97 protein-coding genes (2 of these 97 running past the window's edge) are annotated in these 114,423 nt (G+C 66.3%); 59 read left to right on the top strand and 38 right to left on the bottom strand.

Features of this window, described 5'->3' with window-relative positions:
- The 6 genes from IAG39_RS24540 to IAG39_RS24515 form a co-directional block, all read left to right on the top strand.
- Positions 1–685: the 3' portion of an alpha/beta hydrolase gene (locus IAG39_RS24540; RefSeq protein ID WP_118931907.1), read on the top strand. Its footprint begins 185 nt before the window's first position; the window shows 685 of its 870 coding nt (coding positions 186–870); its start codon lies beyond the left edge, outside the window; the stop codon is at positions 683–685.
- A 61-nt stretch (positions 686–746) separates the two neighbouring features.
- Positions 747–1,691, top strand: coding sequence for an ABC transporter permease (locus IAG39_RS24535; RefSeq protein ID WP_054450419.1), 945 nt, complete (start codon positions 747–749; stop codon positions 1,689–1,691).
- Positions 1,688–2,506, top strand: a complete 819-nt coding sequence (locus IAG39_RS24530; protein ID WP_059375034.1) for an ABC transporter permease — start codon at positions 1,688–1,690, stop codon at positions 2,504–2,506. Before IAG39_RS24535 ends, IAG39_RS24530 begins: the two co-directional genes overlap by 4 nt.
- Positions 2,506–4,161: an ABC transporter ATP-binding protein gene (locus tag IAG39_RS24525; protein WP_118931898.1), complete on the top strand. Its 1,656-nt coding sequence runs from the start codon at positions 2,506–2,508 to the stop codon at positions 4,159–4,161. The genes IAG39_RS24530 and IAG39_RS24525 overlap by 1 nt, the downstream gene beginning before the upstream one ends.
- A 91-nt stretch (positions 4,162–4,252) precedes the next feature.
- Complete coding sequence (locus IAG39_RS24520; RefSeq protein ID WP_059375031.1) at positions 4,253–4,873, top strand: GntR family transcriptional regulator; 621 nt, start codon at positions 4,253–4,255, stop codon at positions 4,871–4,873.
- Between the two features lie 186 nt (positions 4,874–5,059).
- Complete coding sequence (locus IAG39_RS24515; protein WP_118931897.1) at positions 5,060–6,619, top strand: ABC transporter substrate-binding protein; 1,560 nt, start codon at positions 5,060–5,062, stop codon at positions 6,617–6,619.
- Between the two features lie 45 nt (positions 6,620–6,664).
- Here IAG39_RS24515 and IAG39_RS24510 read toward each other — a convergent pair whose 3' ends face one another.
- The 9 genes from IAG39_RS24510 to IAG39_RS24470 all read right to left on the bottom strand — a co-directional run bounded on the left by IAG39_RS24510 (position 6,665) and on the right by IAG39_RS24470 (position 15,925).
- On the bottom strand, positions 6,665–7,660 hold the full coding sequence (locus IAG39_RS24510; RefSeq protein WP_059375028.1) for a Bug family tripartite tricarboxylate transporter substrate binding protein: 996 nt from the start codon (positions 7,658–7,660) through the stop codon (positions 6,665–6,667).
- A gap of 43 nt (positions 7,661–7,703) precedes the next feature.
- Positions 7,704–8,630, bottom strand: a complete 927-nt coding sequence (locus IAG39_RS24505; RefSeq protein ID WP_118931896.1) for an allantoinase PuuE — start codon at positions 8,628–8,630, stop codon at positions 7,704–7,706.
- 25 nt (positions 8,631–8,655) lie between these two features.
- Positions 8,656–9,162 carry an ureidoglycolate lyase gene (locus IAG39_RS24500; RefSeq protein WP_118931895.1) on the bottom strand — a complete coding sequence of 169 codons (507 nt, stop codon included), beginning with the start codon at positions 9,160–9,162 and terminating at the stop codon, positions 8,656–8,658.
- The gene (locus tag IAG39_RS24495; protein WP_059375022.1) at positions 9,152–9,790 is read right to left on the bottom strand and encodes a GntR family transcriptional regulator; all 639 of its coding nucleotides are present in this window, start codon (positions 9,788–9,790) and stop codon (positions 9,152–9,154) included. Before IAG39_RS24495 ends, IAG39_RS24500 begins: the two co-directional genes overlap by 11 nt.
- 608 nt (positions 9,791–10,398) lie before the next feature.
- A complete protein-coding gene (locus IAG39_RS24490; RefSeq protein WP_118931894.1) occupies positions 10,399–11,964 on the bottom strand; it encodes an ABC transporter substrate-binding protein in 1,566 nt (521 codons plus the stop codon).
- A gap of 36 nt (positions 11,965–12,000) precedes the next feature.
- Positions 12,001–13,137: a C45 family autoproteolytic acyltransferase/hydolase gene (locus IAG39_RS24485; protein WP_118931906.1), complete on the bottom strand. Its 1,137-nt coding sequence runs from the start codon at positions 13,135–13,137 to the stop codon at positions 12,001–12,003.
- A 126-nt stretch (positions 13,138–13,263) separates the two neighbouring features.
- The gene (locus IAG39_RS24480; protein WP_118931893.1) at positions 13,264–14,031 is read right to left on the bottom strand and encodes a polysaccharide deacetylase family protein; all 768 of its coding nucleotides are present in this window, start codon (positions 14,029–14,031) and stop codon (positions 13,264–13,266) included.
- Positions 14,028–14,912, bottom strand: coding sequence for a polysaccharide deacetylase family protein (locus tag IAG39_RS24475; RefSeq protein WP_118931892.1), 885 nt, complete (start codon positions 14,910–14,912; stop codon positions 14,028–14,030). The genes IAG39_RS24480 and IAG39_RS24475 overlap by 4 nt, the downstream gene beginning before the upstream one ends.
- Complete coding sequence (locus tag IAG39_RS24470; RefSeq protein ID WP_118931891.1) at positions 14,912–15,925, bottom strand: Bug family tripartite tricarboxylate transporter substrate binding protein; 1,014 nt, start codon at positions 15,923–15,925, stop codon at positions 14,912–14,914. The genes IAG39_RS24475 and IAG39_RS24470 overlap by 1 nt, the downstream gene beginning before the upstream one ends.
- 259 nt (positions 15,926–16,184) lie before the next feature.
- Between IAG39_RS24470 and IAG39_RS24465 the strand changes: the two genes are divergently transcribed.
- On the top strand, positions 16,185–16,955 hold the full coding sequence (locus tag IAG39_RS24465) for an IclR family transcriptional regulator (RefSeq protein WP_118931890.1): 771 nt from the start codon (positions 16,185–16,187) through the stop codon (positions 16,953–16,955).
- A gap of 46 nt (positions 16,956–17,001) precedes the next feature.
- On the opposite strand, the gene IAG39_RS24460 is transcribed toward IAG39_RS24465, so the two are convergent.
- From IAG39_RS24460 to IAG39_RS24450, 3 genes are read right to left on the bottom strand one after another with little or no spacing between them, the layout of a single operon-like run.
- Positions 17,002–18,447, bottom strand: coding sequence for an efflux transporter outer membrane subunit (locus IAG39_RS24460; RefSeq protein WP_118931889.1), 1,446 nt, complete (start codon positions 18,445–18,447; stop codon positions 17,002–17,004).
- A 2-nt stretch (positions 18,448–18,449) separates the two neighbouring features.
- Entirely contained in the window at positions 18,450–21,623 is a 3,174-nt protein-coding gene (locus IAG39_RS24455; RefSeq protein ID WP_118931888.1) for an efflux RND transporter permease subunit, read from the bottom strand.
- Complete coding sequence (locus IAG39_RS24450; RefSeq protein WP_059375006.1) at positions 21,620–22,816, bottom strand: efflux RND transporter periplasmic adaptor subunit; 1,197 nt, start codon at positions 22,814–22,816, stop codon at positions 21,620–21,622. Before IAG39_RS24450 ends, IAG39_RS24455 begins: the two co-directional genes overlap by 4 nt.
- Positions 22,817–22,946: 130 nt before the next feature.
- Here IAG39_RS24450 and IAG39_RS24445 point away from each other — a divergent pair, with 130 nt between their 5' ends.
- Complete coding sequence (locus IAG39_RS24445) at positions 22,947–23,570, top strand: TetR/AcrR family transcriptional regulator (protein ID WP_059375005.1); 624 nt, start codon at positions 22,947–22,949, stop codon at positions 23,568–23,570.
- Positions 23,571–23,588: 18 nt separating this feature from the next.
- On the opposite strand, the gene IAG39_RS24440 is transcribed toward IAG39_RS24445, so the two are convergent.
- Positions 23,589–23,969, bottom strand: coding sequence for a VOC family protein (locus IAG39_RS24440; protein WP_059375003.1), 381 nt, complete (start codon positions 23,967–23,969; stop codon positions 23,589–23,591).
- A 143-nt stretch (positions 23,970–24,112) separates the two neighbouring features.
- Here IAG39_RS24440 and IAG39_RS24435 point away from each other — a divergent pair, with 143 nt between their 5' ends.
- The 5 genes from IAG39_RS24435 to IAG39_RS24415 all read left to right on the top strand — a co-directional run bounded on the left by IAG39_RS24435 (position 24,113) and on the right by IAG39_RS24415 (position 32,680).
- The gene (locus IAG39_RS24435; protein WP_059375000.1) at positions 24,113–26,083 is read left to right on the top strand and encodes a BCCT family transporter; all 1,971 of its coding nucleotides are present in this window, start codon (positions 24,113–24,115) and stop codon (positions 26,081–26,083) included.
- A 177-nt stretch (positions 26,084–26,260) separates the two neighbouring features.
- A complete protein-coding gene (locus IAG39_RS24430) occupies positions 26,261–27,388 on the top strand; it encodes an efflux RND transporter periplasmic adaptor subunit (protein ID WP_118931887.1) in 1,128 nt (375 codons plus the stop codon).
- Positions 27,389–27,404: 16 nt separating this feature from the next.
- Positions 27,405–30,509 (top strand): MexW/MexI family multidrug efflux RND transporter permease subunit, encoded by a 3,105-nt coding sequence (locus tag IAG39_RS24425; protein WP_059374997.1) that lies wholly within the window; start codon positions 27,405–27,407, stop codon positions 30,507–30,509.
- A gap of 15 nt (positions 30,510–30,524) precedes the next feature.
- On the top strand, positions 30,525–31,970 hold the full coding sequence (locus tag IAG39_RS24420; RefSeq protein WP_118931886.1) for an efflux transporter outer membrane subunit: 1,446 nt from the start codon (positions 30,525–30,527) through the stop codon (positions 31,968–31,970).
- A gap of 53 nt (positions 31,971–32,023) precedes the next feature.
- Positions 32,024–32,680, top strand: a complete 657-nt coding sequence (locus IAG39_RS24415; RefSeq protein WP_059374993.1) for a helix-turn-helix transcriptional regulator — start codon at positions 32,024–32,026, stop codon at positions 32,678–32,680.
- 4 nt (positions 32,681–32,684) lie between these two features.
- Here IAG39_RS24415 and oprZ read toward each other — a convergent pair whose 3' ends face one another.
- From oprZ to IAG39_RS24400, 3 genes are read right to left on the bottom strand one after another with little or no spacing between them, the layout of a single operon-like run.
- On the bottom strand, positions 32,685–34,067 hold the full coding sequence (gene oprZ, locus IAG39_RS24410) for a multidrug efflux RND transporter outer membrane subunit OprZ (protein WP_118931885.1): 1,383 nt from the start codon (positions 34,065–34,067) through the stop codon (positions 32,685–32,687).
- Positions 34,064–37,201 carry a multidrug efflux RND transporter permease subunit gene (locus IAG39_RS24405; protein ID WP_118931884.1) on the bottom strand — a complete coding sequence of 1,046 codons (3,138 nt, stop codon included), beginning with the start codon at positions 37,199–37,201 and terminating at the stop codon, positions 34,064–34,066. The genes oprZ and IAG39_RS24405 overlap by 4 nt, the downstream gene beginning before the upstream one ends.
- Positions 37,202–37,207: 6 nt before the next feature.
- Entirely contained in the window at positions 37,208–38,419 is a 1,212-nt protein-coding gene (locus IAG39_RS24400) for a MexX/AxyX family multidrug efflux RND transporter periplasmic adaptor subunit (RefSeq protein WP_118931883.1), read from the bottom strand.
- Positions 38,420–38,642: 223 nt separating this feature from the next.
- On the opposite strand from IAG39_RS24400, the gene axyZ reads away from it, so the two are divergent.
- The 7 genes from axyZ to IAG39_RS24365 all read left to right on the top strand — a co-directional run bounded on the left by axyZ (position 38,643) and on the right by IAG39_RS24365 (position 46,590).
- On the top strand, positions 38,643–39,281 hold the full coding sequence (axyZ, locus tag IAG39_RS24395) for a multidrug efflux transcriptional repressor AxyZ (RefSeq protein ID WP_059374984.1): 639 nt from the start codon (positions 38,643–38,645) through the stop codon (positions 39,279–39,281).
- A 74-nt stretch (positions 39,282–39,355) separates the two neighbouring features.
- Complete coding sequence (locus IAG39_RS24390) at positions 39,356–40,252, top strand: LysR family transcriptional regulator (RefSeq protein WP_118931905.1); 897 nt, start codon at positions 39,356–39,358, stop codon at positions 40,250–40,252.
- Positions 40,253–40,462: 210 nt separating this feature from the next.
- Positions 40,463–41,965, top strand: a complete 1,503-nt coding sequence (locus IAG39_RS24385; protein WP_059374980.1) for an ABC transporter substrate-binding protein — start codon at positions 40,463–40,465, stop codon at positions 41,963–41,965.
- A 184-nt stretch (positions 41,966–42,149) separates the two neighbouring features.
- A complete protein-coding gene (locus tag IAG39_RS24380; RefSeq protein ID WP_118931882.1) occupies positions 42,150–43,949 on the top strand; it encodes a gamma-glutamyltransferase family protein in 1,800 nt (599 codons plus the stop codon).
- Between the two features lie 79 nt (positions 43,950–44,028).
- Positions 44,029–45,003 (top strand): diacylglycerol/lipid kinase family protein, encoded by a 975-nt coding sequence (locus tag IAG39_RS24375; RefSeq protein WP_059374979.1) that lies wholly within the window; start codon positions 44,029–44,031, stop codon positions 45,001–45,003.
- The gene (locus IAG39_RS24370; protein WP_118931881.1) at positions 45,000–45,785 is read left to right on the top strand and encodes a metallophosphoesterase family protein; all 786 of its coding nucleotides are present in this window, start codon (positions 45,000–45,002) and stop codon (positions 45,783–45,785) included. The genes IAG39_RS24375 and IAG39_RS24370 overlap by 4 nt, the downstream gene beginning before the upstream one ends.
- A 37-nt stretch (positions 45,786–45,822) precedes the next feature.
- Entirely contained in the window at positions 45,823–46,590 is a 768-nt protein-coding gene (locus IAG39_RS24365) for a phosphatase PAP2 family protein (protein WP_118931880.1), read from the top strand.
- On the opposite strand, the gene IAG39_RS24360 is transcribed toward IAG39_RS24365, so the two are convergent.
- The 3 genes from IAG39_RS24360 to IAG39_RS24350 are packed head-to-tail and all read right to left on the bottom strand — an operon-like array spanning position 46,561 to position 48,049.
- Positions 46,561–46,998, bottom strand: coding sequence for an NAD(P)-binding domain-containing protein (locus IAG39_RS24360; protein WP_118931879.1), 438 nt, complete (start codon positions 46,996–46,998; stop codon positions 46,561–46,563). The genes IAG39_RS24365 and IAG39_RS24360 overlap by 30 nt on opposite strands.
- Positions 46,995–47,438 carry a PaaI family thioesterase gene (locus IAG39_RS24355; protein WP_054450477.1) on the bottom strand — a complete coding sequence of 148 codons (444 nt, stop codon included), beginning with the start codon at positions 47,436–47,438 and terminating at the stop codon, positions 46,995–46,997. The genes IAG39_RS24360 and IAG39_RS24355 overlap by 4 nt, the downstream gene beginning before the upstream one ends.
- Positions 47,435–48,049 (bottom strand): TetR/AcrR family transcriptional regulator, encoded by a 615-nt coding sequence (locus IAG39_RS24350; RefSeq protein WP_118931878.1) that lies wholly within the window; start codon positions 48,047–48,049, stop codon positions 47,435–47,437. The genes IAG39_RS24355 and IAG39_RS24350 overlap by 4 nt, the downstream gene beginning before the upstream one ends.
- A 479-nt stretch (positions 48,050–48,528) precedes the next feature.
- Here IAG39_RS24350 and IAG39_RS24345 point away from each other — a divergent pair, with 479 nt between their 5' ends.
- The 17 genes from IAG39_RS24345 to IAG39_RS24265 all read left to right on the top strand — a co-directional run bounded on the left by IAG39_RS24345 (position 48,529) and on the right by IAG39_RS24265 (position 67,587).
- Positions 48,529–49,650: a porin gene (locus IAG39_RS24345; protein WP_118931877.1), complete on the top strand. Its 1,122-nt coding sequence runs from the start codon at positions 48,529–48,531 to the stop codon at positions 49,648–49,650.
- A gap of 291 nt (positions 49,651–49,941) precedes the next feature.
- Positions 49,942–50,301 carry an NADH-quinone oxidoreductase subunit A gene (locus IAG39_RS24340; protein ID WP_006217959.1) on the top strand — a complete coding sequence of 120 codons (360 nt, stop codon included), beginning with the start codon at positions 49,942–49,944 and terminating at the stop codon, positions 50,299–50,301.
- 39 nt (positions 50,302–50,340) lie between these two features.
- A complete protein-coding gene (locus IAG39_RS24335; RefSeq protein ID WP_006217960.1) occupies positions 50,341–50,817 on the top strand; it encodes a NuoB/complex I 20 kDa subunit family protein in 477 nt (158 codons plus the stop codon).
- A 75-nt stretch (positions 50,818–50,892) separates the two neighbouring features.
- Positions 50,893–51,519: an NADH-quinone oxidoreductase subunit C gene (locus IAG39_RS24330; protein ID WP_059374964.1), complete on the top strand. Its 627-nt coding sequence runs from the start codon at positions 50,893–50,895 to the stop codon at positions 51,517–51,519.
- A 3-nt stretch (positions 51,520–51,522) separates the two neighbouring features.
- Positions 51,523–52,779 (top strand): NADH-quinone oxidoreductase subunit D, encoded by a 1,257-nt coding sequence (locus tag IAG39_RS24325; RefSeq protein ID WP_059374957.1) that lies wholly within the window; start codon positions 51,523–51,525, stop codon positions 52,777–52,779.
- Between the two features lie 47 nt (positions 52,780–52,826).
- Positions 52,827–53,321: an NADH-quinone oxidoreductase subunit NuoE gene (nuoE, locus tag IAG39_RS24320; protein WP_059374951.1), complete on the top strand. Its 495-nt coding sequence runs from the start codon at positions 52,827–52,829 to the stop codon at positions 53,319–53,321.
- Positions 53,318–54,685, top strand: a complete 1,368-nt coding sequence (gene nuoF, locus IAG39_RS24315; protein WP_059374946.1) for an NADH-quinone oxidoreductase subunit NuoF — start codon at positions 53,318–53,320, stop codon at positions 54,683–54,685. The genes nuoE and nuoF overlap by 4 nt, the downstream gene beginning before the upstream one ends.
- Before the next feature lie 15 nt (positions 54,686–54,700).
- Positions 54,701–57,028 carry an NADH-quinone oxidoreductase subunit NuoG gene (gene nuoG, locus IAG39_RS24310; RefSeq protein WP_059374945.1) on the top strand — a complete coding sequence of 776 codons (2,328 nt, stop codon included), beginning with the start codon at positions 54,701–54,703 and terminating at the stop codon, positions 57,026–57,028.
- Positions 57,028–58,101, top strand: coding sequence for an NADH-quinone oxidoreductase subunit NuoH (gene nuoH / locus IAG39_RS24305; protein ID WP_059374944.1), 1,074 nt, complete (start codon positions 57,028–57,030; stop codon positions 58,099–58,101). Before nuoG ends, nuoH begins: the two co-directional genes overlap by 1 nt.
- Positions 58,102–58,122: 21 nt before the next feature.
- Positions 58,123–58,611 (top strand): NADH-quinone oxidoreductase subunit NuoI, encoded by a 489-nt coding sequence (gene nuoI / locus IAG39_RS24300; protein ID WP_008161196.1) that lies wholly within the window; start codon positions 58,123–58,125, stop codon positions 58,609–58,611.
- Between the two features lie 17 nt (positions 58,612–58,628).
- Positions 58,629–59,279 carry an NADH-quinone oxidoreductase subunit J gene (locus tag IAG39_RS24295; RefSeq protein WP_054450491.1) on the top strand — a complete coding sequence of 217 codons (651 nt, stop codon included), beginning with the start codon at positions 58,629–58,631 and terminating at the stop codon, positions 59,277–59,279.
- Entirely contained in the window at positions 59,276–59,584 is a 309-nt protein-coding gene (gene nuoK / locus IAG39_RS24290) for an NADH-quinone oxidoreductase subunit NuoK (protein WP_006217969.1), read from the top strand. Before IAG39_RS24295 ends, nuoK begins: the two co-directional genes overlap by 4 nt.
- Before the next feature lie 17 nt (positions 59,585–59,601).
- Positions 59,602–61,638 (top strand): NADH-quinone oxidoreductase subunit L, encoded by a 2,037-nt coding sequence (nuoL, locus tag IAG39_RS24285; RefSeq protein WP_059374943.1) that lies wholly within the window; start codon positions 59,602–59,604, stop codon positions 61,636–61,638.
- Positions 61,635–63,137 carry an NADH-quinone oxidoreductase subunit M gene (locus IAG39_RS24280; protein ID WP_059374942.1) on the top strand — a complete coding sequence of 501 codons (1,503 nt, stop codon included), beginning with the start codon at positions 61,635–61,637 and terminating at the stop codon, positions 63,135–63,137. Before nuoL ends, IAG39_RS24280 begins: the two co-directional genes overlap by 4 nt.
- Before the next feature lie 9 nt (positions 63,138–63,146).
- Entirely contained in the window at positions 63,147–64,631 is a 1,485-nt protein-coding gene (gene nuoN / locus IAG39_RS24275) for an NADH-quinone oxidoreductase subunit NuoN (RefSeq protein WP_042796786.1), read from the top strand.
- Positions 64,632–64,646: 15 nt separating this feature from the next.
- On the top strand, positions 64,647–64,976 hold the full coding sequence (locus IAG39_RS24270) for a DUF2818 family protein (protein WP_054450498.1): 330 nt from the start codon (positions 64,647–64,649) through the stop codon (positions 64,974–64,976).
- Between the two features lie 334 nt (positions 64,977–65,310).
- Positions 65,311–67,587, top strand: coding sequence for a TonB-dependent receptor (locus tag IAG39_RS24265; RefSeq protein WP_118931876.1), 2,277 nt, complete (start codon positions 65,311–65,313; stop codon positions 67,585–67,587).
- Between the two features lie 88 nt (positions 67,588–67,675).
- On the opposite strand, the gene serB is transcribed toward IAG39_RS24265, so the two are convergent.
- Together serB and mfd are read right to left on the bottom strand one after the other, a co-directional pair.
- Entirely contained in the window at positions 67,676–68,533 is an 858-nt protein-coding gene (gene serB / locus IAG39_RS24260) for a phosphoserine phosphatase SerB (RefSeq protein WP_059374940.1), read from the bottom strand.
- 22 nt (positions 68,534–68,555) lie between these two features.
- A complete protein-coding gene (gene mfd / locus IAG39_RS24255) occupies positions 68,556–72,038 on the bottom strand; it encodes a transcription-repair coupling factor (RefSeq protein WP_165867788.1) in 3,483 nt (1,160 codons plus the stop codon).
- A 29-nt stretch (positions 72,039–72,067) separates the two neighbouring features.
- On the opposite strand from mfd, the gene ispD reads away from it, so the two are divergent.
- From ispD to IAG39_RS24240, 3 genes are all read left to right on the top strand, one after another.
- Positions 72,068–72,751 (top strand): 2-C-methyl-D-erythritol 4-phosphate cytidylyltransferase, encoded by a 684-nt coding sequence (gene ispD, locus IAG39_RS24250; protein ID WP_059374938.1) that lies wholly within the window; start codon positions 72,068–72,070, stop codon positions 72,749–72,751.
- Positions 72,748–73,239 carry a 2-C-methyl-D-erythritol 2,4-cyclodiphosphate synthase gene (gene ispF, locus IAG39_RS24245; protein ID WP_059374937.1) on the top strand — a complete coding sequence of 164 codons (492 nt, stop codon included), beginning with the start codon at positions 72,748–72,750 and terminating at the stop codon, positions 73,237–73,239. The genes ispD and ispF overlap by 4 nt, the downstream gene beginning before the upstream one ends.
- A gap of 145 nt (positions 73,240–73,384) precedes the next feature.
- Positions 73,385–75,472, top strand: a complete 2,088-nt coding sequence (locus IAG39_RS24240; RefSeq protein WP_118931874.1) for a DUF4344 domain-containing metallopeptidase — start codon at positions 73,385–73,387, stop codon at positions 75,470–75,472.
- Positions 75,473–75,547: 75 nt separating this feature from the next.
- Here IAG39_RS24240 and IAG39_RS24235 read toward each other — a convergent pair whose 3' ends face one another.
- The 4 genes from IAG39_RS24235 to ompR all read right to left on the bottom strand — a co-directional run bounded on the left by IAG39_RS24235 (position 75,548) and on the right by ompR (position 78,908).
- Positions 75,548–76,066 (bottom strand): carboxymuconolactone decarboxylase family protein, encoded by a 519-nt coding sequence (locus IAG39_RS24235; RefSeq protein ID WP_042796792.1) that lies wholly within the window; start codon positions 76,064–76,066, stop codon positions 75,548–75,550.
- A gap of 74 nt (positions 76,067–76,140) precedes the next feature.
- Entirely contained in the window at positions 76,141–76,689 is a 549-nt protein-coding gene (locus tag IAG39_RS24230) for a peroxiredoxin (protein WP_006389231.1), read from the bottom strand.
- Positions 76,690–76,744: 55 nt separating this feature from the next.
- Positions 76,745–78,139 carry an ATP-binding protein gene (locus IAG39_RS24225; protein WP_059374934.1) on the bottom strand — a complete coding sequence of 465 codons (1,395 nt, stop codon included), beginning with the start codon at positions 78,137–78,139 and terminating at the stop codon, positions 76,745–76,747.
- Positions 78,140–78,173: 34 nt separating this feature from the next.
- The gene (gene ompR / locus IAG39_RS24220; protein ID WP_013392162.1) at positions 78,174–78,908 is read right to left on the bottom strand and encodes a two-component system response regulator OmpR; all 735 of its coding nucleotides are present in this window, start codon (positions 78,906–78,908) and stop codon (positions 78,174–78,176) included.
- A gap of 142 nt (positions 78,909–79,050) precedes the next feature.
- Here ompR and tsaB point away from each other — a divergent pair, with 142 nt between their 5' ends.
- Complete coding sequence (tsaB, locus tag IAG39_RS24215) at positions 79,051–80,301, top strand: tRNA (adenosine(37)-N6)-threonylcarbamoyltransferase complex dimerization subunit type 1 TsaB (protein WP_118931873.1); 1,251 nt, start codon at positions 79,051–79,053, stop codon at positions 80,299–80,301.
- On the top strand, positions 80,298–81,281 hold the full coding sequence (locus IAG39_RS24210) for a uracil-DNA glycosylase (protein WP_118931872.1): 984 nt from the start codon (positions 80,298–80,300) through the stop codon (positions 81,279–81,281). Before tsaB ends, IAG39_RS24210 begins: the two co-directional genes overlap by 4 nt.
- A gap of 75 nt (positions 81,282–81,356) precedes the next feature.
- Here IAG39_RS24210 and lplT read toward each other — a convergent pair whose 3' ends face one another.
- The gene (lplT, locus tag IAG39_RS24205; RefSeq protein WP_059374923.1) at positions 81,357–82,670 is read right to left on the bottom strand and encodes a lysophospholipid transporter LplT; all 1,314 of its coding nucleotides are present in this window, start codon (positions 82,668–82,670) and stop codon (positions 81,357–81,359) included.
- A gap of 298 nt (positions 82,671–82,968) precedes the next feature.
- On the opposite strand from lplT, the gene smc reads away from it, so the two are divergent.
- From smc to ligA, 3 genes are read left to right on the top strand one after another with little or no spacing between them, the layout of a single operon-like run.
- Positions 82,969–86,502, top strand: a complete 3,534-nt coding sequence (gene smc / locus IAG39_RS24200) for a chromosome segregation protein SMC (protein WP_118931871.1) — start codon at positions 82,969–82,971, stop codon at positions 86,500–86,502.
- Positions 86,503–86,548: 46 nt separating this feature from the next.
- Positions 86,549–87,631: a cell division protein ZipA C-terminal FtsZ-binding domain-containing protein gene (locus IAG39_RS24195; protein ID WP_118931870.1), complete on the top strand. Its 1,083-nt coding sequence runs from the start codon at positions 86,549–86,551 to the stop codon at positions 87,629–87,631.
- Positions 87,632–89,740, top strand: a complete 2,109-nt coding sequence (ligA, locus tag IAG39_RS24190; protein ID WP_059374912.1) for an NAD-dependent DNA ligase LigA — start codon at positions 87,632–87,634, stop codon at positions 89,738–89,740.
- Positions 89,741–89,762: 22 nt separating this feature from the next.
- Here ligA and IAG39_RS24185 read toward each other — a convergent pair whose 3' ends face one another.
- The gene (locus IAG39_RS24185; protein ID WP_082400663.1) at positions 89,763–90,557 is read right to left on the bottom strand and encodes an IclR family transcriptional regulator C-terminal domain-containing protein; all 795 of its coding nucleotides are present in this window, start codon (positions 90,555–90,557) and stop codon (positions 89,763–89,765) included.
- A gap of 149 nt (positions 90,558–90,706) precedes the next feature.
- Between IAG39_RS24185 and IAG39_RS24180 the strand changes: the two genes are divergently transcribed.
- From IAG39_RS24180 to IAG39_RS24165, 4 genes are read left to right on the top strand one after another with little or no spacing between them, the layout of a single operon-like run.
- Entirely contained in the window at positions 90,707–91,687 is a 981-nt protein-coding gene (locus tag IAG39_RS24180) for a tripartite tricarboxylate transporter substrate binding protein (protein ID WP_118931869.1), read from the top strand.
- 21 nt (positions 91,688–91,708) lie between these two features.
- Positions 91,709–92,857: a M24 family metallopeptidase gene (locus IAG39_RS24175; RefSeq protein WP_059374908.1), complete on the top strand. Its 1,149-nt coding sequence runs from the start codon at positions 91,709–91,711 to the stop codon at positions 92,855–92,857.
- A 17-nt stretch (positions 92,858–92,874) separates the two neighbouring features.
- Positions 92,875–93,720 carry a TauD/TfdA dioxygenase family protein gene (locus IAG39_RS24170; protein WP_118931868.1) on the top strand — a complete coding sequence of 282 codons (846 nt, stop codon included), beginning with the start codon at positions 92,875–92,877 and terminating at the stop codon, positions 93,718–93,720.
- A gap of 9 nt (positions 93,721–93,729) precedes the next feature.
- Positions 93,730–94,719: an alpha/beta fold hydrolase gene (locus IAG39_RS24165; protein WP_118931867.1), complete on the top strand. Its 990-nt coding sequence runs from the start codon at positions 93,730–93,732 to the stop codon at positions 94,717–94,719.
- 82 nt (positions 94,720–94,801) lie between these two features.
- Here the strand turns inward: IAG39_RS24165 and IAG39_RS24160 are convergent, their stop codons facing one another.
- Genes IAG39_RS24160 through msrB form a run of 4 tightly spaced genes read right to left on the bottom strand, consistent with a single transcriptional unit; the run spans position 94,802 to position 96,898 of the window.
- Positions 94,802–95,578, bottom strand: coding sequence for a peptidylprolyl isomerase (locus IAG39_RS24160; protein WP_054450534.1), 777 nt, complete (start codon positions 95,576–95,578; stop codon positions 94,802–94,804).
- A 17-nt stretch (positions 95,579–95,595) separates the two neighbouring features.
- Entirely contained in the window at positions 95,596–95,865 is a 270-nt protein-coding gene (locus IAG39_RS24155) for a BolA family protein (protein WP_082400667.1), read from the bottom strand.
- Positions 95,866–95,920: 55 nt separating this feature from the next.
- Positions 95,921–96,499: a septation protein A gene (locus IAG39_RS24150; protein WP_118931866.1), complete on the bottom strand. Its 579-nt coding sequence runs from the start codon at positions 96,497–96,499 to the stop codon at positions 95,921–95,923.
- Positions 96,500–96,898, bottom strand: a complete 399-nt coding sequence (gene msrB, locus IAG39_RS24145) for a peptide-methionine (R)-S-oxide reductase MsrB (protein WP_118931865.1) — start codon at positions 96,896–96,898, stop codon at positions 96,500–96,502.
- Between the two features lie 52 nt (positions 96,899–96,950).
- Here msrB and IAG39_RS24140 point away from each other — a divergent pair, with 52 nt between their 5' ends.
- The 7 genes from IAG39_RS24140 to IAG39_RS24110 all read left to right on the top strand — a co-directional run bounded on the left by IAG39_RS24140 (position 96,951) and on the right by IAG39_RS24110 (position 104,006).
- Complete coding sequence (locus tag IAG39_RS24140) at positions 96,951–97,628, top strand: energy-coupling factor ABC transporter ATP-binding protein (protein WP_118931864.1); 678 nt, start codon at positions 96,951–96,953, stop codon at positions 97,626–97,628.
- The gene (locus IAG39_RS24135; RefSeq protein WP_059374900.1) at positions 97,625–98,221 is read left to right on the top strand and encodes an energy-coupling factor transporter transmembrane component T family protein; all 597 of its coding nucleotides are present in this window, start codon (positions 97,625–97,627) and stop codon (positions 98,219–98,221) included. Before IAG39_RS24140 ends, IAG39_RS24135 begins: the two co-directional genes overlap by 4 nt.
- Positions 98,222–98,260: 39 nt before the next feature.
- Positions 98,261–98,818, top strand: a complete 558-nt coding sequence (locus tag IAG39_RS24130; protein ID WP_059374897.1) for a biotin transporter BioY — start codon at positions 98,261–98,263, stop codon at positions 98,816–98,818.
- 242 nt (positions 98,819–99,060) lie between these two features.
- Entirely contained in the window at positions 99,061–100,224 is a 1,164-nt protein-coding gene (locus tag IAG39_RS24125) for an ABC transporter substrate-binding protein (RefSeq protein WP_059374895.1), read from the top strand.
- A 151-nt stretch (positions 100,225–100,375) separates the two neighbouring features.
- Positions 100,376–101,413: a branched-chain amino acid ABC transporter permease gene (locus IAG39_RS24120; protein ID WP_059374894.1), complete on the top strand. Its 1,038-nt coding sequence runs from the start codon at positions 100,376–100,378 to the stop codon at positions 101,411–101,413.
- Positions 101,414–101,418: 5 nt separating this feature from the next.
- Positions 101,419–103,254, top strand: a complete 1,836-nt coding sequence (locus tag IAG39_RS24115) for an ABC transporter permease subunit (RefSeq protein WP_059374892.1) — start codon at positions 101,419–101,421, stop codon at positions 103,252–103,254.
- A complete protein-coding gene (locus IAG39_RS24110) occupies positions 103,254–104,006 on the top strand; it encodes an ABC transporter ATP-binding protein (RefSeq protein WP_054450551.1) in 753 nt (250 codons plus the stop codon). Before IAG39_RS24115 ends, IAG39_RS24110 begins: the two co-directional genes overlap by 1 nt.
- Before the next feature lie 49 nt (positions 104,007–104,055).
- On the opposite strand, the gene IAG39_RS24105 is transcribed toward IAG39_RS24110, so the two are convergent.
- From IAG39_RS24105 to IAG39_RS24085, 5 genes are all read right to left on the bottom strand, one after another.
- Positions 104,056–104,454: an ASCH domain-containing protein gene (locus IAG39_RS24105; RefSeq protein WP_059374890.1), complete on the bottom strand. Its 399-nt coding sequence runs from the start codon at positions 104,452–104,454 to the stop codon at positions 104,056–104,058.
- Positions 104,451–106,595 carry a phosphocholine-specific phospholipase C gene (locus tag IAG39_RS24100; RefSeq protein WP_118931863.1) on the bottom strand — a complete coding sequence of 715 codons (2,145 nt, stop codon included), beginning with the start codon at positions 106,593–106,595 and terminating at the stop codon, positions 104,451–104,453. Before IAG39_RS24100 ends, IAG39_RS24105 begins: the two co-directional genes overlap by 4 nt.
- Positions 106,596–106,638: 43 nt before the next feature.
- Positions 106,639–107,355, bottom strand: coding sequence for an IclR family transcriptional regulator (locus IAG39_RS24095; protein WP_059374886.1), 717 nt, complete (start codon positions 107,353–107,355; stop codon positions 106,639–106,641).
- 18 nt (positions 107,356–107,373) lie between these two features.
- Positions 107,374–108,270, bottom strand: coding sequence for an NAD(P)-dependent oxidoreductase (locus IAG39_RS24090; protein ID WP_118931862.1), 897 nt, complete (start codon positions 108,268–108,270; stop codon positions 107,374–107,376).
- Between the two features lie 77 nt (positions 108,271–108,347).
- Positions 108,348–109,802 (bottom strand): aldehyde dehydrogenase, encoded by a 1,455-nt coding sequence (locus IAG39_RS24085; RefSeq protein WP_118931861.1) that lies wholly within the window; start codon positions 109,800–109,802, stop codon positions 108,348–108,350.
- A gap of 172 nt (positions 109,803–109,974) precedes the next feature.
- On the opposite strand from IAG39_RS24085, the gene IAG39_RS24080 reads away from it, so the two are divergent.
- From IAG39_RS24080 to IAG39_RS24070, 3 genes are all read left to right on the top strand, one after another.
- Positions 109,975–110,943, top strand: coding sequence for a tripartite tricarboxylate transporter substrate binding protein (locus IAG39_RS24080; RefSeq protein ID WP_118931860.1), 969 nt, complete (start codon positions 109,975–109,977; stop codon positions 110,941–110,943).
- A gap of 348 nt (positions 110,944–111,291) precedes the next feature.
- Entirely contained in the window at positions 111,292–111,666 is a 375-nt protein-coding gene (locus tag IAG39_RS24075; protein WP_118931858.1) for a tripartite tricarboxylate transporter substrate-binding protein, read from the top strand.
- Position 111,667: 1 nt separating this feature from the next.
- Positions 111,668–112,480: an N-acyl homoserine lactonase family protein gene (locus tag IAG39_RS24070; protein ID WP_118931857.1), complete on the top strand. Its 813-nt coding sequence runs from the start codon at positions 111,668–111,670 to the stop codon at positions 112,478–112,480.
- 39 nt (positions 112,481–112,519) lie between these two features.
- Here the strand turns inward: IAG39_RS24070 and IAG39_RS24065 are convergent, their stop codons facing one another.
- Together IAG39_RS24065 and IAG39_RS24060 are read right to left on the bottom strand one after the other, a co-directional pair.
- Complete coding sequence (locus tag IAG39_RS24065) at positions 112,520–113,365, bottom strand: branched-chain amino acid aminotransferase (protein ID WP_118931856.1); 846 nt, start codon at positions 113,363–113,365, stop codon at positions 112,520–112,522.
- An 86-nt stretch (positions 113,366–113,451) separates the two neighbouring features.
- Positions 113,452–114,423 carry the 3' portion of an ABC transporter substrate-binding protein gene (locus IAG39_RS24060; RefSeq protein ID WP_059374835.1) on the bottom strand. The gene runs 54 nt beyond the window's last position, so the window shows 972 of its 1,026 coding nt (coding positions 55–1,026); its start codon lies off the right edge, out of view; it ends in the stop codon at positions 113,452–113,454.

Below are 114,423 nucleotides of genomic sequence, written 5' to 3'. Positions count from 1 at the left end.
CGGCCGCGCCTTCGTGGAATACCGCGACGCGTTCGCGGAGTTCGCCCGCTGGAACGACTGCATCGTGCTGTGCCCGCTGTTCCCCGTAAGCCCGCTGGGCGACGGCAACCGCGACGGTTTCAAGCAATTGCGCGAAGGCGACATCCGCTACGACGAGATCCTGCTGGACATGGTGGCGGAAGTGGGCGAGAAGTTCGGCTGCGACTTCAAGAAGTTCGGCCTGTTCGGCTATTCGGGCGGCGGCCAGTTCGTCAACCGGTTCGCCTACCTGCACCCCGAAAGCCTGTGGGCCGTGTCGATCGGCGCGCCGGGCTCGGTCACGTTGCTGGATCCCGGCCAGGATTGGTGGGTGGGCGTGCGCGATGCCGAGGCCCGTTTCGGCAAGCGCATCGACATCGAAGCGCTCAAGCAGGTGGCGGTCCACATGATCGTTGGCAAGGCCGACCTGGAAACCTGGGAAATCACCCACCGCGAAGGCGGCAAGTTCTTCATGCCTGGCGCGAACTCCGCCGGCAGTACCCGCCCGGAGCGCCTGGAGTCGCTGCGCCGTTCGTTCGAAGCGCAGGGCGTGAACGCGGTGCTGGACGTGGTGGAAAACGTGCCGCATGACGGCTTGAAGTGCGTGGGCCAGGTGCAGGACTTCCTGGCCGCCGCCCTGCGCAAGTTGCGGCATGAAGACAACTGAGACCGGCGGACGCGGCGCTTGCGGGCATCCGCGAGTCCGCGACCAGGAATAGGAGAGGGGCATGCTGCGTTTCGCGCTATCCCGGATCGTCATGGCCATACCGACGCTGCTGATTGTGGCGGTGGCGGTGTTCGTGATGATCCGGCTCATCCCGGGCGACCCAGCCCAACTGCTGCTGGGCGACCTGGCGACGCCGGCCGCGCTGGCCGACCTGCGGGAGCGGCTGGGGCTGGACCAGACCTGGCTTACCCAGTTCGGCATATGGTTCGGCAACATGCTGCACGGGGACCTGGGTTCGTCCATCAATACCGGCCAGCCGGTGCTGCCGCTGGTGTGGGACCGCTTCCTGATCAGCGGCCGCGTGGTGGTGGTGGCGGTGCTGTTCGCCGCGCTGGTGGCGGTGCCGGCCGGCATGATCGCCGCCTGGAAGCAGAACAAGGCGCCCGACCTGTTCCTGGTCGGCACGGCCACGCTGCTGGTGTCGATTCCGACCTTCTGGCTGGGCCTGCTGCTGCTGATCTTCTTCGGCCTCAAGCTGCAATGGCTGCCGGTGGTGGGCTACGTGTCCATCGGTGAAGACTGGAAGGCCGGCCTGTTGTACCTGGCCATGCCCATCCTGACGCTGTTCCTGCATGAGATCGGCGTGCTGATGCGCATGGCGCGGGCCAGCACGCTGGAAGTGCTGCGGCTGGACTACATCACCCATGCGCGGGCCAAGGGCCTGTCGGAATCCGCGGTGCTGATGCGCCACGCCTTCCGCAATGCCTTCGGTCCCACCTGGACGCTGATCGGCCTGGTGCTGGGCAACCTGCTGGGCGGCATCGCCGTGGTGGAGACGGTGTTCACCATCCCCGGCCTGGGACGTCTGCTGGTGGACTCCATCTTCGCCCGCGATTACCCCGTGATCCAGGGCTGTCTGCTGTTCGTGGGCGTGGTCTACGTGATCGTGAACCTGTTCATCGACCTTTGCTATCCCCTCTTTGACCCGAGAGTGACCGCCGAATGAAAAAGCGAATTGCAGCCAACGCGCTACTGGGCGGCGTCATCGTGGCGCTGATGCTGGTGGCGGCCATCATGGGCGCCTTCTGGACACCGCATGACCCGCTCAAGATCAACTTCGTGGCGCGCCTGAAGCCGCCGGGCGGCGAGTTCCTGCTCGGCACGGACGAATTCGGCCGTGACGAGCTGTCGCGCCTGCTGGCCGGCGCCTCCAGCAGTGTCTGGATCAGTTTGCTGACGGTGAGCTTCGCCATCGTCGCGGGCACGATCGTCGGCACCCTGACCGGCTTTGTGCGGGGCTGGACCGACCGCATCATCATGGCCTTCAACAACGCGCTGCTGGCCTTTCCCGGGCTGTTGCTGGCGCTGGGCCTGCTGGCAGTAGTAGGCGCCAACAAGTACGGCATCATCCTGGCGCTGGGCCTGGCCTATACGCCCTCGGTGACGCGCATCGTGCGCGGCACGGTGCTGTCGCTGCGCGAGAAGGAGTTCATCGAATCCTCGCGCGTGCTGGGCAACTCCGAGCTCTACACCATGTTCCGCCACGTGCTGCCCAATTGCGTGGCGCCGCTGACGGTGCTGGCCACTTCCATGTTCGGCTGGGTGATCCTGGCGGAAAGCGCGCTGTCCTTCCTGGGCCTGGGCGTGCCGCCTCCCGCGCCCACCTGGGGCAACATGCTGGCCGCCGCAAGGCCGTTCATGGCGCAGGCTTCCTATCTATCCATACTTCCCGGCCTGGCCATCGCGCTCGCGCTGCTGGGAATCAATCTGCTGGGCGACGCGGTGCGTGACCGCTTCGATCCCCGCATGAGGGGCGTGTAATGAGCGCATTGGTATCCGTATCGAATCTGTCGCTGACCGTTGGCGCGGGCGGGCGCGAAATCGTCAGCGGCGTGTCCTTCGAGGTGGCGCCTGGCGAGATGGTCGGCATCGTCGGGGAATCCGGCAGCGGCAAGACGCAGGCCGCGCGCGCCATCATGGGCCTGACGCCATCGCCGCTGGTGGTGGCCGGCGGCTCCATCAAGTTCGAAGGCGTGGACGTGACGCAGGCGTCCCCGGCCGCGCTGCGCAAGCTGCGCGGCGCGCGCATCGGCATGGTGTTCCAGGAGCCGATGACCTCGCTGAATCCGTCCATGCCCATCGGCCGCCAGCTGGAGGAGGGCCTGCGCCTGCACCGCAAGGGCCTGTCCGCCGCCGCGCGCCGCGAACGCATCCTGGAAATGCTGCGCCGGGTGGGCATCCGCGATCCCAAGGGCGCGATGGAAGCCTGGCCGCACGAGTTCTCCGGCGGCATGCGCCAGCGCATGATGCTGGCGTCCGTGATGCTGCTGGAGCCCGCGCTCCTGATCGCCGACGAGCCCACCACCGCGCTGGACGCGGTGGTGCAGCGCGACGTGCTGGAGCTGATGGTGGACCTGACCCGCGAACACCATACGGCGGTGCTGATGATCAGCCACGACCTGCCGATGGTCGCGCGCTACACCGAGCGCATGGTGGTGATGCAACACGGCAAGGTGCTGGAGACAGGCGCCACCGCCAGCATTCTGGAGCGGCCGCAGAACCCCTACACCCGCAAGCTGCTGGACGCCATGCCGCGCCGGCTGCCGGCGCGCCAGCTGGGCAAGGAGCCGCCCATCGTCGAGGTCAAGAGCCTGGTGGTCGATTACGCCGGCCATCAGCGGCTGTTCTCGCGCACCGGCGCCAAGCGCGCGCTCAACGGCATCGACCTGCACGTCAAGCCGCGCGAAGTGGTGGCGGTGGTGGGCGGCTCCGGTTCGGGCAAGACCACGCTGGGACGGGCCATCGCTGGATTGCTGGCGCCGACTTCGGGCCAGATCCTGTTCCGCGGCCAGGCCGTGAACCGCCGTTCGGCCTCCTGGCGCGATTACCGGCTGAACTGCCAGATGGTGTTCCAGGATCCGTATTCCTCGCTGGACCCGCGCATGACCATCGGCCAGCTGGTGGGAGAGGGCCTGCGCATGCTGGACGACATGCCCGCGGCGGAGAAGCGCCGCCGGGTGGACGAAGTGCTGGCCGAAGTGGGCCTGGGTTCCGAGTACGCCAAGCGCTATCCCCACGAGATGTCGGGCGGCCAGCGCCAGCGTGTGGCAATTGCCCGCGCCATCGTGCGCCGTCCGGCCTTCGTCATCGCCGACGAACCGGTGTCCGCGCTGGATGTGACCGTGCGCGCGCAGGTGCTGGACTTGTTTGCCGACCTGCAGGAACGCCATGGCTTTTCCTGCCTGTTCATCAGCCACGACCTGGGCGTGGTGGAGCAGGTGGCCGACCGCGTGGTGGTGATGCGCGACGGCGGCATCGTCGAGCAGGGCTCTCGCGACGCCGTGTTCGACCAACCGCAAGAGGAGTACACCCGCAGCCTGCTGTCGGCGATTCCGGCGCTGGAATCCACCGATACCGGCGGCGTGCGCCTGCGCTGGCGGCTGGATCAGCAGCAGCCGTTGCGGGCCAGCGCCTGAGGGGCGGGTATCCCAGGGGGCGCAGGCGCCGTCCCCCGGGAATACTTACGCATAAAATACGCGCTTCGGATTTGATAGACGGGAGTGGTCCATGCCGAAAGCGGCAACGGCGCAACCCGGCCTGGTTGATCGCATCGCCCACGATATACAGGCGGGCGTTTACGGTCCCGGCGCCTGGCTGAAACAGATCGACCTGCAGGAACGCTACGACGCCAAGCGTCTGGACGTCCGGCGGGCGCTAGACCAATTGGCGGCCAAGCGGCTGATCGCGCACATCCCGAACCGGGGTTATCACGTCTACGCCATGGATCCGGACCAGCATCTGCAGATCCGCGACATCCGCATCCTGCTGGAAACGGGCGCGGCGGCGGACCTGATGCCCAACGTCACCGTGGCCAAGGTCAAGGCGCTGCGCACCCTGGCCGAACGCTTCGCCAAGCTGCTGCAGGACGGCACGCTGCTGGAGCAGTACGAGGTCAACCTGGCTTTCCACGCGGGCATGTACGACATGTGCCGCAACCGCGAACTGGTCGCGCTGATCCACGAAACCCGGGCCCGCGGCCCGGCGGCGCCGGCCAAGGAATGGGTGACGCGCTCGCGCATCGAGATTTCCGCGCGCGAGCATTTCGACATGGTGGACGCGCTGGAAGCGCGCGATGTCAAGCGCCTGCAGAAAATCATTGCCCAGCACGTGGGGCAGGACATCTCCTGAGGCGGCCGGCGCAACCCGCGCTGCAAGCATGCGGCGGCCTTCGGAATGAAGGCCGCCGTTTTTCATTCCGGCGGCGCCTTCAGGGATACCCCCGATAGCGAAGCGGCGCATTCCGCTCATAATGGGCAGCTAATTTTGGCGCCAATATATGCGTGAATTTTGCGCCGCACGCCGGGGAGTCTTTGCATGCACCATGTTTTCGTACCTAGAGCGCTCGCGCTCAGCCTGGCGCTGGCCGCCGCCGGTTCGGCCCAGGCCGCGCTGCTGACCATCGCCCAGCCCGCCGACATCCGCTCGACCAACCCCGGCGTCAACCGCGACAACACCACCGACGGCGTGATCCTCAACATCGTCGAGGGCCTGGTCGGCTATCGCGAGAACGGCACCGTGGGACCCTTGCTGGCCAAGTCGGTGGACCTGTCGGAAGACGGTTTGACCTATACCTTCAAGCTGCGCGACGGCGTCAAGTTCCACAACGGCGCCGCGCTGACCTCGGCCGATGTGGTCTGGAACTGGCAGCGCTACATGGATCCCAAGACGGATTGGCGCTGCCGCAGCGACTTTGACGGCCGCAACGGCCTGAAGGTGACGGACGTGTCCGCGCCCGACGCGCAGACCGTGGTGATGAAGGTGGACCGCAAGTCGGCCGTGTTCCTGGATTCGCTGGCCCGCACCGATTGCGGCATGACCGCCATCATCTCCAAGGATTCGGTCGCCGCCGACGGTTCCTGGATCAAGCCGGTGGGCACCGGCCCCTACATGTTCAAGGACTGGAAGCGCGGTGAATACACCTTGCTGACGGCCTACAAGGATTACGTCTCGCCCGCTGGCGACAAGCCGGACGGCTACGTGGGCTCCAAGCGTCCGCTGGCTGATGAGGTCAAGTTCCTGGTGGTGCCGGATCCGTCCACTTCGAAGGCGGGCCTGTTGTCGGGCGCCATCGACGCCGCGCAGATCACCAACACCGATGTGGGCGAACTGAAGAACGCCAAGAACCTGACGGTGTTCAGCCCGCATGACGCGGTCAAGCACGTGCTGCTGTTCCAGACCGAGGATCCGGTGCTGAAGAATGTGAAGATCCGCCAGGCCATCGCCGCCTCGCTGGATATTCCGCAGGTCGTGGCCGCCGCCTCCGAAGGCCTGGGCCAACTGAACAATTCCGCGGTCTACGCGGGTTCGGCCTATTACAAGGACGCGGAAAAGCGCGGCTACAAATACGATCCGGCCCGGGCGCAGCAATTGCTGAAGGAAGCCGGCTACAAGGGCGAGCCCGTGATCATCTACGCCAACAAGCGCGCCCACGTGCCGAGCTATCAAGTGGCGGTGATCGCCCAGGCCATGATGCAGGCGGTGGGCATCAACGCCAAGATCGAGGTGCTGGAATGGGCCACGCAGCTGGACCGCTACAACACCGGCAAGTATCAGATCAGCTCGTTCTCGTTTTCTTCGCGCCTGGACCCGTCGCTGAGCTTCGAGCAGTTTTCGGGCGACAAGGCCAAGCAGCCGCGCAAGGTCTGGGATGACCCCGCGGCGCAGAAGCTGATCGATGAGAGTTTCCTGGAATCCGATCCGGCCAAGCGCCAGGCGCTGTTCGACCAGCTGCACGCCCTGATGCTGGAACAGACCCCGATGCTGATGCTGTACAACGGCGCGGACGCCTGGGCATCCAGCAAGCGCGTGGAAGGATTTTCGGTCTGGGAAGGCAAGCCGCGGGCCTGGGAAACCAAGGTCCGCGACGGCAAGTAGGACGCTTGATGGCGCCGGGCCGCGCTCGCGGCCCGGCGCCAGCCGCTAGTCGAGCTTCACGCCCGCCTGCTTGATCACCGCGGCCCAGTCGCGCACTTCATTGCCCAGGAACGCGCTCAGCTCCGCCTGCGTGGACGGCGCCAGGATCAGGCCCTCGTCGGCAAAGCGCTTGCGCAGCTCGGCGTTGGTCAGCACCTTTTCCAGCGCCGGATGCAGGCGCTGCACCACTTCCGCCGGCACGCCCGCGGGCGCCATCAGGCTGTACCACGTGGTGGCTTCCAGTCCCTTCACGCCTTGCGAGGCAGCGGTGGTCACGTCGGGCAGGGCGGGCGACTTCTCGATGCCCGTCACCGCCGCGGCGCCAACCCGGCCGCCCTTGTACTGCGGCAGCATCTCCACAACCTGCGTCACGCCCATGCTCAATTCGCCCGAGGCCACCGCCAGCAGCACCGGCGAGCTGCCCTTGTAGGGCACGTGCACCAGTTTTCCGCCCGTGGCCAGGTTCAGCACTTCACCGGTCAGGTGGGTGATGCTGCCCGCGCCGGAAGAGCCAAAGGTCAGCTTGCCGGGATCCTTGTTCGCCAGCGCGATCAGTTCGGGCAGGTTCTTCGCCTGCAGGCCCGGATTGACCGCGAATACCAGTGGACTCTTGCCCACCAGGGTTATGGGCGTGAAATCCTTCACCGGGTCGTAGTTCAGGTTCGGATACAGGCTGGGCGCGATCGCCAGCGTGGACACGTTGCCCAACAGCAGCGTGTAGCCATCCGGCTCCGCGCGCGCCACCGCATTGGTGCCGATGGTGCCGCCCGCGCCGGCGCGGTTTTCCACGATGACCTGCTTGCCCAGCGTGTCGTTCAACTGCTGCGACAGCGCGCGCGCCAGGGTGTCGGCCGCGCCGCCGGGCGGGAAGGGCACGACGATGCGGATCGGCTTGCTGGGATAGGCCTCGGCTTGCGCCGCCGGGCTCAAGCCCAGCGCCAGCAACCCGGCCAGGGCCGTGGCCAGCAGGCCGCGGCGATTGATTTTCTGGTACTTCGACATGCTGCTCTCCTGATGAGAAAACGTGGGCGATGCAGAAAACGAATCAGCGCGCGGCGCCCTGGGCGGCCGGATGGTGCGCATGCCAGTGGCGAGCGATGTCGGCGCGCCGGCAGACCCAGACGTCGCCGTGCGCCGCCACGTGGTCCAGGAAGCGCGCCAGGCCTGCCGCGCGGCCCGGCTGGCCGACCAGCCGCAGATGCAATCCCACGGACATCATCTTGGGAGCCGTGGCGCCTTCCTCGTACAGCATGTCGAATGCGTCGCGCAGGTACTCGAACAGGTCCTGCCCCGTGGCCATGCCGCCGCGGATGAACTTGGCGTCGTTATTGGCCAGGCCATAAGGCACCAGCAGGTGGGGCTTGCCGCCGACCTCGGTCCAGTAGGGCAGCTCGTCGTTATAGGTATCGGAGTCGTACAGAAAGCCGCCTTCCTCGGCCAGCAGGGCGCGGGTGTTCAGGCTGGGGCCGTAGCGGCAGTACCAGCCCAGCGGGCGCGAACCCACCGTGCGGGTGATCGATTCCACGGTGCGGCGGATGCGCTCGCGCTCTTCTTCCAGCGTCAGGTTCTGGTGCCGTTCCCAGCGCCAGCCGTGCGCGCACACGTCATAGCCCGCCGCCTTGATGGCCTCGCAGACCTCCGGATTGCGTTCCAGCGCCAGGCCGCAGCCCAGTATCGTGGCCGCCATGCCGCGTTCCTGCAGCAGCCGGTGCACGCGCCAGAAGCCGATCCGGCTGCCGTACTCGAACATCGATTCGGCCGCCAGGTCGCGCCCGGCGAAACCGCCGGCGCCGCCCTCGGTCAGGCCGGTCTCGGATTCAGCGTCGCCGTCCGGCACCGAAGGCTCGCCGCCTTCCTCGTAATTGATGCAGAGGTTCAACGCCAGGCGCGCGCCGCCCGGCCAACGGGGATCGGGCGGGTTGGCGCCGTAGCCGACGAAATCGCGGCGCAAGTGCGGATGATCGGTAGTCATAGCGGGGCTAGCCATTGAGGTAGGGTCAATCGGAAATCGAAACCAGGGCGTGCGGAGCCGGCGCCTGCCAGAACTCGTCGTCATCGCCGCGGCCGGTTTGGCCCATCAGGACCAGGAATTCCGCCGGCCCCTGCAACACGGTCAGGCCGTGATGCCAGACGCCCACGCGGTAGCACACGCCCTGGCTGCCAGTCGCGAGAAACGCTTCCAGCCGCGCCATGTCGGGCAGATCGTCGGCGCCGGTCGGCGCCACCACCACCAGATAGGGCGAGTCCGTCAACGGCACGAAGCTCTGCGCCGCATGGCGGTGGCGTTCCATCAGCCGGATCTCCACCGGCCCCGGCGCCGCCTGCACCCGGCTGACCCAGCCGGCCTGGCGAACCACCTCGGGCCCATGCCGCATGGGCTCGGTCAGATAGTGACGGCGCTCCGCGCCCTGGTGCGCGATCACCTCGCCATATGGCGCAAAGGCCTCGGGCGTGAGCGGCCGCGGGCGGATCACGCGCGGGGATGCGTCCAGGTCACGCGCCATGGCTCAGATACCCCAGCGAATTCACATAGCTGCGCCGCACGTTCTCCAGATGGGCCGCCATCGCCTGCCGCGCCCGGGCCGACTCGCCCGACAGCAGCGCTTCCACGATCGCCAAGTGTTCTTCCCGCGCCTGCACCTGCCGTTGCGGCAAGCGCTCCACATCGCACATCCGCACCTGCCGCCGCGTCGCCGTGATCATCGTCGCCAGATTCCGGTTGCCGCAGTACGCCGCCACCAGATCGTGCAGCGCGTTATCGACCTCCCAATCCGACTTTTCGTCCGGCGTCTTCGCATCCAGCAAGGCCTGCAAGCGCGCCCGCAGCCCTTCCAGCGGCTCCGCCGGAATCCGCCCGGTCGCCATCGCCGCCGCCTCGCTTTCCAGCAGGCTGCGGATCTGCAGCAATTCCAGCAGGTCCGTCACGCCAAACGAGCGCACCACGATGGATCCGTTGGACAGCCGCTCCAGCATCCCTTCGCCCAACAACCGGTTCATCGCCGCGCGCAACGGCGTGCGCGACACCTCCAGCTCATCCGCCAACCGGCGTTCCTCCAACACTTCCCCCGCCGGAATCCGGCGCGAAACGATCTGGTCCAGCAGGGTCTGATAGGTGCGTTGAGTAGCGTTCATGTGTGTTGCAGCGTAAGAAAAAAGCGCGGACGACAGAGACTCCGAGTTGCCGCCGCGCGTAACGGATGAGAAGGTACCCCACTGGTATCCCAAAGAGATACCAGTAGTATCCCTAATAGGCGTGGCCGGATACGGCCAGGCAATCAGAGTGGCGAGAAAAGGGGAGAAGAAGGGAAGGCAGAGCGAAAGCGGAGAAAAAAACGGAAAGGAAGGTGCGGGGGGAGAAAACCGCAGGAGAGAAAAAACAAGACCCACGCCAGCGCGCCAGCGCACACCGCTCCGACGCCCCACCACCAAGTAAGCTGAATGCGGCCGCGCAGGCGGCCGCATTCAGCGGGCCCCGCAAACCTCGCCACTACCCACGGGTCTGACGGCGCAGCGAACCAAGAAACTCGTAGCCCGGCGGTGCGGGCCTGGTGGCTGCGAGCAACCTCGATGCGCCCGAGGGAATCTGAAGGAGTCGCCGAAGGCGAGGACGAAGATGACGAAGGGGCAGTCCGGAGCGAACGCTCCGGACCGCAATCGTGGGCGCGAGCAGCCACCAGGCCCGCGCCGCCGGGCGACCTACGAAGACCGCACCGGCACCAACAAAGACAACAAAATCAACATCAAGGAGCCGAAACCCGCTCCACCTCCCATGCCCGCGGCTTCTTGACCGCCCAAGGCTGATACCCCCTGATATCCGCCCGATAAGCCCCAATATCCAACCCGTTGTACAAAGGAATACTAGGCACATCCGCCAGGAACAGCCTATGCAGCTGATCAAACGAAGCCTGCCGCTTCGCATGATCCGTATCCGACGACGCCGCCTCGATCAGCTTCAGCGCGGCGGGATTGTCCCAGACCTTGCGCGGCTGCTTCGCCTTGTCCCCCGTCACCATCTCGTAGTTCAGCGCCGCGTCCAGCCGCGCCGAATAAGGGAACGTCATCATCTGGTAAGTGCCCGCGTTATAGCGGTCCAGCTGCGTCGCCCACTCCACCACCGACAGCTGCGCCTTGATCCCCACCGCCTGCAACATCGCCTGGATGATGACCGCCGAGTTGTACGACTGCGGATAGCGCTTGGTCGTCAGGATCGTCAGATCCTGCCCCTTGTAGCCCGCTTCGCCCAGCAGCTTCTGCGCCAGCGCCGGATCGTAGTTCCAGCCCTGCTTCTGCGCCGCGTCGTAGTAGGGCGAAACCAGCGGCACGATCGAATTGTTGGGCTGGGCCAGGCCTTCCGTCACTGCCGCCGCCAGTTGCTGGTAATCGATCGCGTGCGCCAGCGCCTGCCGCATCTTGGGATTGGCCAGCACCGGATCCTTGGTCTGCATCAGCAGCGCGGTCATGCTCATCACCGGCGCATGCGCCACCTTGACGTTCGGCGTGCCTTGCAGCACCGGCACGTCGCTATTGGACACGTCCTCGATGATGTCGATGTTGCCGCGCTGCAGGGCCGCCTTGGCGGTGGAATCGTCCGGCACGATCAGGAAGCGCACCTCGTCCACCAGCGGCCGCTTCGATCCCGTATAGCCGTCGCGCTTGCCGTCCAGGTTCGAATAGCCCGCGAACTTCGTCAGGCGCACGTACTCGCCACGCTTCCATTCCGCCAATTCGAATGGCCCGGTGCCGATGGGCTTGTCCCAGGAACCGTCCGCGCGCACCGAGTCCTTGGACAGGATGCCGGTGCCGCCGCAGTCGGCGCGCGCCAGCGTCGCCAGGAACAGGCTGCTGGGCTTTTCGATGTGATAGACGACCGTCTGCGCGTCCGGCGCTTCCACGCCCGTCACCTTGACCGTGCCGCGCCCGTCGAACTCGCTGGCGCAACGCCAGCCCGAATTGGCCGCGGTGTAATGCTGCCAGGTCCACAGCACGTCGGCCGACGTCATCGGCTTGCCGTTGTGGAACGTGATGCCTTCGCGCAGCTTGAAGGTATAGGTCTTGCCGTCCGGACTGATGTCCACCGATTTGGCCAGCAGCGGCCGCACCTCGGCATCCTCGCCGTAGGCCACCAGGCCCTCGACGATGTGCAGCACCACCGCGTCGCTGTTGCTGTCGCGGTTGACGCCGGGTTCGGTGGAGCGGATGTCCGCCGTCAGTGAAATGCGCAGCGGCGGGGCCGATTGCGCCCAGGCCGCGCCGGCCATGGAACCCAGCGCCAGCGCAACCGCGGCGCTCAACAAATGGTTTTTCATCGATACGTCTTCCTGGGGTTGCGCGGGCGCGCCGCTTCAGGCGGCAGCCAGCAGTTCGGGTTCGGCGCTCAGGCTGTAGCGGGTGAAACTGCGGTTCAGCGCCGGCAGCGGCGCGACTTCCATCAGGCCGGCCTCGGGCTCCATGATCACCATCGCCACCGTGGCCGACAGGTTGTCGTGGCTGCCGGGGCGCGGCGGACGGCAGACCGAATAGGGCGCGCCGAAGTCATCGAACAGCGCGCGCTTCAAGTCTTCGCGCGTCAGCTTGGATTGTTCGTTCAACAGGCGGCGCACGCGCCAGTCGCGGTAGGCGCTTTCCGGCGTGCTGGCGCGGCCCGTGTCGCGCAGCTTGCACAGGGCCACGTCGCTGACCCAGTGGTTGGCGTGGACGATGAGGTCATCGCTGCCCGGGTAGATGGGGAAGGCTTCGTCGGTGGTGCATTCGTAATCGACCCCGAAGCCCGCCGCCATGCCGATCATGATGTTGTTGGAGCAAGACTTGGGCGTGGTTGCCACCGCCTTGATCGCCAGCGCGAAGTGTTCCTGTTCCAGCACCTTGCGGCGGATCAGCGACAGCGGCACGCCCAGCTGGCGGAAGTCGCGGTCGGATTCCAGGTAGTTGGCGGTGATCGAGACGCCGGCGCTGTTCAGGCCGCTGCGCGCCAGGCCGCCCGCTTCGACGAAGGTCAGCATGTCGGGGCCGTTGTCGTTGCGCACACGCAGCACGATCGCGGTCTCGGCGCATTCCGCGCGCCAGTCCCAGTTCTGGCCATGGATCAGGCGGCCGTTGGCCGAGCGCGTCGGCAGGATCAGCGCGCCGGTGCAGCCGTCGCCCGGCTCCAGTTCGGCGGCCTTCTTCTTTTCGGCGCGGGCCTTGGCGATGACTTCGGTGCGGGCGTTCACCATCACGATGTCTTCGAACGGCACGTCGGCGCCCGCGGCGATGCCGCGCATCTCTTCCAGGTAGTGCGGCGCGAAGTTCTCGATCTCGCGGGCGAAGCCGTTGATCAGCTGGGTGCGCGCCATGGCGTCATAGCCCAGGTCGACCAGGGTCTGGCCGTACATCTTGGCGCTCTTGCGCACGCGATCGGCAGCTTGCTGGCCATAGGAGCGGCCGCGGGCCTCGGGCGCGCCCGAAACCGATACGAAGGGAAATTGGGTGATCTGGGTCATGGACATAGGGCGGCGCGCCGCGCCGCAATCTGGGGTGGAAATTGGTTGGCGAAAAAATGTTAGCTTATTTTGGCGCCAATATTGCTCAGGGTTTACCAGTGCAAGCAGGCCATGGGCGTCCTGCGTTCAGCGCGTATGGAGGGAGGCGGCGGCCAATTCGGCGCAGGTCTTGAAGCTGGCGCCCGCGGCGCGGAAGCGCTCCAGCAGTTGCTCGACTTTCAGCAGCCTGGCCGCGCGGCCCACGCCGTTGTCGGCGCGCGGATGCAAGGTCAGGCAGGCATAGCCATCGGCCGCGAGCAGCGCGTCGCCTTGTTCCACCCAGTGCGCGTAGGCGCGGTCCTGCGTCACGCGGCGGCTGAAATGGGTGGCGTCGCACAGGCCTTCGCTCCAGGGCAGCTCCAGCATGCCGGGGCCGCCGTCGGCGTCCAGGGCGTAGGGGGCGTCGTCGTCGATTGCGCTGCTGTCGTAGCGATAGCCGAGCCGGTGCAGCAGCGGTACGGTGCTGGCGGTAAACGCGCTGGCATAGCGAAAGCCCTGCGGGGGGGCGCCGGTCAGTTCGGCCAGCCGGTCGCGGGCCCGTTCCAGCACTTCGCCTTCGCGCTCGCCCAGCGCGGGCAGGTCTTCGTAGGCATTGCCTTGCGAGGCTGCCTCGTGACCGTCGCGCAGGCTTTGATCCAGCAGGTCGCGGCAGCGTTCGGCTTCGAACACCGGCCAGAACAGCGTGGCGCGGATGTCCTGGCGGCGCAGCATGTCCAGCACGCGCGCCAGGCCGCCGCCGTAGGTATAGCGGCCATGCGCGTCGCGGCCGTGCAGCGAGGCTTCCGGCTGGGTCGCGGCTTCGGGGCCGGTGCCCTGCACATTGAGGGTGACCAGTACGGTTTTGTCGGCGCTCATGCGCTTCTCCAGGCGTCGGGGCGGGCAAGGCAGTGGCGCGCCAGCGCTTCCAGCGTCATGACGTGCACATCGGGTTGGGCGGCCAGATAGGCCAGGAAGCGGTCCAGCGCCGCGGCGCGGGCCGGCGTGCCGGAACCGCCGGCAGCCTTGGGGTGCACGGTCAGATGCACATAGCCTTCGGCCTGGCGCAGCGCCTCGAATTCCTGCACCCAGTTGTCATACGCTTCCGCCGCGAGGCTGTGGCCCGAAAAGTAAAACGGATAGTCGTCCAGCGAGACCGTGTTGTTCGGCAGCATGATGAAATCCGCCGTGTCCGCCGGCAGGTAGGGACGGTCCTGGTCCTTTTCGCTGGCGTCGTAGCAATAGCCCAGGCGTCGCAGCGCGGGCAGGGTCCGATGGCTCTTGCGGCCCGAAGGCGAACACCAGCCCGCCGGCGTTACGCCCAGCTCGCGCTGGATGATGCGATGGGTTTTCTCCAGCAGCGCGGGCTCGTCATCGCCCAGGTCCCAGGCTTCGTGCAGATAGCCGTGGGCGGCGATCTCGTGGCCTGCCTCCAGGATGCGGTGGAAGGTCGCCGGATAGTGCTCGACGTCGTAGCCGCAGGCGAAGAACGTGGCAGGCATGCCGTGGCGCGCCAGGATCTCCAGGTGCCGCGCCACGCCGCGGCGGATGGCATAGCGGCCCGCGGTATGGGGACCGGCCGGGAACTGCTTGCGGCCGACCTCGACGGCGGGGCCGTCGACGTGGACGGTGACGCAAACCACCGCGCGCACCGGCGCGGCGCCCGCGACGCGCAGGCCCTGCGCGCGCAGTTCGCGGTCCAGCGGCAGCCAGGGATTGGCGCTGGCGTCCAAGGGGACGCCGTAGGGTATGCGTTGCATCAGGTGGCCTTGATGTCGGCGTTCTTGATCAGCGTGCGCCACTTCTCGCTCTCAGTCGCGACGAAACGGCTCAGTTCTTGCGGGGTGCTGCCGTGCAGCTCCAGTCCGTTCTGCGTCAACTGCTCCAGGGCGGGCTGCTTGAGCGCGCTTTGCACGGCGCCATTGAGCGTCTGGATGATGGCGGCGGACGTGCCCGCGGGCGCGAACACGCCGTTCCAGCCTATGGCCTGATAGCCGGGAAAGCCCGATTCCGCCACGGTCGGCACGTCGGGCAGCGCCTGCGCGCGCTGCGCCGAGGTCACGGCCAGCGGGCGCGACTTGCCGCCGCGGATGAATTGCTGCTGGTTGATCACCACGTCCATCAGGATCGGAAACTGCCCGCCCAGGAAGTCGTTGACCGCGGCCGCCGCGCCCTTGTACGGCACGCCGGGCAGGTCCAGGCCGGCCGTGGCCTTGAGTAGTTCCATGGCCAGGTGGGCAGAGCTGCCGTTCTGCGTGATGCCATAGAAGTACTTGCCCGGATTGGCCTTGATGAGCGCGACCAGCTCCTGCAGCGTGCGCGCCGGAAACGACGGGTGCACCACCAGCACGTTGTTGTAGTAGCAGACCATGGACACCGGTTCGAAGTCTTTGACCGGGTCGTAGCCGATGTTCTGGTACAGGCTCTGGTTCACCGTGTGCGTGCCGGTGGAGCCCAGCGCGATGGTGTAGCCGTCCGGCGCCGAACGGGCGGCCTGCTGGGTGCCGATGTTGCCCGCGGCGCCGCCCTTGTTGATCACGACCACGCTTTGCTTGAGCGCCTCGCCTATGCCCTGGGCCAGCGGACGCGCCACCAGGTCGGTGCCGCCGCCGGCCGGGAAGGGCACGATGAACTGGATGGCGCGTTCGGCCGGATAGCCGGCTGCCCAGGCGCGGCCGGGCCGCGCCTGGGCAGCGCTGGCCAAGGTGGCGGCCGAGGCCCCCAGGAAATGCCGGCGGCTGATGCCGCCCTTGGTGCTGCAAGACTGCTTCATGGATTTTCCCCTGATGTTTTCCGCAGGTTCAGTGGCGTGTTGGACGTCAATCTGCCCATTGCTTGAATATCATTATTCGATAAAAAATAATTCAATCCAATTAGTTTTTATCTATAAATGATAAAAAATAGGAAAACGATAGTTTGAGTCTTGAGCTTGGGCTGGGTGCGATAGGCTGCGCCAATGACACAGGCGCGCCGCACGCACCCCTGTGATACGCTGCGCCCGATCCCGCGTTGTTCCCCGCCCCACGACCGCCATGTCCACCCTGAAGCGAGCCCTAGCGATACTTGACCTCTTCAGTCTCGAAACCCCGGTGCTGTCGGCGGAAGAGATCATTTCGCGCCTGTCGTATTCGGCGCCCACGGGCTACCGCTACATCCGCGACCTGACGGACCTGGGCTATCTGCTGCGGGTGACGGGCGAAGGCTACAAGCTGGGGCCGCGCATCATCGAACTGGACCACCTCATCATCGACGGCGATCCGGTGCTGGGAGTGGCGCGCCCGATCATGCGCGAGGTGGTGGACCAGGTGGGCGGCGACGTATTGCTCAGCGTGATCCACGGCCTGCGCATCCTGAACATCCACCACGAGCGCGGTCCAGACGAACTGGGCATTCCGCACGGCCGCGGCCGCGCCCATCCGCTGTTCCGCGGCGCCACGGCCAAGATCATCGTCGCGTTCCTGCCGCGCAAGGACCAGCGCCGCCTGTACGAAGCCCATGCGGACGAGATCCGCGACCTGGGCCTGGGCGCGACGCAGGCCGAATTCACCGGCAAGCTGGACCAGATCCGGGTGCAGGGCTTTTATCTGGGAGTGGGCGAGATCTCGCCGGAGCGGGCGGGCATCGCGGTGCCGGTGTTCCAGGAGGACCGCCGCGTGTTCGGCGCGCTGACCGTCACCTTTCTTGCGGCCCGGCTCAACACCATCGCGCAGGACAAGACCACGGCCTTGCTGCAGTCGGCCGCCCGCCGCATCGAATCGCTGGCGCTGGCCACGCGCATGAAGGAACAAGCCCCCGCGCCGTGAGCGCGAGGGCTTGCGTGCGGGCCTGCGGCGATCTTGGCTGGATGCGCTATTGCTGCGCGGCGCGGGCCGGCGACCCCATGGCCTGAAACAACGCCGCCGTTTCGGTCAGGCGCGCATTGGCGTACTCGATCTCGCGCAGGCGGGCCGCCACGTAATGCTGTTCCGCGGCGTATTCGGTATAAGGCGCCAGCGCGCCCAGCCGCACGCGGCTGGCGGTGTTGCGGTAGGACTGTTCGGCCGAGCGGCGCGAGGCTTCGGCGGAGGCCAGCGCCTGCCCGTCGGCATCCAACCGCGACAGCGTGTCGGCCACGTCGCGGAAGGCGGTCAGCACGGTCTGCTTGTATTGCAGCAGCGCGGCTTCGTAGCGTTCCTTGGCCGCGCTGCGTTCGGCCAGCAGCGCGCCGCCATGGAAGATGGGTTGCGTGAGCGTAGCGCCAACCGCCCAGATGGCGCCGGCGCCCGACATCGCCGCGGGCCAATTGAAGCCGCTCTTGCCCATGGACGCGGACAAGGACAGGCTGGGGAACAACTGCGCGGTGGCCAGGCCCACGTCGGCCGCGGCGGCTTGCACCACCGCATCCGCGAACAGGATGTCCGGGCGCGCAGCCAGCAGTTCGGACGGCACCACCACCGGCACTTGCTGCGGCACGGCCAGCATGCTGAAGGCGAGATCGGGTGGGGCCTGGTCTGGGTTGCGGCCCAGCAGCACCGCCAGCGCATGGCGCGTCGCATGCCAGCGCGCGCGCAGGCCGGGCAGGGACGCTTCCAGCGTGGCGGCATCCTGGTCCGCGTCCAGCGCGTCGTTCTGCGAGGCCGAACCCAGTTCGTAGCGGCGCTGCGTGTCGCGCGCCACCTGTCGCGCCAGCACGACCTGCTTTTCCGTCAACGCCACGCGTTCGGCCAGTGCGGCGGCAGTGATGGCGCCGGTGACGATATTGCTGGCGAGCGAACGGCGGGCGGATTCCAGCTGGAAGGCCTGCTGCTCGACCTGGGCCGCGAGCGAGGCGTTGGCAAAGCGCGCCGCGCCGAACAGGTCCAGGTCGTACTTGGCGTGGATCTGGCCGGTGAAGACGTTGTACTGCGCGGTCGGTTCGTGCAGGTTCGGCATGGTCAGCGCGCGCCGGCGGGAGGCGTCGGCGCCCGCGTCCACCGAAGGCAGCAGCGACGAATTCACCTGGCCGCGCAGCTGTTCGCGCGCGCCGGCCAGGTTGCGTTCGGCGGCGGCGAGGTCCGGGCTGTTGGTCAGGCCTTCGGCCACCAGCGCGTTCAGCGCCTCTGATTCATAACGCTTCCACCATTCGGGCACGGGCCGCGCGCCTTGTTCGAAGCGCTGCGCCACGCCCTGGGCGGCGGCGCTTGCGGCGGGCGTGGCCTCGACGCCGTATTGCGCCGGTTGCGCGACCGCGGGCGGCTTGCTGCTGGGCGCGAAGGCGCAAGCACCCAAGGCCAGCGTCAGGGGCAGGGCGGCCAGGCGCAAGGAAAGTCGGTTCATCGTCATGCTCCCCGTTCCACCGTGTCGCCGGCGTTGGCGCCCGGCGGCACGCCTTCGGGTTCGTCGCGCTCGTCGTGGCGGACGCGGAACCACGCGGCATACAGGGCCGGCAGGAAGAACAGCGTCAGCACGGTGGCGATGGTGATGCCGCCCATCAGGGCGGTGGCCATGGGGCCGAAGAAGTTGCTGCGCAAAAGCGGGATCAGGGCCAGCACGGCGGCCGCGGCCGTCAGGGTAATCGGGCGGAAACGGCGCACGGTGGCGCCGACGATGGCGTCCACGCGCTTGTGGCCGGCGCCAATGTCCTGTTCGATCTGGTCCACCAGGATGACCGAGTTGCGCATGATGATGCCGAACATGGCGATCACGCCCAGCATGGCGACGAAGCCGAAGGGCTTGCCGAACAGCAGCAGCGCCGCGACCACGCCTATCAGTCCCAGCGGCGCGGTCAGCACCACCATCAGCACGCGGGCAAAGCTTTGCAGCTGCAGCATCAGCAGGGTCAGCACGGCCACCGCCATCAGCGGCATCTGGGCGTTGATCGAGGACTGGCCCTTGGCGCTTTCCTCCACCGGGCCGCCCACCTCGACGCGGTAGCCGACGGGCAGTCCGGCGCGCAGGGCGTTGAGCTTGGCGTCGATGGCGCGGGTGACGTCGATGCCTTGCGCGCCAGCGGCGACGTCCGCTTGCACCGTGATGGTGGGCTGGCGGTCGCGTTCCCAGATGACGCCGTACTCCAGGTCATAGCGCACGTGGCCCAGGCTGCCCAGCGGCACCGCGCCGTTGGGCGTGGGCATGGCCAGGGTGCTCAGGCGCGCGGGGTCGATCCGCTCTTCCTGCGGCGCGCGCAGGCTCACGGTGATCAGCTTGTCGCGTTCGCGGTATTGCGTGACCGCGTAGCCCGACAGCGTCATGGCCAGGAAGTCCGAGATGTCGCTGGAACTGACGCCCAGCTCGCGCGCCTTCTGCTGGTCGATCTCGAAGCGCACCGAACGTTCGGACGGCTCGTCCCAGTCGAACTGCACATTGGTCGAACGCGGATCGGCGCGGACTTCGGCTGCCACCTGTTCGGCCACCGCGCGCACGTCGGCGATCTTGTCGCCGCTGACGCGGAACTGCACCTGGAAGCCCACGGGCGGGCCGTTCTCCAGGCGCGACAGGCGGCTGCGGATGGCCGGGAACTGCTCGCGCAGCACGGGCTGCAGCCATTGCGCGAGCTTCTCGCGGTCCTCGACCGAATGCGTGGTGATGACCAGCTGGGCGAAGTTCGGGGTGGCGAGCTGTTGGTCCAGCGGCAGATAGAAGCGCGGCGCGCCGGTGCCGACGAAGCTGACCGAGTGGTCGATTTCCGGACGGCCTTCCAGCGTCTTTTCCAGCCGCTCGACCTGGCGCAGCGTGGCCGCGAACGACGCGCCTTCCTGCAGGCGCACGTCCACCAGCAGTTCGCTGCGGTCGGAGCTCGGGAAGAACTGTTGCGGCACGAAGCGGAAGCAGGCCATGGCAGCCACGAAGACCAGCGCCGTGGCGCCCAGCACCAGGTAGCGGCGGTCCACGCACCAGCCCACCCAGCCGCGCAGGCGCTGGTAGAAGCGGGTGTTGTAGATATCGTGTTCGTGGTCGTCGGGCAGATGGGCTTCGCGTTTGCGCTCGGGCAGCAGGCGGTAGCCCAGCAGCGGGATCAGCACCACGGCGGCGAACCAGGAGGTGATCAGCGCGATGGCGGACACCTGGAAGATGGAACGGGTGTATTCGCCCGTGCTGGACTTGGCCAGCGCGATCGGCAGGAAGCCCGCCACCGTGACCAGGGTGCCGGTCAGCATGGGGAAGGCGGTGCTGGTGTAGGCGAATGCGGCGGCGCGCGCGCGGCTCCAGCCCTGTTCGAGCTTCACTGCCATCATTTCGACCGCGATGATGGCGTCGTCCACCAGCAGGCCCAGCGCCAGCACCAGCGTACCCAGGGATACCTTGTGCAGGCCGATGCCGAACATGTCCATGAACAGCGCCGTGACCGCCAGCACCACCGGGATCGAGATGACCACGACCATGCCGGTGCGCAAGCCCAGCGACACCAGGCTCACGGCCAGCACGATGGCCACGGCTTCGGCCACGGAGCGCAGGAAGTCGTCGACCGAATGCGATACCGCCTTGGGCATGCTGGAGACTTCCTTCAGCGTCAGCCCGGCGGGTAGCTGGGCCTGGAGTTCTTCGAACTTGGCGCTCAAAGCCTTGCCCAGATGGACCACGTCGCGCCCCGGCTGCATGGTGATGCCTATGCCCAGCACGGAGCTGCCGCCCAGCCGCATCTGTTCGACGGCCGGGTCTTGGTAGCCGCGGCGGATGGTGGCGATGTCACCCAACCGGATAGATTTGCCGTTGACCCGGATCAGCGTCTCGGCCAGGACGCGGCTGTTGGCGTACTGGCCACTGGGCCGCACGAAGACGCGGTCGTCGGCGGTGGTCAACGTGCCCGCGCTCGTCACGGCGTTCTGGCTGTTGATGGCCTGGGCGATCTGCTGGGCCGACACGCCCAGTCGCGTGAGCTGGGTGTTGGAGATCTCGACGTAGATGTGCTCGGGCTGGTCGCCGAAGTAGTCCACCTTGGCCACGCCAGGCACGCGCAGCAGCACGGTGCGCAGCCGGTCGGCGTAGTCGTGCAGCTGGGCGGGCGAAAAGCCGTCGCCCTGCAGCGTGTAGATGTTGGTGTAGACGTCGCCGAATTCATCGTTGAAGAAGGGGCCTTGCACGCCCGGGGGCAGCGTGGCCGAGATGTCGCCGACCTTCTTGCGCACCTGGTACCACTGCTCGGCCACGGCGCTGGCGGGCGCGGAGTCCTTCATGGTGTAGAAGATCAGCGACTCGCCCGGCCGCGAATAGCTGCGCATGAAGTCCGTGTTGGGGGCTTCCTGCAGCTTCTTGCCGATGCGGTCGGTGATCTGTTCCTGCACCTGCTGCGCGGTGGCGCCGGGCCACAGCGTCTTGATGACCATGACGCGGAAGGTGAAGGGCGGATCTTCCGATTGCGCCAGCTTCGAGTACGACAGCACGCCGAACAGCGTGATCAGCGTGATGATGAAGACGACCAGCGGCTGGTGCCGCAGCGCCCAGGCCGACAGGTTGAAGCGGCCTTCCTCGTGGCGATGCGCCTGGGTCGCAGCGTCCTGCTGCGGGCCGCTCATGAGGCGAAATCCTCGGGATGCAGCGGCGGCACGGCGCGGACTTTCTCGCCGGCGGCCACCGTGTGCACGCCTTGCCAGACCACGCGTTCGCCGGCCTGCAAGCCCTTGGACAGGGTGACGGTGCGGGCGTCGTAGCGCAGCACCTGGACGCGGCGCAGCTCCAGCGTGTCGGCGTCCGGCTTGACGATCCACACGGCGGGCGCGGGGCCGTCATGGAACAGCGCGGTGGCCGGCACCGTGTAGGTCGTCAGGCTTTCGCCTGAGCGGTTGTCGAAGCTGATGTTGGCCGTCATGCCCAGGCGCACCTCCGGGGTCGGGGATTCCAGCGTGAGCTTGGCGCGATAGGTGCGGCTTTGCGGATCCGCGGCCGGCGCGATCTCGCGCAGCACCGCGGAAAACGTCTGGCCGGGCAGGGGGCCGAGCGTGACGCTGGCGCGCTGGCCGATGGCCAGGCCCGCCAGCACGCTTTCCGGTACGTCGCAGATGGCATCGATGTCGCCGGACCAGGCCAGGTTGTAGACCGGCTCGCCGGCGGCCACGTTCTGTCCGGTGTCCGCCTGTTCCGCGGTGATGACGCCAGCATGGTCGGCCTGCAGCGTGGTGTATTTGAGCTGGTCGGCCGCCAATGCCGCCTGCTGTTGCGCCTGGTCGCGCTGCGCCAATGCCGTGGCGTAGTCGTTGCGGGTTTGCTCCAGCTGGGTCGCAGCGATCAGGTTTTCGCGGGCCTGGGCGCGGTCGCGGTCCAGCTGCTGGCGCGCATAGTCCAGCTGGTGCTGGGCCGCCGACAACTGCGCGCGGGCGCTGGCCGCGTTCTTGGCGGCGTCGGCCGGATCCAGCTTCGCGACGATCTGCCCGGGGGTGACGGCATCGCCCAGCCGGACCTGGCGCTCGATGATCTTGCCGCCCACGCGGAACGACAGCGGCGTGCTGTAGCGCGCTTGCACTTCGCCAGGCAGCGTCCAGGCCGGCAAGCGTTCATCGGCCTGGGCCGGCATGGCGACCACCGGACGCGGCGCGGGCGGGGGCGCCTCGTTGCGGCCGCAGGCGGCCAGCAACAAGGCGAGGGCGGCTGCGCCCGGCAGCGACAACAGGCGCGGCCAACGGCGGGAACGGGTGGAGGGCGAAAGCGGCGCCGCGGGGGCGGCCGCGGCGGAGCGCGCGGCAAGGCGCGCGGCAGGGCCAGGGCAAGTCACGTAACACCTCGCGGCGCGGAAATTCGGGAATAAGGGCCGGTTCCGGCCCGATACGGCCTGGATTCTAATACAGGTATGAATTCAGATTCAATGATGAATTTGAAATACGCCTCAGTGCTAAACTCGCGCCATGTCAAAAGTCCGCCTTACGCGAGAGCAAAGCCGTGATCAGACGCGCCAGCGTCTGCTCGACGCTGCGCAATCGATTTTTGTAGCGAAAGGGTTTGTGGCGACCAGCGTGGAGGACATCGCCGAACAGGCGGGCTACACGCGCGGGGCCTTCTATTCCAATTTCAGCAGCAAGTCCGAACTGTTCCTGCAACTGCTCAGACGCGACCACGAAAGCGTCATGAACGAGATGCGCGCCATCTTCGAGGACGGGTCGTCGCGCCCGCAGATGGAAGCGCGCGTGCTCGAGCACTACTCCACGCACTTTCGCCAGAACGACTGTTTCCTGCTGTGGATGGAAGGCAAGCTGCAGGCGGTCCGCGACCCTGAATTCCGCGAAGGCTTTCTGGCCTGTATGCGGGAATTGCGCGCAGCCGTCACGGACTACGTGCAGCAGTTTTCGGCCCGGGTCGGCACGCCGCTACGCATGCCGCCGGAGCAAATGGCGCTGGGCCTGCTGGCCCTGTCGGACGGCATGCAGTTCAGCTATGCCTTCGATCCGCAGGCCGTCACGCCGGAAATGACCGAGGCCGTGCTGGCCGGTTTCTTCCGCAGCGTGGTCTTCGGCGAACCGAAGACCGAGTAAGGCGGCCGGTCCCCGGCCTCAGGCCAGCAATTCCGAGATTTCGATGAGGTTCAGGTCCGGATCCCGCAGGTAGACCGAGCGGATCTTGCCGGTCGCGCCGGTGCGCGGCACCGGGCCTTCGATGATCCGGGCGCCTTCGCGGTTCAGATGCGCGATCACCTCTTCCAGCGGACGGTCGGCGATGAAGCACAGGTCCAGCGCGCCCGGCACGGGCAGGTGGGCCTTGGGTTCGAACTCATGGCCGCGCACGTGCAGGTTGATCTTCTGGTTGCCGAAGCGCAGCGCCTGGCGGTTCTCTCCGAAGGTCTCCAGGCGCATGCCCAGGATCCGGGTATAGAAGTCCACCGTGGCGGCGGGGTCGGTGCAGGTCAGGACCAGATGGTCCAGGTGATCGATCATGGATATCTCTCCTCTGGCCGGCCCGGCTTGAGGTTACTGATTGTCAGACGGCCTTAGGCCGTGATAGTAATACTTGCGGCGCGCGCCGGACTGAGGGGGACGCGCGCTGGAATTTCCAACCCTCGGGCGAAAGGAGCGGCAGCATGACTTCAGAAACCCGACCATCCACCATCAATCGTCCCGTGTTTTTTCCGGCGGCCGTGTTCACGCTGCTGCTGGTGGGATTCGCGATCCTGGCGCCCAAGGTCGCGCAAGGCCTGTTCGAGTCCATGCAGGGCTGGATCCTGGGCAACGCCAGCTGGTTCTACATCCTGGTTGTGGCCATCATCCTGATTGCGGTGGTGTTCCTGGCGGTCAGCCGGTACGGCGACATCAAGCTGGGGCCCGACCACAGCGAACCCGATTACCGCAACTTCACCTGGTTTGCGATGCTGTTCTCCGCGGGCATGGGGATCGGCCTGATGTTCTTCGGCGTGGCCGAGCCCGTGATGCACTTCATCGCGCCGCCGGTGGGCGAAGGCGGCACCGCCCTCGCGGCGCGCGAATCCATGAAGATCACGTTCTTCCACTGGGGGCTGCATGCCTGGGCCATCTACGCGGTGGTGGCGCTGATTCTGGCTTTCTTCAGCTATCGGCACGGGCTGCCGCTGACCTTGCGTTCGGCGCTGTATCCGCTGATCGGCAACCGCATCCACGGGCCTATCGGGCATGCGGTCGACATCTTCGCCATCATCGGCACGGTGCTGGGCGTGGCCACTTCGCTGGGCCTGGGCGTGGCGCAGATCAACAGCGGCCTGAACCACCTGTTCGGCATTCCGGTGGGCGTGACCACGCAGATCATCCTGGTCATCGTCACCTGCGGTCTGGCGACCCTGTCGGTGGCCAGCGGCCTGGACAAGGGCATCCGCATCCTGTCCGAGACCAATCTGGTGCTGGCGGCGGTGCTGCTGCTGTTCGTGCTGGTGGTCGGCCCCACGGTGTTCCTGTTCCAGACCTTCGTGCAGAACACGGGCGCTTACCTGTCCGATATCGTCAACAAGACCTTCAACCTCTACGCCTATGAACCGACCGACTGGATCGGCGGCTGGACGCTGTTCTACTGGGGCTGGTGGATTGCCTGGTCGCCCTTCGTGGGCCTGTTCATCGCGCGCATTTCGCGCGGCCGCACCATCCGCGAATTCGTCACCGGCGTGCTGCTGGTGCCGGCCGGCTTCACGCTGTTCTGGATGACGGTGTTCGGCGATACCGCCATCCACATGATCCTGGTCGACAAGGTGCAGGGCCTGGCGGAAGTGGTGCAGGCCGATTCTTCCCTTGCGCTGTTCGCCTTCCTGGAACAATTGCCCTGGAGCGGGGTGCTGTCCGTCGTCGCCATCGCGATGGTGGCGGTGTTCTTCGTCACCTCGGCCGACTCGGGCGCGCTGGTGGTCGACCTGCTGGCTTCCGGCGGCTCGGACCGCACGCCCGTGTGGCAACGCATCTTCTGGTCGGTGCTGATGGGGGCGGTGGCGATCGCGCTGCTGCTGGCCGACGGCCTGACAGCGTTGCAGACCGCTACCATCGCCAGCGCGCTGCCTTTCTCCATCATTTTGCTGCTGTCGCTGTGGGGCCTGTTCAAGGCGCTCAAGCTGGACGCGACCAAGCGCGGCATCCGCTATCAGTCGCTGACGCTGTCGCGCCCGGCGCGCGGCGGACAGTCTTGGGAGCGGCGGCTGCGCAACATGGTCATGATGCCGCGCCGCGCCCATGTGCAGCGCTTCATCGGCGACGTGGTGCGCCCCGCATTGGAAGACGTGGCGGATGAACTGCGCAAGCAGGGCTATCAAGTGGAAGTGCGCGAACACGGCAACGATGAGGGCGTGATCATGGAAGTCTCCCATGGCGAACACCTGGACTTCTCCTACGCCGTGCAGCCGGAGGCCTTCGTACGCCCCAGCCTCACGCCCGAGGAAGCGGCCGATGAGGAAGAGCGCAAGTACTTCCGCGCCGAGGTCCACCTGCGTGAAGGGGGGCAGGATTACGACATCATGGGCTGGAGCCGCGATGCCGTTATCGGCGACATCCTGGACCAGTACGAACGCCACCGCCACTATCTGCACATGGTGCGGACCTAGCCGCGCCGTACCCCGCGAAACCGCCAGCTTGCTGGCGGTTTTTTTATGCCCACACGCCCCGCAGGGGCTTGCACGCCATAGTCCGCCGCTATGCCGGGGATTGGATTAACCCTTTTGACGAAATGCCCGATATCGTGGATTATCCAAGAACATTCTTTGATAAATAGCGAGTCAATCATGAAGGCGAAATCAGGAGCGTGGGCGGCCGGGGTCGTGGCGCTGGCGCTGGCGGGCGGCGGGCTGTACTGGAAGTACGGCGGCGCGCAGCAAAAGGGCGGCTGGGCCATGGCGCCGGCCAAGGTCGCGGTGGCCGCCGCGCGGCAGGCGGACTTCCCGGTCACGCTGAGCGGCATCGGCTCGCTGGAGGCCGCGCGCCAGGTGCAGGTCGCGGCCGAAGTGGACGGCCGGGTCGACCGTATCCTGTTCGCCTCGGGCGCGCAGGTCCAGGCCGGCCAGTTGCTGGTGCAGTTGAACGACGCGCCCGAGCAGGGCGAACTGGCCCGCTTGCAGGCCCAGGCGCGCAATGCGCGCGCCTTGCTGGATCGCACCCGCCGCCTGCTGCCGCAGCAGGCCGCCACGCGCGAACAGCTGGACCAGGCGCAGGCCGACTACGACCAGGCCGCGGGCGACATCAAGCGGGTGCAGGCGCTGATCGAGCAAAAGCGCGTCAAGGCGCCGTTTGACGGCGTGCTGGGCGTGCGCCGCGTGAACCTGGGGCAATTCGCCCGCGCCGGCGATCCGCTGGTATCGCTGACCGACGCTTCCGCCATGTATGCCAACATCACCCTGCCCGAGCAGGCCATGGGTGCGTTGCGCGCGGGCCTGCCGGTGGCGGTGACTGTCGACGCCCATGCGGGCCGCGTCTTCGAAGGCCAGATCAGCACCGTGGAGCCGCAGGTGGATGCGGGATCGCGCACCGTGCGCGTGCAGGCGACCCTGCCCAACGCCGACCGCGCGCTCGCGGCCGGCATGTACGCCCAGGGCCAGATCGGCCTGCCGGCGCGCCCCGGCGTGATCACCGTGCCGGAAACTGCGGTCAGCTACAGCGCCTATGGCGATTCCGTCTACGTGCTGAACCCGCCCAAGGCGGGCGAGGCGTCCACCGGCACGACGGTCCGGCAGGCCTACGTGAAGACGGCCGAGCGCGTGCGCGGCCGCGTGGTCGTGACCGAAGGCCTGCAGGCGGGCGACCAGGTCGTGACCTCGGGCCAGCTGCGCCTGCACAACGGCGCGGCGGTCGAGGTCAGCGCCCAGGACACCGTGGCGCTGGACGCCGCGCAGCAGACCGTGGCGCAAGTCCGGTGAGGGCGCGGAGCAGAACATGAAATTCACCGATCTCTTCGTACGCCGGCCGGTGCTGGCGCTGGTGGTCAGCACGCTGATCCTGCTGCTGGGCATCAAGGCCCTGAGCGGCCTGCCGGTGCGGCAGTATCCGCTGACCGAAAGCACCACCATCACCATCACCACCCAGTATCCGGGCGCTTCGCCCGATCTCATGCAGGGCTTCGTCACCCAGCCCATCGCGCAGTCCGTGGCCACGGTGGAAGGCATCGACTACCTGTCGTCTTCCTCCACCCAAGGCCGCAGCGTGATCACGGTGCGGATGAAGCTGAACGCCGATTCCAACAAGGCCATGACCGAGGTGATGGCCAAGGTCAACGAGGTCAAGTACCGCCTGCCGCAGGACGTGTACGACCCTGTGCTGGTCAAGTCCGCCGGTGAGGCGACCGCCGTGGCCTATGTGGGCTTTTCCAGCAGCACCTTGTCGCTGGCGTCATTGACCGACTATCTGTCGCGCGTGGTGCAGCCGCAGCTCTCGTCCATCGACGGCGTGGCCAGCGTGGAGCTCTACGGCGGACAGAAACTGGCGATGCGGGTGTGGCTGGACCCGAACCGGATGGCGGCGCGCGGCATTTCCGCGGGCGAGCTGGCCGACGCGCTGCGCGACAACAACGTGCAGGCAGCGCCGGGACAGGCCAAGGGCCTGTACGTGGTCTCCAACATCCAGGTCAACACGGACCTGGTCAACGTCGCGGAATTCCGCGACATGGTGGTCAAGCGCGAGGGCGACGCGATCGTGCGCCTGGGCGACGTGGCCACGGTGGAACTGGGCGCCGCGTCCACCGATTCCAGCGGCCTGATGGACGGCGAGCCGGCGGTGTACTTCGGCCTGAACGCCACGCCGGTGGGCAATCCGCTGGTGATCGTCAAGCGCCTGAACGAGCTGCTGCCCAACATCAAGCAGAACCTGCCGCCCGGCACCAGCGTGCAGGTGCCGTTCGAGCTGGCCCGCTTCATCAGCGCCTCGATCGACGGCGTGGTGCGCACGCTGATCGAGGCCGTCGCCATCGTGGTGGTGGTGATCTTCCTGTGCCTGGGGTCCTTGCGCGCCGTGCTGATTCCGGTATTGACCATTCCGCTGTCCATGCTGGGCGGGGCGGCCATCATGGCGCTGTTCGGCTTCAGCGTGAACCTGTTGACCTTGCTGGCCATGGTGCTGGCCATCGGCCTGGTGGTGGACGACGCCATCGTGGTGGTGGAAAACGTGCACCGCCACATCGAAGAGGGCAAGTCGCCGGTGCGCGCGGCGCTCATCGGCGCGCGCGAAGTGGCGGGGCCGGTGATCGCCATGACCATTACGCTGGCGGCGGTCTACGCGCCCATCGGGCTGATGGGCGGGCTTACCGGTTCGCTCTTCAAGGAGTTCGCCTTCACCCTGGCGGGATCGGTGGTGGTGTCGGGCGTTATCGCGCTGACCTTGTCGCCGGTGATGAGTTCGTTCCTGCTGGACAGCCGCGTTTCCGAGGGCTGGATGGCGCGCCGCGCCGAGCATTTCTTCGGACGCCTGGGCGACGCCTATGGCCGCGTGCTGGACGTCTCGCTGCATCATCGCTGGGTGACCGGGCTGATCGCCGTGGCGGTGCTGGCCAGCCTGCCGTTCCTCTACAACGCGGCGCAGCGCGAGCTGGCGCCGGTGGAGGACCAGTCCACCGTGCTGACGGCGATCAAGTCGCCGCAGCACGCCAACATCGACTACGTGGAGAAGTTCGGCCGCAAGTGGGACGACGTCATGAAGACCCTGCCCGAACAGCAGGGGCGCTGGCTGATCAACGGCTCCGACGGCGTCTCCAACAGCATCGGCGGCGTGGACTTCGTGCCCTGGGATAAGCGCCACCGTTCGGCCGACCAGATCCAGGCCGACATGCAGGCCATGGTGAACCAGGTCGAGGGCAGCAACATCTTCGCCTTCCAGCTGCCGTCGCTGCCGGGATCGACCGGCGGGCTGCCGGTGCAGATGGTCATCATGAGCGCGTCCGACTATCCGGTGGTCTACGAGGCCATGGAGGGCTTGAAGAAGGCGGCGCGCGAGAGCGGCCTGTTCATGGTGGTCGACAGCGACCTGGACTACAACAACCCGGTGGTACAGCTGAAGGTGGACCGCGCCAAGGCCAACAGCCTGGGCGTCACCATGAAGGCCATCGGCGACACGCTGGCCGTGCTGGTGGGCGAGAACTACGTGAACCGCTTCGGCATGGACGGCCGTTCCTATGACGTCATTCCGCAGAGCCTGCGCGAGCAGCGCATCTCGCCGGAGTCGCTGGCGCGCTACTACGTCAAGAGCGCCAGCGGCGCCCAGGTACCGCTGTCCAACCTCGTGACCGTGTCCATGGGCGTGGAGCCCAACAAGCTGACCCAGTTCAATCAGCTCAACGCGGCCACCTTCCAGGCCATTCCCATGCCGGGTGTCACCATGGGCGATGCGGTGCAGTTCCTGACCGACCAGGCCAAGTTCCTGCCCGCGGGCTTCAGCTACGACTGGCAGTCGGACGCGCGCCAGTACAGCCAGGAAGGCTCGGCGCTGATGATCACCTTCATCTTCGCCATCATCGTGATCTACCTGGTGCTGGCGGCGCAATACGAGAGCCTGCGCGATCCCTTCATCATCCTGGTGAGCGTGCCCATGTCGATCTGCGGCGCGCTGATACCGCTGGCGCTGGGCATGGCCACCATCAATATCTACACCCAGATCGGGCTGGTGACGCTGATCGGCCTGATCAGCAAGCACGGCATCCTGATGGTGGAGTTCGCCAATGAAATGCAGGTCAGCCACGGGCTGGACCGGCGCACCGCGATGGAGCAGGCCGCCCGCATCCGGCTGCGCCCCATCCTGATGACGACCGCCGCCATGGTCATGGGCCTGATCCCGCTGTTGTTCGCCAGCGGCGCGGGCGCGCACAGCCGCTACAGCCTGGGCCTGGTCATCGTGGTGGGCCTGCTGGTGGGCACGCTGTTCACGCTGTTCGTGCTGCCCACCGTCTACACCGTCTTCGCCCGCGACCACCGCGCAGCGCACGACACGCCGCGCGCCCGGGAACTGGCGCTGGCCCAGGCCGAGGACGCCGCGGCGCCCGCCGCCTCCGCTTAGCCGAAGGAAACCATCATGAAGCATCCACAACTTTCCCTGCGCTTGCGCCGCGGCGCGGCCGTGCTGCTGGCCGCGCTGGCCACCGCCGGCTGCGCCGTCGGCCCCGACTACCAGAAGCCCCAGGCCGCGCCGGTGGCGCTGGCCAGCCCTGAACAGGCCCTGTTCTCCACCGATCAATTGCAGCGCGACTGGTGGAAGCAATTGCAGGATCCGCAGCTGGACCGGCTGATCGATCTGGCGCTGTCCCGCAATCTCGACATCCGCATGGCGCAGGCGCGCCTGGCCGAATCGCGCGCGGTGCTGGACGAGAAGGATCTGGACCGGCTGCCCGTGGTCACGCTGGGCGGCGGCTATGAGCGCAGCCTGTCCCAGGCCAATGCAGGCGTCGCGGGTCAACGCAACCTGGCCGAAAGCTATCGGGCCGGCTTTGACGCCACCTGGGAGCTGGACCTGTTCGGCCGGCTGCGCCGGGCGGCCGAGGGCGCCGCCGCGCGCAGCGAGGCGCAGGCCGCGGACCTGGCCCAGACCCGCATCGTGGTGGCGGCCGAAGTGGCGCGCAACTACTTCGAACTGCGCGGCGCGGAACAGCGCCTGGCCGTGGCGCGCGCCAACCTGCAGAGCCAGCGCGACAGCCTGCGCGTGATCCAGGCCATGGTGTCGGCTGGCCGTGGCGACGAAGGCGACCTGGCCAGCGCGCGCGCCGAACTGGAGACCGTGCAGGCCAGCGTGCCGGTGCAGATCGCGGCCCGGCGGCTGGCGCAGTACCGGATCGCCGTGCTGGCGGGCCTGCGCCCGGTGGAGCTGGGCGAGCTCGATGCGGGCAAGGCGCTGGCTCCCCTGGACACCCGCCTGCCGATCGGCGACGTGAGCGCCTTGCTGTCGCGGCGCCCGGACGTGCTGGCGGCCGAGCGCGGCATGGCCGCTGCCAACGCCGACGTGGGCGTGGCGACCGCCGAACTGTATCCGCGCATCGACCTGGGCGGATTCCTGGGCTTTGTCGCCCTGCGCGGCGCGGATTTCGGCTCATCGGCCAGCCGCGCGTTCAGCGTGGCGGCCACGGCCAACTGGCCTGCCTTCCACCTGCCCACGGCGCTGGCGCGCAAGCGCGGCGCGGTGGCGCGCGCGGACGGCGCCGTCGCCAGCTATGAACTGACCGTGCTGCGGGCGGTCGAGGAACTGGAATCGGCGCTGACGGAATACGGCCAGACCCAGCAGCGCCTGGGCAGCCTGGCGCAGGCGGCCGCGCACAGCGGCAGGGCGGCGGAACTGGCGCAACTGCGCTACCGCGAAGGCAGCACTCCGTATTTGACGGTGCTGGATGCGCAGCGTACGCTTTTGCGCGCCCAGGACGCCGTGGCCGTGGCCGAAACCGAGTCCTATACCCGCCTGATTACGCTGTACAAGGCGCTGGGAGGCGGATGGGAAGCGCCGGCCGCCGACCCGCAGGCGGCTTCCGGCTGACTGGCAACCGCGGTTCATGGCACCATAGGCAAACAACCGGAGACTCCACATTCATGTCTGACAGTCCGTCCCATCCCGTGGTCTGGGAGCATCAGCCCGCCGACCGCGTGCTCATGACCCTGAAGACGCGCGGCCCGCAATCCGTCGCCGTCATTGCCAAGACCTTGGACGTGACGGCCGAGGCGGTGCGTCAGCAGATGACGCGCTTGCATGCGGAAGGACTGGTGGATTCCGAAAGCCACAGCGCGGGCCGCGGCCGGCCCACGCAGATCTGGTTTCTGACCGATGCCGGAAACGGGCGCTTTCCGGACACGCATGCCGAAATGACGGTACAGATGCTGGGCGCCGTGCGCCAGGTGTTCGGCGAAGAGGGCATCGAAAAACTGATCCAGGCGCGCGAAACCGCCATGCTCAACGGCTATCGCCAGGCCATGCAGGGCGCCCGCAGCCTGAAGGAAAGGCTGGAGCGGCTGGTGGAAGTCCGCTGCGCCGAAGGCTACATGGCCGAGCTGCGCAAGGATGGCGCGGACTTCCTCTTCATCGAGAACCACTGCCCGATCTGCTCCGCGGCCAAAGCCTGTATGGGCTTTTGCCGCAGCGAGCTGGAACTCTTCCATAAGGTGCTCGGAGCAGAGGTCCGGGTGCGGCGCGAAGAGCACATCCTCGCGGGCGCGCGCCGCTGCGCCTACCGCATCGACAAGGCTGACTGATCCGTCAGGATCCGGGCTGCTCCCAGCCGCCCAGCGCCTTGTACAACTCCACCGCGTTGACCAGCCGGCGCTGCTGCAGCCGGATGAACTCCTGTTCGGATTCGAACAGGCTGCGTTGCGCTTCCAGCATTTCCAGATAGCTCGCCACGCCGCGCTCGTAGCGCCTTTCGGTCAGGCGCTGGCGGTCGCGGTCGGCGTCGCGCACCTTGCGCTGGGCGTCGATCTGGGCGCGCAGCGTGTCGCGCGCGGACAGCGCGTCGGCCACTTCGCGGAAGGCCTGCTGGATGCTGCCCTCGTACTGGGCCACCGCGATGTCCTTGCGCGTTTCCGCCAGCGACAGGTTGGCGCTGTTGCGCCCGGCGTTGAAGATGGGCAGGGTCAGCTTGGGCGCGAAGGTCCAGGTGCCGGTGCCAGAGCCGAACAGGTCCGAGAAGCTGCCGGCCGTGATGCCGATGTCGGTGGTCAGCTGCACCGATGGGAAAAACGCCGCGCGCGCCGCGCCGATGTCGGCGTTGGCGGCCCGTAGCGTGTCCTCGGCCTGGCGCAGGTCCGGACGACGGATCAGCAGGGCGGAGGGCAGGCCCGCGGCCAGCGGCGTCAGGCTCTGGCTTTCCAGCGTGACGGCATCGGTGTCGGGCGGCAGGGAAAAGTCTCCCGCCAGTATGCCCAGCGTATGCACGGACTGGCGGTATTCCCGGCTCAGTTCGGCATGCGTGGCGCGCGAGGACTCCACCAGCATCTGCGAGGTGCGCAGCCCCACGGCCGTTTCCAGCCCGGCGTCGTAGCGGCGCTGGGTGAGCTTGAGCGAGGCCTCGCGCAACGCCAACGTGCTCTCGGTCAGGCGCAGCTGTTCCGCCAGCGAGCGCTGGTTGAAGTAAGCCGTGGCCGTCTCCGACACCAGCGACAGCGTGGCGGCGCGGTGCGCTTCCTCGCTGGCCAGGTAGCGCGACAACGCGGCGTCGCTCAGGCTTTTGACGCGGCCGAAGAAATCCAGCTCGAAGGCCGCGATGCCCACGGCGGCACGGTAGCGGTCCGCCACCGGCATGCGCGGCTGGCCGGGTTCCGCGCCGCGTCCGCGACTGAACTCGCCCGTGCCGTCGATGGACGGCAGGCGGTCGGCCTGCTGCACGCCGTACAGCGCCCGGGCTTCCTGGATGCGCAGCGCCGCCACCCGCAGGTTGCGGTTGTTCTCCAAGGCGGCGGCGATCCAGGCCTGCAGCGCCGGGTCGTTGAAGTAATCGCGCCAGTCCTGCGGCATGGCCGCCAGCCCTTGCGCGTCGGGCGTGTCATAGGCCTGCGGGACCGGCGCAGCCGGCCGTTCGTACTTGGGGGCCAGCGAGCAGCCGGCCAGGGCCAGCGCAAGCAGGGTCATTGCCATAGCCTTCATGGCGTGGTCTCCAGCGTTTCGCGGCCTTGCGGACGCGAGGGGCGCACGCGCATGCCCAGCGCGCGGCCCACGATCAAAAAGAAGAGCGGCACCAGGAAGATGGCCAGCACCGTCGCCGTGACGATGCCGCCCAGCACGCCCGTGCCGATCGCGGCCTGGGCGCCCGAGGCCGCGCCGGTGGCCAGCGCCAGGGGCAGCACGCCCACGCCGAAGGCCAGCGAGGTCATCACGATGGGCCGCAGCCGCAGCCTCGCGGCCTCCAGCGTGGCCGACACGATGCCCTGGCCGTCGCGCACCAGGTCCTTGGCCACTTCCACGATCAGGATCGCGTTCTTGGCCGACAGCCCGATGGTGGCGATGAGGCCGACCTTGAAGTAGATGTCGTTGGGCATGCCGCGCAGCGTCACGCCCAGCACTGCGCCGATCACGCCCAGCGGCACCACCAGGATCACCGCCAGCGGGATGGACCAGCTTTCATACAGCGCGGCCAGCGCCAGGAACACGACCAGCACCGACAGCGCGAACAGCACCAGCGCCTGGTTGCCGGACAGCCGTTCCTCATAGGACTGTCCCGACCAGTCGAAGCCGATGCCGCGCGGCAGTTCGGCCGCCAGCGTCTCGATGGCGCGCATGGCCTCGCCGCTACTGTGTCCAGGGGCGGCCGAACCGTTGATGGTGAACGAGGGGAAGCCGTTGTAGCGGTTGAGCTGCGGCGGTCCCATCGACCATTTCAGGGTGGCGAAGGCCGACAGCGGCACCATCTGCCCCTGCAGGTTGCGCACGTGCAGGCGCGACACGTCTTCCATGTCGACGCGGCTCTTGCCGTCAGCCTGCACGGTTACGCGCCGCACCTGGCCATTGAGCATGAAGTCGCCGATGTAGTCCGAGCCGTACATGACCGCCAGCGCCGTGTTGATCTCGTCCAGCGGCACGCCCATGGCCTGGGCCTTGTCGCGGTCGACGCGCAGCTCCAGCTGCGGCGCTTCTTCCTGGCCCGCGAAGACGACCTCGGTCAGCGCGGGATGCTTGGCCGCCGCCGCCAGCAATTGCTGGCGCGCCTGGGTCAGGGCTTCGTAGCCCAGCCCGGCGCGGTCCTGCAGGCGGAAGTCGAAGCCCGAAGTGGAGCCCAGGTCCGGCAGCGGCGGGGAGTTCAGCGCATGCACCATGACGTTCTTGCGGTCGGCGAAGGCGGCGTTGATGCGTTCCACCACCGCGTTCACGTGCAGGTCGGCGCCGCTGCGCTGCTTCCAGTCCTTCAGCGTGACGAAGAACATGGCCGAGTTCGGTCCGCTGCCGTAGTTGCTGAAGCCGTTGACCGAATACACGTACTCGACGGGCTCGTGCTCCATCATGTAGCGCTCGACCTCCTTCACCATCGCCATGGTTTCGGCTTGCGGCGAACCCTGGGGCAGGATGACCATGGCCATGAAGCTGCCCTGGTCTTCGTCCGGCAGGAAAGAAGAGGGCAGGCGCGCGAACAGCAGCGCCACCGCGGCGATCACCGCCAGATAGGCCAGGCCGAAGCGCACCGGACGGGCCAGCACGCCCGACACCCGGGCGGTGTAGCGCGCGGTCAGGCGCGCGAAGGCCCGGTTGAACCAGCCGAAGAAACCGCGCTTCTCGTGGTGGCCGGCGGCGATGGGCTTGAGCATGCTGGCGCACAGCGCCGGCGTCAGCGACAGCGCCAGGAAGGCCGAGAAGGCGATCGACACGGCCAGCGTCACGGCGAACTGGCGATAGATGTTGCCCACCGCGCCGTCAAAGAAGGCCATGGGGACGAACACCGACACCAGCACCACCGTGATGCCCACGATGGCGCCGCTGATCTGGCCCATGGCCTTGACCGTGGCCTCGCGCGGCGACAAGCCTTCCTCGGCCATGATGCGTTCGACGTTCTCCACCACCACGATGGCGTCGTCGACCAGGATGCCGATGGCCAGCACCATGCCGAACATCGTCAGCACGTTGATGGAATAGCCCAGTCCCAGCATCACGCCCAGCGTGCCCAGCAGCGCCACCGGCACGACCAGCGTCGGAATCAGCGTGGCGCGGAAGTTCTGCATGAACAGATACATCACGCAGAACACCAGGGCCACGGCTTCCAGCAGGGTCATCAGCACCTTTCTGATCGAAATCTCCACGAAGGTGGAGGTCTCGTAGGGGATGTCCCAGGTCACGCCCGGCGGGAAGTACTGGGCCAGCTCCTGCATGGTCGCGCGGATCCGCTTGGTCGTGTCCACCGCGTTCGAACCCGGCGCCAGCTTGATGCCCAGGCCCGTGCCGGTCATGCCGTTCACGCGCGACAGGTACATATAGTCGGTGCCGCCCAGTTCGACCCGCGCCACGTCCTTCAGGCGCAACGTGGCGCCGCCCGGCTGCGCGCGCAGCGGAATGTTGCCGAACTGCTCGGGCGTGCGCAGCGACTCGCCGGCGACGATGCTGGCGTTCAGCGGAGCGTCCTTCGGCACGGCCTGGTTGCCCAGTTCGCCGATGGTGACGCGCGCGTTGTGGCTGCGCAAGGCAGAGACGATGTCGCCCGGGGTCAGGGACATGGCCGTCAGCTTGGCGGGATCCGGCCAGATGCGCATGGCGGCTTCCGCGCCGAACAACTGCACCTTGCCCACGCCTTCCACGCGGCGCAGCGCCTGCAGCACGTTGGAGGCAGCCAGCTCGCCCAGCTGGATGTCATCCAGGCCGCCGTCCGATTTCAGCGACACCACCAGCTGGATGTTGTCGGCCGCCTTCTCCACGCGCACGCCGTCGCGGCGCACCGATTCGGGCAGGCGCGGCTCCACCGCCTTCAGGCGGTTCTGCACTTCCACGGCCGCCAGGTCCGGATTGGTGCCTTGCTTGAAGGTCAGGTTGATGCTGGCCCAGCCCGTCGAGTCGCTGCTGGACGAGGTGTACATCAGCCCCGGAGCGCCGTTCATCTCGCGTTCGATGATGGCGGTGACCGCCTCTTCGACCACCTTGGCCGAGGCGCCGGGATAGCTGGCGCCGACGTTGACCACCGGCGGAGCGATGTCCGGATACTGCGCCACCGGCAGCGCGCGGATCGACAGAATGCCGATCAGCACGATCAGCAGCGAGATCACCCAGGCGAAGACGGGGCGATCGATAAAAAAACGCGCCATTGCGGTTTATCCTTTTTGACCCGCGGCGGGCGTCCTTGCCTGGACGCCGGCCTCCGGGTTGCCGGGGGCGGGAGCCTGCGCGCTGGACGCGGCGCGTTCCACCGGTTTGATTTTCTGTCCCGCCGCGAGATGCGCGGCGTTCTCGACGACGATGCGCTCGCCGCCCGCCAATCCCTGCGTGACGATCCAGTTCGGACCCTGCAGGCGCTGCGCGGTGACGACGATCTTCTGCAGTTCTCCGTCCGCATCCGCAGCCAGCACGTGCGCGCCTTCGGCGTTGCGCAGCAGGGCGTTGCGCGGCACCAGGTAGGTGTCGCGGTTGATCGCCTGCTCCAGCCGCACCCGCACATACATGCCCGGCAGCAGGTCGCGGTCCGGGTTATCGAACAGCGCCCGCATGGTGACGTTGTCCGTGCCTGGATCCACTGCCAGGTCGGCGAACGACAGCGTGCCGCCGCGCCCGTACTCGGAGCCGTCGGGCAGCAGCAGCCGCACTCGCACCTGGTCCGGCGCCACGCCTTCCAGGGCGCCCGCGCGGATCTGCTTTTGCAGTTGCATCACCTCGGCCGCCGGTTGGGCGAAGTTCACGTAGATGGGATCGATCTGCTGCACCACCGTCAGCGGCGTGGCCTGGCCTTCGCCCACCAGCGCGCCTTCGGTCACCAGCGCGCGCCGCGCCCGGCCGTCGATGGGCGAGGTGACGCGCGCGTAATCCAGCTTCAGCTTGGCGCTTTGCAGGTTGGCGCGGGCCAGGGCGACCTCGGCCCGCGCCTGGCGCTCCTGCGCCACGCTTTCGGCATGGTCGCGTTCGCTGATGGCGCGGTCCGACACCAGGTCGGCGTAGCGGCGCAGCTTGTCGGCGGCGGCGGACAGGTTGGCCTGCGCGCGCGCCAGGTTCGCGGCTTCGGAATCGTAGGCGGCCTGCAAGGGCGCGGGATCGATCTGGAACAGGGCGGCGCCGCGCGTCACGTCCTGGCCTTCCTCGTACAGACGCGCCGTGACGATGCCGGCCACCCGCGCGCGCACTTCGGCCTCGCGGTAGGGCTCCAGCCGGCCCGGCAATTCGGTGGCGACGCTGGTGGGCGTGGCCCGGGCAACGATGACGCCGACTTCGGCGGGAGCCTCGGTGGCTTGTTGGGCTTCCGGTTTCGAGCAACCGGTAATAAGAATTAGTACGGAAGAAAGGGCGAGCGTGCGTAGAGAGACTCTTTGCTTCATTTTTAAAATTTCTGATGGGCCCGGGGAGGGCTGAGGTGGGGAAAGGCGCCGACTTTCCCGCGTGGGGAAGCGAGTCTATCATTTAATCCGTCACGCTTGATTAATTATTTTGTTCGGAAGTATGCTCCCCGCTTCACACTTATTCACAGTGACGAAAAGGGCGGCTTCTTGTTTTGAAGTCGCCATTTTTTTGCAGCCGATTTTTTAAGAAGGAGGTCCCCGCATGGCCCGCAAGACGAAGGAAGAGTCCCAACGCACCCGCGACCGCATCCTGGATGCCGCGGAACACGTGTTCCTGTCCAAAGGGGTGGCCGCCACCACCATGAGCGACATAGCCGACCACGCAGGGGTGTCCCGGGGCGCCGTCTACGGCCATTACAAGAACAAGATCGACGTCTGCATCGCCATGTGCGACCGCGCGCTGGGCGAGGCTGCGCCGCTGACTCATGTCTCGACCGACGGCGAGGCGCTGGAATCGCTCTACACCTCCATGCGGCAGTACATCCAGATCTACGCGCAGGAAGGCTCGGTGCAGCGCGTGCTGGAGATCCTGTACCTGAAATGCGAACGCAGCGACGAAAACGCGCCCCTGCTGCGCCGCCGCGACCTGTGGGAGCGCCACGCCCTGCGCACCTCGGAGAAACTGTTGCGCGCCGCGGTCAAGCGCGAAGACCTGCCGCGCGCGCTGGACGTGCGCCTGTCCAATCTTTATCTGCACGCCCTGGTCGACGGGGTGTTCGACAGCATCTGCTGGTCCGATCGCCTCAAGGGCGACATGTGGCCGCGCGTCGAGCGCATGCTCCGCGCCGCCATCGATACCCTCCGGTTTTCCGCGCATCTGCTGACGCCGAAAGCCGTCTGATGCCGCTGGGGCGCTTTGCAACGCAGCGTCCCAAAGGAGGGCATTTCCATGGCGGGCGCCTCTACAATCCCGGCATGACCCTCAAGCAACTCGAAGCCTTCTACTGGGCCGCCACCTGCGCAAGTTTCGCCGTGGCGGCCGAGCGCCTGCACCTGTCGGTCTCGTCGCTGTCCAAGCGCATTACCGAGCTCGAGGAAGGTCTGGGCCTGCCTTTGTTCGATCGCAGCGGCCACAAGGCGGTGCTGACCGACGCCGGCCAGCGCCTGCTGCCGCAGGCGCGCGACCTGCTGGCCTCGGCCGAACAGATCCGGGCGTCGTTGGCGCAAAGCGCCGGGCTCAGCGGGCGCTGCCGCTTCGGCGTGGGTGAACTGACCGCGCTGACCTGGCTGCCGCGGCTGATCCGGGGCGTGCGCGCCGCCTACCCGGACCTGGTGCTGGAACCCTACGTGGACATCGGCCAGGTGCTGGAGCAGCGCGTGGCCGACGGTGAACTGGACTTCGCCGTGATCGCGGGCCGTTCCTCGCGGTCCAACATCGCTTCCTCCGCCATAGGCCAGGCCGAATTCTCCTGGGTCGCCGCGCCGGCGCTGCTGGACGGCGCCACGCGCATGACGCCGGAACTGCTGGCGCGCCTGCCGCTGGTCACGCTGCCGGCCGGGGCCGGCACCACGCGCATCATCGACGACTGGCTGGCGGGCCGCGAGGCGGGCGGCGAACGGCTCTGCTGCAACAACTGGGGGGCGGTGGTCGGCCTCCTGATAGAAGGCACCGGCGTCGGCCTGCTGCCCAGCCATTGGGCCCGCGCCTTGCAGACCGAGGGCAGCCTGCGCGTGCTGGAAGGCGATACGCCCCTGGCGGCCATGCCCTATGCGTTCCAGTACCGCCGTGACGATGCCCGGCCGCTGGTCGCCAAGCTGCGCGCCGAGGTCCAGGCCGCCGTGGACTTCGCGGCGCCTTGCCGCATTCCCTGAAAGCGCGTCCGCAAGGCGGCCGCCCGGCGCGCATTTAGGCTTACGACAGCCGCCGCTCTATACAATCGCCGCGCGCCTGGCGCAGAATCCAACAAGAACGTGCGCGGCGGGGGATGGACCCGGATGCGGCACGGCTCGGGTCTGTTCCCTCATGCCGGGCGGCGCGTCCGCGCGGGGAACCAGGCCGACCTGAACCGACGGAGATCTTTCATGCGTAAACTTTGCCTCGCCATGGCCATGGCGGGAATGCTGGCCAGCGGATTGGCGCAAGCCCAATCCACCCTGCGTATCGGCCTGCAGGACGACCCTGACGTGCTGGACCCGGTGCGCGCGCGCACCTTCGTGGGCCGCATCGTCTTCGCTTCCCTCTGCGACAAGCTGGTAGAGATCACGCCGGACCTGAAGATCGTGCCGCAGCTGGCGCAATCCTGGACCATCAGCCCGGACAACAAGGTCCTGACCTTCAAGCTGCGCACCGACGCCGTCTTCCACGACGGCACGCCGGTGAACGCCGCGGCCGTCAAGGCCAACCTGGACCGCGCCCGCACCTTGCCCGACAGCAACCGCAAGAGCGAACTGGCCACGGTCGCCAGCGTCGAGGCCCCGGACGCCAGCACCGTGGTGCTGACCCTGTCCGAACCCGACGCCTCGCTGCTGTCGCAGTTGTCCGATCGCGCCGGGATGATGATGTCGCCCGCCAGCTTCGACAAGGACCCTGGCGGCAAGCCGGTGTGCTCGGGGCCGTACCAGTTCAAGGAGCGCGTGCAGAACGACCGCATCGTGCTCGAGAAATTTCCCAAGTACTGGGACGCCGCCAACTATCACTTCGATCGTCTGGTCTACACCCCGATTCCGGACAACACCGTGCGCCTGAACAACCTGCGCGCCGGCGACCTGGACATCATCGAGCGCGTCGCGCCCAGCGATGCCAAGGCCGTGAAGGACGACAAGAACCTGACCCTGGCGCCGGTGACCGGCCTGGGCTTCCAGGCCATTTCGGTGAACCTGGCCAACGGCGCGCGCGCCAACAACCCCCTGGCCAAGGACAAGCGCGTGCGCCAGGCGCTGGACCTCGCCATCGACCGCGACGTGCTCAACCAGGTGATCGGCGAAGGCATGTTCCAGCCCGCTTACCAGCCGTTCCCGCCGGCCAGCTTCGCCTACAACACGGCCTTCGAGCACAAGGGCCGCGATCCCAAGAAGGCGCAGGCGCTGTTGAAGGAAGCGGGCTTTGACCGCGTCAAGTTCGAGATCACCTTCGGCAACAACACCACCATGCAGCAGGTGTTCGAGCTGGTGCAGGCCATGGGCGCCGAAGCGGGCTTCGACATCACGCTGCGTCCGGTGGAATTCGCTTCCCTGCAATCCTCGCTCGCGCGCGGCGACTTCGAAGTGGGGCAGAGCGGCTGGTCGGGCCGGGTCGATCCCAGCGGCAACATCCACCAGTACCTGAGCTGCAAGGGCAATCTGAACGACGGCAAGTTCTGCGATCCCGCCGTGGACAAGCTGCTCAACGATGCCCGCGCCGAATCGGACACCGCCAAGCGCCGCGCCATGTATGACCAGGTGCTGACGGCGATGCAGGACCAGCGCCCGATCGTCTACCTGTTCTACCTGCCGTGGACCTTCGGCGTGCAGAAGAAGGTGGAAGGCTTTGTTCCGTACCCGGATGGCTTGATTCGCCTGAAGGGTGTCACTGTCGCTAAAAAGTAGGCTCCTCCCTACCCGCTGGCACAGGCCCCAGAGGGGCGGCGCTGGCGGACCGGCGGAGCCGGATCCGCGGCGCCCCGGCTGGCGGCGTCCGCGGGCCTCTCCAGCGTGCCTGTTCTTTTGATCGCCAGGCGCCCGCCGTACAGGAAGTGTTCCGCATTTCAGCGGCAGCCCTATAGGAATCATCATGTTTACGACTCGCCCGGAAATTCTCGGCACCTTTGGTGTCGTGACGTCCACCCATTGGCTGGCCAGCGCGGCCGGCATGTCGCTGCTGGAGCGCGGCGGCAACGCCTTCGACGCTTGCGTGGCCTCGGCCTTCGTGCTGCAGGTGGTCGAACCCCACCTGGTCGGCCCGGCCGGCGAAGTGCCCGCGGTGTTCTATTCCGCGCGCACCGGTCGCGTCGAAGTGCTGTGCGGCCAGGGCACCACGCCCGCTGCTGCCACGCTCGAACGCTACCGCGCCGAAGGCCTCAAGCTGATCCCCGGCAACGGCCTGCTGGCCACCGTCATTCCCGGCGCCTTCGACGCCTGGATGCTGCTCTTGCGCGACCACGGCAGCATGCGCGTGCGCGACGTGCTGGAGCCCGCCATCTATTACGCGGAGCACGGCCACGCGCTGATGCCGCGCATCTCCAACACCATCGCCGGCCTGAAGGACTTCTTCCAGACCCATTGGCCGACGACTGCCGCCGTCTACGTGCCGGGCGGCAAGGTGCCCGAGGCCCGCAAGCTGTTCCGCAATCCGGCCCTGGCGCGCACCTGGACCCGCGTGCTGCAGCAGGCCGAAAGCGCCGGCGCCGACCGCGAGCGCCAGATCGAGGCGGCGCGCGTTGCGTTCTACCGCGGCTTCGTGGCCGAGGAAATCGACCGGTTCGCCCGCAACACCGACGTCATGGACGAGAGCGGTTCCACGCACCGTGGCGTCATTACCGCCGAGGACCTGGCGGGCTGGTCGGCCAGCTACGACAAGCCGGTCACCTACGACTATCACGGCTACACCGTGGCGAAAGCCGGCTCCTGGAGCCAAGGCCCGGTCTTCCTGCAGACCCTGGCGCTGCTCAAGGAAATGGACCTGGCCGGCGTGAGCCCGACCAGCGCCGAGTTCGTGCACCGCGTGACCGAGGCCATGAAGCTGGCCTTTGCCGACCGCGAGGCCTATTACGGCGATCCGGCCTTCGTCAACGTGCCGCTGGAGCATTTGCTGTCCGATGCCTACAACGCCGAACGCCGCGCGCTCATCGGCGAGTCGGCCTCGCAGGATCTGCTGCCTGGCCAGGTGCCGGGTTTCGAGGCCCAAGTGAAGCGCGTCATGGACACGCTGGAGCGTCTCTCCAAGGTGTCCGCGCCCGGCAGCGCCACCAATGAACCCACGCTAGCCGACATGCGCGCCTCCGCCAAACGCGGCGACACCACGCACGTGGACGTCATCGACCGCTGGGGCAATATGATCTCGGCCACGCCTTCGGGCGGATGGTTCCAGTCTTCGCCGGTGATTCCGGAACTCGGCTTCGGCCTGAATACCCGCGCGCAGATGTTCTGGCTGGAAGAAGGGCTGCCCGGCACGCTGGCGCCCGGCAAGCGTCCGCGCACCACCCTGACGCCCTCGCTGGCGCTGCGCGATGGCAAGCCCTACCTGGCCTTCGGCACGCCGGGCGGCGACCAGCAGGAACAATGGCAGCTGCTGTTCTTCCTGCGCCACGTGCACCACGGCCTGAACCTGCAGGAAGCGATCGATCTGCCCATGTCGCACACCATGCATTTCCCCACGTCCTTCTATCCGCGCGACCGCAAGCCGGGGCATCTGGCGGTGGAGGCGAGCTTCGGCGCCGAGGTCATCGCGGCGCTGCGCCAGCGCGGGCACCAGATCGAGGAAGTGCCCGAGTGGTCGGTGGGCAGGTTGACCGCTGCCTCGCGCGATGCCGACGGCCTGCTGCACGCGGCGGCCACGCCGCGCCTGATGCAGGCTTACGCCATCGGCCGCTGAATGGCCGCGGCGGGCGCGCCTGGCGCGCCCGCCGCGGGCCTTGTTGCGGCGTTTTGCCGGCATGGGGTATGTTTGACGCATGACGTCAACCCAGCAGAAACCGGCAACAGAGGCCCATTCCCTGACGGGACAAGAACCCCTCTTCATCGTCCTCAATACCGGATCGGGACGCGGCGACGCGCAGATCCTCCAAGACACGATCCGCCGCATACTCGACGAGGCCGGGCGCCGCTATGAACTGATGCCCGTGCAGGACCCGTCGCGCCTGACCGCCACGGCCGAGGCTGCGGTCACGCGCGCGCAGGAACAGCAGGGCGTGGTCATCGCGGCGGGCGGCGACGGCACGCTCAATGCGGTCGCGGGCGTCGTGCTTGGCAAAGGCGTGCCGTTCGGCATCCTGCCCCAGGGCACGTTCAATTACTTCGGGCGCAGCTACGGCATCTCGCAAGATACCGAGGTCGCCCTGCGCGGCTTCCTGCAAGGCCAGCCCAGGCCGGTGCAGGTCGGCATGCTTAATGGCAGGCTGTTCCTGGTCAATGCCAGCCTGGGCCTGTATCCGCAATTGCTCGAGGACCGCGAAGCCTATAAACAGAAGTACGGCCGCAGCCGGCTGGTGGCGCTGTGGTCCGGCCTGGTCACGCTGCTGCGCGCGCCGCGCCAGTTGAGCCTGCTGCTGGACCATGGCGGCCAGGCCCGCAATCTGCGCTCGCCCACCCTGGTGGTGGGCAACAACAAGCTCCAGCTGGAGCACATCGGCATCGAATCCGCGGAGCTGGACCAGAACCGCCTGATCGCCATGGCGGCGCGGCCGGTCGGCACCCTGGCGCTCTATGGCTTGCTGCTGCGCGGCTTGTTCAGCCGCCTGGGCGAAGCCGAGCATGTGGTGAGTTTCGCCTTCGACCGCCTGACGGTGGCCGTGCGCGGGCGCCGCCGGGTCAAGGTGGCGATGGATGGCGAAATCTCCTGGATGGATACGCCGCTGGAGTTCAAAGTGGCCGACGAACGGCTGCCGCTGGTGGTGCCGGCGGACTCGCAATATTTGGACCGTTCATGACCCGTATCCTGCATTTTTCCGATACCCACTTCGGCACGGAACGCAAACCCGTGGTCGAAGCCGCGCTGGACCTGGCCTGCAATCTCGCGCCCGACCTGGTGGTGCTCAGCGGCGACATCACACAGCGCGCGCGGCGCGGCCAGTTCGCCGCCGCCCGCAAATTCATTGAACGCCTGTCGCTGCCGGTGTTGACGGTGCCGGGCAATCACGATATTCCGCTGTTCAACGTGTTCGCGCGCGCGCTCAATCCTTACGGCAACTACAAGCGGGCTTTGGGCCCGGTGCTGGAGCCCGTGTTTGAAAACGCCGGCCTGCTCGCCATCGGCGTCAACACGACACGCCCGCGCCGCCGCAAGGATGGCGAGATATCCGGCGCGCAGATCGCGCGGGTCGCCGAGAGGCTGCGCCAGGCCAGGCCAGGGCAGTTGCGCATCGTGGTGGCGCACCATCCCGTGCGCGCCAAGGTCGAGTCGGACCTGTCCAACCTGTTGAACGGCCGCGAGAGGGCCCTCGAAGCCTGGGCGCAGGCCGGCGTGGACCTGATCCTGGGGGGGCATATCCATCTGCCCTATGTGCTGCCCGTGAACCCGGCGGCTCCTTCCGGCGGCTGGGTCGTCCAGGCCGGAACCACCTGCTCGCGCCGCGTGCGCGGCAACGTGCCCAATTCGGTCAATGTCATTACCCGCGAGGAGCAGGGCGATTGCCGGATCGAGCGTTGGGACTACGCCGCAGGGGCGCATGCGTTTGCACCGGTGGACAAGACCCTGGTCGCGTTGTATTGAGACAGAGCGGGAATTTCTTGGTGACGGGTTCTTATTTATGACGGATGCCTATGCGGCATGGGCCGCGGCCCATGCCTTGCAGCTGTTTGTCGCGCTGCCCTTGCTGGCCGCGGCGGCTGCGCTGACCTTGGCGTGGTGCTGGCCGCGCCTGTCCGGCGGCGGCCGCGTTGCGCTATTCGCGCTGGGGACGTCCGCGGCGCTTGTCGTGTTCCTGGTCCTGGCCTACGCCATCGAGCGCGAGGGCGCGGTGGTCGCGTTCGACCGGGCGCTGGCTGGCGCGCTGGGCATGTCCATGTCGACGCCGCTGCTGTGGCTGCTGTCTTGGTTCACGTATCTGGGCGACAGGAATTTCCTGACCGGGGTGGCCGTGCTGATGACCCTGTTCCTGCTGTCTCGCCGGCAATGGGGGCTGGCCGTCGTATGCGCCGTTGCGACCGGCGTCGGCGGGGCGCTCAACTGGCTGCTCAAGCACGCCTTCGAGCGCGTCCGGCCGGACCATGACCATGGCTACGCCAGCGTGGCGGGGTGGAGCTTCCCCAGCGGCCATTCCTCGGCCGCGATGGCGGTGTACGGCATGGCCTGCTACCTGCTTTGGCGTCTGGCGCCTCCGGCATGGCGCTTGCCGGGCACCGCGTTGCTGGCGGCGCTCATCATGGCGATCGGACTCAGCCGCATCCTGCTGCAGGTCCATTTCGTCAGCGACGTGCTGGCGGGCTTCGCGATCAGCCTGGCTTGGCTGGCGCTGTGCGTGGCGCTGGCGCAGCGCTTGCGGCCGTCATGCTCCGAGCGCCAGCGCGTTCAGTAAGCGCGCCTCGGCAACCGGGGCGTCGGCCGCCGCGGCCAGGGGCGCGCAGGTGTAGCGGCCGCCCGCCGCGACGATGGCCTGGTCCAGGCTGCGCGCGCGTTCGCCGCAGGGCGGCTCCAGGTCCACGATCAGCTTGCCTGCCACCGGCGCGGTCACGTTGCCGTCGCTGAAGCGCTCCAGCGTGCGGTCGATCTCGCGTTCGCGCGGCAGGGCCAGCACGATGGTGTCGGATTCTTCCAGCGCTTCCCGCGCGGAGGTGGCCAGCGTGGCGCTGCCGCGGAAGTCCTCGCAACGCCCCGGCTCGATGTCGTAGAGAGTCAGCGCGATGTCCGGCTCGGCCGCCAGGAGGCGTTGCGCGGCGTGGGTGCCGGTCTTGCCCATGCCGACGATGCTCACGCGCATGCTCATGGCTTGGGCACGGACCACGTGCTCACGATATGGGCGAGGGGCTCGTCCGAACCCTCGCCGGTCAGGATGACTTCCCCGGCGGACAGCCGGCCCACTTTCAACAGCCGGGCGTCGGCATAGATGGCGCCCGCGGGGCTCTTGCGCAGGAAATTGATCGTCAGGCTCGCGGTCACCGCGTGCGCCTGTCCGGTGGCGCCCACCACCGCGGCGTACATGGTCAGGTCGGCCAGGCCCATCAGCATGGGGCCGGCGACGATGCCGCCCAGCCGCTGGTGGGCGTCGCGCGCCGGAAGCACCGCACGCGCCGTGCCGCGGCCGATGCGTATCACGTCTATGCCCAACAGCATGGAAAACGGATGCTGGTCGGCCAGCAATATATGGAAGTCGGCCAGGCTGATCAGCGGGGCGTCGGCCGGGGTGTCCAGGTCGGTTGCGGTCATCGTTGCTCCAGGGCGAGGCAGTAGTTGTCCAGCAGCGTTTCCGCTTGCTGGCCCAGGGATTTCAGGCGCCGGGTGTGCAGCAGCAGCAGCAGGCCCATCAAATAGGTGAAGAGATTCATCTGTTCGACCGCGACGATCGCGGCCTCCCAGGACTTGGTCCGGGCCAGCGCCACGCCCAGCAGGTCTACGCACTGCCGCAGGCGGGCGTTGAGCCGTTCGTCCATTTCCCGGCCCAGACCGCGCGGCCCCAGCCCCTGGAACAGGTACATGCCCAGCGAGAAGTCGGTCCGCCGTTCGGCGTAGTAGCCAAAGAACGCATGGATCGCGGTGCGCGCCGCCGTCGGGGCCGGGCCGTCGGAGGCCGCCTCGGCCAGATGGGCATGCAGGCGTTCCAGCGATTCTTCCAGCAGCGCGCCATAAATGCTCTCCTTGCCGGCGAACCAGGGGTAGATGGCGCCAGTGGTGCAGCCGGCCTCCTTGGCGATCGCGCGGATCGTGGTCTGCTCCAGGCCGTCGCGCTCGAACACGCGCTGCGCGGCGTCCAGAACCAGTTGGCGGCGCAGCGCGTTCAGCCGTTCGGAACGGTCGGCGCGGGAAGGGGGCGTAGGCATATGGCTGAATGGAGGAGTCGACGACTCGATAATATCGGCGATTTTTATAAATAACAACGTTATTGATAGTGGACGGATCGGCGCATTCCTGCTGCGGGGGCCTTATGGCGAAGGTGCGATTCCGATGGCTGGTTGGAGGCCGCGGCGACGCGGAAACAGGGCTCGGAAGGGGACTGTATTTGATGGCGGGGATGGTATCCGGGGCATCCGGATAATTAGGGGCAGGGCTGAAAGTCGCATGAATAGGTGCTTGGCCTAAAAACTAAGGGTAAGCCCTAGCGTGTCCGGCCAGGCTTCGCTGGGATGTTGCAATATCCCAACAAGCCTGTCGTAAACCTGCACTTTTCTGGCGCCGACCATAGCCAGCCCCCCTGATTTTTGATGCAATAGCGTCAACTTCCCTTCGCGGAGTTAGGGGGGCGGCAGGCTGGTTTGCTGGATTGCTGCTCTTGTCACTCAAATCAACGGAGATTTCTTAAATGAAAAAGACTCTGCTCGCTGCCGCCCTGCTCGCCGGTTTTGCCGGTGTCGCCCAGGCAGAAACGTCTGTCACCCTGTACGGTATCATCGACACGGGTATCGGCTACAACAAGATCAGCGGTGGTCCCGATGCCGTCAACGGCAGCCGTTTCGGCATGATCAACGGCGTCCAGAACGGTTCGCGCTGGGGTCTGCGTGGTTCGGAAGACCTGGGTGACGGCCTGCGCGCTGTTTTCCAGCTGGAATCGGGCTTTGATTCGGGTAACGGCAAGTCGGCTCAAAACGGCCGTCTGTTCGGTCGTCAAGCCACCATCGGTCTGGCCAGCGACAGCTGGGGTCAACTGGACTTCGGTCGCCAAACCAACATCGCGTCGAAGTACTTCGGCTCGATCGACCCGTTCGGCGCTGGCTTCGGTCAGGCTAACATCGGTGCCGCCTTCAGCGCTGCCAACACGCAACGCTACGACAACATGGTCATGTATCAGACCCCGTCGTTCAGCGGCTTCCAGTTCGGCTTGGGCTACTCGTTCAGCGCCGACGACCAGAACACCGCCCAAACCGGCTTCCGCACCGCCGACAACACCCGCGCGATCACGACCGGTCTGCGTTACGTGAACGGCCCGCTGAACATCGCCTTCTCGTACGATCAGCTGAACGCTTCGAACAAGCTGTCGACCACCCAGACCGACGCCACCCCGCGTATGTACGCCCTGGGCGGTTCGTATGACTTCGAAGTCGTGAAGCTGGCTTTGGCCTACGCTCGCACGACCGACGGTTGGTTCGCTGGCCAAGGCCTGACCTCCAACACGGGCAACATCGGCTTCAACAGCAACATCTTTGCTGATGGCTTCAAGGCCAACTCGTACATGGTCGGCCTGTCCGCCCCGATCGGCGGCGCAAGCAAGCTGTTCGGTTCGTGGCAAATGGTTGACCCCAGCAACGGTCGCCTGAGCGGTGTTGATAGCGCCGACCAGACGATGCAAATCTTCTCGCTGGGCTACACCTACGACCTGTCCAAGCGCACCAACCTGTACGCTTACGGTTCGTACGCCAAGAACTACGCCTTCGTGGAAGACATCAAGTCGACCGCCGTCGGCGTCGGTATCCGTCACCGCTTCTAATCCAAAGCAGGGCGCAAGTCCTGCCTGGATTTAAAGTGCGCGAACGGGCTTCGGCCCGTTCGTATGAAACCACCCTTCGGGGTGGTTTTTTTCGTTTTCGCGCCTGTGTTTTTGCGTGTGTTTGTGCGTGCATCGGCAGGCTGCTGTATGCTTGCGCACCGGTGCTGAAAGCAGCCATTGTTCCATTTGAGGAATGCTGTCTTTCGCCTGCTGTTCGAGCTACAGAGTTCAGCCAGAAGTAACCGCGCGAATGCTACAATCCTAAGGTTTGCGCATTTGACGGACGCCTGAATGAACCTGCAACAGTATTTTCCCGTCCTGCTGTTTATCGTAGTGGCCACCCTTATCGGGTTCGCGCTTCTAACGGCCGGCTCCCTCCTTGGCCCGCGGCGTCCCTACGCCGAGAAGCTCTCGCCGTACGAATGCGGTTTCGAGGCCTTCGAAGACGCCCGCATGAAGTTTGACGTGCGCTACTACCTGGTGGCGATTCTGTTCATTCTTTTCGACCTGGAAATCGCCTTTCTGTTCCCGTGGGCCATCGCCCAGGGCACGGTCGGCCTCGTCGGTTTCTGGACGGTCATGGTTTTCCTGGCCGTGCTGACGGTCGGCTTCATCTACGAATGGAAAAAGGGCGCGCTGGATTGGGAATAACCCGCCGGGTTTTTTCACAGCACGCTATCAGAGACGAATATGGCTATAGACGGCATTCTCAAGCAAGGGTTCATCACAACCAGCGCGGACAAGTTCCTTAATTGGGCGAAGACCGGCTCCATGTGGCCCATGACCTTCGGTCTGGCCTGTTGCGCGGTTGAGATGATGCACGCGGGCGCGGCCCGCTACGACCTGGACCAATTCGGCATCATCTTCCGCCCCAGCCCGCGCCAGTCCGATCTGATGATCGTGGCCGGCACGCTGTGCAACAAGATGGCGCCGGCGCTGCGCAAGGTCTACGACCAGATGCCCGAGCCGCGTTGGGTGGTTTCCATGGGCTCCTGTGCCAACGGCGGCGGTTACTACCACTACTCGTATTCGGTGGTCCGTGGCTGCGATCGCATCGTACCGGTAGACGTCTACGTGCCGGGCTGCCCGCCCACGGCCGAGGCGCTGGTCTACGGCTTGCTGCAAATGCAGAACAAGATCCGTCTGACCAACACGATTGCGCGCTGAGCATCGCCGCGCCAGGCAGCAGTCCTTGCAGCCGGCCCCGCGAAACCAGCGTATCGGTTCACCTAAGCGTACAAGATGATGACCAGGCTCGAAACCCTGAAAAACAATTTGCAGACCACCCTCGGCGCGGATATCGCGCTGACCGAGGCGTTGGGCGAGCTGACGCTCGAAGTGCCCGCGCAGCAGTGGTTCTCCGTCTGCAACAAGCTGCGCACCGAAGTCGGCCTGCGCTTTGAAACCTGTATCGACCTCTGCGGCGTCGACTACCTGACCTGGGGCAACGGCACGCGCCAACTGCCCGAGGAAACCAACGCCAAGGTCCACCGCTCGCGTTTCGCCGTGGTCGCCCATCTGCTCTCGATCGAGAACAACTGGCGCCTGCGCGTGCGCACCTGGGCCGAAGACGACGAATTCCCGATGGTCGCGTCGTTGATGGAATGCTGGCCGGCCGTGGGCTGGTTCGAACGCGAAGCCTTCGACCTGTACGGCATCGTCTTCGAAGGCCACCCGGACCTGCGCCGCATCCTCACCGACTATGGCTTCATCGGCCATCCCTTCCGCAAGGACTTCCCGCTGTCCGGCACCGTCGAAATGCGCTACGACCCGGAACAACGGCGCGTCATTTACCAGCCGGTCACGATCGATCCGCGCGAAGTCACGCCGCGCGTGGTCCGCGAAGACTCCTACGGCTTGGGGCGTTAAATCATGGCAGAAATCAAGAACTACACGCTCAACTTCGGCCCTCAGCATCCGGCCGCGCACGGTGTGCTGCGCCTGGTGCTCGAACTCGACGGCGAAGTGATCCAGCGGGCCGACCCGCACATCGGCCTGCTGCACCGCGCCACTGAAAAGCTGGCCGAACACAAGACCTACATCCAGGCGCTGCCCTACATGGACCGCCTGGACTACGTGTCCATGATGTGCAACGAGCACGCCTACGTCATGGCCATCGAAAAGCTGCTGGGCGTGGAAGCCCCGCTGCGCGCGCAGTACATCCGCGTGATGTTCGACGAGATCACCCGTCTGCTGAACCACCTGATGTCGCTGGGTTCGCACGCGCTGGACGTGGGCGCCATGGCGGTGTTCCTGTATGCCTTCCGTGAGCGCGAAGACCTGATGGACTGCTATGAAGCGGTCTCGGGCGCGCGCATGCACGCGGCCTACTATCGTCCTGGCGGCGTCTACCGCGACCTGCCGGACTCGATGCCGCAATACGGCGACACCAGCAAGTACCGCGGCGACAAGGAAGTGCGCGTCATGAACGACGCGCGTTCGGGTTCGCTGCTGGATTTCATCGAAGACTTCACCAACCGCTTCCCGGCTTGCGTCGACGAGTACGAAACGCTGCTGACCGACAACCGCATCTGGAAGCAGCGTCTGGTGGGCATCGGCGTGGTCGATCCCGAACGCGCCAAGGCGCTGGGCTTCACCGGCCCGATGCTGCGCGGTTCGGGCGTGGCCTGGGACCTGCGCAAGATGCAGCCCTACGAAGTCTACGACCTGCTCGATTTCGACATCCCCGTGGGTGTCAACGGCGACTGCTATGACCGCTACCTGGTCCGTATCGCCGAAATGCGTGAGAGCAACCGCATCATCCGCCAGTGCGTGGAATGGCTGCGCAACAACCCGGGCCCGGTCATGATCGAGAACCACAAGATCGCCCCGCCCAAGCGCACCGCCATGAAAACCAACATGGAAGAGCTGATCCATCACTTCAAGCTCTTCACTGAAGGTTTCCACGTGCCTCCCGGTGAAGCGTACGCCTCGGTGGAACACCCCAAGGGCGAATTCGGCATCTACGCGGTGTCCGACGGCGCCAACAAGCCTTACCGCCTGAAGATTCGGGCCCCCGGCTTTGTCCACCTGCAATCGCTGGATGAAATGTCGCGCGGTCACATGATTGCCGACGCCGTCACCATCATTGGCACGCAGGACATCGTTTTTGGCGAGATCGATCGCTGATCCGCCCAGACAGTCACGAGCACGCCCGCATAACCCGGATTCAAACTATGCTGCTTTCCGAACAGGCCTACCAGAAAATCGACCGAGAACTCGCGAAGTTCCCGGGCGACCAGCGGCAGTCCGCCATCATGGCCTCGCTTGCCATCGCGCAAGAAGAGAAGGGCTGGTTGGCTACCGAAATCATTGAAGATGTGGCCAACTACATTGGCGTTCCGCCCATCGCGGTCCAGGAAGTCGCCACCTTCTACAACATGTTCGACGTCAAGCCCGTCGGCAAGAACAAGATCGCCGTCTGCACGAACCTGCCCTGTGCCTTGCGCGACGGCGAACGCGCCGGCGACTACCTGAAGCGCAAGCTGGGCGTCGACTACCGCGGCACCACTCCCGACGGCCAGTTCACGCTGGTGGAAGGCGAGTGCATGGGCGCTTGCGGCGATTCGCCCGTGCTCATCGTGAACAACAAGCATATGTGCGTGCGCATGACCGAAGAGAAGCTGGACGCGCTGGTCGCGGCCCTCAAGGCGCAAGGAGAGTCGGCATGAACGCGCCCGACCTGTACAAGCAGTTCGCGCAGGGGCTGGACCCCAACCCGCTGAACGATGTTTCCAATTCGATGTGCCTGCATGGCCGACACATCCAGCCGCAGATCCTGGCTGACGTCGACGGCGCCAACTGGCGCCTGGCCGACTACGTCAAGCGCGGCGGCTACGAAGCCCTGAAGAAGATCCTGACCACCGGCATGAAGCCGGAAGACGTGATCGCCGAGGTCAAGGCCTCCGGCCTGCGCGGCCGCGGCGGCGCCGGTTTCCCGACCGGCCTGAAGTGGAGCTTCATGCCGCGCGCCTTCCCGGGCCAGAAGTACCTGGTCTGCAACTCCGACGAAGGCGAGCCCGGCACGTTCAAGGACCGCGACATCCTGCGCTTCAATCCGCACATCGTGATTGAAGGCATGGCGATCGCGGCCTACGCCATGGGCATCAGCGTCGGCTACAACTACATCCACGGCGAAATCTTCGAAGTCTACGAGCGCTTCGAAGAAGCGCTGGAAGAGGCGCGCGCCGCCGGCTTCCTGGGCGACAAGATCCTGGGTTCGGATTTCAGCTTCCAGCTGCACGCGTTCCATGGCTATGGCGCCTACATCTGCGGCGAAGAAACCGCGCTGCTGGAGTCGCTGGAAGGCAAGAAGGGCCAACCGCGCTTCAAGCCGCCGTTCCCGGCCAGCTTCGGCCTGTACGGCAAGCCCACCACCATCAACAACACCGAAACGTTCGCGGCGGTGCCCTGGATCATCCGCAACGGCGGCCAGGCCTACCTCGAAGTCGGCAAGCCGAACAACGGCGGCACCAAGCTGTTCTCGATCACCGGCGACGTCGAGCGTCCCGGCAACTACGAGATCCCGCTGGGCACCCCGTTCTCGAAGCTGCTGGAACTGGCGGGCGGCATGCGCGGCGGCAAGAAGCTGAAGGCCGTGATCCCCGGCGGTTCGAGCGCTCCTGTGCTGCCGGCCGACATCATCATGGAATGCACGATGGACTATGACTCCATCGCCAAGGCCGGCTCGATGCTGGGCTCGGGCGCTGTGATCGTCATGGACGAAACCCGCTGCATGGTGAAGTCGCTCTTGCGCCTGTCGTACTTCTATTTCGAGGAAAGCTGCGGCCAGTGCACGCCGTGCCGCGAAGGCACCGGCTGGCTCTACCGCATGGTGCATCGCATCGAAAACGGTCACGGCCGTCCGGAAGATCTGGACTTGCTGGACAACGTGGCGGGCAACATCATGGGCCGCACCATCTGCGCCCTGGGTGACGCCGCCGCCATGCCCGTCCGTGGCTTCCTCAAGCATTTTCGCGACGAATTCGCGCACCACATCGAGCACAAGTCTTGTGTGGTCCCGCAATATCTGTAGGTCTCAGGAACAGCAATGGTTGAACTAACCGTCGACGGCAACAAGGTCGAAGTGCCCGAAGGCAGCATGGTCATGCATGCCGCTCAGAAAGTCGGGCTTTACGTGCCGCATTTCTGCTACCACAAGAAACTGTCCATCGCGGCCAACTGCCGCATGTGCCTGGTTGAAGTGGAAAAAGCGCCCAAGGCGCTGCCCGCCTGCGCCACGCCCGTGACCAACGGCATGGTCGTCCACACCTGCTCCGAGAAGGCTATCGCCGCTCAGAAGTCGGTGATGGAATTCTTGCTCATCAATCACCCGCTCGACTGCCCGATCTGCGATCAGGGCGGCGAATGCCAGCTGCAGGACCTGGCTGTGGGCTACGGCGGCTCTTCCTCGCGTTACCAGGAAGAAAAGCGCGTGGTGTTCCACAAGGACCTGGGTCCGCTGGTTTCCGCCGAGGAAATGAGCCGCTGCATCCACTGCACCCGCTGCGTGCGCTTCGGCCAGGAAATCGCCGGCGTCATGGAACTGGGCATGCTGGGCCGCGGCGAACACTCCGAGATCACGACCTTCGTCGGCCGTTCGATCGAATCGGAACTCTCGGGCAACATGATCGACATCTGTCCGGTGGGCGCGCTGACCTCCAAGCCCTTCCGCTACAGCGCGCGCACCTGGGAACTGGCTCGCCGCCGTTCGGTCAGCCCGCACGACAGCCTGGGCGCCAACCTGGTGGTCCAGGTCAAGGGCGACCGCGTCATGCGCGTGGTGCCGTTCGAAGACGAAGCCGTCAACGAATGCTGGATCAGCGACCGCGACCGCTTCTCGTACGAAGGCCTGAACAGCGAAGACCGCCTGTCGGCTCCGATGATCAAGGGCACCGACGGCAAGTGGCAGGAAGCCTCCTGGAGCGACGCGCTTGCCGCCGTGGCCCAGGGCCTGTCCCGCGTGCGCGACAGCTTCGGCGCCGGCCAGATCGGCGCCCTGGCGTCCGAATACGCCACCACCGAGGAATACGCGCTGCTGGGCCGCCTGGTCCGTTCGCTGGGTTCCGAGAACATCGACTTCCGCCTGCGCCAGACCGATGCCGCCTTCGACGCCGCCCTGACCGGCGCGCCGTGGCTGGGCATGCCCATCGCCGAGCTCGACAACCTGGACCGCGTCCTGGTGGTCGGTTCGTTCCTGCGCAAGGATCATCCGCTCATGGCGCAGCGCCTGCGCCAAGCCGCCAAGCGCGGCACGCAGATCCTGATGGTCGACAGCGCAGCCGACGATCCCCTGATGCCCGTGGCCGCCCGCATTACCGTGGCCCCGTCCGAGCTGGCGCGCGCGCTGGCCGAAGTGGCCGTCGCGCTGGCCCAGGCCAAGGAACAGGCCGTGCCGGCCGAGTTCGCCTCGGTCGCGCCCAGCGAAAACGCCAAGCTCATCGCCGCCAGCCTGGCTTCCGGCGCCAATACCGCCGTGCTGATGGGCAACCTGGCCGTGGCCAGCGCCCAGGCCTCGACCCTGGCCGCCAACGGCCGCGCCGTGGCTGAACTGGCCGGCGGCAAGTTCGGTTTCCTGACCTCCGGCGGCAACACCGTCGGCGGTTACCTGGCAGGCGCCATTCCTGGCAAGGGAGGCAAGAACGCCGCCGCCATGCTGGCCGAGCCGCTGAAGGCCTACGTGGTCCTGCACGCCGAGCCGCTGCTGGATGCCGACAATGGCCAGCAAGCCATCGCCGCGCTGCGCGGCGCGCAGTTCGCCGTGGCCCTGACGCCTTATCGTTCGGCTGCCGCCGAATGGGCCGACGTCATGCTGCCGGTGTCGCCGTTCACCGAAACCTCGGGCACGTTCGTCAACGCCCAAGGCCTGGCTCAGAGCTTCAAAGGCACGGTCACGCCGTTCGGCCAGACCCGTCCGGGCTGGAAGGTCCTGCGCGTGCTGGGCAACGTCCTGCACCTGGCCGGCTTTGACGACGAGACCTCAGAGTCCGTGCGCGACGCCGTGCTGGCAGGCGGCATCGAAGGCCGCCTGTCCAACGAGATCAAGGCCCCGCTGGGCCTGGGCCAGGCCGCCAGCGGCCTGGAGCGCGTCGCCGACGTGCCGATCTACCGCACCGACGCCATGGTCCGCCGCTCGGAGCCGCTGCAAGCGGCCCCGGCCTCCAAGAAGCCGGCTGCCGCCATGAACGGCCGCACGCTCACCAGCCTGGGCCTGACGGCTGGCGTCAAGGTGCGCGTGTCGAACGGGCAGGGCGCCGTCGAACTCGAAACCGTGCAGGACGATGCCGTGGCGGACCGCGCCGTGCGCATCTCGGCAGCCTTTGAAAACACCGCGGCCCTGGGTGGCGCATTCGGTCAAATCAGCGTGGAGCGTGCCTGATGGAATGGCTTAATGTTCTTGAGAGCCAGGGTACGGCATTGCTGGGCCCGACGGTCTGGATGGTCCTCTGGACCCTCATCAAGATTGTGGTCATCGCCGTGCCCATCATCCTGTGCGTGGCGTACCTGACCTACTGGGAACGCAAGATGATCGGCGCCATGCACGTGCGCATGGGCCCGAACCGCGTTGGCTTCAAGGGGCTGCTGCAGCCGTTCGCCGACGTGTTCAAGCTGCTGACCAAGGAAGTGGTGGTTCCGTCGCAGGCCAACAAGGTGCTGTTCATCGTGGCCCCGGTGGTCACGCTGATGCCGGCGCTGGCCGCCTGGGCGGTGGTGCCGTTCGGTCCCGACGTGGTCCTGGCCAACGTCAACGCCGGCCTGCTGTACATCATGGCCATCACGTCCGTGGGCGTGTACGGCGTGATCGTGGCGGGTTGGGCGTCCAACTCCAAGTACGCCTTCCTGGGCGCGCTGCGCGCTTCCGCGCAGATGCTGTCCTACGAACTGGCCATCGGCTTCGTGCTGGTGACGGTGCTGCTGGTGTCCGGCAGCCTGAACATGTCCGAGATCGTGCATGTGCAGAACCGCGGCTGGTTTGCCGACAAGGGCCTGACGTTCCTGTCCTGGAACTGGCTGCCGCTCTTGCCGCTGTTCGTGATCTACGTGATTTCGGCCGTGGCTGAAACCAACCGCCACCCGTTCGACGTGGTCGAAGGCGAATCGGAAATCGTGGCCGGCCACATGGTCGAATACTCGGGCATGGCGTTCGCGCTGTTCTTCCTGGGCGAATACGCCAACATGATCCTGCTGTCCTGCATGGCCTCGATCATGTTCCTGGGCGGCTGGGCTTCCCCGATCGACATCGCGCCGCTGACCTGGATTCCGGGTTGGATCTGGCTGGGTCTCAAGACGTTCGTCGTGGTCTCGTTGTTCGTGTGGTTCCGCGCGTCGTTCCCGCGCTACCGCTATGACCAGATCATGCGCTTGGGTTGGAAAATCTTCATCCCGCTGACCGGCGTTTGGCTGGTCGTGGTGGCGATCTGGATGCAGACGCCCTGGAACATTTGGCGCTAAGCCGCCAGGCAGAGGCAGGATATGGAAGCGATCAAGGATTTCTTCGGCAGTCTGATGCTGACCGAATTGCTCAAGGGCATGCGCCTGACGGGCAAGTATTTCTTCAAGCGCAAGGTCACCTTGCGCTACCCCCAGGAAAAGACGCCTGCGTCGCCGCGTTTCCGCGGCCTGCATGCGCTGCGCCGCTACCCCAACGGGGAAGAGCGCTGCATCGCGTGCAAGCTGTGTGAAGCCGTGTGCCCCGCGCTGGCGATCACCATCGAGTCGGACCAGCGCGATGACGGCACCCGCCGCACCACGCGTTACGACATCGACCTGACCAAGTGCATTTTCTGCGGCTTCTGTGAGGAAAGCTGCCCCGTGGACTCCATCGTGGAAACGCACATCCACGAATACCACGGTGAAAAGCGCGGCGACCTGTATTTCACCAAAGACATGCTGCTCGCCGTGGGCGACCGCTACGAAGCCGACATCGCCCGCCGCCGGGCCGAAGACGCTCCCTATCGTTGAAGCCCAGGACCTGATCCATGACTTTTACCACTGTCCTGTTTTACATACTGGCCGCCGTGCTGGTGATCGCGGCGTTCCGCGTGATCACCGCGCGCAGCCCGGTCACCGCCGTCCTGCACCTGATCCTGGCCTTCGTCAACGCGGCCATGCTGTGGATGCTGCTTGGCGCCGAGTTCCTCGCGCTGCTGCTGGTGCTGGTATACGTGGGCGCCGTGATGGTGCTTTTCCTCTTCGTCGTGATGATGCTGGACATCCGCATGGATGCCCTGCGCCAGGGTATGAAGACCTACCTGCCGCTCGGCCTGGTCATCGGCCTGGTGATGGTGGTCGAAATGGCCTTCGTGCTGGGTTCGACCTGGTACGGCGCGGGCCCGCAAGCCCCGGTCGCCGGCGACTACAACAACGCCCGCGCGCTGGGCGAGGCCATGTACACCCAGTACATCTACGCCATTGAAGTGGGCGCCGCGCTGCTGCTGGTCGGCATGGTCGCCGCCATCGCGCTGACCCTGCGCCGCCGCCGCGACGTGAAGTACAACGACCCGGTGGCCGCCGTCCGCGTGCGCTCGAAGGACCGTTACCGCATGGTGAGCATGCCCGCCCAGAGCGAGCGCGCCCAGGCGCAGAACGGCACCCCGACCGCCGCCGCGCCCCAAGGAGAACAAAAATGACGCTGACGCTGGCCCACTACCTGATCCTCGGGGCGATCCTGTTCGCCATCGGGATCTTCGGCATCTTCCTGAACCGCCGCAACCTGATCATTCTCCTGATGTCCATCGAGCTGGTGCTCCTGGCCGTCAACATGAACTTCGTGGCGTTCTCCAGCTGGTTCGGCGACACCGCCGGCCAGGTGTTCGTGTTCTTCATCCTGACCGTGGCCGCCGCCGAAGCGGCGATCGGCCTGGCCATCCTGGTGCTGCTGTTCCGCAACCTGAACACGATCAACGTTGACGAACTCGATCGCCTGAAGGGCTGACGGGGTATTGGAAGAAAATGTCTAGCTCACCCAATCTCTACTTGCTCATCGCGCTGGCTCCGCTGGCCGGGGCAATTCTCGCGGGCCTCTTCGGCACCGGGTTCCTGGGCCGTCCCATCGGCCGCCGCGCTTCGCACATGATCACCATCCTGGGCGTGCTCATCTCCACCATCGGTTCGGTGGTGGTGCTGAACGACGTGCTCAATGGCTTGCGCTTCGACGGCGCGGTCTACACCTGGAGCCTGATCGGCCAGACCAAGCTGGAAATCGGCTTCCTGATCGATCCGCTCTCGGCCATGATGATGGTCGTGGTGACTTCGGTGTCGCTGATGGTGCACATCTACACCATCGGCTACATGGCGGATGATCCCGGCTACCAGCGCTTCTTCTCGTACATCTCGCTGTTCACGTTCTCCATGCTGATGCTGGTGATGTCGAACAACATGGTGCAGCTGTTCTTCGGCTGGGAAGCGGTGGGCCTGGTGTCGTACCTGCTGATCGGCTTCTGGTACACCCGTCCCACGGCGATCTTCGCCAACATGAAGGCGTTCCTGATCAACCGCGTCGGCGACTTCGGCTTCGTGCTCGGCATCGGCCTGCTGTTCGCTTACGCCGGCACCATGCACTACGGCGAAGTCTTCGCCCAGGCCGACAAGCTGGCCACGCTGACGCTGCCCGGTTCCGACTGGATGCTGCTGACCGTCGCCTGCATCTGCCTGTTCATCGGCGCCATGGGCAAATCGGCCCAGGTTCCGCTGCACGCCTGGCTGCCTGACTCGATGGAAGGCCCGACCCCGATCTCCGCGCTGATCCACGCCGCCACCATGGTGACGGCCGGCATCTTCATGGTCGCGCGTTTCTCGCCGCTGTTCGAACTGTCCGACGTGGCGCTGTCCTTCATCATCGTGATCGGCGCCATCGGCGCGCTGTTCCTGGGCATCCTGGGCATCATCCAGAACGACATCAAGCGCGTGGTCGCGTACTCCACGCTGTCGCAGCTGGGTTACATGACGGTCGCGCTCGGCGCCTCGGCTTACTCGGTCGCGATCTTCCACCTGATGACGCACGCGTTCTTCAAGGCGCTGCTGTTCCTGGGCGCGGGCTCCGTGATCATCGGCATGCACCATGACCAGGACATCCGCAACATGGGCGGCCTGCGCAAGTACATGCCCATCACCTGGATCACTTTCCTGCTGGGCACGCTGGCCCTGGTCGGCACGCCGTTCTTCTCGGGCTTCTACTCGAAGGAACACATCATCGAGGCCGCCGGCGCCGCCAATGTCTGGGGCGCGAACTTCGCGTACTACTCGACCCTGATCGGCGTGTTCGTGACCTCGCTGTACTCGTTCCGCGTGTACTTCCTGGTCTTCCACGGCAAGGAACGCTTCGATACCACCGGTCACGGCCATGGCCACGACGACCATCACCACGCCGCCGACGTCGACCATGAGCCGGACGGCCATGGCCATCACGGCACGCCGCACGAGTCGCCCTGGGTGGTCACGCTGCCGCTGGTGCTGCTGGCGATCCCGTCGGTCATCATCGGCGCCCTGGTGGTCGATCCGATGCTGTTCGGCAAGTTCTTCGACGGCGTGATCAAGGTCCTGCCGCAGCATCCTGCGATGCACGAGCTGCACGAAGAGTGGCACGGTTGGGTGGCCTTCGGCCTGCACGCCTTCCAGACGGTTCCGTTCTGGCTGGTCGTGGCTGGCGCCGTCACCGCCTGGTACTGCTATCTGATCAACCCGAAGGTTCCGGCCAAGATCCAATCCAGCCTGTCCGGCATCAACAAGGTGCTCGAGAACAAGTACTACGTGGATTGGGTCAACGAGCAGATCATCGCCCGCGGCCTGCGCTGCCTGGGCCGTGGCCTGTGGCAGACCGGTGACCGCGGCATCATCGACGGCCTGCTGATCAACGGCAGCGCCCGTGTGGTGGGCTGGGTGGCAGCGGTCAGCCGTCACCTGCAGTCCGGCTTCATCTATCACTACGCGTTCGCGATGATCATCGGCATCATGGCGCTGGTGACTTTCTTTGTGCTGATTCCCCAATGATGGCAAGCGAGATGGCATCCAACACTTTCCCCTGGCTCACGCTTGCGATCTTTGTCCCGATCGTATTCGGCCTGCTGGTGCTGGCGGTGGGCCGTGACGACCGTCCCGGCCTGACGCGCGGCCTGTCGCTCGTCGGCTCAATCGCCGGTTTCCTCGTCACGATCCCGCTGTACACCGGTTTCGACTCCACCACGGCCAAGATGCAGTTCGTGGAGAAGACCTCCTGGATCGAGGCCTTCAACGTCAATTACCACCTGGGCATCGACGGCATCTCGATGTGGTTCGTGCTCCTGACCGCATTCATCACCATCATCGTGGTGCTGGCCGGTTGGGAAGTCATCACCAGCCGCGTGTCCCAGTACATGGCCGCCTTCCTGATCCTGTCGGGTCTGATGGTGGGCGTGTTCTGCGCGCTGGACGGCATGCTGTTCTACGTGTTCTTCGAAGCCACGCTGATCCCGATGTACATCATCATCGGCGTCTGGGGCGGACCGAACCGCGTGTACGCGGCATTCAAGTTCTTCCTGTACACCCTGATGGGCTCGCTGCTGACGCTGGTCGCCTTCGTGTACCTGTGGAACGTGTCGGGCGGTTCGTTCGACATCCTGACCTGGCAGCAGACCAAGCTGGGCTACACCCCGCAGATCCTGATCTTCGTGGCTTTGCTGGCGGCCTTTGCCGTCAAGGTGCCGATGTGGCCGGTCCACACGTGGTTGCCCGACGCTCACGTCGAAGCTCCCACGGGCGGCTCGATCGTGCTGGCCGCGATCATGCTGAAGCTGGGCGCCTACGGTTTCCTGCGCTTCTCGCTGCCGATCGCGCCTGACGCCTCGCACAGCCTGGCCGGCATGATGATCACGCTGTCGCTGATCGCCGTGATCTACATCGGCCTGGTCGCGATCGTCCAGGACGACATGAAAAAGCTGGTTGCGTATTCGTCGGTTGCTCACATGGGCTTCGTGACGCTGGGCTTCTTCATCTTCAACACGGCCGGCGTCGAAGGCGCCATCGTGCAGATGATCTCGCACGGCTTCGTGTCGGGCGCCATGTTCATGTGTATCGGCGTGCTCTATGACCGCATGCACTCGCGCCGCATCGCCGACTACGGCGGCGTGGTCAACGTCATGCCGCGTTTCGCCACCTTCTTCATCCTGTTCTCGATGGCCAACAGCGGCCTGCCGGCCACCAGCGGTTTCGTCGGCGAGTTCATGGTGATCATGGGCGCGGTCGAGCACAACTTCTGGATCGGCCTGCTGGCGGCGACCGCCCTGATCCTGGGCGCTTCGTATTCGCTGTGGATGGTCAAGCGCGTGGTCCTGGGCGACGTCGCCAACGACCACGTGCGTGAACTGACCGATATCAACCGCCGCGAGTTTGTGATTCTTGGCGTGATGGCGATCGCCGTGTTGTACATGGGGATCTATCCCAAGCCCTTTACCGACGTGATGCACGTTTCGGTGGAGGCCCTGCTGCAACACGTTGCCGTCTCGAAACTGTAAGACAAGACAATGATGCAATCCCAAATCGATTTCGCCCTGGCGACACCGGAAATCCTCCTGCTGGTTTTCGGCCTGGCTATCCTGCTCGTCGACGCGGTCAGCAATCACCCCGAGCGCAAGCCGACGTTTCTGCTGACCATGCTTGCATTGGGCGTGCTGACCGTCGTGTCGGCCCTGCAATGGAAGAACGGCGTTGTTGGTTCGACCTTCAACGGCCTGTACGTCACCGACGAACTGTCGCATCTGCTCAAGATCGCGTCCTACATCGCCGTGGCCGCGACCCTGGTCTATGGCCGTGTCTACGCGCAAGTGCGCGACATGATGCGCGGCGGCGAACTCTACGTCCTGACGCTGTTCGCCCTGCTGGGCCAGATGGTCATGATCTCCTCCGGGAACCTGATCTCCATCTACCTGGGCCTGGAGCTGATGTCGCTGGCGCTGTACGCGCTGATCGCGCTGCGCCGCGACAACGTCGTCGCCACCGAAGCCGCCATGAAGTACTTCGTGCTGGGCGCGCTGGCCTCGGGCTTCCTGCTGTACGGCATGTCCATGATCTACGGCGCCACCGGCCACCTGGATCTGGCTGAAGTGTCCAAGGTCATCGCCGCGGGCAAGGCCGAGAAGCTGGCCCTGGTGTTCGGCATCGTGTTCCTGGTGTCGGGCCTGGCGTTCAAGCTCGGCGCCGTGCCGTTCCACATGTGGGTTCCGGACGTCTACCAGGGTTCGCCCACCGCCGTCACCCTGATCCTGGGTGGCGCGCCCAAGCTGGCCGCCTTCGCCATCACGCTGCGCCTGCTGGTCGATGGCCTGCACGGCCTGGCCGCCGACTGGCAGCCGATGCTGATGATCCTGGCGGTGCTGTCGCTGGCCATCGGCAACCTGACGGCCATCGCGCAGACCAACTTCAAGCGCATGCTGGCCTATTCGACCATCTCGCACATGGGCTTCGTGCTGCTGGGCCTGATGTCGGGTTCGGTCGCGGGCAAGCCGGAACTGTCGTCGGCCGCCTACGGCGCCTCGCTGTTCTACATGCTGACCTACGTGCTGACCACGCTGGCCAGCTTCGGCATCGTGCTGCTGCTGTCGCGCCAAGGTTTCGAGTGCGAGCATATCGACGACCTGAAGGGCCTGAACCGCCGCAGCCCGTGGCATGCCGCCATCGTGCTGCTGCTGATGTTCTCGCTGGCCGGCATTCCGCCGCTGGTGGGCTTCTACGCCAAGCTGGCCGTGCTGCAGGCGCTGGTCAGCGCAGGCCACGTGACCCTGGCCGTGATTGCGGTGCTGTTCTCGCTGATCGGCGCGTTCTACTACCTGCGCGTGGTCAAGGTCGTGTACTTCGACGAGCCGGCCGCCGATGCCGCGCCGATGGTCGCCACCTGCGGCCAGCGCGGCGTGCTGTCGGTCAACGGCGCCCTGATCCTGATCCTGGGCATCCTGCCGGGCGGCCTGATGGCCTTGTGCGTGCAGGCAATCCGCAGCTCGCTCAGCCTGTAAACGGAAAACGGCGCCATGAACCAGACTCTGGCGGTATGGCTGCTGATCGCGCTGGCCCTGGTCAGCGCGAATCTCCCGTTCCTGACGGAGCGGGTATTCGCCGTCATGCCCTGGAAGCAGGGCGGGGTGGCGGCAGTCAAACCGTTCTGGATGCGTCTGATCGAAGTGCTGGTGTTCTACGCCATCGTCGGTGCGCTCGGTTTCGCGTTCGAATCCACGCTGGGCAACCGCTTTTCCCAGACCTGGGAGTTCTACGCGATCACGCTGAGCCTGTATCTGGTGCTGGCGTATCCGGGGTTTGTGTACCGGTACCTGTTCAAGCGGCACCCGCGCCTGCGCACCTGAAGGCAGCCTGGTTCATGCATGAAAAACGCCCTGTGGGGCGTTTTTTTTCGTGGGTGCATGGAACCGGCTTAGCCTGTGCCTTTTGAGCTTGCTAATGCCTTTCCTTGCTCATTCGCGGGTATTCGGGAAGGCGGAGCTACTCAGCGTCTTGCACTAGCGGATACCCGGCGGGAGCCCTCCGAAGACCTGTGGGGGATAACCCGCTTATGGTGTTGTTTTTTCATCTTTTGGATGAGTTTGGGTCTTTCATTCAGGTTTCATTCAGCCGCACAGTTCAGAATCGCAAACGTTAAAAAAACAAGAATCGTTGCTATTTACATTCGGAGAAGCTGGTTTGAAGCCCCAAGATACGTATTCGCTGAATGCGCTCACTACCTCCCTGGCTGCCGCGATCGCGGCCCCCGCGCTGTTCATCAGCCCGTACGCCGCCGCCCAATCCGCGGATTCGGGCGTGACGCAACTTGCGCCCGTGCGCGTGGAGGGTGAGGGGTCGTCCTACCAGACATCCACGGCGCAATCGCCCAAGTTCACGGCCCCCTTGCTGGACACCCCGCGCACGGTGCAGGTCGTGCCAAAGCAGGTGATCCAGGACCAGGCTGCGTCCACGCTGCAGGACGTCCTGCGCAATTCGCCCGGCATCACGTTCGGCGCGGGCGAGGGCGGTCGCCCGGGCGGCGACCTGCCGATCATCCGCGGCCAGAATTCCGCCGGCAGCATTTTCCTGGACGGCATTCGCGATTCCAGCACGCAGGTGCGCGACACCTTCAACCTGGAGCAGGTCGAAGTCATCAAGGGGCCGGACTCGGTCTATTCCGGCCGCGGCGGCGCGGGCGGCAGCATCAACATGGTCAGCAAGACGCCCAAGGCCACCGACTTCACGGAAGCCACGGCGCAGATCGGCACGGACAGCAACTACCGTGCGACCATCGACAGCAATTGGCGCCTGGCCGACAAGGCCGCGTTCCGCCTGAACGTCATGGGCAACAAGGGTGACGCGCCCGGCCGTGACGACGCGGTGGACTTCGAGCGTTGGGGCGTGGCGCCCTCGCTGACCTTGGGCGTGGGTACGCCGACGCGCATCACGCTGAGCTACTACCACTACCAAGACGACAGCATGCCGGATTACTCCATCCCGTATGACCCGAAAACGGGCCAGCCGGTGACGGAGACCATGGGTGTAAGCCGCAAGAGCTTCTATGGCTTGAAGGGCCGCGATTTCATGAAGACCCGCGACGACGTCGCTACCGTGGACTTCCAGCACGACTTCTCCGACAAGCTGCAACTGCGCAACGTGACGCGCTATGGCCGCGGCACCACCGATTTTGCTGCGACCAACCCCGACGACAGCAAGGGCAACGTTCCGAATGGCCTGGTGTACCGGGCGCTCAAGTCGGGCTACTACGTCACCAAGAGCTTCGCCAACCAGACCAACCTGACGGGCGAATTCGATACCGGCAGCCTGAAGCACTCGTTCGACCTGGGCTTCGAGTACAGCAACATCAAGCAGGACAAGGACAGCTACACCGAGTCGGGCGTTCCCGCTGGAACGAGCGGCTGCGTGACTGGCACCGCCAACGGCAAGAATACCTACGCCAATCCGGCGCTTTGCGCCTCGTTGTGGGATCCGGACCCGGGCACCTACTATCCTGGCCATCTGCAACGGAACAACAATCCGGCGCGCTACAACACGGATACGGTCGCGCTCTACGGCTTCGACACGATCAAGTTCAACGAGCAATGGCAAGCCAGCCTGGGCCTGCGTTGGGACAATTACCGTACCAGCGGCAGCAACATCGCCAAGGGCCGCAATGACCCGGCCAGCACGCCGGCGTTCTACAGTACCAGCCGCGAGGACAACCTCTTTAACTACCAGGTTGGCTTGGCATACAAGCCCGCGCCCAACGGTACCATCTACGCCACTTACGGAACTTCGTCCACGCCGTCCGCCATCGCCTCCAGCGCGATCAGCGATGCCGTGTCGGTCACGAACCAGTCGCTGGAGCCTGAGAAGAGCCGTACGGTCGAACTGGGCACGAAGTGGCAGGTGTTCGATGATCGCCTGACGTTGTCGGCGGCGGCTTTCCAGGACATTCGCAAGAACACCAGCGTCGCGGTCTCGGCCACCGAGACCGCGCAGGTCGGCGAGGCCAAGGTGCGCGGCATCGAACTGGGCTTCTCGGGCAGCATCACGCCCAAGTGGAACGTGTTCGGCGGCTACACCTTCATGGACAGCGAAATGACCAAGGGCGCCTACAACAGCGGCGCCGTGGGCCAGGACCTGCCCAACACGCCGCGCAATGCCTTCAGCCTGTGGACCACCTACAAGGTGCTGCCGAAGCTGACGGTCGGCGGCGGCGCCTACTACGTGGACAAGGTGTACGGCAATTCGGACGCGACCAAGAACGCCGACGGCACGCCCAAGGCGCGCTGGGTGCCTTCCTACTGGCGCTTCGACGCCATGGCCGCGTACGAATTCAACGACCATATGTCGGCGCAGTTGAATGTGCTGAATATTTTCGACGAAACCTACTACACCAAGGCCTATGCGGCGCACTACGCGGCGCTGGGCACGGGCCGGGCGGCGCTGCTCTCGCTGCGCGTGCGGTACTGATACGCCGCTGCAATGAAAAAGCCACCGCGAGGTGGCTTTTTTCATGCTCGCCCGCCGGCTGCAGGCACAGGCGCCGGGCGTGACGCGTTCAGCTCTCGAACCAGTTCAGCACCCCGTCCAGTCCCGACACATTCAGCGCGTAGCGCGTCTGCTGACGCACCAGCGGCTTGGCGTGGTAGGCGACGGGGAAGCCGGCGATGCCCAGCATCTTCAGGTCGTTGGCGCCGTCGCCCATGGCGATGATCTGCTCCTGGGAGGCGCCGTGCTGGCGGGCGAACTCGCGCAGGTGGGCTTCCTTGGCGTCGGCGTCGAGGATGTCGCCCAGGACCTTGCCGGTCAGCACACCGTTGGCGATTTCCAGGGTGTTGGCGTGCGCGCTGTCCAGGTTCAGGCGCTGGCGCAGGCGTTCGGTGAAGAAGGTGAAGCCGCCGGAGACCAGCAGCACCTTGATGCCGGCGGCCTGGGCGGTGGAAATCAGGCGTTCGGCGCCGGGATTCAGGCGCAGCTTTTCCGTATAGACCTGTTCCAGCGCATCGGCCGGCACGCCTTCGAGCAGGGCGACGCGGCGGCGCAGGCTTTCGGAGAAGTCCTTGATCTCGCCGCGCATCGCGGCCTCGGTGATTTCGGAGACCTTGTCCTTCAGGCCCGCCACGCCGGCGATCTCGTCGATGCATTCGATGTTGATCAGCGTGGAGTCCATGTCCATGGCCAGCACCTTGCATCCCGACAGCTTCAGGCCGGCGGACAGGAAGGCGGTGTCGACGCCGTGGCGTTCGGCCCAGCCGACGACCTCGGCGCGGGTGGCATCGTCGTGTTGTACGTCGAGCAGGCGGGCGGCGGTGGCGCTGATGCGTGCGACGCCTTGCGCCTGGGCCAGGGCTGCCAGCTGTTCGGCGTGTTCCACGGTCAGGCCGGGGGATTGGACGACAAGGTGATGGGTAGTCATAAAAATCAGTGTGGTTTGACGGTTACTTCAAGGCGCGCAGCACGGCGCGCACGGCGTCGGCGCGGGCCGGAATCTGCGCGGCCTTGATCTCAACCCGCAATTTATCCTGTCCCGCCAGTTTGATGTGACGCTGGCGCTGCACGAGTTCGATGATCTTGCCGGGGTCGACCGAGGTCTTGGGGCCGAATTGCAGCAGCGCCTGGGTTTCGCTGGCGTCGATCTTGACGATGCCCAGGGGCTGGGCGGCCAGGCGCAGGCGGTGCGTGGCGAGCAGCGTCTGCGCGGCCTCGGGCAGCTTGCCGAAGCGGTCGATCAGTTCTTCCTGGATGTGGATCAGGTCGTCTTCGTCCGCGGCGTGCGCCAGGCGCTTGTAGATGCCCAGGCGCGCATGGACGTCGGCGCAATAGTCGGACGGCAGCAGCGCCGGGGCGTGCAGGTTGACTTCGCAGGCCAGGTTGAAGGGCGCGTCCAGGTCGGGTTCTTCGCCGGCGCGCAGCGCGCGCACGGCTTCGTTGAGCATCTCGTTGTACATCGAGAAGCCCACTTCCTGGATGTTGCCGGACTGCGAATCGCCCAGCACTTCGCCCGTGCCGCGGATCTCCAGGTCATGCATGGCCAGGTAGAAGCCCGAACCCAGCTCTTCCATGGCCTGGATGGCTTCCAGGCGCTTCTTGGCGTTGTTGGTGATGGCGTCCTCGCCGGGCGTCAGCAGGTAGGCGTAGGCCTGGTGGTGCGAGCGCCCGACCCGGCCGCGCAGCTGGTGCAGTTGGGCCAGCCCGAAGCGGTCGGCGCGGTGGATCACAATGGTGTTGGCACTGGGCACGTCGATGCCGGTTTCGATGATGGTGGTGCACAACAGCACGTTGTAGCGCTGTTGGTAGAAGCCCTTCATCACCTGTTCCAGCTCGCGCTCGGGCATCTGGCCATGGACCACGGCGATGCGGGCCTCGGGCACCAGTTCTTCCAGGCGGGCGCGGCGGTTGTGGATGGTCTCGACTTCGTTGTGCAGGAAATAGCACTGGCCGCCGCGCTTGAGTTCGCGCAAGAGCGCTTCGCGCAGGGTGCTGCCGTCCTCGCGCCGCACGAAGGTCTTGATGGCCAGGCGCTTTTGCGGCGCGGTGGCGATGACGGAGAAGTCGCGGATGCCTTCCAGCGACATGCCCAGCGTGCGCGGAATGGGCGTGGCGGTCAGCGTCAGCACGTCGACCTCGGCGCGCAGCGCCTTCAAGGCTTCCTTCTGGCGCACGCCGAAGCGGTGTTCCTCGTCGATGATGACCAGGCCCAGGCGCTTGAATTTCACGTCCTTGGACAGGATCTTGTGGGTGCCGATGACGATGTCCACGCGGCCGTCGTTGATGCCTTCGATGGCGGCGGAAACTTCCTTGGCCGAGCGGAAGCGCGACAGCTCCACGACCTTCACGGGCCAGTCGGCGAAGCGGTCGGAGAAGGTCTGCGCATGTTGTTCGGCCAGCAGCGTGGTGGGGCAGAGCAGGGCGACCTGCTTGCCGTTGGCCACGGCCAGGAAGGCGGCGCGCAGCGCGACCTCGGTCTTGCCGAAGCCCACGTCGCCGCAGACCAGGCGGTCCATGGGGCGGCCGGAGGTCATGTCGGCGATGACGGCCTCGATGGCGGCGGCCTGGTCGGCTGTTTCCTCGAAGCCGAAGCCCTCGGCGAAGGCCTGGTAGTCGTTGAGCGGCAGGTTGAAGGCGTAGCCTTCGCGCGCGGCGCGCTGGGCGTACAGCGCCAGCAGCTCGGCGGCGGTGTCGCGGACCTGGCGGGCGGCCTTGCGGCGCGCCTTGTCCCATTGGCCGGAGCCCAGCTGGTGCAGGGGCGCGGCTTCCGGATCGGCGCCGCTGTAGCGGGCGATCACGTGCAGCTGCGACACCGGCACGTACAGCGTGCTGCCGTTGGCGTACTCCAGATGCAGGAATTCCATCCCGCCTTCGCCCATGTCCATGTTGACCAGGCCGTGGTAGCGGCCGATGCCGTGCTGCGCATGGACCACGGGGTCGCCTGCACGCAGCTCGGACAGGTCGCGCACCATGGCTTCGACGTTGCTGGCGCGTTCCTGGTCGCGCTTGCCGCGGCGGCCGGTGGTGGCCAGGCCCGGGTACAGGTCGTTTTCGGTGAGGAAGGCCAGATTGGCCTGGGGCAGCCCGAAGCCGGTGGACAGCGGCGCGGCGACGATGCCGAAATGGGCGTCCGAGGCGAGGAAGGCTTCGATGGTGTCGGGCTGTGCGTCCGGTGTGACGCCGAACTCGTTGAGCATCTGCACCAGGGTCTCGCGCCGGCCGGCGGAGTCGGCGCACAGCAGCACGCGTGTCTGGCCGGCCTGCACCAGCGCGCGCAGCTTGGCGATGGGATCTTCAGAACGCCGCGCCACGCTCACATCAGGCGCCGCGCGGAAGTCCGGGTGCGGCTGGCCGGCGGTCAGCGACAGGCGACGGAAGTCCTTCAGCCGCGCGTAGAGCGTCTCGTTGTCCAGGAACAGTTCGGACGGCGGCAGCACCGGCCGTTCGCGGTCGCTCTTGAGGAAGCCGTAGCGGCTGGAGGTGTCCTGGTTGAAGCGCTGGATGGCATCGTCGATGTCGCCTACGGTGACGGTGACCGTGCCTTGCGTCAGGTAGTCGAACAGGGTCGCCGTTTCCTCGAAGAAGAGCGGCAGGTAGTACTCGACGCCGGCGAACGGAATGCCGTTGCCGATGTCCTTGTAAGGCAAGGCGCGCGAAGGATCGCCTTCGAAGACTTCACGGAAGCGCGCCCGGAAGCGGTTGCGCGCGTCTTCGTCCATCGGGAATTCGCGGCCGGGCAGCAGCTGCACTTCGCGCACCGGGTACAGGCTGCGCTGCGTGTCCACGTCGAAGCTGCGGATGGTCTCGATCTCGTCGTCGAACAGGTCCAGGCGGTAGGGCACCACCGAGCCCATGGGGAACAGGTCGATCAGGCCGCCGCGCAGGCAGAACTCGCCGGGCGCCGTCACCTGGGTGACGTGGTTGTAGTTGGCCAGGGTCAGCTGGGCGCGCAGCGCGGCTTCGTTGAGCTTGTCCTTCTGCTTGAAGGAAAAGGTGTAGGCCGCAAGGAAAGAGGGCGGCGCCAGCCGGTACAGCGCCGTGGTGATCGGCACGGTCAGCACGTCCACCGACTTGGTCATCAGCGAGTGCAGCGTGTGCAGGCGTTCCGAAATCAGGTCCTGGTGCGGCGAGAAGGCGTCGTAGGGCAGCGTTTCCCAGTCGGGCAACTGGCGCACCCGCAGGTCCGGGGCGAACAGCTGGATTTCCTCGGCCAGGCGCTGGGCCTCGACCGGCTCGGCGGTCAGGATGACCAGCGGCGCCGAGGCCTGCCGCGCCAGATCCGCCAGCAGCCAGGCGTCGCCGGACCCTGGCGGGCGCGGCTGCGCATAGCGCGCGCCGGCCTTCAGCGCGGACAGAGTGGGGGCCGTGGCGGGGACGGGAGGCGCGAAGGTAGCGGGGGCGGAGGGGGCTGGCATCAGGCTGGAAGCAGGCATCAAGCGGAAGATTATAAAATCACCGCACCATGTCTGCCTCCCTCATTGCAATCGTGCCCGCTGCGGGCGTAGGGGCCCGCGCCAGCCGGCCCGGGCATGAAACCGTGCCCAAGCAATACCGTCCGCTGTCTGGACAGCCCATGCTGCGCCACGCAGTATGCGCGTTGCTGGCCGATGAACGCATCTCGCAGGTGCGGGTGGCCGTGACGCCCGGCGACGGCTGGGTGGATGCGGCGCTGGCCGGCCTGCCGCGCACCGTGTGGCGCGCCTGCGGCGGCGCGACGCGTGCGGATACCGTGGCGGGTGCGCTGGCCGACAGCGGCGTGGCCGACGATACCTGGGTGCTGGTGCACGATGCTGCGCGCCCTGGGCTGCCTGCGGCCGCGCTGGGCCGGCTGATCGACGCCTGCCTGGCGGACCCCGTGGGTGGCCTGTTGGCGCTGCCCGTGGCGGACACCGTCAAGGGCGGCCACGAGCGCGTGGAGCGCACGCTGGACCGCAACGGCCTGTGGCTGGCGCAGACCCCGCAGATGTTCCGGGCCGGCGTGCTGCGCGATGCGCTGACGGCGGCCTCCGTGAGCGGCGCGGCCGTCACCGACGAGGCCTCGGCCATCGAGGCGGCAGGTTACGCGCCGCTGCTGGTGCCCGGCGCCATGCGCAATTTCAAGGTGACATGGCCGGACGATTTCGAACTGATGGAAAAATGGCTATGAGTATTCCTTTCCGCGTCGGCCAGGGTTTCGACGTGCATGCGCTGGTCGAGGGGCGCCCGTTGATCATCGGCGGCGTCACGATCCCCCACACGCATGGCTTGCTGGGGCATTCGGACGCGGACGTGCTGCTGCACGCCATTACCGACGCGCTGCTGGGCGCCGCCGGCCTGGGCGATATCGGCCGGCACTTTCCGGATACCGACCCGGCCTTCAAGGGCGCCGATAGCCGCGTGCTGCTGCGCGAGGCCATGGCGCGCGTGCGCGCCGCTGGCTGGACGCCAGTGAACATCGACGCCACGCTGCACGCGCAGGCGCCCAAGATCGGTCCGCACGCGCCGGCCATGGTGAAGAACATCGCCGCGGATACCGGGCTGGCCGAGACCGAGGTCAACATCAAGGCCAAGACCAACGAGGGCCTGGGGTACCTGGGCCGCAAGGAAGGCATCGCGGCGACGGTGGTGGCCTTGCTGGCGCGCGCGGCTTCCTAGCTCGCGCGAGGGTTCCGCGGCACCACGGCCGAATGCGCTTTTCCGCTGTTCATTTAGTTTGGATACATCTTTAACAAATGAATAAGCGGGTCGAATTGATCTGGCATATTCTGCGCTACTTCAATTCGACTACTGAGACATTCGGATGCATTTACGTGGCATCGCCCTGGCTTCCATCTTCAGCGCGGTAAGCCTGCCCGCGCATGCGCAGTACGAGCAGCAGTTGGGCCCGCTGGCCGGTGCGGTCAAGCAGCAGATGCTGGAGGGCTGGACCGCTGGCGTGCAGGATGGATGGTTCACCCTGCACAACGCGAACAAGGCCGACAGCGAACAGACCCTGTACATGAATGTCGGGCCGGCGCCGGAATCGGGCCGGGTGACCGACGTCAATGTGGTCGTCAAGTCTCCGAATCCGAAAGCGTCCATCGGCGTGGCGCTGAGCAACCGCGCCAACAAGAGCCTGTGCCTGCTCGAACTCACGGCCGACAAGAACACACTGCTGTTCTGTCTGCAGGGGCAGAACCGCCGTGACATCGCGTCGCTGCCCAACATTGCGAAGCTGGACGGTTCCGACCGCATCAGAGTGGTCGAGCTGCCGGGCGCGGCCCGTTTCATCGTCAACGGCCAGCAGATCGGGGATGTCAGCAATGAGCCCGCCACGAGTTCTGAACTGGGCATCATGGCCTACGACGTAGGCACCTTCGGCGTCGCCGACTTCAAGATCACGATGACTGGCGGCCAATCCGGCGCGGCGCCGGCGGCTGCCGGGACCTTGCCCGCGCGCGGCGGCAACGCAGGCGGGGGCACGGCGCAAAAGCCCCAGGCGCAGGCTCCGGCCGCTGGACAGGGCGGCGGCGACTACAACCCGGCCCTGCCGGGAGAGGGTCCCTATCCGCGCTTTGGCGGCGACACCATGCGCATCGTGTCGGTGTACATCGGCATCATGCGCAGCATCTTCATGCACGAGTTCGGGCACGCCCTGATCGGCGAGCTGGAGCTGCCCTCGACGGGGGCGGAAGAGGACGCGGTCGACATCTACTCGGCGCTGCAGATCGTCGAGCCGACCATGTATCCGTCGGACAACAAGGAAGTGAACACCATGGCGCAGGACGCGGCAAAGTACGCGGCCTTGCAGTGGTACTACAGCGGCAAGGTGGCCGAGCGCAGGGGAGCCGACGCCTCCTCGGCCTGGCAAGACGAGCACACTGGCGACCTGAAGCGTTTTCGCAACATGCTCTGCATCATGTACGGCGGCAACCCCGCCGTGTTCGAGTCCATTGCCAAACACGTCGGGCTGGAGGACCGGACCCGGGCGCGTTGCGCGGATGAATTCAACAAGCAGAACCGCGCCTGGAACAAGATCCTGGCGCCTCACACGCGCGTGGGCACCTGGACGCCCGAAGGCCAGCAGCCGGCGAATGCGCCCGGCGCGCCGGTGAAGGTGGTGTTCCAGCCGTCCAAGCGCAAGATCGGCAACTTGTTTGCGAACAATCTGTCCGAAGCGATCTCGAACAACATCAAGCTGCTGGGCGAGCGCTACGTGCTGCCGCGCCCGGTCAACGTGGTGTTCAAGGACTGCGGCCAGCTCAATGCCTGGTACAGCCCGCGCGAAGGCTCGATCACCATGTGCTACGAACTGATCGAAAACATCGCGGTGATGATTTCCGACATCGAGATGGGCACCGTGGGCGGCGAGGTCGCGGCCCAGGGCGGCGGCGCCCCAGGCTCGGCCCCGCCGCGTCAGCAGCCGGCGCCGGGGCAGGGCCTGCCTGCCAGCGCCATCGACGAGCTGAAGGACTTTGGCGTGCCCGCCACGACCATGCTGTTCACCGCGCCGTACAAGGGGCCGACGCCCAACAAGATCTACCGGGCCCAGGTGATCACGACCGCCGACCTGGTCGGGATGATCAAGAAGGACAAGAATCTCCTGATCGTCGACACCAGCGGGCTGCGCGACACGGTGCCCATCGGTTATCCGCTGACAGATGCGGGTTCGGACGGCAGCGTCACGGATCACCTGCAACAAGGCTTCGACGCCTGGCTGTTGAAGAACAACGGTGGCGATCGCAAGGCGCCCGTCGTGATCCTGGGCGCAGGCATGAACGATCGTTCCGCCTACAACGCGGCGTTGCGCGCCGGCACATTGGGCTGGACCGTGTACTGGTACCGCGGCGGCGTCGAGGCCTGGGTCGCCAACGGCCTGCCGACCACGTCGAGCATGCCGAAGAAATAAGCGATCGACAGCCCTGCATAAGAAAACCCGCCTGCGGCATGCGCCGCAGGCGGGTTTTTTATTGCGCGGGGCCGTTTACTTGCCTTGGGCAGCCAGCGCCAGGGCGGCGGCGTTGACCACGGCGGCAATGCGGCCGGCGTCGCGCAGCTGTTCGGTCGACAGGCCGTCGTTCTTCAGGTTCTCGTAGTGCGAGGCTACGCAGAAATGGCACTTGCCGATGATGGAGGCCACCAGGGCGAACAGCTCGAAGCGCTTCTTCTCCACGCCGCCGTGGGTGGCGTAGGCGTTCATGCGCAACTGGGCCGGCAGGCTCTTCAGTTGGGCGTCGCCGGTCATTTCGACGTAGGGATACCAGGTGTTGTTCATGCCCATGAGGGCAGAGGCCGTCAGCGCGGCGTTGGCGTCGCCTTCCGACAGGCCGCTCTTGAAGGCTTCGACCAGCACCGGGCTGCGCGCGGCATAGGCAGCGGACAGGGCGGCGCCGACGGCATCTTCGGGAGCCAGGGTCGAGCGGGCGATCACGGCGTCCAGATTCAGGCGGATGTCCTTGGCCCAATCCGGCAGTTGTTCCTTAATGGTCGTAAGAAATTCCATAGCTTTTACCTATAATCTAGAGCAGTTAAAGCCCAGCGCAGGACCCGCAATCGGGTCCCGGGCCGGGCTGGAAATTACAGCGTGGCGCCGCCAACCGTACGGTTGCACGGGCACAGCTCGTCGGTTTGCAGGCCGTCGAGCAGACGCAGAACTTCTTCCGGGTTACGGCCGACGTTCAGGTTGTTCACCGAAACGTGCTGGATCGTGTTGTCCGGATCAACGATGAAGGTGGCGCGCAGGGCAACGCCAGCACCCTTTTCACGCACGCCCAGCTGGTCGATCAGGGCGCCGGTGGTGTCGCCGAACTGGTAGTGACCCAGCTTGTTGAGGTCCGGGTGCTCACGGCGCCAGGCCAGCTTGACGAATTCGTTGTCGCTCGAACCGCCCAGCAGGACGGCGTCGCGGTCTTCGAAATCCTTGGCCAGCTTGTTGAAGCCGACGATTTCGGTCGGGCAAACAAACGTGAAGTCTTTCGGGTAGAAGTAGATGACCTTCCACTTGCCGGGGAACGAGCTTTCGGTGATGTCTTCAAACGCCGACACGCCGTTTTCTTCGTGCTGGTTGAAGCCGGGCTTGACGCCGGTGACCTTGAAGGGTTCGAGTTTGTCGCCAACAGTTTTCATGTTTACTCCCAGTTGTTGGTGGAATTAAGGCTGCGCCTCAAACCTTAATTCTACGCTATGGATTTTCGTTGTCTAATTGATAATTCCTAAACTTTGCTTTGGGCAACTCTATCCTTGCGGTCAGGCCGCCGCCCTCGCGCGGCAGCATGCGCAGCGAGCCGCCCACGTGCTTGAGCAGGCGTTCGACGATGGCCAGGCCGAGACCCGCGCCGCTGACGCCGGTGCGTGCCGCCTCGCCGCGCGAGAACGGCCGCAGCAGGCGGTCGACGTCTTCCGGCGCGATGCCGGGACCGCGGTCGGACACCTCGATCACGATCATGGAGCCTTCAGCTTGCAGTGTCATGACCAGATGCGCCATGCCGTCGGCGGAACGGCCGTAGCGTCGCGCGTTCTCGATCAGGTTGCTGACGATGCGCTTGAGGTCCAGCGCCGTGATGCGGGCGCGCAGGCCCGGTTCCAGCGTGGCGTCCAGCTCCCCGCCCAGGGATGCGGTATGGCTGCGTTCGCGTTCGTAGAGCTCGGCCAGCACCGCGGAGATGTCCGTGGCCAGCTGCGGCAAGGTGCCGGCGGGGCGCGCGTACTCCATCAATTGGCCGATGCTGTGGTCGATCTGGCCCAGGTCTTCGTCGATGGCCTGGCGGGCGTCCTCGGACACGCCGCTCAACTCGATCTCGAGTCGCATGCGCGCAAGCGGCGTGCGCAGGTCGTGCGAGATCCCCGCGAGCATCAGCTCGCGGTCGGCCTCCGCCTGTCTCAGGTCCTTGGCCATGCGGTTGAACGAGGCGTTCAGGTCGCGGATCTCCAGCGGTCCCTGCTCGGGCAGGGCAGCGGGAGTTTCGCCCCGCGACAGCACCTGGGCGGCCCGGGCCAGCCGCGATAGCGGCCGGTTGACGAAGCCCACGCTGACCGCGGCTCCCACCAGCGACAGCAATAGCGCCGTGGCGCCCCAGCCCAGCCATTCGATCCCGCCCGTCAGGCCGATCTGCTCGCGCTCGAACACCAGCCAGTAAAGGTCTTTCTCTATCTGGAAACTGACCCAGAAGCCGGGCACCTGGTTGACGCCCCAGGCAATCTGCGTTTCCGGGCCGAAGCGCGTGCGGATGTGCTGGGCAACGCGTTGCCAGTAATCGTCGTCGGGGAGGGCTTCGGCGAAGTCGGTGACTTCGCGCGGATAGACCTGGATGCCTTCGTTGGTGGCCAAGTCCAGCAGCAGCTTGCTGCGCTCGTCGTTATGCGAGTAGATCAGCGCGGTGCGCGTGATATTGACGGCCGTGATCACCCGCTGCGCCATTTGATTGGCGCGCGGTCCCAGCTCCATGCTGAAAAATACTTGTAGCCACGCGCCCAGGCTGACGAGCATCAGCGCGGCGAGCAACAGGAACGTGCGGCCGAACAAGCCGAGCCGCAAACGTGATGTCAGGTTCCTGAAGGTTCTGCGCAAGCGGGGCACGAGGCTGCGCTCCTGCCCGGGGCGGGCGAGTCGGTCAGCTACCACCGTCCGGCACAAACACGTATCCGAGACCCCAGACGGTCTGGATGAATACGGGCTTGGACGGATTCGGTTCGATCAGCTTGCGCAGGCGCGAGATCTGCACGTCCAGGCTGCGATCGAAGGCTTCGTATTCGCGGCCGCGCGCCAGTTCCATGAGCTTGTCGCGCGACAGCGGGATCTTGGGGTGGCGTGCGAACACCTTCAGCACCGAGAATTCGCCGGTGGTGATGGGCACCTGTTCGCCGTTGCGCGTGAGCGTGCGGGTGGACAGGTTCAGCGTGTAGGGGCCGAAGGCGATGGACTCGTTTTCCTGGCTGGGGGCGCCGGGGTGTTCCTCGGTGCCGCGGCGGCGCAGGATCGCGTTGATCCGCGCCAGCAGTTCCCGGGGGTTGAACGGCTTGGACAGGTAGTCGTCCGCACCCATTTCCAGGCCGACGATGCGGTCGATTTCTTCCGCCTTGGCCGTCAGCATGATGATGGGGGTATTGTCGTGACCACCGCGCAGCCGGCGACAGATGGACAGGCCATCTTCTCCAGGCAGCATCAGATCCAGCACGAGCAGGTCGAAATGCTCGCGTTGCCAGAGTTTGCCCATCTCTTTGGCGTCTTCGGCAACGAAAACGTTGAATCCCTGTTCGGATAAGTACCGACGCAGCAAATCGCGCAAGCGCGGATCATCGTCGACGACGAGGATTTTTCGGGTGGGGGTGGTGTTTTGCGTATTCATGGCCGGAAATGTAACAGTGGCAAGAACCAGCGGCTAGTGGGCGTTCACAAGATATTACACATTGCGAACCATGGTTGAAATCCCCCTCGCATCCCCCTGATAACCGGGGGCGGAGTCGCGGTATTTCGTACAATCTGCATCTATGGAACTAAACCTGCTGGCTTTGGAAACTTCTTCGTCCCGTTGCGGCGTGGCTCTGTTGCGGGCGGTCGATGGCCGCCTGGAGGTCAGCGTCAGGGAACATGAAGGCTCCCAGGAGCACGCGGAACGGCTCCTGCCCATGGCCAACGAGTTGCTGGCGGCGTCCGGACTGGCGCCAGCCGCCTTGCACGCGGTGGCTTTTGGCCAGGGTCCGGGCGGATTCACCGGCCTGCGGGTGGCCTGCGGAGTGGCGCAAGGCATGGGCCTCGGCCTGGGCATCCCCGTTGTTCCCATTGTCTCTCATCAGGCGGTCGCCGCACAGGTGGAGACCACCCCGGCGGGCGCGATCGTGGTGGCGCTGGACGCCCGCATGAACGAGGTCTATCTGGCCGTCTACCGCCAGGCGAACATTTCAGATGGCGAAATCTCTTGGGAAGTCCTGCAGGCGCCCTTGCTGATCGCGGCGGCCGAAGTCGTGCCATGGACCGCCCATCACCTGCCGGCCTGGTCGGCGCGCGCGGGCCTGCCGCTGGAACCGGTATTGGCCGGCGATGCCTGGGATGCCTACGCGTCCGAAATGGAATATCCCGGCGCCTGGCGCCGCGCGGACGCCAGGCGCCCGGAAGCGGCCAGCGTCGCCCGTTTGGGGCGGCAGGGCTGGTTGCGGGGCGAGGCCGTGGCGCCCGAGCTGGCCGCGCCGCTCTACGTGCGCGACAAGGTGGCATTCACCACGGCCGAGCGCATGCGCGGCGAAGGCGGTAATCCGAAAGCCCGGCCTTCGCTGGTTCCCTCGGTGCCTCAACCAATGACCGACGCCGACCTGGACGAGGTCGTGGCGCTGGAGGCGCACGTGCAGGCCTTCCCCTGGACGCGCGGCAATTTCGCGGACGCCCTGGCGGCAGGCTACGGCGCCTGGGCGCTGCGGCGCGAAGGCAAGCTGGCGGGGTTTTGCGTGCTCATGTTCGCGCCCGACGTGGCGCACCTGCTGGTGATCGCGGTGGCCAAACCGCTGCACCGCCAGGGCCTGGGCGGCTTGCTGCTGGACTGGTGCGAGCAGCAGGCGCGCGAACGCGGCATGGAGGGCGTGCTGCTGGAGGTGCGCCCCTCCAATGAGTCGGCCATCAGTTTCTACAAACGGCACGGGTATCTGCAAATCGGCGTGCGCCGAGGCTATTACCCGGCCGAGAAAGGCGGCAGGGAAGATGCCCTGGTCATGCAGAAGCGCTTTGCGGCGGATGGAGCGGCGGCATGAGCCAGCCCAACGCAGCGCCGCCGCCGGCCGCGCCCCGGGTCAATCCGCTGCAGCGCATCTGGTTGCGCGAGATCGGCATGGAGCGGCTGTGGCTGCGTCCGGCCCCTGCGCCCAGCAGGCCGACGGCCGAGACGCAAGTCCTTGTTTCGACGCCGGTTTTGCCGGCTGCGGCGCAGATTCCCGTAGCTGAGGCGCCGATTGCGCCGCAGCCCGTTGCGGCTGTCGCGCCGGTCGCTGCCGTCCCGGCGCGCGAGGCAGCGCCCGCCGCCGTAGCGGCGCCTGCGGAACCGACTCCTGGTCGTGCCGGAATACCGACGTCGATCCTGAACCGCAAAGGCCCGCCGCCGCCGCCAGCTCCCAAGGCCGAGGCCGAGGCAGCGCTTCCGCCTCCCGTGCCGGTGGCAGAAGCGATCCGGAATTCCACGCTGGAAGAAATGCACGATCAGGTCGTGGCCTGTTCCGCCTGCGGGCTGTGCAAGGGCCGCCGCAACGCGGTCTTCGGTCACGGCGGCCAGCCCACGCGCTGGCTGGTGGTGGGCGAGGCGCCTGGCGAGCAAGAGGACCGGCAAGGGCAGCCCTTCGTGGGCCGCTCGGGCCAGTTGCTGGACGCCATGCTGTCGTCGGTGTCCATGAGCCGCGAGCGCGACGTGTTCATCACCAACGTCATCAAGTGCCGGCCGCCTGGCAATCGCAATCCCAAGCCCGAGGAAATCGCGGCCTGCAGTCCCTACCTGATGCGCCAGATCGCGCTGCTCAAGCCGGAGCGGATCCTGGTGCTGGGCCGTTTCGCGGCCCAGACGCTGCTGGGCACGGACGCGACCATCGGCAGCCTGCGCGGCCGTATCCACCAGTTGAAGACCGACGAAGGGCGGGAGATTCCGGTGGTTGTCAGCTACCACCCCGCCTACCTGCTGCGCAGCCCCAGCGAGAAGGCGCGCGCCTGGCAGGACCTGCGCCTGGCCGTGGCGCAATTGGCCTGAGCCTGGCTCCATGGTCGTGGGGCAAAGAAAAACCGGGCGCAAGCCCGGTTTTTTCATTGCAGCGGAATTGCGCGCCTAGTGCGTGGAGTCCAGCGCGCGCCCATGGCCTTCCTGGCCGATCTGGTCGTGCAGTTCGGGATTGGCCTGCAGGTTGCGCTTGCTCCAGCGCATGAAGACCACCATCAGCACCGCGACCACAGTGCCGAAGATCACGATGATGATGTTGATGGGCAGCTGCAGCCACAGCAGCAGCGTGTACATGGCCACCATCAGCAGGATGTTGAGCTGTTCGTTGAAGTTCTGCACGGCGATGGAGTGGCCGGCCGACAGCAGCACGTGGCCGCGGTGCTGCAGCAGCGCGTTCATCGGCACCACGAAGAAGCCGGCCAGGCCGCCCGTGATCAGCAGCAGCAGGTAGACGCTCCAGGGCGAGTAGACCAGCGGCATCAGCAGCACGACCAGGCCCATGGCGGCGCCGACCGGCAACACGGCCAGCGCGCGGCGCAGCGGAATGCGGCCCGCCAGGATGGAGCCGACAACGGTGCCCAGCGCGGCCACGCCCATCAGCATCGAGGCCTTGTCCAGTTGGTATCCGAGGTGGCTGCGGCCCCATTCGATGACGATCAACTGCAGCGTGGCGCCCGCGCCCCAGAACAGGGTGGTGACGGCCAGCGAGATCTGGCCCAGCTTGTCTTTCCACAGCACACGGACGTAGCCCCAGAAGGTGCGGATGAGCCGCACCGGGTTCTTCTGCTGCGGCGGGTAGCGCACGTGGGTGTGCGGAATCAGCAGGTTGCACAGCGCCGCCAGCAGGTACACGAAGGCGATGACCAGGATCGCGGCCTCGGCCGGGGTGTGGACCAGCTTGCCGATGAAGGAGTGGCTGAGCAGGGCGGTGGAAACGGAGGACGAGATCAGCAGGCCGCCCAGCACCGTGCCCAGGATGATGGAGAAGACGGTCAGGCCCTCGATCCAGCTATTGCCCTTGACCAGCATGGCCGGGGGCAGCATTTCCGTGACGATGCCGTACTTGGCGGGGGAGTAGGCCGCGGCGCCGATGCCGACGATGCCGTAGGCCGCGCAGACCAGGTAGGTCTGGTACTCGGGGGCGACGCCGATGCTGGCATACGAGAACATCAGCATGCAGCCGGTCACTTTCAGGGCATTGGTGGAGAACATCACGCGGCCCTTGGGGAAGGAGTCCGCCAGCGCCCCGACAAAGGCGGCCAGCACCACGTAAGCCAGCGCGAACGACCACTTCATCATGGGCGCCATCCAGTCCGGCCCATGCAGTTCCTGTATCAAGGCGATGGCTGCGATGAACAGCGCGTTGTCCGCCAATGACGAGAAGGCCTGCGCGGCCATGACCAGATAGAAACCACGTTTCAAGAATGTCCCCGTTCTCAGGCCTGGCCCCGGCCAGTCCGCGTGAAAATTTATGTGTCGTGCAAAAAAGTGTCAGGGAGTATAGCCGGACCCCAGGCGGCGGCCATTGAGCGTTTGCCCGCGGGTTGACCGCCGGCAAGCCTTAGGGACAACACGCCTTGACCCTTGCTGACGTTCGGGGACAGACTGCCTGCGGTATCATACGACCCATGTGTAAGCCGGCCCCCCAGGGGCCGGTTTGCAATCTGTGCGGCAGGTCCGTTAACGCCTTTCGTTCAACCCACCCCGTCGTCATCGTATTGTGCGTCTTACTCAGCTAAAACTCGCCGGCTTCAAGTCCTTCGTCGATCCCACCGTGATTCCCGTGCCCAGCCAACTGGTGGGCGTGGTGGGTCCCAATGGCTGCGGAAAATCGAACATCATTGATGCCGTGCGCTGGGTGCTGGGTGAGGCCAAGGCCTCGGAACTGCGCGGCGAGTCCATGCAGGACGTCATTTTCAACGGCTCCGGCAACCGTAAGCCTGCTGCGCGGGCCTCGGTGGAAATGGTGTTCGACAACAGCGAAGGGCGCGCCGCCGGCCAGTGGAGCACCTACGCGGAAATCGCCGTGCGCCGGGTGCTGACCCGCGACGGCACCAGCAGCTACTTCGTCAACAACCAGCAGGTCCGCCGCCGCGACATCCACGACATCTTCCTGGGCACCGGCCTGGGCGCCCGCGGCTACGCCATCATCGGCCAGGGCATGATCAACCGCCTGATCGAGGCGCGTCCCGAAGAACTGCGGGTGTTCCTGGAAGAGGCGGCAGGGGTGTCGCGCTACAAGGAACGGCGCCGCGAGACCGAGAACCGCCTGTCCGACACGCGCGAGAACCTGACCCGCGTCGAAGACATCCTGCGCGAACTCAATAATCAGCTGGAGAAGCTGGAAGCGCAGGCCGAAGTGGCCACGCGCTACCGCGAACTCCAGGCCGACGGCGAAAAGAAGCAGCATGCGTTGTGGTTCCTGAAGGAAACCGGGGCGCGCGAAGAGCGCGCCAAGAAAGCCCAGGAGATGGCGCAGGCCCAGAATGAACTGGAAGCCGCCATCGCCGGCTTGCGGGCGGGCGAAGCCGCGCTGGAGTCCCGCCGCCAGGCCCACTACGCCGCCAGCGATGCAGTGCATACCGCCCAGGGCGGGCTGTACGAGGCCAACGCGCAAGTCAGCCGCCTGGAAGCCGAAATCCGTCACGTGGTGGATTCCCGCAACCGCCTGCAAGCGCGCCGCGATCAGCTGCAGCAGCAGATCGGCGAGTGGACCGCCCAGCGCGAGCATTGCACCGAACAGATCGCCCAGGCCGAGGAAGACCTGGCCGCCGGCGCCGCCCGCACGGAAGAGGCGCGCGCCAAGGCCGAGGACGCCCAGGCCGCGCTGCCGGCCGTGGAGCAGCGCGTGCGCGAAGCCGCCTCCGGGCGCGACGAGATGCGCGCCGCGCTGGCCCGCGTCGAACAGAATCTTGCCCTGGTGGCCCAGTCGCAGCGCGACGCGGACCGCCAGATGCAGGCGCTGGAGCAGCGCCGCGAACGCTTGCAACAGGAACTGCGCGAACTGCACAGTCCCGATCCGGTGCGCCTGGAGCAACTGGCTGGCGACCGCGCCGCCGGCGAGGACCAGCTCGAGGAAGCCCAGGAAGAGCTGGCTACCCTGGAAGGCCGCGTGCCGGAAGCGGATGCCGAGCGCAGCCGCGCCCAGGCCGCCGCCCAGACCGACGTGCAGAACCTGGCGCGCCTGGAAGCCCGCCTGTCGGCCCTGGTGAAGCTGCAGGAAGACGTGCAGAAGCAGGGGGCGCTGGAACCCTGGCTGGCCAAGCATGAGCTGGCCGGACTGTCGCGTTTGTGGCAGAAGCTGCACATCGAACCGGGCTGGGAAACCGCCCTGGAAGCCGCACTGCGCGAGCGCATGGCCTCGATGGAAGTGCGCAACCTGGATTGGGCCCGCGCCTTCGCCGAGGATGCGCCGCCGGCCAGGCTGGCCTTCTACCAGCTGCCGGCCGCCGCGCCGACGCCCGCCGCGCCGGCCGGCCTGACCTCGCTCGCCAGCCTGCTGCGCATCACCGATCCCGACCTGCGTACGCTGCTGAATGAGTGGCTGGGCGGCATCTACACGGCCACCGACGTGACCCAGGCGCTGGCCATGCGCGCCAGCCTGCCCGCGGGCGGGGCCTGCGTGGTCAAGGCCGGCCATCTGGTCGACGCCCACAGCGTGCGTTTCTATGCGCCCGATTCCGAGCAGGCCGGCCTGTTGGCGCGCCAGCAGGAAATCGAGAACCTGCAACGCGAGATCAAGGCCCAGCAACTGATCGCCGACCAGGCGCGCGCCGCGGTCGCCCGCGCCGAGGCCGTCTGGCAACAAGTGTCCCAGGCCATCGCCCCGGCGCGCCAGCGCGTGGCCGAGGTCACCCGCCGGGTGCACGACATCCAGCTGGAACACTCGCGCCTGCAGCAGCAGGCCGAGCAGTCCGGCGAACGCGCCTCGCGCCTGCGCCAGGACCTGGAAGAGATCAAGGTCCAGGAAGAAGACCTGCGCGCTACCCGCGAAGAGGCCGAGGCCCGCTTCGAGGCGCTGGACGAGGAGCTGGCCGAACACCAATCCCGTTTCGCCGACGCCGAGATCGACGGCGAAACCCTGGCGGCCCAGGCCGAAGCGGCCCGCGCCGGCCTGCGCGAACTGGAACGCGCCGCCCAGGAAGCCGAATTTGCCGAACGCGGCATCCAGGTCCGCATTACCGATCTACAGCGCAACCAGCAATTGGCGGCCGACCAAAGCCAGCGCGGCAGCGTCGAACTGGAGCAGCTGATGGTGGACCTGGCCGAGCTGGACGCCTCGGCGTCCCAGGCCGGCCTGCAGGACGCCCTGGAAGCGCGCGCCGAGCGCGAGGAAGCGCTGTCGCGCGCGCGCCAGGAACTGGAAAATCTGGCGGCCCTGCTGCGCGGCGCCGACGAAGACCGCCTGCAGCAGGAACAGACGCTGGAGCCGCGGCGCGCCCGCATCATGGAACTGCAGCTGCAGGAACAGGCCGCCCGCCTGGCCGAAGAGCAGTTCACCGAACAATTGAACGCGCGCGAGGTCGACCGCGAGGCGCTGGCCCAGGATCTGGCCAACCAGCCCGATGAATGGCGCCGCGCCAGCTGGCTGCAGTCCGAAGTCAGCCGCATTTCGCGCCAGATCGAAGCCCTGGGCTCGGTCAACCTGGCGGCGCTGGATGAATTGAACACCTCGCGCGAGCGCAAGGGCTTCCTCGATTCGCAGCACCAGGACCTGATGACCGCCATCGAGACCCTCGAGGACGCCATCCGCAAGATCGACCGCGAAACCCGCGAGCTGCTGCAAGAGACCTTCAACGTCGTCAACGGCCACTTCGGCGAGCTGTTCCCCAAGCTGTTCGGCGGCGGCGAGGCCAAGCTGACCATGACGGGCGAGGAAATTCTCGACGCTGGCGTGCAGGTCATGGCCCAGCCTCCTGGCAAGCGCAACAGCACCATTCACCTGCTGTCCGGCGGCGAAAAGGCCCTGACCGCGACCGCCCTGGTGTTCGCGCTGTTCAAGCTCAACCCTGCGCCGTTCTGCCTGCTGGACGAGGTGGACGCGCCGCTGGACGACGCCAACACGGAGCGCTATGCGAACCTGGTCGCCAACATGAGCGAGCAGACCCAGTTCCTGTTCATCTCGCACAACAAGATCGCGATGCAGATGGCCAAGCAACTGATCGGTGTAACCATGCAAGAGCAAGGGGTTTCGCGTATCGTTGCGGTAGACATAGACTCGGCCGTCCAGATGATGGCCTCCGAAGCGGCATAAACCCAATATTCAGAAGGGCGTCGGGGTTTCGGCGCGGGATTTATACATGAGTGATTTGCAGATCGGGCTGATAGCCCTGGGCGTATTGCTGATACTGCTGGTGCTGGGATTCAACTGGTGGCAGGACCGGCGCGTCCGGCGCAAGATGCAGACCCATTTCCCCTCCACCGAACAGGATCCGCTGTTGGGGGCGGGGGCGGCATCTGCAGGCGCTGCGCCGGCCGCGGGCGCAGCGGCGTCGCGCCGCGAGCCCGGCATGGGCGGCGAGAGCGCCCGTGCCCAGTCCGGTCAGCCGGCGCCGGTCGATGCCGGCAGCGATGCCGACGATACCGAAGAACCCGATCCCGCCTGCGAGGTGGTCATCGAGATCAACTTCGCCGACACCGTGCGCGGCGCCGACCTGCTGCCCTACATGCAAAGCCTGCGCCACGTGGGCCGCAAGCCCATGCGCGTGTTCGCCGAAACCGATCAGCGCCGCCACCGCGCGCGCGTTCACGCCGGCGAATCCTATGCGTCCATGCAGCTGGCCGTGCTGCTGGCCAACCGCAGCGGTCCGCTGACCGCCATCGAATGGTCGCAGGCCTGGGCCCGCGCCCAGGACATGGCCGAGCGTTTCGACGCCACCATCGAAGGCCCGGACCAGCAGGCCGTGCTGGAGCAGGGCGCCCGATTGGACGACACCTGCGCCGCCCTGGACACCCAGGTTGGCCTGACCCTGCTGCTGGGTACGGCCCAGCCCGCCGCCGAAGTCCTGTCCGTGGCGCGCGACCTGGGCTTTGTCGCCGACGGCAGCCGCCTGGCCTGGCCGGCGGACAACGGCATAGCCCGCTTCACGCTGGCGCGCGGCGACGGTGCGGCGTTCGATGCCGGCATGGGCGGCATCGAACGCCTGTACCTGCTGCTGGACGTGCCCTGCAGCCCGGCGGACGAGCGCGCTTTCGGCCGCATGGTCGATGTGGGCCGCGACCTGGCTGCCCGTCTGCGCGCGGACCTGGTGGACGACCAGGGCAAGCCGCTGGCCGATGGTTCGGAAACGGTCATCGACGAGCGTCTCCAGGTGCTGTTCGGCCAGCTCGAACAAGCGGGCCTGCCCGCTGGCAGCGAGCGCGCCCTAAGGGTGTTTGCGTAAATGAGCGGCGCGTCTGGCGGTGAAAACGCGGCGCAGGCCGCGGCGCGCTTGCGCGCCGAAATCGAACAGCACAACGTCCGCTACTACGTCTACGACGATCCGTCGATATCGGATGCCGAGTACGACCGGCTGATGCGCGAACTGCAGGCCCTGGAGGCCGAGCATCCGGAGCTGGTGACGCCGGAGTCGCCGACGCAGCGCGTGGGTGCGGCGCCTGTTTCGGCATTTGGCAGCGTGCGTCACGTGGTGCCGATGCTGTCGCTGGGCAACGCCTTCGACGAAGAAGACGTGACGGCCTTCGACCGCCGCGTCACCGACACGCTGCGCGGCGCGGGCCTGCTGGGGCCGGCGCAGCAAGCCGATTACTTCTGCGAGCTCAAGCTGGACGGGCTGGCAATCAGCCTGCGCTACGAAGACGGCCGCCTGGTGCAGGCCGCCACCCGCGGCGACGGCCAGACGGGTGAAGACGTCACCTCCAATATCCGCACCATCAAGGCGATTCCGCTGCAGCTCAAGGGGGCGTACCCCAAGGTGCTGGAAGTCCGCGGCGAAGTCCTGATGAATCGCGCCGACTTTGAAAAGCTGAACCAGGCCCAGGCCAAGCGCGACGAGAAAGTCTTCGTCAATCCGCGCAATGCCGCCGCGGGCAGCCTGCGCCAGCTGGATCCGCGCATCACCGCCAAGCGGCCGCTGCGCTTCTTCGCCTATGGCTGGGGCGAAGTCCAGGGCCTGGCGGGTTCGCAGGGCGGCTTGTTCGCCGAAGCGTCGGCCGGCGTGGCCGAGGCCTCGCAATTGCCCGAGAAATCCCACGGCGCCATGCTGGACTGGCTGGCCTCGCTGGGCCTGCCGGTCAACGTCAAGCACAACCACCGCGCCAGCGGCGCCGAGGGCCTGATGGCTTTCTACGCCAAGGTCGGCGCGCTGCGGCCCGACTTGCCCTACGACATCGACGGCGTGGTCTACAAGGTGGATTCGCTGCCCGCGCAGAAGGTGCTGGGTTTCGTCGCGCGCGCGCCGCGCTTCGCGCTGGCGCACAAGTTCGCCGCCGAGGAAGCCACCACCACCTTGCTCGACATCGAGGTGCAGGTGGGCCGCACCGGCGCCATCACGCCGGTGGCGCGCCTGAAGCCGGTGTTCGTCGGCGGCGTGACCGTCACCAACGCCACGCTGCATAACGAAGACGAGATCCGCCGCAAGGACGTACGCATCGGCGACACGGTCATCGTGCGCCGCGCGGGCGACGTGATTCCGGAAGTACTCGGCCCGGTGCTCGAAAAGCGCCCGGACGACGCCCGCGAATTCGTCATGCCCACGGCCTGTCCGGTTTGCGGCTCCGCCATCGAACGCCTGGAAGACGAGACCATCGCGCGTTGCACCGGCGGTTTGTTCTGCGGCGCGCAGCGCAAGCAGACGCTGTGGCACGCCGCCAGCCGCAAGGCGCTGGACATCGAAGGCCTGGGCGAAAAACTGGTGGATCAGTTGGTCGACAGCGGCCGGGTCAAGACCCTGGCCGACCTGTACAGCCTGCGTCCGCTGGAATTGGTGGGCCTGGACCGCATGGGCCAGAAGTCCGCCGACAACCTGGTGGCCGCCATCGACAAGGCGCGCGCGCCCGGCTTGAACCGCCTGCTGTACGCGCTGGGCATCCGCCACGTGGGCGAGACCACGGCGCGCGACGTGGCGCGCCATTTCGGCAGCATCGACGCCATCATGGACGCCGATGAAGACGCCTTGTCCTCCGTACCCGACGTGGGCCCGGTGGTGGCGGCTTCGATCCGCCGTTTCTTCGCCGAGCAGCACAACCGCGACGTGATCGAACAACTGAAGTCGCAGGGCGTGAATCCCGTGGCCGAGGCGGCGCCGCAAGCCACGACGCTGGCCGGCAAGACCTTCGTGTTGACCGGCACGCTGCCCAATTGGACGCGCGAAGAAGCCTCGATGCGCATCCAGGCGGCGGGCGGCAAGGTCAGCGGCTCGGTGTCCAAGAAAACGGCCTATCTGGTGGCCGGCGAGGATTCCGGCAGCAAGCTCGCCAAGGCCCAGGAACTGGGCGTGGCGGTGCTGGACGAGGACGGCCTGAAGGCCTTGCTGGGCGAGCAGGGCGGCTGAGGCCGCCCGGCCAGGCACCGAATCAGATGGTGCTGCGCGGCATCATGTCGCGGATGGCGGCGGCCGCGCGCTGCAAGGCCGGCAGATGCTGTTGCTTCAATTCGTCGGGCTGGCGGGAGCCCAGCACCATGCTGACGCTCAGGCCTGCCACCGCGCGGCCTTCATGGTTGTACAGCGGCACGGCCACGCCCGCGAAACCATCCACCAATTCGCTGACCGAAATGCAGTAGCCGTCCTGGCGCACCTGCCGGATCAGCTTGCGCAGGGCGCTGCGCGACACTGTCGTGTAGGGCGTCAGGCGCTTCAGGTCCGCGCTTTCCAGATAGGCGTCGAGCGCCTCGTCATCCAGGGTCGATAGCAGCGTGCGGCCCAGGGAATGGGCGTAGGCGGGCAGGCGGCTGCCCACCGACAGGTCCAGCTTGAGCAGCTTGGGGCCTTCCTCGCGCGCCAGGAACACGACATGTTGCCGGTCCAGCACGCCCAGCGAGCAGGTTTCCCCCACGGTCTGCGCGACTTCGCGCATGGTCGCGCGGGTCAGCTTGGGCAGGCTCAGCGAAGCGAAATACGCATAGCCCAGGTCCATGACCTTGGGCGTTGGTGAGAAATTCCTGCCGTCCTGCCGCACATAGCCCAGTTTTTCCAGCGTCAGCAAAATGCGCCGCGACGCCGCGCGGGTCACGTCCAGTTGTTCCGCGGCTTCCTGCACGGTCACGCTGGCCACGCCGGTGGCGTAGATCTGCAGCAGTTGCAGGCCGTTGGCCAGGCTGTCGAGAAACTCCTCTTTCCTTTCTTTCGGTTCCGGCAATGTCGTGTCCATGTGTCGGCAGTCTTGTCTTTGGAGGCTCGATTGTAGTTTGACATCCGCGCCAATCTTCATAAAATGCCAATTAGCGAACAATTGTTCGTTAATTAGATGGGTCGGCCAGGGCACCCGCCCGGTACGTCCCGCAATAACGGAGACATGCCATGTGCAGGAGACTATTGCGCGCCTTGGGCGCATGCGCCCTGGCGGCGGGTGTGGCGGCCAGTTCCGCCGCCAGCGCGGCCGAGGCCTATCCCAGCAAACCTATCCGCTTCGTCGTACCCGCCGCGGCCGGCGGGCCCACTGAAATCGTCACCCGGCTGCTGGCCGAACGCATGACGCAGAGCATGGGCGTATCGGTCATCGTCGAGGCCAAGCCCGGGGCGGGCGGCAACATCGGGGCGGACGCCGTGGCCAAGTCGGCCCCGGACGGCTACACGATCCTGATGGGCACGATAGGCACCAACGCCATCAACCAGACCCTCTACAAGTCCATGCCGTTCCAGCCGCTGAAGGACTTCACGGCGGTAACGCAGGTCGTGTCGTATCCGCTGGTGGTGGTGGTCAACCCCAAGCTGCCGATCCACTCGGTGGCGGACCTCATCGCCTATGCCAAGGCCAATCCCGGCAAGCTCAACCGCGCCTCGGGCGGCAGCGGCACGTCCATGCACATGTCGGGCGAGCTGTTCAACGAGATGGCCGGCGTGCAGATGCAGCACATCCCTTACAAGGGCAGCCTGCCCGCGCTCACGGACGTGATCGGCGGACAGGCCGACCTGGCCTTCGACAGCCTGGTCATCGCCCAGCCCCTGATCAAGTCCGGCAAGCTGCGCGCGATCGCCGTGACCGGCCCGGAACGCTCTCCGGCCGCGCCGGATATTCCGACCGTGGCCGAAACCCTGCCGGGCTATGCCATGACGTCCTGGATCGGCGTATTCGCGCCCGCCGGCACGCCGCGTCCCATTGTCGAACGCCTGCAGCAGGAAATCGCCCGGGCGCTGGCCGATCCCCGGGTGCGCGAGCAACTTGTTTCCCAGGCCGCAGATCCGGTGGCCAGCAAGCCCGACGACTTTGCCCGCTTCACAGCGGATGAAACCGAGAAATGGGCGCCGGTCGTCAAGGCCTCCGGCGCATCCGTTTCCTGAATTCCCAAGGAGGAGAGACACATGCAGTCCATCGATTTTCAGGCCCGCCGCAAGCGCGTCGCCCAACACGCGCGCGAACTCGGCTTTGACGCCTACCTGGGTACCCGCCAGGGCGCGCTGCACTACCTGAGCGGCGCATTCATGCCGTGGCGCGGCGCCGTGCTGGTCACGGCGGACGGGCATTGCGAATTCATCTACTGGGCCATGGACGCCTCGCGGGTGCGGGTGGAAGGCCATGAGATGGAGATGTACGAGTTCGAGTTTTCCGATTTTCCGCAACTGATACGCCAGCGCCTGGAGCATCACGGGCTGACGCGGGGCAAGGTGGCGCTGGACCTGTCGCACCCCGGGGCGGCGCAGGTGGCGCCGGGCATGCTGACCGCGGCCGAGTACTTCGATCTCACCAGCCATCTGCCCGACATCCGCTTCGCGAACGGGGTGGACGTGATCGACGACGTCATGCTGATCAAGGATGCTGCCGAGATCGAGCGCCTGCGCCACGCGGCAGAGGTCTCGGATTATGGTTTCGAGCAGGGCATGAACGCAGTGCGGGTCGGAGCGACCGAGAACGAGATCGCCGGCGAAATCGAGCGTGCGATCCGGCAGCGGGGCAGCACCTGGTCCTGGGCCGTGACGGGCGGCACCGAAGTCGGGGCGGGCGAACGCACGGGATTCCTGCGCGGCGTCACCCAGCAGGCCACCGACCGCGCTATCCAGCCGAACGAATTCGTGATCCTGGACCTGCACCCCTTGCTGGACCTCTACATGGCGGATACGGCTTTGCCCGTGTTCCTGGGCAAGCCCGACCCGGCCCAGAGCAAGCTGATCGATTGCTGGGAAGAGACCGTGCAGACCATGCTGGCGTCGTTGACGCCGGGCCGGCCGATAGCGGAGTGCGCCAGCCGCGGCATCGCTGTGTTCGAAAAGCACGGCCTGAGCGAGTTCGGCCTGCCCCTGTTCGGCCATGGACTGGGCACCTGCGCGCGCACCCGGCCCTTCATCAACCTGCGCAGCCGCGACGTCGTGACGCCCGGCATGGTGGTGGCGCTGGGCACGCACCTGTACCGCCCGGGCGTGGGCGGCATGCGGCTGGAGTATCCGGTGCTGATCGGGGAGCACGGTGCCGAGCCGCTGGTGCGCACCGAGGCCCGCGTGCACCGTCTTCCTTGAACCTCTGCCGGAGCCTGATGATGAAAGCGATACCCCTGAGCCCGCTGATTGGCGCGGCCGTCCAAGGTGTGGATCTGGAAACCCTGGACGACGCCGCCTTCGCGGACGTGAATGCGCTATTCCTGCGCCACCAACTGCTGGTCTTCAAGAACCAGCGGCTGTCGCCCGAGGGCCAACTGCGCTTCAGCCGCCGCCTGGGCGAGCTGGATATCCACGTGCTGGCCCAGTACAACCATCCCGAGTATCCCGAGATATTCGTGCTGTCCAACGAGGTCAAGAACGGCGTGCCGGCGGGCATTGCCGACGGCGGTTCGTACTGGCATTCGGATTTCGCCTTCCGTGAATGTCCCGCCAAGGCCACCATCCTGAATGCGCAGCTGATTCCGCCGGAGGGCGGCAACACCTTGTTCGTCAACATGTACCGGGCCTACGAGGAACTGGACGGCGCCGTGCAAAGCCAGTTGGCTGGCCTTCGGGCGGTGCACCGCTACCGGCGCAAGAACACCAGGGCCGACGAGGGCACCCAGGTGAAGATGGATGCCAGCCAACTGGCCGGCACGCCTGACGTCGAACATCCCATCGTGCGCACCCATCCCGAGACGGGCCGCAAGGCGCTGTACGTGCATCCCGGCATGACCGCCGAGGTGTCCGGCTGGGGCGAGGCGGACAGCCAGGAATTGCTGGATCGCCTGTTCGCGCATTGCACGCAGGAGCAGTACCAGTACGCGCTGCAATGGGAGCCGGGCGATGTGGTCATGTGGGACAACCGCTGCGTGATGCACAAGGCCACCACCCGCGAATTGCCAGCCAGCATGCGGCGCACGATCTATCGCACCACGGTCATGGGCGAGCGTCCGGTCTAGGGGCCGCCGATGTCCGTCCATCAGTCCACGGATCGCGCCGCCGAGGTGACGCAGTTGCAGGCCTTGCCATTGGACGGCGGCGGGATGCTGGCGCCGGTCCGGCTGGCCTGGGCCCGCTACGGTCCGCCGCCGCACCGGGCGCGCGCCGTGGTGTTGCTGCTGCATGGCATATCCGGCAGCCACCAGGCCTTGCGGCCGGCCGAGGGGGCAGTCCATCCCGATGCGGGCTGGGCCAGTCCCTGGCTGGGGCCGGGGGCGGCGCTGGATACGCGCGATACCTGCGTGCTGGCGCCGAACGCGTTGGGTTCGAGTTTCGGCAGCAGCGCGCCGATCGGAGCCCAAGCCAGCGCATTTCCTGACGTTTCGATTGCCGATGGCGTGCGCCTGCAGGGGGAATGGCTGCGCGCGATAGGCGTCGAGCGCCTGGATGCGGTGGTGGGGTATTCCTACGGCGGCTACCAAGCCTTCCAGTGGGCCGTGGCCGCGCCGCTGCCCGTCGGGCGGGTGGTGGCGCTGGCTTCGGCGCCGCGCGGCGGCGGCAGCCTGGAGGACGCGCAGCGCCTGCGCCGCATCGCCGCCGCCCTCGATGCGGGCGATGCGGATGCCTGGAACGAATGGGTCGAATCGCGCTGCGCAACCTTGCGCCGCTATGGCTACGCGCTATGGCTGGCCGACGCGGGCGAACCCGACGCGGAGCAGCGTTTGCGGGCCGACGCCCAGGCCTGGGCGGCGCGCTTTTCACCGTGGTCCATGGCGCTGCTCAGGACATCCGCCTGCCGCTACGATGCGCGCGGCGCGCTGCTGGAAGCCGCCACGCCCGTGCGTTGGCTGCGCTGCGTATCGGACGAGCTCTTTGCGCCCGATGATCCAGGCGGGGGCGCGCGGATCGCGTATCCCGCCCATATTGTCCAGACCAGCGTGGCCGGGCGCTACGGCCATCTGTCGCCGCTGCTGGAAGGCCCTCTCTGGGACGCCCATTTGCGGCAGGCGCTGGCTTAACGGGGGAGCCAACCCGGCGCCGAAACAGCCAGGCGAAAAAAATGCCCGCTTGCGCGGGCATTTTTCATCTGTGCGGCAAGGCTTACTGGATCTTGGCCTTTTCGCGCAGTTCCTTCTGGTAGTCGGCCAGGGTTTGCTGGCGCAGCATTTCTTCCAACTGCGGACGCACCTGGTCGAGCGGCGGGAATTCCACCGGACGGGTGTCGTCGACCACGATGATGTGCCAGCCGTACTGGGTCTGCACCGGCTTGTCGACCATTTCGCCCTTCTTCAGCTGCGTCACGGCTTGCGCGAACGGCTGGACGTAGTTGGTCGGGGGAGCCCAACCCAGGTCGCCGCCCTTGTCGGCGCTGCCGGGGTCCTTGGAGTTCTTCTTGGCCAGGTCGTTGAACTTGCTCTTGTTGCTCTTGATCTGGGCCAGCAGGTCGTTCGCCGTCTTCTCGTCTTCGACGAGGATGTGGCGGACCTTGTATTCCATCTTGCCGGCCTGTTCCTTCTTGATCTTCTCGTATTCGGCCGTGACCTTGGCGTCGGACACCGGGTGCTTGGCCAGGTAGTCGGCCATCAGGGCGCGGACCAGGATGCCTTGGCGGGCCAGTTCGACTTCGGTCTGGACGTCGGCCTGCTTGGCGATGCCGCTGGATTCGGCGGCTTGCACGAAGATCTGGCGGTTGATCATTTCCTGCTTGACCTGTTCGCGCAGTTGCGGCGAATCGGTGGCGCCCTGGCTGACCAGCAGCTTGACGAATTGATCCAGGCTCTTCTGCGAGATGGCCTTGCCGTTGACGGTAGCCACGTTCTGAGCGAAAGCCGGCACGGCGATGACGCAGGCCGCAGCCAGCATGACGATGCGTTTCATGAATATCCTTTTACTTTCTATTTGGGAGCCTGGGCATCTAGCGCAAGCGCATGAATCGGATAAGGGATCAAATCTTGCAAATGATGATACACCAGCCTATGCCGCGCAACGGGCGAGAGCCCCGCGAAGCAAGGCGCTACGATGATCACGCGATAGTGGCCGGCGCCGTTTTTACTGCCTTCGTGGCCGGCATGCAAATGCGAGTCGTCCAGAATGTCGAGGCTGACGGGTTCCAGGGCGGCTAGCCGCTCCCGGATCAGGGAAATGCGGTCGGTGGTGTCTGACATGGGGAGTGAGGTTTGGTTCCGGCGCTACGCGCGCCGGCCAGGGATTGGGAGGGGATCAGGGCTGGCGGGGCGGGGTGTCGGAGGAGGGGGCCTGTTCCTCCGTCTGGATGTGCTTGCCCAGCCAGATCGACTGGCCGATCACGAAGACCACCATCAGGCCCATCAGGCCGAAGGCCTTGAAGCTGACCCATTGCGATTCGGTGAAGTGGCCGGAAAACGCCACATACAGGTTGAGCGCGCCTGCGACCAGGAAGAAGCCGGCCCAGACCAGGTTCAGCCGTTCCCAGGCGGCGTCGGGCAGCTGGATCTGCTTTTCCATCAGGCGGCGGATCAGGTTGCGGCCGAAGAGCAGGCGCGCAAAGACCAGCGCGCCGCCGAACAGCCAGTACAGCACCGTGGGCTTCCATTTGATGAAGACATCGCTGTGCAGCCAGATCGTGGCTCCGCCGAATACCAGGATGACGGTCAGGTTGATCCAGTGCATGGCCTCGGTGGCGCGGCCCGTGGCCTTCAGCCAGACGATCTGCAGCACGGCAGCCGCCATGGCGACGCCGGTGGCGATGAAAATGTCCGTGTACCGATACGCAATGAAGAAAAGGAACAGCGGAAACAGGTCGAACAGGAACTTCTTCATTCAGTCTTCTATGGGTTCAAACGTCATCGACAGGGAATTGATGCAATAGCGCAGTCCGGTGGGCTCGGGGCCGTCGGGGAAGACGTGTCCCAGATGCGAGTCGCAGACGTTGCACAGCACTTCGGTGCGGACCATGCCGTGGGTGGTGTCGCGCTCCTCGCGCACCAGTTCGGGATCCAGCGGCTGGAAGTAGCTGGGCCAGCCGCAGCCGGCGTCGAATTTGGTGTCGGAAGCGAACAGCGCCGTGCCACAGCCCACGCAACGGTAGATGCCATGAGAGAACGTATTCCAGTAACGCCCGGTGAATGCCCGTTCGGTACCCTTTTCACGGGTGACGACGTATTCTTCGGGGGAAAGCTGGGCCCGCCATTCGGCGTCGGATTTTCGTACTTTGTCCATATGAGCTCTTGGAGTCCCGATGCCCGAAATGGTTCGGGCATAATCCCGCCCCATGTTAATCGAGTTTGACCAGGCGGTTGTTTCCACGCCCCAGGCGCAAGTGCTGAATGGGGTGAGCCTGACGCTGGCCGAACGACGCATCGGCATCGTCGGCCCCAATGGCGCCGGCAAGAGCACGCTGGCGCGCCTGATCAACGGGCTGGTCCTGCCCTCTGCCGGTAATGTGCGGGTGGGCGGACTGGACACGCGGCGCGACCTGAAGGCCGTGCGCCGCCAGGTCGGCTTCGTGTTCCAGAACCCTGAAAACCAGATTGTTTTCCCCATCGTCCGCGAGGACCTGGCGTTCGGCCTGAAGCACCTGTCCCCGGACCGCCAGCAACGCGAAGCCCGCATCGATGCGCAGTTGGGCCGCCTGGGCGTCGGTCACCTGGCGGACCGGACCAGCCACACGCTGTCCGGCGGCGAACGCCAACTGGTGGCGCTGGCGGCTGTGCTGGTGATGGAGCCGGCGCTGATCGTGTTTGACGAACCCACCACCCAGCTGGACCTGCGCAATCGCAATCGCGTGCGCGATGCCATCGCGGGCTTGCCCCACGACGCCATCGTCGTCAGCCACGACCTGGAGCTGCTGGAGGATTTCGACCGGGTGGTGGTGGTGCGCGACGGCAACATCGCGGCCGACGACCAGCCGGCCGCCGCGCTGCGCTGGTACCGGGAGCACTGCGCATGATGGAGCCGCTGTATGTCGCGGGCGATACCTTTCTGCACCGCCTGCCCGCCTGGTTGAAGCTGCTGGCGCTGATGGCGGCGGGCGCGGGCCTGTTCCTGCTGCGCGACCCGCGCTGGCTGGCGCCGGCCTTCCTGGCCGCCGCCGCGCTGGTCTGGTCCACGGGCGTGGCCGCGGCTACCGTCTGGCGGCAGGTCAAGGGCTTGGCCTGGGTGCTGCTGGCCGTGGGCTTGTTCACGGCCTGGTTCCAGGGCGGCCTGGAGGCGCTGGCCGTTCTGCTGCGCGTGGGCGCGATGGTGGGGCTGGCCCTGGCCGTCACGCTGGCCACGCGCACATCCGATCTGATTGCCGTCTGCGAAAGGGCATTGATGCCGCTTGAACGCCTGAGGCTGGTCGATGCCGGCAAGGTTGCGCTGGCGTTGGCGCTGGCCCTGCGTTTCGTGCCCGAGATCTGGCGCAACTTCCAGGAAATCCGCGAAGCGCAGGCGGCCCGCGGCCTGGGCGCCAATCCGGTCGCGCTGATCGTGCCCTTGATCGTGCTGACGCTGAAAAGGGCGCAGGAAGTATCCGAAGCGATAGACGCGCGCAGCCACTGAGGCCCGCGTGCCCAGTTCCATATCCCAAAGGGGAAAACCGTGAAATCCAGTAATACCGTGCTGATTGCGCTGTTCGCGGCGCTGATCGTCGTCCTGAGCCTGATCCCGCCGATTCCGCTGCCCGCCATACCGGTACCGGTAACGCTGCAAACCTTGGGCGCCATGCTGGCGGGCGCAATGCTCGGACCCGTCCGCGGCGCGCTGGCCTGCTTGCTTTACCTGGCGCTGGCGGCAGTCGGGCTGCCCGTGCTGCCGGGCGGCCGAGGCGGGCTGGGCGCCTTTTTCGGGCCTACTGGCGGCTTTCTAGTGGGCCTGGTGGCGGGCGCTTTCGTGACGGGCTGGCTGGCGCGCGGCCTCGCCGGCCGCGCCGCGGGCGGCTGGGCAAAGTTCGCCGGCTACGTGGCGGCATGCGTGGTGGGCGGCATCGCGGTGGTCTACGCCTGCGGCGTGCCCTGGCTGGCCGTCGTGACGAAAATGGGTTTGGCCAAGGCCGCGATGGCGGTGGCGGTGTTCCTGCCCGGCGATCTGGCCAAGGCGGTGGTGGCCGCCTGGGTGGCGTCGCGGGTGGAGCGCGTGTGGCCGATGCTGGGGCGTTGATAGGCGCGCTGCAGTCCAAGGGAATCCCCCAACTGACGGCCGCCAATCTTTTCTAGTACAAGTTCGCCATTAACGAATGCGTTTGCTGAAATGCGTTTTTCGTAGCACATCAGGGAATTACCGGAGTTGCGCATCGTCATCTGATACTGTTTTAACCCTATAATATTTTTTTCTGTATAACTTTAACTAGGCTCGCCCTGCCTCGACCGAGGCGCACAAGAGCCACCACAGGAGACAAAAACATGCGCAAGCACTTCGGCTTGTCCGCGGCGGCCGCCGCCATTGCCCTGGCCCTGCCGCTACTGGCGAACGCCCAGGTCAAGGTTGGCGTGACCGTGTCCAGCACCGGCCCGGCCGCGTCGCTGGGTATCCCCGAGCGCAACACCGTGGCCCTCCTGCCCAAGGAAGTGGCTGGCCAGAAGATCGAATGGATCGTCCTGGACGACGCCACCGACACGACGCAAGCCGTCAAGAACTCGCGCAAGCTGGCCTCCGACGACAAGGTCGACGTGCTCATCGGCACCTCGGTCACGCCGGGCTCGCTCGCCATGGTCGACGTGGCCGCCGAAGCCAAAGTGCCGATGATCAGCGTGGCCGCCAGCGCCAAGATCGTCGAACCCGTGGACGACAAGCGCCGCTGGGTCTTCAAGACCCCGCAGAACGACGCCCTGATGGCCGGCGCCCTGGCTGACGCCATGGCCAAGTCCAAGGTCAAGACCCTGGGCTTCATCGGCTTTGCCGACGCCTACGGCGACGGCTGGCTGGACGTGATGCAGAAGGCCGCCAAGGCCAAGGGCATCGAGATCGTCGCCATCGAAAAATACAGCCGCACCGATACCAGCGTGACGGGCCAGGTGCTCAAGCTGGTCGGCGCCAAGCCCGACGCCATCCTGATCGCCGGCGCCGGCACCCCGTCGGCCCTGCCGCAAAAGGAACTGAAGGCCCGCAACTACGGCGGCACCATCTACCAGACCCACGGCGCCGCCAACAACGACGTGCTGCGCGTGTGCGGCAAGGACTGCGACGGCATGCTGCTGCCGGCCGGCCCGCTGCTGGTCGCGGCCCAGCTGCCGGACAGCAACCCGGTCAAGAAGTCGGCCCTGGCCTATGTGGACGCCTACGAAAAGGCCAACGGCGCCGGTTCGACCAACACGTTCGGCGGCCATATGTGGGACGCCGGCCAGCTGGTCGTGGCCGCGCTGCCCGTGGCGCTGAAGTCGGGCGCCAAGCCCGGCACGCCGGAGTTCCGCGCGGCCATGCGCGACGCGCTGGAAGGCGTGAAGGACCTGGCCGCCTCGCAAGGCGTGTTCAACATGTCGCCGACGGACCATGCCGGCTTTGACGAGCGTTCGCGCGTCATCGTCAAGGTCGAAGGCGGCAAGTGGGTCTACCAGCCCGGCCTGTAATCCTCCTGGATCGCCCGATCCAAGGGTGCGCACAGCGCGGCGGCGCCCGCCGCGCGGCACCCCTGCAATGCTTCGCACCGGCCTTTCCGGCCGGTGTGTCGTATCAGTGTCCCGGGTGCGGCCGGAACACCAGAATAAATAAGGTTGTTAGATGGATTCCTCAATTGCGCTGATCCTGCTGCAAGACGGTGTCGTCAACGGCGCCATCTATGCCCTCCTGGGCATGGCTCTGGTGCTGGTATTCGCCGTTACGCGCGTCATTTTCATTCCCCAGGGCGAGTTCGTGGCGTTCGGCGCCCTGACCCTGGCCATGCTGGTGGACGGCAAAGTGCCGGGCACCGCCTATCTCCTGCCGCTGCTGGGCGTCGTCTGCCTGGCGCTCGAGCTGCTGCGCGCGCTGCGCACCCGCAGCGCAGCCGCCTTGCCCAAGGCCATCGCCACCTGTGTGGTTCTGCCGCTGGCGCTGCTCTGGCTGACCGTGACCTACACCGCACCCGGCAATTCGCTGTGGCTGAACATGCTGCTGACGCTGCTGCTGGTGATCCCGATGGGTCCGATGGTCTACCGCATCGTTTACCAGCCGCTGGCCGAAGCCACCGTGCTGGTGCTGCTGATCGTTTCCGTGGCCGTGCACTTCGCGCTCACCGGCCTGGCGCTGGTGTTCTTCGGCGCCGAAGGCTGGCGCACCCCGGCCTTCGTCAGCGGGCAAGTCGACCTGGGCTTCATGACCTGGTCGGCGCAAAGCCTGTTCGTGGTGGCAACCTGCGCCATCCTGATCATCGGCCTGTGGCTGTTCTTCGGCAAGACGCTGTATGGCCGCGCGCTGCGCGCCACGGCCGTCAATCGCCGCGGCGCCCGCCTGGTCGGCATCAGCACCACCATGTCCGGCAGCCTGACCTTCACGCTGGCGGTCGCCATCGGCGCCATGTCCGGCATGCTGATCGCGCCCATCACCACCGTGTACTACGACACCGGCTTCCTGATCGGCCTGAAGGGCTTCGTCGGCGCCATCATCGGCGGGCTGGCCAGCTACCCCGTGGCGGCCGCGGGCTCGCTGCTGGTGGGCGTGCTGGAATCCTTCTCGTCCTTCTGGGCCAGCGCCTACAAGGAAGTGATTGTCTTCACCTTGATTATCCCGGTTCTGGTCTGGCGTTCGTTCAGCACCCATCACGTGGACGAAGAGGAATAAACGTCATGAACCGCATTTTGCTCGTCCTCTTCCTCGTCGTCCTGGCGGGCCTGCCGATGTTGTCGGTCACGCCCGAATTCTGGGTGACGCAACTCAATTACATCGGGCTGGCCAGCCTGGTGGTGCTGGGCCTGGTGCTCTTGACCGGCGTGGGCGGCCTGACCTCGTTTGGCCAGGCGGCGTTCGTGGGCCTGGGCGCCTACACCACCGCCTACCTGACCACGCAATACGATGTCTCGCCCTGGCTGGCGCTGCCGGCCGGGCTGATCCTGACGGCCGTCGTCGCCTACCTGCTGGGCGCCATCACTCTGCGCCTCTCGGGCCACTACCTGCCGCTGGGCACCATTGCCTGGGGCCTGTCGCTGTACTTCCTGTTCGGCAACATCGACTGGCTGGGCAAGCATGACGGCATCGCCGGCATCGAGCCCATCAGCATCTTCGGCATGTCGCTGGCCAGCGGCCGCCACATCTATTACCTGATCTGGGTGTTCGTGCTGCTGGCGTTGTGGGCCACCCGCAACCTGCTGAACTCGCGTCCCGGCCGCGCCATCCGCGCCCTCAAGAGCGGCGCCGGCATGGCGGAATCGATGGGCGTGAACACCGCCGCCTACAAGGTCGTGATCTTCGTCTGGGCGGCATTGCTGGCCTGCGTGTCCGGCTGGCTCTACGCGCACATGCAGCGCGCCGTCAGTCCCAGCCCCTTCGGCATCAACTACGGCATCGAGTACCTGTTCATGGCGGTGGTCGGCGGCGCCGGCTACGTCTGGGGCGCCTTGCTGGGCTCCAGCGTCATCCTGGTGCTGAAGGACCAGTTGCAGAACCTGCTGCCCAAGCTGCTGGATACCAACGCCAACTTCGAGATGATCGTCTTCGGCGTGCTGCTGATCCTGATGCTGCAATACGCTCGCAACGGCCTGTGGCCGATTCTGGCGGGCTGGTGGGACAGCATTACCGGCGCCGATAGCTCGCGCCGCAATCTGGCGCCGCCCGCGTCTGCGCCGGCCCTGCCGACGCGCGTGCGTCCGCAAGCCGGCCAGGTGGTGCTCGAAGTCGACGCCATCCGCAAGGAATTCGGCGGGCTGGTCGCCGTCAACGATATTTCCTTCAAGGTTGCGTCCGGCGAGATCATGGGCCTGATCGGCCCGAACGGCGCCGGCAAGAGCACGACCTTCAATCTGATCAGCGGCGTGCTGCCGGTGACGCGCGGCAAGGTCACGTTCATGGGCCAGCGCATCGACAGCCGTTCGGCGCGCGATATCGCCAAGCTGGGCGTGGGCCGCACCTTCCAGCACGTGCAACTGCTGCCCGGCATGACCGTGCTGGAGAACGTGGCGCTGGGCGCGCACCTGCGCTCCGACGTCGGCGTGCTGGCCGGCGCCCTGCATTCGGACCGCGCCCGCGAGGCGCAGTTGCTGCACGAGGCCGCCGAACAGATCAAGCGCGTCGGCCTGGGCGAGTACCTGTACGAGCAAGCCGGCAACCTGGCGCTGGGCCAGCAACGCATCCTGGAAATCGCGCGCGCCCTGGCCGCCGATCCGGTGCTGCTGCTGCTGGACGAACCCGCCGCCGGCTTGCGCTACAAGGAAAAGCAGGACCTGGCGCGCGTGCTGGAGCAGTTGCGCGCCGAGGGCATGAGCATTCTGCTCGTCGAACACGATATGGATTTTGTGATGCGTCTGACCAACCACCTCGTGGTGATGGATTTCGGCACCAAGCTGGCGGAAGGCGTGCCGGCCGACGTGCAAAAGAACCCGGCGGTGCTGGAAGCCTACCTGGGCGGCATCGATGACGACCTGCCCGAAGCGGACCAGGCCAAGCCCGTGTCGGCAGGAGGCGTGTGATGAGCGCTCCCGTACTTGAAGTCAGCAACCTGTCGGCCCGCTACGGCAAGGTGGGCGCGCTGGTGGGCGCTTCGCTCACCGTGCCCGCCGGCAGCATCGTCACGGTGATCGGCGCCAACGGCGCCGGCAAATCCACCATGCTGAACGCCATGATGGGCTCGTTGCCGCAGACCGGCCACGCGGCCGGCACCGTACAGTACGCCGGCACCGACGTATCGGGCTGGCAGGTCGAGCGCCGCGTCGCGGCCGGCATGTCGCTGGTGCCGGAGCGCCGCGAACTGTTCGGCACCATGTCGGTGGAAGACAACCTGCTGCTGGGCGGCTTCCGCCGCTACCGCGCCCGCGAAAGCGGCTGGCGCGACACGCTGAACGAAGTCTTCGACCTGTTCCCGCGGTTGCGCGAACGCCGCGCCCAGCAGGCCGGCACCTTGTCGGGCGGCGAACGCCAGATGCTGGCCGTCGGCCGCGCGTTGATGGCCAAGCCCAACCTGCTGATGCTCGACGAGCCCAGCCTGGGCCTGGCGCCGCGCATCGTGCGCGAGATCTTCCACATCATCGCGCGCCTGCGCGAGACCGGCGTGGCGATCCTGCTGGTGGAGCAGAACGCGCGCGCAGCGCTGCAAGTGGCCGACTACGGCTACGTGCTGGAAACCGGCGAAGTCATCCTGCACGGCCCGGCGCGCGAGCTGGCTGGCGACCCGAAGGTCATCGAAAGCTATCTGGGCCTGGGCAAGGGCGGCGAGCAAAGCTGACCGGTCCCGAGCGCATGAAGAGCCGGACGCCGTAAGGCGTCCGGCTTTTTTATCGTTCGAAGACTTCGACCACCCGGAAGCGTTCGCACGCCAGCATCATGTCCGGCGCATAGCCGCCGTTGCGGTCGAAATAGGCGATGTGCCCTTCGCGCCAGGTCTCGTACGGCCCTTCGCCTTCGGCGAGCGCGAACGCTTCGTCCACCTGGTCGAAGCGCTGGATCAGCACGCTGATGGTCTCGATGACGCAAGCCGGGCGGCCCGAGCCGTCCAGTACCACGTCGCGCCGGCCGGCCTCGGGCACGGGTTCCTGTTCATTGAAGTCGCGCAACGCGCCGCAGGTGGCGGTCTTCGTGCCGGCCAGCACCAAGGCGAGCAGCTCATCGGCCAGCTCGGGCGAGTCGCCGAACTGGAAGGTCACGGCGTCTTCATAGGGGGCGGGTGGTTTCATGCCAGGGGTGTCCATTGCAGTATCAGCTCCCGCCCCATTGCGGGGTCGGAAGTGGAGGGCGCGCCAGTTTCGATGCGGCCGGCCAGGCGGCGTGTGTAGGCCGGGTCGCAGCTGTCGCGCACGGTCAGGTCATACCAGCCGGCGCTGCGGGCCATGTCCCAGGACAGGCTGACCGTCGCGCCGGGAGCGAGCGTGGCGCCGCCTTCCTGGGGGTAGCCATAGGCGTTGGCTTCGACCCGGAACGTGCGCGCCTGCGGGGTAGGGTTGCGCAGCGTCAGTTGCAGCGATGCGCCGGGTCCCTGATAGGCGGCCGATACTTCCAGCGAGGGCAGGCCGGCGCGGCCGGTGCAATGGCGATGGAAACCGTTGGGGCCCAGTACCCAGAGATCGTAACGGCCGTCGTCAGCGGCGGTCTGCCACGCGTCCTCCAGATGCTTGCCGGCTTCCACGGTGTAGCGGCGCGGGCCGCGTTCCAGATGTAGCCGGTCGTAGACGTGCAGCACGGCGCCCGCCGCGCCGCTGTTCTCGAAGCGTAGCGTGACGCTTTCAGCGTCCGCGCGCGCGTGGACCTGCAGCGCATAGGGCAGGGCGCGCGAGGGGCGCATGCCGGCCTGCTGCCGCGCCAGTCCGGGCTGCAGTGGCGCAGGGGGCGTGACCGTGCCGGGCAGCGCCGAAGCCTGCTCGGCGCGTTCGGCGGTGGCCGGAAAGCCGCTGAGCAGGTCCGCACCGTCCGGCGCGGCGAAGTCGAAGATCGAGGTCAGGTCGCCGCAGACCGCGCGCCGCCACGGCGAGATATTGGGCTCGGCCACGCCGAAGCGCTGCTCGACGAAGCGCAGCACGGACGTGTGGTCGAACACCTGCGAATTGACCCAGCCGCCCTTGGTCCAGGGCGACAGCACATACATGGGCACGCGCGGACCCAGGCCGTAGACGCCGTGCAGATGCGCCGGCGTGTCGTCTTTCTCCGCGCCGGCGACGATCTCGTGATACTCGCCGCGCGTGTCCACGGTGGACGCCCCGGCCGACGCGCCCGAGGCCTCGCGCGAGGGTGGTGCGGGCGGCGGCATGTGATCGAAGAAACCATCGTTTTCGTCGAACATCAGCAGCAGGACGGTCTTGCTCCAGACCTCGGGGTTGGCCGTCAACGCATCCAGCACCCGGGCCGTGTAGTCGGCGCCTTGCGCCGGGCTGGACGGGCTGGGATGCTCCGAGCCGGCCTTGGTGGCGCAGATCCACGAGACCTGCGGCAGCGTGCCGTCCAGCACGTCCTGGCGCAGCAGATCCAGGTCGCGGGTGGTCAGCGCCTTGTCCTTCAACGCGGCGGCCGATCCCGGCACGCCGTGATAGGCGTCGCGATAGGCCTTGAACCCGGCGGTGGGATTCAAGGAGTAGTTGTCCGCCATGTTCTGGTAGATGCGCCAGCTGACGCCGGCCGCCTCCAGGCGTTCGGGATAGGTCGTCCAGGTGTAGGCGCGCGCCGGATCGCCACCCTTGAGCTTGTTGTAGGTATTGCCCAGCGCCGGGCCGTTGCCTTGGCCCAGGCCGTCGTTGGTGCCGGTCCAGACGAACAGCCGGTTGGTATTGGTGCCGCCGGTGAACGAGCAGTGATAGGCGTCGCAGACCGTGAAGGCGCGCGCCATGGCGTACTGGAACGGCATGTCCTCGTCCGTGAAGTACGCCATCGAATGGTTCTTCTTGGCGGCCGGCCAGTTGCCCATGCGGCCGGCGTCCCAGGCGTCCTGGGCGTTGGACCAGGTGTGCGGCGTGCTGGCCACGCGCAGGGTCTCGAAGGCCTCGCGCGTATCCAGATGGAAGGGCAGCACCGTGCGCGGCGCGCCTTCATCGGGTTTGTCGTTGTATTGCGCCCAGACGGTGCGATGGCGCGCAGCGGGGCTGTCCGGCACGGGGATGGGGAATCGGTCGCCAAACCCGCGCACGCCGGCCAGCGCGCCGAAGTAGTGATCGAACGCACGGTTTTCCTGCATGAAGATGACGATGTGCTCGACGTCGCGGATCGTGCCCGTGCGCCGCGCCGCGGGGATCGCGAGCGCGCGGCGGATGGAGGCGGGCAGCAGCGCCAGGGCGCTGGCCGCGCCGGCGAGTGTCGCGCTAGCGCGCAGAAAATTGCGTCTGTTGCGCATCGCTAGTCCTTTTGTCCCGGAAGGCCGGGATGCATGCAGGCGGCTATCTGCCGGTCGGCCAGCGCCCGCCCAGGGATTGCGTGGCGGATGCCGCGGCTTCTTGCGCCAATTTGGACATTTTCTTGATGGCCGCGGGTGAGAAGCGCTCCTTCGGACCGGACAGCGATATGGCTCCGCAGATGTCGCCATCGGGGCCGAACACCGGACTGGCCACGGCCGCGCAATTGGGGTCGCGTTCGCCCATGGACGTCAGCACGAGGCCGGCCTGCGCGGGCGCCTGCTGGTCGACCAGGTAGGCCGTGATCAGCCGGCCCGCCGCGCCTTTGTTCAGCGGCAGCAGGTCTCCCACGCGTATGCGGTCTAGCGTGGAGTGATGCGAATCCACCCGCAACAGGCAGACGCGGGATTGCGCATCGTGGTAGGCGTGGAACGAGGCGCTCTCGGTGCCTTTGTCCACCAGCGCTTGCAGCAGCGGCAGGATGGTCTCGGTCAGGCGGTAGGTGGCCTCATAGGCGCGGCCGAGATGATGCGCGTACGGACCCAGGGCATAGCGGCCATCGGCGCGGCGCACGACCAAGGCTGCTTTCTCAAGCGAGGCAATGAGCCGCAAGAGCGTGCTCTTGTAGAAGCCCGTGGCCCGGGAAAGGTCGGCAAGCGTGATCGGATCGGTGCGTTGCGCGATGGCCCCGACGATGGTCAGGGCGCGTTCGACGGCGGCGACGCCGTCGGTGGAATTGTCCTGAGTAGGGGTACGACTCATTGGATGGCAGGGGAGTGATTAGGAGGTGGTTCCCGACTCCGCATCGATGACCTGGCTGATGATCGGAAAATAGCGGTTGCCGTGTCCCTGGGCGAGCGCGGTGTCGAACCAATGGTCCACGTTGCGCGCGCCTAGCGCCCGTATGCCGGTTTGATCGGCCAGCGCCAACGCATAGCGCAAATCCTTGCGGGCATAGTCCACGGGGAAGGCTTTTTCGGGAAAGTCTGCGGGCAGAATAGCCTTTAAGCCGTGGTTGCGCAACGCGAAGCTATCGGCCGATCCACGCGTGAAAGTCTCCAGCAGGACCCGTGGATCGACGCCCGAACGGCGCGCGATGGCGCGGGCTTCGGACAGGGCCACCACGGTCTCGAACAGCACCATGTTGTTCAGGATCTTCACGACCTGGCCGCTGCCGACCGGACCGCAGTGCGTGATTTCGTTGGCGAAGGTCGAGACCAGCGGCTTGACTAGGGCGAAGGCTGCGGCGTCGCCGCCGATCATGACCGAGAGCGTGCCGGCTTCCGCTGCCGCGCGCGTGCGGGCGACGGGGGCGTCAATGAAGGTCGCGCCCTTGGTCGCGAACTCCGCCGCCAGTTCGCGCGTTACATCGACCGGCGACGTGCTCAGATCGACGATGAACTGGCCCGCGCGCGCGCCGGCCAGCAGTCCGCCTGCGGCACGCGCCAACTGCGCCACGACTTCGCCGGACGGCAGCGACAGAAACACCACGTCGCAATCGTGCATGATCTGCGCGGCGCTCGCCTCGGTCACGCCATGGGAGGCCAGGCGGCGCAGGGGGGCAGGATCGTTGTCGCAGCCCAGCACCGGCAGTCCGCATTTGACGGCCAGGTTGCGGCAGATGGGTTCGCCCATGACGCCCAGGCCAATGAAGCCGGCACGTTGAAATTCAGCCATTTGGAAAGTCTCCGATAGAAGAAGCAGGGGGGGCCGCTGGCGCGGCCCGGTTCGATGAGGGAAAGGGGCGGCTGTGGCTACATGCCGAAGTAGATGCCCTTGGATTGCTGGTACAGCCGTAGGCCGCTCACGCCTTTTTCACGGCCGATGCCGCTTTGCTTGAAGCCGCCGAACGGGGTCGAAATCGAAAGCTGCTTGTAGGTGTTGATCCACACGCTGCCCGCCTCCAGGCGCTTGGCGATGCGCCAGGCGCGGCGGTAGTCCGCGGTCCAGATGCCGGAGGCCAGGCCGTAGGCGCTGTCGTTGGCCTGATCGACCAGGTCGTCTTCGTCCTCGAACGTCAGCGCGCATAGCACCGGCCCGAAGATCTCCTCGCGCACCACATGCGCGTCACGCGCCAATCCCGCCAGCACGGTAGGAAGATAAAACGCGCCCGTCTGCAGCCCGGCGTCGTCGGGGCGTTGTCCGCCCAGCAGCACCTGGGCGCCTGCGCGGCGGGCAGAGTCCACCATGGCCTCGATCCTGCCGCGATGGCCGAACGATGCGATCGGTCCCATCTGCGCGCCTTCCGCGTCGGGCAGGTCAACCTTGAGCGCGCTGGCGCGGGCGACCAGCTTCGCGATGAAGGACTCGGCGATGCTGCGCTGGACGTAGAGCCGCGAGCCCGCCACGCAAGACTGCCCGCTGCCTTCGAAGATGCCGCCGATGACGCCGTCTATCGCCGCGTCCTGATCCGCGTCCGCGAACACGATGTGCGGCGATTTGCCGCCGAGTTCCAACGCTACCGGCATCAGCTTCTCGGCGGCGGCATGGGCGATGGCGCGGCCGCTGGCGGTGCCGCCGGTGAACGACACCATGCGCACGCCGGGGTGTTCGACCAGGCGGCGGCCCACGGTCGAACCCAGGCCCGTCAGTACGTTGAGGATGCCCGGCGGCAGGCCGGCCTCCAGCGCGATGCGGCCCAGTTCCAGCGCCGGCGACGAGGTGACCTCGGACGGCTTGAGGATGACGGCGTTGCCGGCGGCCAGGGCAGGCGCGATCTTTTGCGCTTCCATCGTAAGCGGTGAATTCCAGGGCGTGATCGCCACCACCACGCCATACGGATCGTATTGCGTCATCGACAGATAGTTGCCGCGCGGCGGCGTGACTTCGGCTTCCAGCGTTTCGCAGACGCCCGCGTAGTAGCGGAAGGTGGCCGCGGCGCTGGCGACCTGGGCCTTGCATTCCGCCCAGACCTTGCCGTTCTCGATCATCTGCAGGCGCGCCAGCAAGGGTGCGTTGGCGTCCATGCCGTCGGCAATGCGTCGCAGGATCGCCGCGCGCTGGTGAGGCAGCATGTCGCGCCAAGCCGCGCGCCGCTGGGCTTGCCAGGCCGCATCCACAGCCTGGTCGACCTGCGCGTCGGATGCGGCGCTGATGAAGTAGTTGCGTGCGCCGGTGGCGGGGTTGATGGACTCGAAAGCATGGTCGCTTTGCGTAGCCCACTCCCCGCCGATCAGCATGGATTTCAGGGTTTCCGGGGTATCGGACATGAAGTTCTGTTCCTCTCTTGATGGCACGCCGCGAATGGGGCCGTGGCGTCGGACGAGCATTTATTCGTTGACATGCTCTGGCCGAAAAAATATAAAATAGAATAAACGTTCTGTCTAGAGGAACGATAAAAATATACCGCACGTCAATCGAAGGACAAGAGGAGACATCACAATGCAATGCAATTGGCTGCGCGCCCTGGCTTGTGCCGCGGCGCTGTTTGCGGGCACGGCACAAGCCGCGTCCTATCCGACCAAACCCGTGACCATGGTCGTGCCCTATCCGGCCGGCGGCGCCACCGATGTGGTGGCGCGCGCGGTGGCGGAAAAACTCACGCAGTCCTGGGGGCAGACCGTCATCGTCGAGAATCGCGCAGGCGCGGGCACGACGATCGGCGCCAGCGCGGTGGCGCGTGCGCAGGGTGACGGCTACACGCTGTTCATGACCACATCGGCGCACACGATCAGCGGCCATCTCTACGCCAAGCTCAACTACGACCCGGTCAAGGACTTTGCGCCGATCACGCTGGTGACCAAGGTGCCGCTGGTGCTGGTGGTCAATCCGTCCATCCCCGCCAAGAATCTGCAGGAATTTCTGGCCTATCTCAAGCGGGATGGCGCTTCGGTCAACTTCGCCTCTCCCGGCAACGGCACGGCCCAGCATCTGAGCGGCGAGCTGTTCAAGATCGCCACGCACTCCTCCGTCACGCATGTGCCGTACCGCGGCGACGCGCCGGCCTTCACCGACCTGGCCGGCGGCCAGGTCCAGATGATGCTGGCCACCATCACCTCGGCCCTGCCGCTGATCGAATCCGGCAAGCTGCGCGCGCTGGCGGTGGCCAACGGCAAGCGGGTGCAGGCGCTGCGCGACGTGCCGACCTTCGCCGAGGCGGGCATGCCGGGCTTCGAGGCCGCCACCTGGTTCGGCCTGCTTGCGCCGGCGTCGCTGCCCGCGCCGCAAGCGCAACGCATCTATCAGGACGTATCGAAGATCGTGGCGACACCCGAGATGCAGGCGCGCATCGAAGGCTTGGGCGGAGAAGTGGTCAACAGCACGCCGCAGGCCTTCGCGGCCTTCATGGCGCAAGAGCAGGAGAAGTGGGGCCAGGCCGTCAAGGCTTCCGGCGCCGTCGCCGCGCAATAACGGCGAAGAGGTCCGCAGCCGCGCGTCCATGTAGCGCGCGGCGCGGAATCCGACAACAACGGAGGAGACACATCATGCAAGTTTCGAAATGGCTCGCGGCAGGTTCGTTTGCTTTGCTGGCATTTGGTCCCCAATGGGCAAGCGCCACCGGCTATCCCAACGCGCCGGTGACCACCGTGGTTTCGGTGCCTTTCATCCTGACGATCAATGCGGAGAATCCGCGTGTGGCCGGCGTGGTTGACGTCAAATCGCTGGTGGACCTGGCGCGCCGCAATCCCAATACCGTCAGCTACGGTTCGGCCGGCAACGGCAACCTGATGCACCTGGCAGGCAGCCCAGCTGGCGACCATGTCCGATACGCAGATGCTGCATGTCCCGTACCGGGGCGCGGCGCCGATGGAGGCGGGGTTGATGTCCAAGGAGGTGGATTTCGGCCTCGACACCTTGTCGGGCGTGCCGCTGATCAAGGCAGGCAAGCTGAAGGCGCTTGCCGTGTCCACGGCGCAGCGCTGGCATGACTTGCCGGAGGTGCCGGCAGTGGCGGAGCTGGGCTATCCGGGCTTCGACATTTCCTTCTGGGTCGGCATTTTTTCCCCAGCCCGCCTGGCGCTGCGCCTGGCTCACCAGGCGCACGCATTCGAGCATGGCGTCGTGGTGCGCACCGGCAAGGGGTCCGAACTGCTGGAGGATCCGTTCGTGCAGAAAGCCTATTTGGGAGTTTGATATGGGCGATCCAAGGCGGGATGTGCTGCCGGAATACGAGGTGTACGCCATCCGCTACGCGCGCATGCCGCGTCGGCGGCATGACAATTTTCTGGGTGGCGACCCCCACGACGCCGACATGCCGATGGACTTCTTCGTCTGGCTGGTGCGTGGCGCCGGACGCGTCGTGCTGGTCGACACCGGATTCAATGCCGAGACGGCGCATAAGCGCCGCCGCGAGCTGATCCATTGTCCGATAGCGGCCTTGGCGCCGCTGGGCGTGCGGCCCGTGGACGTTCAACACGTGGTCCTGACCCATCTGCATTACGACCATGCCGGCAATCTGGATCGTTTGCCGCGGGCGCGTTTCCATGTGCAGGATGGCGAAATGGACTACGCGACCGGCCGCTGCATGTGCTTCGAGCCGTTGCGGCATGCCTATGCCGTCGAGGACGTGGTCAGCCTGGTCCGGCATGTCTACGAGGACAGGGTCGTATTCCACGATGGCGATTCAGCGCCGTTGCCCGGCATCGGGCTGCTGAAGATCGGCGGCCATACCAAGGGCTTGCAGGCCGTGCGGGTGCACACCGCGAGAGGCTGGGTGGTGCTGGCATCGGATGCCAGCCACTACTACGAGAACATGGACGCGGGCCGCCCTTTTCCCATCGTCTACAACACGGCGGAGATGTTGTCGGGATACGCCAGGCTGGTCGGGGCCGCGCAATCGGAGGAACACGTCGTTCCGGGCCATGATTCTCAGGTGCTGGAGCGCTATCCTTCCTGGCAGGGTTCGCCGCATGTGGCGGCGCTGCATCTGCCGCCACGGGCGGACTGATTCCAGCCCTGATCCCGCCCGTGGCGTGAGCCGCGGGCCTCAATGACGGCCGGTTTGCTCCGCGTAATCCATATACAGCTTGTGCGCGCGGCGGGCCATGGGGCCGTATTCGAGCTTGCGGTCTTCCACGCGGTTCACGTGCACCACCTTGCCGTAGTTGCCGGACGAGAATACTTCGTCGGCTTCCTCGATGTCGGCGCGGGTCAGGCTGCGTTCCTGCACGTCGACGCCGTCGGCCTTCAGCAGCGCCAGCACGCGGCGGCGCGTGATGCCATTCAGAAAGGTGCCGTTGTCGGCCGGCGTGGACACCACGCCGTTCTTGGCGATCCACAGGTTGCTGGTGGCGAACTCGGCGATGTTGCCCGCGCCGTCCAGCATGATGGCGTTGTCGAAACCCTTCTCGGCGGCTTCGCGGATGGCGCGCTGGCCGTTGGGGTACAGGCAGGACGCCTTGGCGTCGGTGGGCGCCATGTTGGGCCAGGAACGCGCAAAGCTGGAGAAGCAGGCGGAGAAGCCCTGGTCGCCCGGCATCGGCACCTTGAACACGTGCAGCACGAACTGGGTCTTGTCGGCGTCCGGCAGCAGGAAGCCGTCGGCGCAATAGAACATCGGTTTGATGTAGAGTTCGCTGCCCTGCGGGAACTTCGCCACCGCCTGCAGGCAGAGCTTTTGGATCTCTTCCCAGCCGATCTGGGGCTTCATCAGCATTTTTTCGGCCGAGCGCACCACGCGTTGGCAGTGCAGATCCAGGTCGGGCGTCAGGCCGCGGAATGCGCGCGCGCCGTCGAACACCATGCTGGCCATCCAGAAGGCGTGGTCGGCGGGGCCGAGCAGTTTGGGGTTTTCAGTGGTCCAGTGACCGTTGTGCCAGAACAAGGCATCCATGGTTGTCTTCCTTCACTTGAATTGGGGTGGCGCTATCGGCGCGCCGAAACGTCAGGATACATGAGGCGGCTGCCGGCTTCCCGGCATCATTCGCGCGCCAGCGCCGCTTGCACGCGGTCGGCTGCCTGGGCCGGCATCCATTGCCGCCAGACCGGGCCGTATTGCTTGAGGAAATAGCGCGCGGCGTCCTCGGGTTCTTTGCCTTCGTTTTCCAGCCAGCCCAGGGTGGCGTCGATGGCGTCGCCGGGTACCGTCAGCTTGCCCAGGAATTCGGCGATCTGCGGCGCCTGTTTCGCGAACTCGGCATTCACGCCCGTGACGACGGGGTTGGGTTTGAACTCGGTGGGCACGGGATTCGCGCACTTGGGATCGGTCATGCAGGTGTAGGCGGCCTGGTCGAACGCGGGCAGTTCCAGCTTCACCAGATCCAGCGCGCCGACCAGCGAAGTGGGCGTCCAGTAGTAGAAAACGATGTCGCGCTTGCGCTTGTAGGCGGACACGATGGCGGCTTTCTGCGCAGCGCCGGAGCCGGGCGCGAACATCGCATAGTCCTTTTCAAGCTTCAAGGCGCGCAGCAGGTTCTCGTTCAGGGTGCCGCAGGCCCATCCTGCCGGACAACCGTAGATCCGGCCGCGGCCGGGTTCCTCGGGATCGGCGAAGACGTCCTTGAAGCGTGCCAGGTCGGCTGCTGACTTCAAGCCGGGATGGCGCTCGACGGTGTAGCGGGGCACGTACCAGCCTTCGCCGGCGTCGTAGACGTGGCCCACGCCCAGCACCTTGCCGCTGGCCAGGGCCTTCTTCCATGCGCCCTCGATCTGGCCGGGCCACACTTCCGGGGTGACGTCGACGTCACCGCGTTGCAGCGCCGCCAGCATGGGCAGGGTTTCGCCGATTTCGACCGTGGTCTTGCAGCCGTAGCCGTGTTCCAGCACGTAGCGTTCGATGCCGGCCAGCACCAGGTTGGATTCCCAGTTCAGGCCGCTGAAGCGGACCGGCCGTTTGACTTCGCATACGGGCGCGGCGGCATCCGCGGCTTGCGCAGCCGGGGGAAGAAGGGC

This window comes from Achromobacter xylosoxidans (genome assembly GCF_014490035.1).
In the GTDB taxonomy this organism is placed as follows: domain Bacteria; phylum Pseudomonadota; class Gammaproteobacteria; order Burkholderiales; family Burkholderiaceae_B; genus Achromobacter; species Achromobacter bronchisepticus_A.
This window is presented reverse-complemented; position numbering and strand designations above follow the sequence as displayed.

Excerpts from the sequence above, each read along its gene's own strand:
- IAG39_RS24100 (WP_118931863.1), bottom strand. The coding sequence starts at position 106,595 with ATGCGCAACAGACGCAATTTTCTGCGCGCTAGCGCGACACTCGCCGGC.
- IAG39_RS24460 (WP_118931889.1), bottom strand. The coding sequence starts at position 18,447 with ATGAACCGACTTTCCTTGCGCCTGGCCGCCCTGCCCCTGACGCTGGCC.
- IAG39_RS24535 (WP_054450419.1), top strand. The coding sequence starts at position 747 with ATGCTGCGTTTCGCGCTATCCCGGATCGTCATGGCCATACCGACGCTG.
- IAG39_RS24355 (WP_054450477.1), bottom strand. The coding sequence starts at position 47,438 with ATGACCGCAACCGACCTGGACACCCCGGCCGACGCCCCGCTGATCAGC.
- IAG39_RS24135 (WP_059374900.1), top strand. The coding sequence starts at position 97,625 with ATGATGGAGCCGCTGTATGTCGCGGGCGATACCTTTCTGCACCGCCTG.
- ispD (WP_059374938.1), top strand. The coding sequence starts at position 72,068 with ATGTCTGCCTCCCTCATTGCAATCGTGCCCGCTGCGGGCGTAGGGGCC.
- IAG39_RS24445 (WP_059375005.1), top strand. The coding sequence starts at position 22,947 with ATGTCAAAAGTCCGCCTTACGCGAGAGCAAAGCCGTGATCAGACGCGC.
- IAG39_RS24075 (WP_118931858.1), top strand. The coding sequence starts at position 111,292 with ATGTCCGATACGCAGATGCTGCATGTCCCGTACCGGGGCGCGGCGCCG.
- IAG39_RS24385 (WP_059374980.1), top strand. The coding sequence starts at position 40,463 with ATGCGTAAACTTTGCCTCGCCATGGCCATGGCGGGAATGCTGGCCAGC.
- IAG39_RS24500 (WP_118931895.1), bottom strand. The coding sequence starts at position 9,162 with ATGGCGCGTGACCTGGACGCATCCCCGCGCGTGATCCGCCCGCGGCCG.
- nuoG (WP_059374945.1), top strand. The coding sequence starts at position 54,701 with ATGGTTGAACTAACCGTCGACGGCAACAAGGTCGAAGTGCCCGAAGGC.
- IAG39_RS24375 (WP_059374979.1), top strand. The coding sequence starts at position 44,029 with ATGACGTCAACCCAGCAGAAACCGGCAACAGAGGCCCATTCCCTGACG.
- IAG39_RS24480 (WP_118931893.1), bottom strand. The coding sequence starts at position 14,031 with ATGAGCGCCGACAAAACCGTACTGGTCACCCTCAATGTGCAGGGCACC.
- nuoI (WP_008161196.1), top strand. The coding sequence starts at position 58,123 with ATGGAAGCGATCAAGGATTTCTTCGGCAGTCTGATGCTGACCGAATTG.
- IAG39_RS24510 (WP_059375028.1), bottom strand. The coding sequence starts at position 7,660 with ATGTCGAAGTACCAGAAAATCAATCGCCGCGGCCTGCTGGCCACGGCC.
- IAG39_RS24370 (WP_118931881.1), top strand. The coding sequence starts at position 45,000 with ATGACCCGTATCCTGCATTTTTCCGATACCCACTTCGGCACGGAACGC.
- axyZ (WP_059374984.1), top strand. The coding sequence starts at position 38,643 with ATGGCCCGCAAGACGAAGGAAGAGTCCCAACGCACCCGCGACCGCATC.
- IAG39_RS24230 (WP_006389231.1), bottom strand. The coding sequence starts at position 76,689 with ATGAAAACTGTTGGCGACAAACTCGAACCCTTCAAGGTCACCGGCGTC.
- oprZ (WP_118931885.1), bottom strand. The coding sequence starts at position 34,067 with ATGAAGGCTATGGCAATGACCCTGCTTGCGCTGGCCCTGGCCGGCTGC.
- IAG39_RS24400 (WP_118931883.1), bottom strand. The coding sequence starts at position 38,419 with ATGAAGCAAAGAGTCTCTCTACGCACGCTCGCCCTTTCTTCCGTACTA.
- IAG39_RS24485 (WP_118931906.1), bottom strand. The coding sequence starts at position 13,137 with ATGACCCAGATCACCCAATTTCCCTTCGTATCGGTTTCGGGCGCGCCC.
- IAG39_RS24495 (WP_059375022.1), bottom strand. The coding sequence starts at position 9,790 with ATGAACGCTACTCAACGCACCTATCAGACCCTGCTGGACCAGATCGTT.
- IAG39_RS24365 (WP_118931880.1), top strand. The coding sequence starts at position 45,823 with ATGACGGATGCCTATGCGGCATGGGCCGCGGCCCATGCCTTGCAGCTG.
- IAG39_RS24430 (WP_118931887.1), top strand. The coding sequence starts at position 26,261 with ATGAAGGCGAAATCAGGAGCGTGGGCGGCCGGGGTCGTGGCGCTGGCG.
- IAG39_RS24070 (WP_118931857.1), top strand. The coding sequence starts at position 111,668 with ATGGGCGATCCAAGGCGGGATGTGCTGCCGGAATACGAGGTGTACGCC.
- IAG39_RS24080 (WP_118931860.1), top strand. The coding sequence starts at position 109,975 with ATGCAATGCAATTGGCTGCGCGCCCTGGCTTGTGCCGCGGCGCTGTTT.
- tsaB (WP_118931873.1), top strand. The coding sequence starts at position 79,051 with ATGGAACTAAACCTGCTGGCTTTGGAAACTTCTTCGTCCCGTTGCGGC.
- IAG39_RS24295 (WP_054450491.1), top strand. The coding sequence starts at position 58,629 with ATGACTTTTACCACTGTCCTGTTTTACATACTGGCCGCCGTGCTGGTG.
- IAG39_RS24525 (WP_118931898.1), top strand. The coding sequence starts at position 2,506 with ATGAGCGCATTGGTATCCGTATCGAATCTGTCGCTGACCGTTGGCGCG.
- IAG39_RS24475 (WP_118931892.1), bottom strand. The coding sequence starts at position 14,912 with ATGCAACGCATACCCTACGGCGTCCCCTTGGACGCCAGCGCCAATCCC.
- IAG39_RS24065 (WP_118931856.1), bottom strand. The coding sequence starts at position 113,365 with ATGGATGCCTTGTTCTGGCACAACGGTCACTGGACCACTGAAAACCCC.
- IAG39_RS24140 (WP_118931864.1), top strand. The coding sequence starts at position 96,951 with ATGTTAATCGAGTTTGACCAGGCGGTTGTTTCCACGCCCCAGGCGCAA.
- IAG39_RS24270 (WP_054450498.1), top strand. The coding sequence starts at position 64,647 with ATGAACCAGACTCTGGCGGTATGGCTGCTGATCGCGCTGGCCCTGGTC.
- IAG39_RS24175 (WP_059374908.1), top strand. The coding sequence starts at position 91,709 with ATGCAGTCCATCGATTTTCAGGCCCGCCGCAAGCGCGTCGCCCAACAC.
- IAG39_RS24390 (WP_118931905.1), top strand. The coding sequence starts at position 39,356 with ATGACCCTCAAGCAACTCGAAGCCTTCTACTGGGCCGCCACCTGCGCA.
- IAG39_RS24340 (WP_006217959.1), top strand. The coding sequence starts at position 49,942 with ATGAACCTGCAACAGTATTTTCCCGTCCTGCTGTTTATCGTAGTGGCC.
- IAG39_RS24280 (WP_059374942.1), top strand. The coding sequence starts at position 61,635 with ATGATGGCAAGCGAGATGGCATCCAACACTTTCCCCTGGCTCACGCTT.
- IAG39_RS24505 (WP_118931896.1), bottom strand. The coding sequence starts at position 8,630 with ATGACTACCGATCATCCGCACTTGCGCCGCGATTTCGTCGGCTACGGC.
- IAG39_RS24345 (WP_118931877.1), top strand. The coding sequence starts at position 48,529 with ATGAAAAAGACTCTGCTCGCTGCCGCCCTGCTCGCCGGTTTTGCCGGT.
- IAG39_RS24240 (WP_118931874.1), top strand. The coding sequence starts at position 73,385 with ATGCATTTACGTGGCATCGCCCTGGCTTCCATCTTCAGCGCGGTAAGC.
- IAG39_RS24425 (WP_059374997.1), top strand. The coding sequence starts at position 27,405 with ATGAAATTCACCGATCTCTTCGTACGCCGGCCGGTGCTGGCGCTGGTG.
- IAG39_RS24095 (WP_059374886.1), bottom strand. The coding sequence starts at position 107,355 with ATGAGTCGTACCCCTACTCAGGACAATTCCACCGACGGCGTCGCCGCC.
- nuoF (WP_059374946.1), top strand. The coding sequence starts at position 53,318 with ATGAACGCGCCCGACCTGTACAAGCAGTTCGCGCAGGGGCTGGACCCC.
- IAG39_RS24170 (WP_118931868.1), top strand. The coding sequence starts at position 92,875 with ATGATGAAAGCGATACCCCTGAGCCCGCTGATTGGCGCGGCCGTCCAA.
- IAG39_RS24155 (WP_082400667.1), bottom strand. The coding sequence starts at position 95,865 with ATGTCAGACACCACCGACCGCATTTCCCTGATCCGGGAGCGGCTAGCC.
- IAG39_RS24405 (WP_118931884.1), bottom strand. The coding sequence starts at position 37,201 with ATGGCGCGTTTTTTTATCGATCGCCCCGTCTTCGCCTGGGTGATCTCG.
- serB (WP_059374940.1), bottom strand. The coding sequence starts at position 68,533 with ATGACTACCCATCACCTTGTCGTCCAATCCCCCGGCCTGACCGTGGAA.
- ispF (WP_059374937.1), top strand. The coding sequence starts at position 72,748 with ATGAGTATTCCTTTCCGCGTCGGCCAGGGTTTCGACGTGCATGCGCTG.
- msrB (WP_118931865.1), bottom strand. The coding sequence starts at position 96,898 with ATGGACAAAGTACGAAAATCCGACGCCGAATGGCGGGCCCAGCTTTCC.
- IAG39_RS24235 (WP_042796792.1), bottom strand. The coding sequence starts at position 76,066 with ATGGAATTTCTTACGACCATTAAGGAACAACTGCCGGATTGGGCCAAG.
- IAG39_RS24165 (WP_118931867.1), top strand. The coding sequence starts at position 93,730 with ATGTCCGTCCATCAGTCCACGGATCGCGCCGCCGAGGTGACGCAGTTG.
- IAG39_RS24110 (WP_054450551.1), top strand. The coding sequence starts at position 103,254 with ATGAGCGCTCCCGTACTTGAAGTCAGCAACCTGTCGGCCCGCTACGGC.
- ompR (WP_013392162.1), bottom strand. The coding sequence starts at position 78,908 with ATGAATACGCAAAACACCACCCCCACCCGAAAAATCCTCGTCGTCGAC.
- IAG39_RS24330 (WP_059374964.1), top strand. The coding sequence starts at position 50,893 with ATGATGACCAGGCTCGAAACCCTGAAAAACAATTTGCAGACCACCCTC.
- IAG39_RS24530 (WP_059375034.1), top strand. The coding sequence starts at position 1,688 with ATGAAAAAGCGAATTGCAGCCAACGCGCTACTGGGCGGCGTCATCGTG.
- nuoN (WP_042796786.1), top strand. The coding sequence starts at position 63,147 with ATGATGCAATCCCAAATCGATTTCGCCCTGGCGACACCGGAAATCCTC.
- IAG39_RS24085 (WP_118931861.1), bottom strand. The coding sequence starts at position 109,802 with ATGTCCGATACCCCGGAAACCCTGAAATCCATGCTGATCGGCGGGGAG.
- IAG39_RS24115 (WP_059374892.1), top strand. The coding sequence starts at position 101,419 with ATGAACCGCATTTTGCTCGTCCTCTTCCTCGTCGTCCTGGCGGGCCTG.
- nuoK (WP_006217969.1), top strand. The coding sequence starts at position 59,276 with ATGACGCTGACGCTGGCCCACTACCTGATCCTCGGGGCGATCCTGTTC.
- IAG39_RS24380 (WP_118931882.1), top strand. The coding sequence starts at position 42,150 with ATGTTTACGACTCGCCCGGAAATTCTCGGCACCTTTGGTGTCGTGACG.
- ligA (WP_059374912.1), top strand. The coding sequence starts at position 87,632 with ATGAGCGGCGCGTCTGGCGGTGAAAACGCGGCGCAGGCCGCGGCGCGC.
- IAG39_RS24150 (WP_118931866.1), bottom strand. The coding sequence starts at position 96,499 with ATGAAGAAGTTCCTGTTCGACCTGTTTCCGCTGTTCCTTTTCTTCATT.
- IAG39_RS24090 (WP_118931862.1), bottom strand. The coding sequence starts at position 108,270 with ATGGCTGAATTTCAACGTGCCGGCTTCATTGGCCTGGGCGTCATGGGC.
- IAG39_RS24420 (WP_118931886.1), top strand. The coding sequence starts at position 30,525 with ATGAAGCATCCACAACTTTCCCTGCGCTTGCGCCGCGGCGCGGCCGTG.
- IAG39_RS24335 (WP_006217960.1), top strand. The coding sequence starts at position 50,341 with ATGGCTATAGACGGCATTCTCAAGCAAGGGTTCATCACAACCAGCGCG.
- IAG39_RS24440 (WP_059375003.1), bottom strand. The coding sequence starts at position 23,969 with ATGATCGATCACCTGGACCATCTGGTCCTGACCTGCACCGACCCCGCC.
- IAG39_RS24490 (WP_118931894.1), bottom strand. The coding sequence starts at position 11,964 with ATGAAAAACCATTTGTTGAGCGCCGCGGTTGCGCTGGCGCTGGGTTCC.
- IAG39_RS24520 (WP_059375031.1), top strand. The coding sequence starts at position 4,253 with ATGCCGAAAGCGGCAACGGCGCAACCCGGCCTGGTTGATCGCATCGCC.
- nuoH (WP_059374944.1), top strand. The coding sequence starts at position 57,028 with ATGGAATGGCTTAATGTTCTTGAGAGCCAGGGTACGGCATTGCTGGGC.
- mfd (WP_165867788.1), bottom strand. The coding sequence starts at position 72,038 with ATGCCTGCTTCCAGCCTGATGCCAGCCCCCTCCGCCCCCGCTACCTTC.
- IAG39_RS24185 (WP_082400663.1), bottom strand. The coding sequence starts at position 90,557 with ATGGACACGACATTGCCGGAACCGAAAGAAAGGAAAGAGGAGTTTCTC.
- IAG39_RS24120 (WP_059374894.1), top strand. The coding sequence starts at position 100,376 with ATGGATTCCTCAATTGCGCTGATCCTGCTGCAAGACGGTGTCGTCAAC.
- IAG39_RS24360 (WP_118931879.1), bottom strand. The coding sequence starts at position 46,998 with ATGAGCATGCGCGTGAGCATCGTCGGCATGGGCAAGACCGGCACCCAC.
- nuoE (WP_059374951.1), top strand. The coding sequence starts at position 52,827 with ATGCTGCTTTCCGAACAGGCCTACCAGAAAATCGACCGAGAACTCGCG.
- IAG39_RS24325 (WP_059374957.1), top strand. The coding sequence starts at position 51,523 with ATGGCAGAAATCAAGAACTACACGCTCAACTTCGGCCCTCAGCATCCG.
- IAG39_RS24435 (WP_059375000.1), top strand. The coding sequence starts at position 24,113 with ATGACTTCAGAAACCCGACCATCCACCATCAATCGTCCCGTGTTTTTT.
- IAG39_RS24125 (WP_059374895.1), top strand. The coding sequence starts at position 99,061 with ATGCGCAAGCACTTCGGCTTGTCCGCGGCGGCCGCCGCCATTGCCCTG.
- IAG39_RS24470 (WP_118931891.1), bottom strand. The coding sequence starts at position 15,925 with ATGAAGCAGTCTTGCAGCACCAAGGGCGGCATCAGCCGCCGGCATTTC.
- IAG39_RS24195 (WP_118931870.1), top strand. The coding sequence starts at position 86,549 with ATGAGTGATTTGCAGATCGGGCTGATAGCCCTGGGCGTATTGCTGATA.
- IAG39_RS24105 (WP_059374890.1), bottom strand. The coding sequence starts at position 104,454 with ATGAAACCACCCGCCCCCTATGAAGACGCCGTGACCTTCCAGTTCGGC.
- IAG39_RS24515 (WP_118931897.1), top strand. The coding sequence starts at position 5,060 with ATGCACCATGTTTTCGTACCTAGAGCGCTCGCGCTCAGCCTGGCGCTG.
- IAG39_RS24160 (WP_054450534.1), bottom strand. The coding sequence starts at position 95,578 with ATGAAACGCATCGTCATGCTGGCTGCGGCCTGCGTCATCGCCGTGCCG.
- IAG39_RS24455 (WP_118931888.1), bottom strand. The coding sequence starts at position 21,623 with ATGAGCGGCCCGCAGCAGGACGCTGCGACCCAGGCGCATCGCCACGAG.
- nuoL (WP_059374943.1), top strand. The coding sequence starts at position 59,602 with ATGTCTAGCTCACCCAATCTCTACTTGCTCATCGCGCTGGCTCCGCTG.
- IAG39_RS24350 (WP_118931878.1), bottom strand. The coding sequence starts at position 48,049 with ATGCCTACGCCCCCTTCCCGCGCCGACCGTTCCGAACGGCTGAACGCG.
- IAG39_RS24465 (WP_118931890.1), top strand. The coding sequence starts at position 16,185 with ATGTCCACCCTGAAGCGAGCCCTAGCGATACTTGACCTCTTCAGTCTC.
- IAG39_RS24415 (WP_059374993.1), top strand. The coding sequence starts at position 32,024 with ATGTCTGACAGTCCGTCCCATCCCGTGGTCTGGGAGCATCAGCCCGCC.
- IAG39_RS24180 (WP_118931869.1), top strand. The coding sequence starts at position 90,707 with ATGTGCAGGAGACTATTGCGCGCCTTGGGCGCATGCGCCCTGGCGGCG.
- IAG39_RS24210 (WP_118931872.1), top strand. The coding sequence starts at position 80,298 with ATGAGCCAGCCCAACGCAGCGCCGCCGCCGGCCGCGCCCCGGGTCAAT.